Origin of the sequence: Pseudenterobacter timonensis (assembly GCF_900021175.1) — a bacterium.
Taxonomy (GTDB): Bacteria; Pseudomonadota; Gammaproteobacteria; order Enterobacterales; family Enterobacteriaceae; genus Enterobacter; species Enterobacter timonensis.
On the sequence record NZ_FCOP01000010.1, the window covers coordinates 738,768 to 854,110 of the forward strand.

At 57.1% G+C, this 115,343-nt stretch carries 95 protein-coding genes, 1 other RNA gene, 4 pseudogenes and 1 other annotated feature (2 of these 101 cut by a window edge); of the genes and pseudogenes, 51 read left to right on the top strand and 49 right to left on the bottom strand.

Features of this window, described 5'->3' with window-relative positions:
* Nucleotides 1–3,681, top strand: the 3' portion of a protein-coding gene (locus BN3796_RS05960; RefSeq protein ID WP_238379217.1) for an autotransporter-associated beta strand repeat-containing protein. It extends 2,295 nt beyond the left edge of the window; the window shows 3,681 of its 5,976 coding nt (coding positions 2,296–5,976); its start codon lies off the left edge, out of view; the stop codon is at nt 3,679–3,681.
* Between the two features lie 78 nt (nt 3,682–3,759).
* Here BN3796_RS05960 and BN3796_RS05965 read toward each other — a convergent pair whose 3' ends face one another.
* The 13 genes and pseudogenes from BN3796_RS05965 to BN3796_RS06025 form a co-directional block, all read right to left on the bottom strand.
* Complete coding sequence (locus BN3796_RS05965; RefSeq protein ID WP_061707454.1) at nt 3,760–4,392, bottom strand: LuxR C-terminal-related transcriptional regulator; 633 nt, start codon at nt 4,390–4,392, stop codon at nt 3,760–3,762.
* Nucleotides 4,393–5,113: 721 nt separating this feature from the next.
* Complete coding sequence (locus BN3796_RS05970) at nt 5,114–6,283, bottom strand: HlyD family type I secretion periplasmic adaptor subunit (protein ID WP_148381768.1); 1,170 nt, start codon at nt 6,281–6,283, stop codon at nt 5,114–5,116.
* A 10-nt stretch (nt 6,284–6,293) separates the two neighbouring features.
* Nucleotides 6,294–8,486 carry a type I secretion system permease/ATPase gene (locus tag BN3796_RS05975; RefSeq protein ID WP_061707456.1) on the bottom strand — a complete coding sequence of 731 codons (2,193 nt, stop codon included), beginning with the start codon at nt 8,484–8,486 and terminating at the stop codon, nt 6,294–6,296.
* A complete protein-coding gene (locus BN3796_RS05980) occupies nt 8,483–9,877 on the bottom strand; it encodes a TolC family outer membrane protein (protein ID WP_061707457.1) in 1,395 nt (464 codons plus the stop codon). The genes BN3796_RS05975 and BN3796_RS05980 overlap by 4 nt, the downstream gene beginning before the upstream one ends.
* A gap of 76 nt (nt 9,878–9,953) precedes the next feature.
* Nucleotides 9,954–23,162, bottom strand: coding sequence for a BapA/Bap/LapF family large adhesin (locus BN3796_RS05985; RefSeq protein WP_081430636.1), 13,209 nt, complete (start codon nt 23,160–23,162; stop codon nt 9,954–9,956).
* A 718-nt stretch (nt 23,163–23,880) separates the two neighbouring features.
* Complete coding sequence (locus tag BN3796_RS05990; protein WP_073885097.1) at nt 23,881–24,768, bottom strand: glycosyltransferase family 17 protein; 888 nt, start codon at nt 24,766–24,768, stop codon at nt 23,881–23,883.
* Between the two features lie 111 nt (nt 24,769–24,879).
* Nucleotides 24,880–26,005, bottom strand: a pseudogene (locus BN3796_RS21115) (ABC transporter ATP-binding protein).
* 1 nt (nt 26,006) lies between these two features.
* Nucleotides 26,007–27,203 (bottom strand): ADP-ribosylglycohydrolase family protein, encoded by a 1,197-nt coding sequence (locus BN3796_RS06000; RefSeq protein ID WP_061707459.1) that lies wholly within the window; start codon nt 27,201–27,203, stop codon nt 26,007–26,009.
* Nucleotides 27,200–28,612, bottom strand: a complete 1,413-nt coding sequence (locus BN3796_RS06005; RefSeq protein WP_238379218.1) for an extracellular solute-binding protein — start codon at nt 28,610–28,612, stop codon at nt 27,200–27,202. Before BN3796_RS06005 ends, BN3796_RS06000 begins: the two co-directional genes overlap by 4 nt.
* A gap of 10 nt (nt 28,613–28,622) precedes the next feature.
* Nucleotides 28,623–29,522 carry a carbohydrate ABC transporter permease gene (locus BN3796_RS06010; RefSeq protein WP_061707460.1) on the bottom strand — a complete coding sequence of 300 codons (900 nt, stop codon included), beginning with the start codon at nt 29,520–29,522 and terminating at the stop codon, nt 28,623–28,625.
* A complete protein-coding gene (locus tag BN3796_RS06015) occupies nt 29,522–30,496 on the bottom strand; it encodes an ABC transporter permease (RefSeq protein ID WP_081430637.1) in 975 nt (324 codons plus the stop codon). The genes BN3796_RS06010 and BN3796_RS06015 overlap by 1 nt, the downstream gene beginning before the upstream one ends.
* A gap of 71 nt (nt 30,497–30,567) precedes the next feature.
* A complete protein-coding gene (locus BN3796_RS06020) occupies nt 30,568–31,806 on the bottom strand; it encodes a PfkB family carbohydrate kinase (protein WP_061707462.1) in 1,239 nt (412 codons plus the stop codon).
* Between the two features lie 358 nt (nt 31,807–32,164).
* Nucleotides 32,165–33,943, bottom strand: coding sequence for a sigma-54-dependent Fis family transcriptional regulator (locus BN3796_RS06025; RefSeq protein WP_061707463.1), 1,779 nt, complete (start codon nt 33,941–33,943; stop codon nt 32,165–32,167).
* Nucleotides 33,944–34,202: 259 nt separating this feature from the next.
* Here BN3796_RS06025 and exaC point away from each other — a divergent pair, with 259 nt between their 5' ends.
* Nucleotides 34,203–35,723: an acetaldehyde dehydrogenase ExaC gene (gene exaC, locus BN3796_RS06030; RefSeq protein ID WP_061707464.1), complete on the top strand. Its 1,521-nt coding sequence runs from the start codon at nt 34,203–34,205 to the stop codon at nt 35,721–35,723.
* Between the two features lie 110 nt (nt 35,724–35,833).
* Here exaC and BN3796_RS06035 read toward each other — a convergent pair whose 3' ends face one another.
* On the bottom strand, nt 35,834–37,810 hold the full coding sequence (locus tag BN3796_RS06035) for an alkyl/aryl-sulfatase (RefSeq protein WP_061707465.1): 1,977 nt from the start codon (nt 37,808–37,810) through the stop codon (nt 35,834–35,836).
* Nucleotides 37,811–38,057: 247 nt separating this feature from the next.
* Between BN3796_RS06035 and BN3796_RS06040 the strand changes: the two genes are divergently transcribed.
* Nucleotides 38,058–38,693 carry a helix-turn-helix domain-containing protein gene (locus BN3796_RS06040; protein WP_061707466.1) on the top strand — a complete coding sequence of 212 codons (636 nt, stop codon included), beginning with the start codon at nt 38,058–38,060 and terminating at the stop codon, nt 38,691–38,693.
* A 20-nt stretch (nt 38,694–38,713) separates the two neighbouring features.
* Here the strand turns inward: BN3796_RS06040 and BN3796_RS06045 are convergent, their stop codons facing one another.
* Nucleotides 38,714–39,544 (bottom strand): DMT family transporter, encoded by an 831-nt coding sequence (locus tag BN3796_RS06045; protein ID WP_061707467.1) that lies wholly within the window; start codon nt 39,542–39,544, stop codon nt 38,714–38,716.
* Between the two features lie 217 nt (nt 39,545–39,761).
* Between BN3796_RS06045 and BN3796_RS06050 the strand changes: the two genes are divergently transcribed.
* Together BN3796_RS06050 and BN3796_RS06055 are read left to right on the top strand one after the other, a co-directional pair.
* Nucleotides 39,762–40,337, top strand: a complete 576-nt coding sequence (locus BN3796_RS06050; protein ID WP_061707468.1) for a DUF4142 domain-containing protein — start codon at nt 39,762–39,764, stop codon at nt 40,335–40,337.
* Nucleotides 40,338–40,477: 140 nt separating this feature from the next.
* Nucleotides 40,478–41,014, top strand: coding sequence for a GNAT family N-acetyltransferase (locus tag BN3796_RS06055; RefSeq protein ID WP_061707469.1), 537 nt, complete (start codon nt 40,478–40,480; stop codon nt 41,012–41,014).
* Nucleotides 41,015–41,342: 328 nt separating this feature from the next.
* Here the strand turns inward: BN3796_RS06055 and BN3796_RS06060 are convergent, their stop codons facing one another.
* Together BN3796_RS06060 and BN3796_RS06065 are read right to left on the bottom strand one after the other, a co-directional pair.
* The gene (locus BN3796_RS06060) at nt 41,343–41,705 is read right to left on the bottom strand and encodes a cupin domain-containing protein (RefSeq protein WP_061707470.1); all 363 of its coding nucleotides are present in this window, start codon (nt 41,703–41,705) and stop codon (nt 41,343–41,345) included.
* A gap of 449 nt (nt 41,706–42,154) precedes the next feature.
* Complete coding sequence (locus BN3796_RS06065) at nt 42,155–42,724, bottom strand: helix-turn-helix domain-containing protein (RefSeq protein ID WP_061707471.1); 570 nt, start codon at nt 42,722–42,724, stop codon at nt 42,155–42,157.
* Between the two features lie 1,724 nt (nt 42,725–44,448).
* Here BN3796_RS06065 and BN3796_RS06070 point away from each other — a divergent pair.
* Entirely contained in the window at nt 44,449–44,922 is a 474-nt protein-coding gene (locus tag BN3796_RS06070) for a hypothetical protein (protein WP_061707472.1), read from the top strand.
* A gap of 132 nt (nt 44,923–45,054) precedes the next feature.
* Here BN3796_RS06070 and BN3796_RS20005 read toward each other — a convergent pair whose 3' ends face one another.
* Together BN3796_RS20005 and BN3796_RS06075 are read right to left on the bottom strand one after the other, a co-directional pair.
* Entirely contained in the window at nt 45,055–45,411 is a 357-nt protein-coding gene (locus tag BN3796_RS20005) for a nuclear transport factor 2 family protein (RefSeq protein WP_073885100.1), read from the bottom strand.
* A 129-nt stretch (nt 45,412–45,540) separates the two neighbouring features.
* Complete coding sequence (locus BN3796_RS06075; RefSeq protein WP_061707473.1) at nt 45,541–46,440, bottom strand: LysR substrate-binding domain-containing protein; 900 nt, start codon at nt 46,438–46,440, stop codon at nt 45,541–45,543.
* A 165-nt stretch (nt 46,441–46,605) separates the two neighbouring features.
* On the opposite strand from BN3796_RS06075, the gene BN3796_RS06080 reads away from it, so the two are divergent.
* The 3 genes and pseudogenes from BN3796_RS06080 to BN3796_RS06090 all read left to right on the top strand — a co-directional run bounded on the left by BN3796_RS06080 (nt 46,606) and on the right by BN3796_RS06090 (nt 48,522).
* Nucleotides 46,606–47,169: a hypothetical protein gene (locus tag BN3796_RS06080; protein WP_061707474.1), complete on the top strand. Its 564-nt coding sequence runs from the start codon at nt 46,606–46,608 to the stop codon at nt 47,167–47,169.
* A gap of 13 nt (nt 47,170–47,182) precedes the next feature.
* Nucleotides 47,183–48,025 carry an MBL fold metallo-hydrolase gene (locus BN3796_RS06085; protein WP_061707475.1) on the top strand — a complete coding sequence of 281 codons (843 nt, stop codon included), beginning with the start codon at nt 47,183–47,185 and terminating at the stop codon, nt 48,023–48,025.
* 156 nt (nt 48,026–48,181) lie between these two features.
* Nucleotides 48,182–48,522: pseudogene (locus BN3796_RS06090) on the top strand (DHCW motif cupin fold protein).
* Between the two features lie 154 nt (nt 48,523–48,676).
* On the opposite strand, the gene BN3796_RS06095 reads toward BN3796_RS06090, so the two are convergent.
* The 4 genes from BN3796_RS06095 to BN3796_RS06110 form a co-directional block, all read right to left on the bottom strand.
* Entirely contained in the window at nt 48,677–50,641 is a 1,965-nt protein-coding gene (locus tag BN3796_RS06095; RefSeq protein ID WP_061707476.1) for a nuclease-related domain-containing DEAD/DEAH box helicase, read from the bottom strand.
* 223 nt (nt 50,642–50,864) lie between these two features.
* A complete protein-coding gene (locus tag BN3796_RS06100; RefSeq protein ID WP_061707477.1) occupies nt 50,865–51,653 on the bottom strand; it encodes a phosphotransferase family protein in 789 nt (262 codons plus the stop codon).
* A gap of 124 nt (nt 51,654–51,777) precedes the next feature.
* Nucleotides 51,778–53,874 carry a pyrroloquinoline quinone-dependent dehydrogenase gene (locus BN3796_RS06105; protein ID WP_061707478.1) on the bottom strand — a complete coding sequence of 699 codons (2,097 nt, stop codon included), beginning with the start codon at nt 53,872–53,874 and terminating at the stop codon, nt 51,778–51,780.
* A 10-nt stretch (nt 53,875–53,884) separates the two neighbouring features.
* Complete coding sequence (locus BN3796_RS06110) at nt 53,885–54,250, bottom strand: hypothetical protein (protein WP_061707479.1); 366 nt, start codon at nt 54,248–54,250, stop codon at nt 53,885–53,887.
* A 264-nt stretch (nt 54,251–54,514) separates the two neighbouring features.
* Here BN3796_RS06110 and BN3796_RS06115 point away from each other — a divergent pair, with 264 nt between their 5' ends.
* Nucleotides 54,515–55,372, top strand: a complete 858-nt coding sequence (locus BN3796_RS06115) for an alpha/beta hydrolase family protein (RefSeq protein ID WP_061707561.1) — start codon at nt 54,515–54,517, stop codon at nt 55,370–55,372.
* A gap of 103 nt (nt 55,373–55,475) precedes the next feature.
* Here BN3796_RS06115 and BN3796_RS06120 read toward each other — a convergent pair whose 3' ends face one another.
* Nucleotides 55,476–56,027, bottom strand: a complete 552-nt coding sequence (locus BN3796_RS06120; protein ID WP_061707480.1) for a TetR/AcrR family transcriptional regulator — start codon at nt 56,025–56,027, stop codon at nt 55,476–55,478.
* A 92-nt stretch (nt 56,028–56,119) separates the two neighbouring features.
* Between BN3796_RS06120 and BN3796_RS06125 the strand changes: the two genes are divergently transcribed.
* Nucleotides 56,120–56,584, top strand: a complete 465-nt coding sequence (locus BN3796_RS06125) for an HPP family protein (protein ID WP_061707481.1) — start codon at nt 56,120–56,122, stop codon at nt 56,582–56,584.
* 1 nt (nt 56,585) lies between these two features.
* Here the strand turns inward: BN3796_RS06125 and BN3796_RS06130 are convergent, their stop codons facing one another.
* Both BN3796_RS06130 and hpxD read right to left on the bottom strand, forming a co-directional pair.
* Entirely contained in the window at nt 56,586–57,551 is a 966-nt protein-coding gene (locus tag BN3796_RS06130) for a PDR/VanB family oxidoreductase (protein ID WP_061707482.1), read from the bottom strand.
* Nucleotides 57,552–57,563: 12 nt separating this feature from the next.
* Nucleotides 57,564–58,601 carry a molybdenum cofactor-independent xanthine hydroxylase subunit HpxD gene (hpxD, locus tag BN3796_RS06135; RefSeq protein ID WP_061707483.1) on the bottom strand — a complete coding sequence of 346 codons (1,038 nt, stop codon included), beginning with the start codon at nt 58,599–58,601 and terminating at the stop codon, nt 57,564–57,566.
* A gap of 124 nt (nt 58,602–58,725) precedes the next feature.
* Here hpxD and hpxR point away from each other — a divergent pair, with 124 nt between their 5' ends.
* A complete protein-coding gene (gene hpxR / locus BN3796_RS06140; RefSeq protein ID WP_061707484.1) occupies nt 58,726–59,637 on the top strand; it encodes a LysR family hpxDE operon transcriptional regulator HpxR in 912 nt (303 codons plus the stop codon).
* Between the two features lie 3 nt (nt 59,638–59,640).
* On the opposite strand, the gene hpxO is transcribed toward hpxR, so the two are convergent.
* A complete protein-coding gene (hpxO, locus tag BN3796_RS06145; protein WP_061707485.1) occupies nt 59,641–60,795 on the bottom strand; it encodes an FAD-dependent urate hydroxylase HpxO in 1,155 nt (384 codons plus the stop codon).
* 340 nt (nt 60,796–61,135) lie between these two features.
* Between hpxO and BN3796_RS06150 the strand changes: the two genes are divergently transcribed.
* From BN3796_RS06150 to uraH, 3 genes are read left to right on the top strand one after another with little or no spacing between them, the layout of a single operon-like run.
* Nucleotides 61,136–62,518, top strand: a complete 1,383-nt coding sequence (locus BN3796_RS06150; protein WP_061707562.1) for a nucleobase:cation symporter-2 family protein — start codon at nt 61,136–61,138, stop codon at nt 62,516–62,518.
* Nucleotides 62,496–62,996, top strand: coding sequence for a 2-oxo-4-hydroxy-4-carboxy-5-ureidoimidazoline decarboxylase (uraD, locus tag BN3796_RS06155; RefSeq protein ID WP_061707486.1), 501 nt, complete (start codon nt 62,496–62,498; stop codon nt 62,994–62,996). Before BN3796_RS06150 ends, uraD begins: the two co-directional genes overlap by 23 nt.
* Nucleotides 62,993–63,319 carry a hydroxyisourate hydrolase gene (gene uraH, locus BN3796_RS06160; RefSeq protein WP_061707487.1) on the top strand — a complete coding sequence of 109 codons (327 nt, stop codon included), beginning with the start codon at nt 62,993–62,995 and terminating at the stop codon, nt 63,317–63,319. Before uraD ends, uraH begins: the two co-directional genes overlap by 4 nt.
* 39 nt (nt 63,320–63,358) lie before the next feature.
* Here the strand turns inward: uraH and guaD are convergent, their stop codons facing one another.
* Nucleotides 63,359–64,675 (bottom strand): guanine deaminase, encoded by a 1,317-nt coding sequence (guaD, locus tag BN3796_RS06165; protein ID WP_061707488.1) that lies wholly within the window; start codon nt 64,673–64,675, stop codon nt 63,359–63,361.
* 98 nt (nt 64,676–64,773) lie between these two features.
* Nucleotides 64,774–66,261: an NCS1 family nucleobase:cation symporter-1 gene (locus BN3796_RS06170; protein ID WP_061707489.1), complete on the bottom strand. Its 1,488-nt coding sequence runs from the start codon at nt 66,259–66,261 to the stop codon at nt 64,774–64,776.
* A gap of 144 nt (nt 66,262–66,405) precedes the next feature.
* On the opposite strand from BN3796_RS06170, the gene BN3796_RS06175 reads away from it, so the two are divergent.
* The 3 genes and pseudogenes from BN3796_RS06175 to puuE all read left to right on the top strand — a co-directional run bounded on the left by BN3796_RS06175 (nt 66,406) and on the right by puuE (nt 68,815).
* Nucleotides 66,406–67,122, top strand: coding sequence for a GntR family transcriptional regulator (locus BN3796_RS06175; protein WP_061707490.1), 717 nt, complete (start codon nt 66,406–66,408; stop codon nt 67,120–67,122).
* A pseudogene (gene hpxA, locus BN3796_RS06180) lies at nt 67,122–67,959 on the top strand (allantoin racemase). Before BN3796_RS06175 ends, hpxA begins: the two are co-directional and overlap by 1 nt.
* Complete coding sequence (puuE, locus tag BN3796_RS06185; RefSeq protein WP_238379220.1) at nt 67,913–68,815, top strand: allantoinase PuuE; 903 nt, start codon at nt 67,913–67,915, stop codon at nt 68,813–68,815. Before hpxA ends, puuE begins: the two are co-directional and overlap by 47 nt.
* Before the next feature lie 31 nt (nt 68,816–68,846).
* Here puuE and hpxZ read toward each other — a convergent pair whose 3' ends face one another.
* From hpxZ to hpxW, 4 genes are read right to left on the bottom strand one after another with little or no spacing between them, the layout of a single operon-like run.
* The gene (gene hpxZ, locus BN3796_RS06190) at nt 68,847–69,233 is read right to left on the bottom strand and encodes an oxalurate catabolism protein HpxZ (RefSeq protein ID WP_061707493.1); all 387 of its coding nucleotides are present in this window, start codon (nt 69,231–69,233) and stop codon (nt 68,847–68,849) included.
* Nucleotides 69,230–70,627: an AtzE family amidohydrolase gene (locus BN3796_RS06195; protein WP_061707494.1), complete on the bottom strand. Its 1,398-nt coding sequence runs from the start codon at nt 70,625–70,627 to the stop codon at nt 69,230–69,232. The genes hpxZ and BN3796_RS06195 overlap by 4 nt, the downstream gene beginning before the upstream one ends.
* Entirely contained in the window at nt 70,624–70,812 is a 189-nt protein-coding gene (hpxX, locus tag BN3796_RS06200; RefSeq protein ID WP_061707563.1) for an oxalurate catabolism protein HpxX, read from the bottom strand. The genes BN3796_RS06195 and hpxX overlap by 4 nt, the downstream gene beginning before the upstream one ends.
* A 9-nt stretch (nt 70,813–70,821) precedes the next feature.
* Nucleotides 70,822–72,405 carry an oxamate amidohydrolase gene (gene hpxW, locus BN3796_RS06205; protein ID WP_061707495.1) on the bottom strand — a complete coding sequence of 528 codons (1,584 nt, stop codon included), beginning with the start codon at nt 72,403–72,405 and terminating at the stop codon, nt 70,822–70,824.
* A 164-nt stretch (nt 72,406–72,569) separates the two neighbouring features.
* On the opposite strand from hpxW, the gene hpxU reads away from it, so the two are divergent.
* The 17 genes and pseudogenes from hpxU to BN3796_RS20540 all read left to right on the top strand — a co-directional run.
* Nucleotides 72,570–73,409 (top strand): MurR/RpiR family transcriptional regulator HpxU, encoded by an 840-nt coding sequence (gene hpxU, locus BN3796_RS06210; protein ID WP_061707496.1) that lies wholly within the window; start codon nt 72,570–72,572, stop codon nt 73,407–73,409.
* Between the two features lie 201 nt (nt 73,410–73,610).
* Nucleotides 73,611–74,396 (top strand): transporter substrate-binding domain-containing protein, encoded by a 786-nt coding sequence (locus tag BN3796_RS06215; protein WP_061707497.1) that lies wholly within the window; start codon nt 73,611–73,613, stop codon nt 74,394–74,396.
* Nucleotides 74,397–74,405: 9 nt separating this feature from the next.
* Complete coding sequence (locus BN3796_RS06220) at nt 74,406–75,071, top strand: amino acid ABC transporter permease (protein WP_061707498.1); 666 nt, start codon at nt 74,406–74,408, stop codon at nt 75,069–75,071.
* Nucleotides 75,071–75,727 (top strand): amino acid ABC transporter permease, encoded by a 657-nt coding sequence (locus BN3796_RS06225; protein ID WP_061707564.1) that lies wholly within the window; start codon nt 75,071–75,073, stop codon nt 75,725–75,727. The genes BN3796_RS06220 and BN3796_RS06225 overlap by 1 nt, the downstream gene beginning before the upstream one ends.
* On the top strand, nt 75,708–76,445 hold the full coding sequence (locus tag BN3796_RS06230) for an amino acid ABC transporter ATP-binding protein (protein ID WP_061707499.1): 738 nt from the start codon (nt 75,708–75,710) through the stop codon (nt 76,443–76,445). Before BN3796_RS06225 ends, BN3796_RS06230 begins: the two co-directional genes overlap by 20 nt.
* A gap of 15 nt (nt 76,446–76,460) precedes the next feature.
* Nucleotides 76,461–77,702, top strand: coding sequence for a pyridoxal-phosphate-dependent aminotransferase family protein (locus tag BN3796_RS06235; RefSeq protein WP_061707500.1), 1,242 nt, complete (start codon nt 76,461–76,463; stop codon nt 77,700–77,702).
* Nucleotides 77,699–78,961, top strand: a complete 1,263-nt coding sequence (hpxK, locus tag BN3796_RS06240; protein WP_061707501.1) for an allantoate amidohydrolase — start codon at nt 77,699–77,701, stop codon at nt 78,959–78,961. The genes BN3796_RS06235 and hpxK overlap by 4 nt, the downstream gene beginning before the upstream one ends.
* A gap of 447 nt (nt 78,962–79,408) precedes the next feature.
* Nucleotides 79,409–79,600, top strand: coding sequence for a DUF1272 domain-containing protein (locus BN3796_RS20010; protein ID WP_073885107.1), 192 nt, complete (start codon nt 79,409–79,411; stop codon nt 79,598–79,600).
* Nucleotides 79,601–79,944: 344 nt separating this feature from the next.
* Nucleotides 79,945–80,406, top strand: coding sequence for a DUF6130 family protein (locus tag BN3796_RS06245; protein ID WP_061707502.1), 462 nt, complete (start codon nt 79,945–79,947; stop codon nt 80,404–80,406).
* The gene (locus BN3796_RS06250) at nt 80,390–81,418 is read left to right on the top strand and encodes an alpha/beta fold hydrolase (protein ID WP_187374030.1); all 1,029 of its coding nucleotides are present in this window, start codon (nt 80,390–80,392) and stop codon (nt 81,416–81,418) included. Before BN3796_RS06245 ends, BN3796_RS06250 begins: the two co-directional genes overlap by 17 nt.
* A gap of 73 nt (nt 81,419–81,491) precedes the next feature.
* The gene (locus tag BN3796_RS06255) at nt 81,492–82,232 is read left to right on the top strand and encodes a response regulator (RefSeq protein ID WP_061707566.1); all 741 of its coding nucleotides are present in this window, start codon (nt 81,492–81,494) and stop codon (nt 82,230–82,232) included.
* Nucleotides 82,229–83,536 carry an ATP-binding protein gene (locus BN3796_RS06260; RefSeq protein WP_061707503.1) on the top strand — a complete coding sequence of 436 codons (1,308 nt, stop codon included), beginning with the start codon at nt 82,229–82,231 and terminating at the stop codon, nt 83,534–83,536. Before BN3796_RS06255 ends, BN3796_RS06260 begins: the two co-directional genes overlap by 4 nt.
* A 136-nt stretch (nt 83,537–83,672) precedes the next feature.
* Nucleotides 83,673–84,425: an alpha/beta fold hydrolase gene (locus BN3796_RS06265; RefSeq protein ID WP_061707504.1), complete on the top strand. Its 753-nt coding sequence runs from the start codon at nt 83,673–83,675 to the stop codon at nt 84,423–84,425.
* A 10-nt stretch (nt 84,426–84,435) separates the two neighbouring features.
* The gene (locus BN3796_RS06270; RefSeq protein ID WP_061707505.1) at nt 84,436–85,626 is read left to right on the top strand and encodes a cytochrome c biogenesis protein/redoxin; all 1,191 of its coding nucleotides are present in this window, start codon (nt 84,436–84,438) and stop codon (nt 85,624–85,626) included.
* 367 nt (nt 85,627–85,993) lie between these two features.
* Entirely contained in the window at nt 85,994–86,464 is a 471-nt protein-coding gene (locus tag BN3796_RS20015) for an Rrf2 family transcriptional regulator (RefSeq protein ID WP_081430639.1), read from the top strand.
* Entirely contained in the window at nt 86,454–87,152 is a 699-nt protein-coding gene (locus tag BN3796_RS06275) for a class I SAM-dependent methyltransferase (RefSeq protein ID WP_061707506.1), read from the top strand. Before BN3796_RS20015 ends, BN3796_RS06275 begins: the two co-directional genes overlap by 11 nt.
* 214 nt (nt 87,153–87,366) lie before the next feature.
* A pseudogene (locus tag BN3796_RS20540) lies at nt 87,367–88,473 on the top strand (IS3 family transposase); the annotation flags it as partial.
* 223 nt (nt 88,474–88,696) lie between these two features.
* Here the strand turns inward: BN3796_RS20540 and BN3796_RS06295 are convergent.
* From BN3796_RS06295 to smpB, 3 genes are all read right to left on the bottom strand, one after another.
* Nucleotides 88,697–89,902, bottom strand: a complete 1,206-nt coding sequence (locus BN3796_RS06295; RefSeq protein WP_061707509.1) for a DUF4236 domain-containing protein — start codon at nt 89,900–89,902, stop codon at nt 88,697–88,699.
* 289 nt (nt 89,903–90,191) lie between these two features.
* Nucleotides 90,192–90,554: a transfer-messenger RNA gene (ssrA, locus tag BN3796_RS06300) on the bottom strand.
* Nucleotides 90,555–90,642: 88 nt separating this feature from the next.
* Nucleotides 90,643–91,125, bottom strand: coding sequence for an SsrA-binding protein SmpB (gene smpB / locus BN3796_RS06305; protein WP_061707510.1), 483 nt, complete (start codon nt 91,123–91,125; stop codon nt 90,643–90,645).
* Between the two features lie 157 nt (nt 91,126–91,282).
* Between smpB and BN3796_RS06310 the strand changes: the two genes are divergently transcribed.
* Together BN3796_RS06310 and BN3796_RS06315 are read left to right on the top strand one after the other, a co-directional pair.
* Complete coding sequence (locus BN3796_RS06310; RefSeq protein ID WP_202906446.1) at nt 91,283–91,720, top strand: type II toxin-antitoxin system RatA family toxin; 438 nt, start codon at nt 91,283–91,285, stop codon at nt 91,718–91,720.
* Entirely contained in the window at nt 91,710–91,997 is a 288-nt protein-coding gene (locus tag BN3796_RS06315; protein ID WP_061707512.1) for an RnfH family protein, read from the top strand. The genes BN3796_RS06310 and BN3796_RS06315 overlap by 11 nt, the downstream gene beginning before the upstream one ends.
* Nucleotides 91,998–92,065: 68 nt before the next feature.
* On the opposite strand, the gene bamE is transcribed toward BN3796_RS06315, so the two are convergent.
* The 3 genes from bamE to nadK form a co-directional block, all read right to left on the bottom strand.
* Nucleotides 92,066–92,404 (bottom strand): outer membrane protein assembly factor BamE, encoded by a 339-nt coding sequence (gene bamE, locus BN3796_RS06320; protein WP_061707513.1) that lies wholly within the window; start codon nt 92,402–92,404, stop codon nt 92,066–92,068.
* A gap of 138 nt (nt 92,405–92,542) precedes the next feature.
* Complete coding sequence (gene recN / locus BN3796_RS06325) at nt 92,543–94,204, bottom strand: DNA repair protein RecN (protein ID WP_061707514.1); 1,662 nt, start codon at nt 94,202–94,204, stop codon at nt 92,543–92,545.
* A gap of 85 nt (nt 94,205–94,289) precedes the next feature.
* Entirely contained in the window at nt 94,290–95,168 is an 879-nt protein-coding gene (nadK, locus tag BN3796_RS06330; protein ID WP_061707515.1) for an NAD(+) kinase, read from the bottom strand.
* A gap of 123 nt (nt 95,169–95,291) precedes the next feature.
* Here nadK and grpE point away from each other — a divergent pair, with 123 nt between their 5' ends.
* Nucleotides 95,292–95,885 (top strand): nucleotide exchange factor GrpE, encoded by a 594-nt coding sequence (gene grpE / locus BN3796_RS06335; RefSeq protein WP_061707567.1) that lies wholly within the window; start codon nt 95,292–95,294, stop codon nt 95,883–95,885.
* Between the two features lie 54 nt (nt 95,886–95,939).
* Here the strand turns inward: grpE and BN3796_RS06340 are convergent, their stop codons facing one another.
* Nucleotides 95,940–97,226 carry an HlyC/CorC family transporter gene (locus BN3796_RS06340; RefSeq protein WP_061707516.1) on the bottom strand — a complete coding sequence of 429 codons (1,287 nt, stop codon included), beginning with the start codon at nt 97,224–97,226 and terminating at the stop codon, nt 95,940–95,942.
* An 18-nt stretch (nt 97,227–97,244) separates the two neighbouring features.
* Entirely contained in the window at nt 97,245–98,036 is a 792-nt protein-coding gene (locus BN3796_RS06345) for a cytochrome C assembly family protein (RefSeq protein WP_061707568.1), read from the bottom strand.
* Between the two features lie 149 nt (nt 98,037–98,185).
* Between BN3796_RS06345 and ffh the strand changes: the two genes are divergently transcribed.
* The 7 genes from ffh to BN3796_RS06380 all read left to right on the top strand — a co-directional run bounded on the left by ffh (nt 98,186) and on the right by BN3796_RS06380 (nt 103,710).
* The gene (gene ffh / locus BN3796_RS06350; RefSeq protein ID WP_061707517.1) at nt 98,186–99,547 is read left to right on the top strand and encodes a signal recognition particle protein; all 1,362 of its coding nucleotides are present in this window, start codon (nt 98,186–98,188) and stop codon (nt 99,545–99,547) included.
* A gap of 248 nt (nt 99,548–99,795) precedes the next feature.
* Nucleotides 99,796–100,044 carry a 30S ribosomal protein S16 gene (rpsP, locus tag BN3796_RS06355; RefSeq protein WP_061707518.1) on the top strand — a complete coding sequence of 83 codons (249 nt, stop codon included), beginning with the start codon at nt 99,796–99,798 and terminating at the stop codon, nt 100,042–100,044.
* 15 nt (nt 100,045–100,059) lie between these two features.
* A complete protein-coding gene (gene rimM / locus BN3796_RS06360) occupies nt 100,060–100,599 on the top strand; it encodes a ribosome maturation factor RimM (RefSeq protein ID WP_061707519.1) in 540 nt (179 codons plus the stop codon).
* A 31-nt stretch (nt 100,600–100,630) separates the two neighbouring features.
* Complete coding sequence (gene trmD / locus BN3796_RS06365; RefSeq protein ID WP_061707520.1) at nt 100,631–101,398, top strand: tRNA (guanosine(37)-N1)-methyltransferase TrmD; 768 nt, start codon at nt 100,631–100,633, stop codon at nt 101,396–101,398.
* 43 nt (nt 101,399–101,441) lie between these two features.
* On the top strand, nt 101,442–101,789 hold the full coding sequence (gene rplS / locus BN3796_RS06370) for a 50S ribosomal protein L19 (RefSeq protein WP_002914145.1): 348 nt from the start codon (nt 101,442–101,444) through the stop codon (nt 101,787–101,789).
* A 130-nt stretch (nt 101,790–101,919) separates the two neighbouring features.
* Nucleotides 101,920–102,312, top strand: coding sequence for a DUF2946 domain-containing protein (locus BN3796_RS06375; protein ID WP_061707521.1), 393 nt, complete (start codon nt 101,920–101,922; stop codon nt 102,310–102,312).
* Between the two features lie 33 nt (nt 102,313–102,345).
* Nucleotides 102,346–103,710: a PepSY-associated TM helix domain-containing protein gene (locus tag BN3796_RS06380; protein WP_061707522.1), complete on the top strand. Its 1,365-nt coding sequence runs from the start codon at nt 102,346–102,348 to the stop codon at nt 103,708–103,710.
* A 3-nt stretch (nt 103,711–103,713) separates the two neighbouring features.
* Here the strand turns inward: BN3796_RS06380 and BN3796_RS06385 are convergent, their stop codons facing one another.
* From BN3796_RS06385 to BN3796_RS06400, 4 genes are all read right to left on the bottom strand, one after another.
* Nucleotides 103,714–104,196: an OmpA family protein gene (locus tag BN3796_RS06385; RefSeq protein WP_061707523.1), complete on the bottom strand. Its 483-nt coding sequence runs from the start codon at nt 104,194–104,196 to the stop codon at nt 103,714–103,716.
* A 15-nt stretch (nt 104,197–104,211) separates the two neighbouring features.
* Nucleotides 104,212–105,432 (bottom strand): diguanylate cyclase DgcN, encoded by a 1,221-nt coding sequence (gene dgcN, locus BN3796_RS06390; RefSeq protein ID WP_061707524.1) that lies wholly within the window; start codon nt 105,430–105,432, stop codon nt 104,212–104,214.
* Complete coding sequence (locus BN3796_RS06395) at nt 105,425–105,958, bottom strand: YfiR family protein (RefSeq protein WP_061707525.1); 534 nt, start codon at nt 105,956–105,958, stop codon at nt 105,425–105,427. The genes dgcN and BN3796_RS06395 overlap by 8 nt, the downstream gene beginning before the upstream one ends.
* Before the next feature lie 153 nt (nt 105,959–106,111).
* Entirely contained in the window at nt 106,112–106,486 is a 375-nt protein-coding gene (locus BN3796_RS06400) for a DUF2799 domain-containing protein (protein ID WP_061707526.1), read from the bottom strand.
* Between the two features lie 197 nt (nt 106,487–106,683).
* On the opposite strand from BN3796_RS06400, the gene aroF reads away from it, so the two are divergent.
* The 3 genes from aroF to BN3796_RS06415 are packed head-to-tail and all read left to right on the top strand — an operon-like array spanning nt 106,684 to nt 109,818.
* On the top strand, nt 106,684–107,754 hold the full coding sequence (gene aroF / locus BN3796_RS06405; RefSeq protein ID WP_061707527.1) for a 3-deoxy-7-phosphoheptulonate synthase AroF: 1,071 nt from the start codon (nt 106,684–106,686) through the stop codon (nt 107,752–107,754).
* A 10-nt stretch (nt 107,755–107,764) separates the two neighbouring features.
* The gene (gene tyrA / locus BN3796_RS06410) at nt 107,765–108,886 is read left to right on the top strand and encodes a bifunctional chorismate mutase/prephenate dehydrogenase (RefSeq protein WP_061707528.1); all 1,122 of its coding nucleotides are present in this window, start codon (nt 107,765–107,767) and stop codon (nt 108,884–108,886) included.
* Nucleotides 108,887–108,945: 59 nt separating this feature from the next.
* Nucleotides 108,946–109,818 carry an SMP-30/gluconolactonase/LRE family protein gene (locus BN3796_RS06415; protein WP_061707529.1) on the top strand — a complete coding sequence of 291 codons (873 nt, stop codon included), beginning with the start codon at nt 108,946–108,948 and terminating at the stop codon, nt 109,816–109,818.
* Here BN3796_RS06415 and pheA read toward each other — a convergent pair.
* From pheA to bamD, 4 genes are all read right to left on the bottom strand, one after another.
* Nucleotides 109,815–110,975, bottom strand: a complete 1,161-nt coding sequence (pheA, locus tag BN3796_RS06420; RefSeq protein WP_061707530.1) for a bifunctional chorismate mutase/prephenate dehydratase — start codon at nt 110,973–110,975, stop codon at nt 109,815–109,817. The two genes, BN3796_RS06415 and pheA, sit on opposite strands and share 4 nt — an antisense overlap.
* 28 nt (nt 110,976–111,003) lie before the next feature.
* Nucleotides 111,004–111,129: a sequence feature (Phe leader region), on the bottom strand.
* Nucleotides 111,081–111,128 (bottom strand): pheA operon leader peptide PheL, encoded by a 48-nt coding sequence (gene pheL / locus BN3796_RS20675; protein WP_001386991.1) that lies wholly within the window; start codon nt 111,126–111,128, stop codon nt 111,081–111,083. (Overlaps the previous feature by 48 nt.)
* Nucleotides 111,130–111,232: 103 nt before the next feature.
* Nucleotides 111,233–111,577, bottom strand: coding sequence for a ribosome-associated translation inhibitor RaiA (gene raiA / locus BN3796_RS06425; RefSeq protein WP_061707531.1), 345 nt, complete (start codon nt 111,575–111,577; stop codon nt 111,233–111,235).
* Nucleotides 111,578–111,846: 269 nt separating this feature from the next.
* Entirely contained in the window at nt 111,847–112,584 is a 738-nt protein-coding gene (gene bamD, locus BN3796_RS06430; protein WP_061707532.1) for an outer membrane protein assembly factor BamD, read from the bottom strand.
* Nucleotides 112,585–112,715: 131 nt separating this feature from the next.
* Between bamD and rluD the strand changes: the two genes are divergently transcribed.
* The 3 genes from rluD to clpB all read left to right on the top strand — a co-directional run.
* Entirely contained in the window at nt 112,716–113,696 is a 981-nt protein-coding gene (rluD, locus tag BN3796_RS06435) for a 23S rRNA pseudouridine(1911/1915/1917) synthase RluD (protein WP_061707533.1), read from the top strand.
* Nucleotides 113,693–114,424 carry a purine nucleoside phosphorylase YfiH gene (yfiH, locus tag BN3796_RS06440; protein WP_061707534.1) on the top strand — a complete coding sequence of 244 codons (732 nt, stop codon included), beginning with the start codon at nt 113,693–113,695 and terminating at the stop codon, nt 114,422–114,424. Before rluD ends, yfiH begins: the two co-directional genes overlap by 4 nt.
* Nucleotides 114,425–114,555: 131 nt before the next feature.
* Nucleotides 114,556–115,343 carry the 5' end (the start) of an ATP-dependent chaperone ClpB gene (gene clpB, locus BN3796_RS06445; RefSeq protein WP_061707535.1) on the top strand. Its footprint extends 1,786 nt past the window's final position, so 788 of the gene's 2,574 nt are visible here — the first part of the coding sequence; its start codon is at nt 114,556–114,558; its stop codon lies off the right edge, out of view.

Genomic DNA, 115,343 nt, shown 5'->3' on the forward strand with positions numbered 1-115,343 from the left:
ATTACCGGCAACGGCGATACGGTAAATCAGGTAACCGTGAATGCTTACCAAACCGGGGCGTTGGGCGGTACCACTAACAGCAAGGTGAACGTTAATGAAGGCGCGACGCTGAACCTGCTCGACAGCACCAGCGCGCAGTCGCATAACATTGCCGTTAACGCAAGCCACCTTAACTTCACAGACACCGCCTCCGCGGGGACGGCGAAGGTTGCGCTTACCAGCAACGCCACCGCCAGCCTGAATGACAACGCCAATGCGGGCAGTTCAACCATTACCGTTGACAATAGCAGCAGCCTGACGCTTGCCAACAACGCCAGCGGCGGCACTGCCAACATTACCAACAGTGGCAAGATGTTTATGAAGGATAAGGCCCAGGCGCGTCAGGCAACGGTGGTCAATAAGGAAGGCGGCACCGTAGATGTCAGCGCCATTGATGAGGAGACCTTTATCGGGTCGCTCTCCGGCGCGGGCAACGTGCTGCTGGGTGATGACGAAAATAAAACCCTCACCCTGGGCAATCTGGCGAAGGCTGACACCATCTCCGGCATCATCTCAGGCGCAGGCAACCTCATCAAAGAGGGGCTGGGCGTGCTGGATCTGCGCGGCGCCAATACCTGGACCGGTACGACTCAGGTGAACGAGGGCACGCTGCTGGTGAACGGTAATCAGCAGGCGGCTACCGGCGACATGACGGTAGCAAATAACGCCACTCTGGGCGGCGCGGGAACGCATGGCGGCACCGTAACCGTCGAGGATGGCGGTATCCTCAGCCCCGGCGAAACTACCGACAGTATCGGGACACTCACTTTGGGTGGGCTGGTCTTCAAAGAGGGTTCGCGGCTGGATATCCAGTTTAGTCAGCCGACGCCAGATTACTCTGCGGATGACGAGCGGCTGTCGCACGACGCGACCGATGTCGACTTCTATGCAGGCTACATCCTGGGCGACAAGTTCCAGAACGATCTGGTACGCGTGGAAGGTGACCTGACGCTGGACGGTACGCTGAACATCAAACAGGAGCAGCCATTAACCATCGCCGGGGTCTACCGCGTAATGAACTACAGTGGTGACCTGACCGATAACGGCATGGAGCTGGGCGGCAACCTGACTAACTTAGAAAACTACTATATCCAGACCGCGGTTAACCATCAGGTGAACCTGGTCTACACCAATGGCCTGAAGCTGCGCTTCTGGGACGGCGAAGGCACCCGTAACAAGTTTATCGACGGCGGCAGCGGTACCTGGCAGAACAGCCTCGGTAACAATAACTGGACGGTGGACGACAAAGACAGCGACGGTAACTACGGCGTGCGTAACGCGGCTTATAGCGACAACGCCTTCGCCATCTTTATGACCGAAGGGGGCGACGTTAAGGTCGATAACAGCCTCGGACAGGTGGGCGTCAGCGGTATGCAGTTTGCCGCCGATGGCTATCATCTCTACGGGGACAACATCGCCCTGACGGCGACCTGGCCGGACTATAGCAGCGACAACGGTATCATCAACATTAAGGATGGTGAGATTGAACATACCGATGCGACGCCTGCCGTTAACTATACCGCCCTGGTAGTGGGCGACGGCACCGACGCGCACTACACCGCTACCATCGACAACGTGTTAACGGGCGACAGCGGCATCGTCAAGATGGGCAACGGCACCCTGGTGCTGAACGGCGACAATGAGTACACCGGTAAAACACGCGTCCATGGCGGGGAGCTGGTGATCTCCGGGGATAACAACCTGGGGCATGACGCCAGCGGCGTAACCGATGTGATCCTCAACAACGGTACGCTGAAATATAACCCGGATCTGGCCGCGCAGGATATCGATACCCTGGCCAGCATCACCGTGGAAGGGGTGGGCGGTACCCTGGATACCAGCCAGCATACCGTGAAGGTGCATAAAAAAGTGGTGGGCGACGGCGTCCTGACCAAGAAAGGGGAAGGCGCGGCGGTCCTGCTGGACAATGCCACCTACACCGGCGGAACGCACATTGCGCAAGGTGTATTGCAGCTGGGTATCGGCGGTACGGCGGGCGGCCTGATTGGCGACGTGGTTATCGACAAGGATGCTGAGCTGGTGGTCAATCGCTCCGATACGCTGACCCTCGATGGCAAACTGAGCGGCAAGGGCGATCTGAGCCAGGTTGGCAGCGGCACCACGCAGCTGAACGGCTCTGCCAGCTATAGCGGTAAAACGACCGTGGCGGCCGGTAAGCTCCTCGCAGGGGCGGAAAACAGCTTCAGCTACGCCTCGGCGCATGCTGTCGCGAAAGGGGCCACGCTCAATACCGGCGGGATGAACCAGACCGTTGCCGGGCTGGATAACAGCGGTCTCGTGACGCTGCGCGGCGATAAGATTGGCTCCGCGCTCACGGTGAAAGGCGACTATCACGGTGATAGCGGCACCATCCAGCTGAACGCGAAGCAGCAAGGAACCAGCGGCGATGGTGTGGCGGATCGTCTGGTGATCGACGGTGGTAAGGCGACCGGTACCACGGTACTGGATGTGGATATCAGCAAGGTTAAAAACCACACCCGTGGCAACGGCATTGAGGTGGTGAGCGGTGTGAACGGCGCCGATACCACGGCGCAAAGCTCGAAGGATGCCTTCCGCTTAACCGCCGATTATCTCCAGTCGGGTGCCATGAAATATCGTCTGCGCGCCGGGGACAGAAATGGTGCAGGCGAGAACTGGTATCTGGTGAATAACTTCAGCGATGAAGCATCACTCTTCTCCGCTATTAACAGCCAGATCCGGTTTGCCGACCTGGCGATGCTGGGTAACCTGCATCAGCGTGTGGGGGATGACGTAGCCTATAGCGAGAACGGGGATAACCAGCGCGTTTGGGTCCGTATGATCAACCGCATGGATAAAATTGGTCTCAACGATGCGACGGAAACCTCCACCACCAACTACTCGCTGGGGCTGCAGGCCGGGGTGGACCTCTACGCCGATCCAAACTGGAAGGCAGGGCTCTACACCAGCTTCGTGGATAACAACAGCAGCGTTCGCGGCTGGGGAGAAAACGGTTACGGCGATACCGGGGATGTGAAAGACAACGCGTTTTACGTTGGCGGTTACGCCACCTGGTTTGCGGATAACGGCTTCTATGTGGATAACGTGTTGCAGTATGGCTTCCATAACCTGCGCATTATACCGAAAGACTCCGGTTCGCAATCCTACAACCCGGATGCCCATTCTCTGGCGGCGTCTGTGGAAGTAGGCCAGCCGTTCCGTCTGGGTGAGAGCGCCTGGCAGCTGGAGCCGCAGGCTCAGGTGATCTACCAGTTCAACCACGTCGACGGCGCCAGCATGGACGGCATCTCCAGAACCGATATGAAGGTGAAAGATGGCAATGCGGTCACCGCGCGTATCGGGGCGCGTCTGGTCGGGGATTACGATACCGACAAGGGCAAATTCCAGCCTTATGGACGCGTTAACCTGTGGCAGGGCTTTGGTGGTACGGATAAAGTGACCTTTAGCAACAGCGGCGGCAACACCACGCTCAGCTCAAGTAAACAGTTCTCCACCACCGAAGTGGCAGCCGGCGTGACCTGGACCGTGCAGAAAGACTTCCAGGTGTACGGCGAAGTGGGCAGCCACTTCAGCAACAGCAGCGATAAGACCAACTATCGCACTCCGGTAGAAGCCAGCATTGGCGTTAAATTCGGCTTCTGATAACAGCCACACGCAAAAGGAACCTGAGCAATCAGGTTCCTTTTTTATTTGCCTGAGGGAAACAGGGCTGAAAACGGGTCAGACAGCGAAAGAGTCTGTAGCGATCGGTTTGCTGAAAGCGCTATAAAGCTCGACGATATTGTGGACATGGTATTTATGGTAAATCCGGGTGCGGTAATAACTAACCAGTTTAGGATCCATTCCGGTCTCTGCCGCGATCTCTTTGTTTTTTTCGCCCGCAACAATATAGGGGAAAAGGAGCGCCTCTTTTTCATTTAATTGCGGATGCAGCAGTTTCTGCAGCCGGGTATGGGAAACATCAAAAGGCACCTTTGTTGCGCTATAGACAAAGGAGACAATCTGCATCATCGATTTTAGCGAATCGTTTTTGTCGAGCAGGCAGTCCACCGCCGTATTGAGCAGGACGTGCTCCGTTGCATTGAGGGTCTCTTTCTCCTTAACGATAATGACAATTTTTAATTCCGGTCTGAACCTTTTTATTTCAAACAGTAATTTCAGAAGCTTAAGCTCATAATGACGGTAATCGAGGATAAGCATTTTCACATTCGGATGCGCCATAAGCGCTTCGTAAAAGGCGTCGTGAGGCGCGACCAGCGGCTGTTGAAAATCCTTTTGCTGCGTCAGCGCCAGTGCACTGGTTAACCCCTCAAGGAAAAATCCTGAGGAGGAGGCAATAAGTATCATAATCATCCCTTCCTTGCTGGGATTTATCCAGCAGATGCATTTTTGTCCTAAAGCAGGCAAGGTGCAAATAAGATTAGAGGTATATGTTGTGCGAATTATCTTAATGGCAAATGCGGCGCTAAATATGCTGGTGAATATTTATATTTAATCAATGGGTTAGGCGGAGTGGTTAATAAACCTTTTTATTGAGTAAAATCAGGGTGACGTTATTTTGTGATCGTGGGCATGTTTTTTATGGGTTAAATAGCGTTTCTGCGCATATAAAAATTAATGGTTGTGGAATATACGAGAGGGGAATTACGGGGGCAGAGGAAGCAATGAGGAGTATGGGTAGACCCTCACCCCAGCCCTCTCCCTGAAAGGGAGAGGGGGCCGATCGAGCATTGTGAGGGTAGGGGCGTAGAGCCTCACCCTGAAAGGGGTTAGGGGGACGATCAAGCTTCGTTTTCGCACCGCACCATTCCCTCTCTCTGAAAGGGAGAGGGGGCCGATCGAGCGTTATGAGGGGACGAGCAAGCTTCGTTTTCGCACCGCACCATTTCCTCTCCCTGAAAGGGAGAGGGAGCCGATCGAGCGTTGTGAGGGTAGGGGTGTAGAGCCTTACCCTGAAAGGGGGGAGGGGACGAGCAAGCTTCGTTTTCGCACCGCATTATCCCCTCTCCCCTCTGGGGAGAGGGCCAGGGTGAGGGGAAGGGACGCACTCTGGCCGCGCTCTTCCCCGCACCCGTTACCGCTCCCGCAGCGCCTCTTTCGCGCGGTTAAACGGCTTGATCATATAATCCAGCACCGTTTTCTCGCCGGTCTTGATATCCACCGTCGCAATCATCCCCGGCACAATCGAAAAATGCCTTCCCGCTTTATTCACCAGAAAATCCTGGTGGGTGCGGATAAAGACCCGGTAGTAAAAGATCTCCGGCTTGGCTTCATCCTGGATGGTATCGGGCGAGATAGTCTCCACCACCCCCTCCAGCCCGCCATAGATGGCGTAATCGTAAGCGGTGATCTTCACCAGCGCCTTCTGCCCCGGGTGGATAAAGGCGATATCGCGCGGCGAGAGGCGGGTCTCAATCAGCAGATGATCGTCCACCGGTACAATCTCCATCAGCTCGCCGTTGGGCGGAATGACGCCGCCAATGGTCATCACCTTGATGTTTTTCACAATCCCGCGCACCGGGGATTTTACCGTCAGGCGGGTCACCGAATCCTCCCGTCCCTTCAGTATCGCCGTCAGCATATCCACCTCGGCGTTGGCCTTGGAGAGCGCCTCCCGCGCCTGAACGTAATATTGCGAACGCACGTCGGTCAGCTTCAGCTCCAGATCGCTCTTTTGCCGCTGCAGGCGCAGGACTTCGACGTGGCTGGCGGCGCCGGTTTTAACCAGCCGCTGGGTGATCGCCAGCTCTTTATTCGCCAGCTCAAGCGCCGCGCGTAGCTCGCGCTGGGTATCCTCCAGCTGGGCGCGGCGGGACTTATAGAGCCGGGTCTCGGCGGCCAGCAGATCGGGCCACCCCTTCAGGGAGTCGGGAAAGACCAGCGGCAGATCGTTCACCTCCGCCGTCAGGCGCACGCTGGAGGCGAGGGAGGCGCGGTAGCGCGCCGCGCTCTCGCCCACGTTCGACTCCGAGCGCGTCGGATCGAGCCGCGCCAGCACCTGTCCGGCCTGCACCAGATCCCCTTCGTGCACCTTCAGCTCGGCGAGGATCCCGCCGTCGAGAGACTGCAACACCTGCTCGCGGGAGCTGGGGATCACCTTGCCGGTGCCGGTCGACACCTCGTCCAGCACGCCAAACCACGCCCAGACTCCCACCACGATAAAGAGCAGCAGGGAGAGAAGTACGATACGCCGCGCCCCGGTGTAGCCGCTTTCGGAGTCGAGGGCGTTATCCAGATCCTCCATCGCGGCGGCATCATGCTGACTGGTTTTCATTTTTCCACTCCCGTCCGTTTGCCTGTTGCTGCTGATGCATGCGGCTGTTGTTAAGCGCCTGCGCCTTCGGCGCGTCCATCACCAGCATCCCCTCTTTCAGCACCACCACGCGTTCCACCAGCTCCAGCACCGGCACGCGGTGGGTCGCCACCACCAGGGTGCGGTGGCCGAGCCACTGGCCCAGACGCTGGATAAACTCCCGCTCGGTATGTTCATCCAGCGAGGCGGTAGGCTCATCCAGCAGGACGATGTTGGGATCGCGCAGCAGCATCCGCGCCAGCAGAATCGACTGGCGCTGCCCCCCCGAAAGCCCGACGCCGTTCTCCATAATCGGGTAATCCAGCCCCTTCGGCAGCTTGCGCACAAAGTCCGCCGCGCCGCACATCTCCAGCACGGTGAAGATCTCCTCGTCGCTGGCGCGCGGCGCGCCGAGGGTAATGTTCTCCCGCAGGGTGCCGTAGAAGAGGCGGGCGTTCTGGGTCATCAGGCCGACGTTGCGCCGCAGGTCGGCCACATCCAGATGCGGCAGGCTCAGGTTGTCGAGCCGCACTTCGCCGCTGGCGACATCCATGCCGCCCGCCATCGCCTGTAACAGGGTCGATTTGCCCGCGCCATTGCGCCCGAGGATCGCCACTTTTTCGCCCGGTTTGATCTCCAGGCGGTTGATCCGCAGCGCCATGCGCGGATCGTCCGGGTGATAGCGAAACTGCGCCTGATCGAAGAGGTAGTGGCCGCGCAGCACATCCTGGCGGATCGGCGTCTCTTCGCGCTGGTTCTCAGTGGGAAGCTGCATAATACTGTCCAGCCCCTCTTTAGCCGCCTTCACCTGCTGCCAGCGGGCCAGCACCCCGCAGAGCGTCGCCATCGGGGCGATCATCCGGGAGGCGAGCATCGAGGCCGCCACCACCGAACCGGTGGTCAGCGTCCCGTCAATCACCATCGGCGCGCCCACCACAATCACCGCCGCGTAGACCAGGCTCTGGATGGTCATTCCCCAGCTGATCAGGTTCTGCGTCAGTTCGCGGGTGCGCAGCCCCGACTCGGCGGTGATCTGCACGTAGCTGTTCCACTGCTGCAAAAAGCGGTTCTCCGCCTGCATCAGCTTGATATCCTCCAGCCCCTGCACGCTCTCCACCAGCACCGCGTTACGCAGCGTGGACTCGTGGGCCGACTGCTTCGCCAGCATCGCCAGCTTTTTTTGCAGCAGCAGGCCGGGAAGCACCATCAGTACGGCGGCGACGGGGGCGATCCAGGCGAGCTGCGGGGCGATGATCGCCAGCACCAGCACAAAGAGTAAGAAGAAGGGCAGATCGACAATGGTGGAGATGGTGGAAGAGGTAACCATCTCGCGGATCTGCTCCAGCTCGCGCAGCTGGGAGATAAAGCTGCCGGTGGAGCGGGGGATCGCGCTGTTGCGCAGCCTGAGCGCGTGGCCGAATACCCGATCCGAGACGCGCAGATCGGATCGCTTGCCTAAGAGATCCATAATATGTCCCCGCGCCACCCGCAGCACAAAGCCGAAGAGGGTGGCGATCAGCACCCCGATGGTCAGCACGTAGAGCGTGGGGTAAGACTGGGCGGGGATCACCCGGTCATAGACCTGCATGGAGAAAAGAATGCCGGAGAGGGAGAGGACGTTGATAAAGAGCGCCGCCAGCATCACCCACGCGTAGGGGCGCAGATCGCGCATTACCAGCCGGTAAAGCCAGTCCGGGCGGTATTTGGCGATATAGGCATCCACCCGGCTGTCGCGCAGGGCGGCCAGCGGGCGCAGCGCCACCACGTGACGGATGGCGGGCAGCAGGGCGCTGAGGGAGAGGCGGTTGTTCTGCGCCTCTTTATCGATAAAGCAGACGTCGAGGGTATCCTCCCCGTCAAAATGTTCAATGATGCCGATTTTCCCCTCGTGCAGCGCCACCACCACCGGCAGCCGCCAGCTGTTGATCGCCTGGTCGTCGGCGGTCAGCAGCTGAAACGATAACCCCGCTTCGCGGGCCAGTTGGGTTAACGCGGGCACCATCGGTTTACCTTTAAGCCACGGCGCGCCCGCGATCAGCGCGCCGGGGGAACAGGCCACGCGATAGCGGCCCGCAACGTAGCCAAACGCCTGCGCCCATTGCGCCAGCGCCGCGTCCGTCATGATCTCATCCTGCGGCAGTTCGGTCGGCTTCATGGCTGGATCTCCACGCTCTGAATGGTGCGATTTTCAAGGTCGAACGCATGACGCAGACGACCGGTGTTATAGAGGCAGTTAAGCTGGAGCTGGTGGAGCTGTCCGGCGGTTTGCTGCTGGGTAAAGCGCGCCTGGTAAACTTCCTGTTCGGCGTTGAGCACGTCGAGCAGCGGGCGCGAGCCGAGATCGAGATATTGCTGTTGATAGAGTTCGCGGGTGCGGGCGCTGAGCGCCTCCTGCCGCGCCTGGATCTGCAGGGTGCTGGTCAGGCTCATTACCTGGCTGCGCGCCTCCATTAATTTCTGGCGCACGTCGAGGCGGGTGCGCTGGATGGTGGATTGCGCCGCCTCCACCGCGTGTCCGGCGGCGTTACGTCGGGCGGTGAGGCCGCCGCCCTGGTAGAGGGGCATCTGCACCTTCACCCACGCGGAATACTGGGTGCGATCCCGGTAGTCGTGGCCCGCGTAGCTGTCGTTCAGGTAGTGACGCACCTCTGGCTCCAGCGAGATGGTGGGAGTCATCTGCGCGTTGGCGTAATCAAGATTCGCCTGCGCTACGTTCGCCTGCGCCCAGGCGGCGAGCACCGAGGGCACAAGGCGGTCGTCCGGCTCGGCGACATCGCAGCTGCGCGCCAGCCCTTCAGGAAAGTCGTTGCTGACGTCCTGCAGGTTATCCCAGCCGAGATAGCTCATCAGCGTGGCGCGGGCGCTGTCGAGGCTCGCCTGGTACTGCATGAGCTGGGCGCGAGCCCCCTCGATGCGGGCGTCGGTCTGCACCACGTCAGAGAGAGAGGTCGCCCCTTCGTCGTTGCGCTGTCGCGTCAGGCTGCCAATGGAAGAGAGGGCATCAAGCTGCTCTTTGGCGGTTGCCACCATCTGCTGCAGCGTCTGCACCTGTACCAGGGCGATGGCGGTATCGTGGGCGATGGTGTCGATACTCACCAGCACGTTGGCCTGCTGCTGGGCCACCCCGGCGTTTTCGGCGCGCACCTGGCTTGCCACCTTGCCGAAGTCATAGAGCATCTGGGAGAGGGAGAGGACCAGCGACGGGGTAAACCCGTTGTCATCGCCGTCGTGGGTGTAGCCGTTTTCCACCCCGGCATTCACCTGCGGATAATATTTTGCTTTGGCGACATCCACCTCTTCGGTCTGTTCATAGAGTTTACCGACCGCTTCGCCGATACCGGGATGCCAGCTCACCGCGCGGTTAACCGCTTCGCCAAGATGCAGTGTGCCGGGGGCGTTTTTACTGGCGGGCGGTGCGATGCGTCCGCTAAGAGAGGGGAGTTGTTCGCTCAGTTGTCCGGAATTAATGACCGCAGCGGGCGCGGCGGCGACGGGTACAGATAACAGGCAGCATGAAAGCCACCAGTAAGGCATCTTCTTTCCCATGTTAAGTCCCTGTCAAAATACGCTTCTCGTTATTGTTAATGCCCGGGCGCTGTGCGCCCGGGTCAGTACTGCCTCTCTAGCCGGTAATAATGTGCTGTTGGTTAACCAGTTCCTCGTAGTTGGTTTGTACGTTGTCCAGCGTCACCAAAGTGGTTTTGGTATAGGCCGTGCCCGCGCCGTCCCGGTCAATAGAGATCACCGTGTTGTTACCGCTGGTGCTTACTTGCAGATAGTTCCCGAGCGTGGCGGCACTGCCGTTCCAGCCCACCAGCAGATCGCTGACGTCAATCTTGTCCCCTTGCTCCAGCGAGAAGTTGGTCCAGTGATCGCCGTTGCTGTTGCCCGCCGTAGCATTCCCCACCGTGTTGCTCAGCACCTGATAGATCAGCGTGTCGCCATACGCAGTACCGTTAATAATGTCGTTATGCTCCGAGCTGACGAACTGCGGCGCCATATTGATGGTTAACGACGCGCTCTCGGTTCTGCCGCTACCGTCGGTGAGGGTGTAGTTAAAGACCTCCTTCGAGGTGATGGTGGAGAGGGAGACCCCGGTATTGAGGGTGTAGGTGTACTGCCCGTCCGCCCCGATGCTCAGCGTGCCGTAGTGCCCCTGAATAGTGGCGTTGGCGCTGCTGGTGGTGTACGGGTCGAGCGTGGTGGTCACGCCGTTGTAGCCGGTAATGCTCAGGCGGGTATCCACCGACTGGAGCTGATCCATCGCCCCGGCGGAGTCGGTGCCGTCAAAGATATTGCCGTCCACGGTGTGGCCGCTGGTGCTGTCAAACTGGATCAGCGAGTAGCTGGTGCCGGACACGCTCGGGGTGATCGTAATATTACCCACGCTCAGCCCCGGCGCTCTGCCAGTGAAGCTGAGGGTATAGGTGCCCGCGTTCAGATCCAGTCCCGTCAGGGCTACTTCCGCATTTCCGCCCAACAAAATGCCGCCGTTAAAGGAGCCGGTACGGATCGTTGTCGTGCCCTGCGAAAGCGTCCAGTTCACCGTTAATCCACCCAGCGACAACAGGGAGGCAATATTGAAGTTCAGCACCACGTTATGCAGGGCGGTGTTCGGGTCCACTACAAACGTTCCGCTGCCGCTGCCCTGCGTTGCTCCGAGTAAGGATGTCGACCAGCTTGCCCGACCTACATCACTGTCGGTATAGGCCGCCGTATGGTGAACGGAGGTAACATCCATGATCTCGCTGATGTCGCTCACCGCATCCATCGGTCGCGGCGCCGGAGTGATGTTCAGCGAGGCGGTATCCCGGTCGCCGTTCGGCGCGGTCACGGTGTAGACAAAGGTGTCCGGGGTATCGATACCGTCCGCGCCCACGCCGCTGCGCAGGGTATAGGTATATTCCCCCTGGGCGTTGATGCGAAGCGTGCCGTACTCGCCCTGAATGGTGGTCAGGCCGTTGGCGTTGACCGCCACGCCATTTACCTCGGTCACCAGCGTGCCGTTCGGGACGATATCATCCGCCAGCACATCGCCGGTGGTGGTAGCGCCGACGCTCGCCACGCTGTAAACGTGATCCTCCAGCACGTTGAGGGTATAGCCCGTCAGCGCGGTGATCCCCGCCGCCGTGTTGAGCAGGAAGAGGTACTCCCCGGCGGGCAGGTTCAGCGTCAGCCGCGGCGAGGTGCCGCCGAGCAGCGGGGCGCGCAGCCAGCCTTGCTCAACGCGGAGCTGTTCAAAGGTCTGGGTCGCATTGTTGAACTTGTAGATATAGAGGTCAAACACCGAGGCCAGCGCCACGCCACCTACCGAGCCCTGAATGGTCATGGTGCGGGTGGTCCCTTCCTCCACGTTATAGATGATCGGGTTGCTCAGGTCGTCAAGCAGGTTCAGACCCAGCGTATTGCCGAGATTGACCCCGACCACCGTGAAACCGCCCTGCGAAGATGGCCCGTTATCAATGGCGCTGACTGTGGTATCAAAGGTCAGCGAATTGACATCATCCACCGCCGTCACGCTGTTGGTAACGGTGTTGGCCCCCAGCGAAATGACCAGATTTGCCGAGGCGGTCGCCCCGTTGCTGCCGATGGTATAGGTGAAGCTCTCGGTGCGTCCCAGTACGGATGCGCTGTTGCTGGTCAGGGTGTAGCTGTAGCTGCCGTTCAGATTGATAGTCAGCGTACCGTACTGCCCCTGAATCACCGTGCCATCCGCTGTGACGTTGGTGAGAGTCCCCTGAGCGTTGGTCACCGCGGTAACGGTGGTACCCGCCGGGGCGTTATCGCTGCCGGTGGTCGGGTCTACGTCCAGAATAACGTTCCCGGTTTGGGTGGTATTACCTACCAGCGTACCGGCGCTAAACTGCGTGACATCCACATCCAGGCTGGTGTAGCTGCCGGTGGCGAGCACGTTGGTGTTATAGCTCAGCACGCGATACTGGCCGCCTTCCAGCCCGGCCATATTCAGCGTCACCCCGCTGGCCCCCAGCGTCAGGAGATTAGCGAACTGCGGCTGGCCGGTATCCACCACGGTGGTCCAGGTGTTATTGGCTGCGTCAAAGCGCTGCACCACCAGCTCCAGAGTGTTGAGCAGGGAGAGCACCACCCCGGTGGCGTTAGCGTTGACGGAAATATCCGCGCTGCCGCCGTTGGCGACGGTAAAGCCGACCTGGGCGGTGTCATTGCCGAGCAGGGTCAGCACGTTACCCAGCGCGCCGACCAACAGCACGCCGTAATCGCTGTACTGCTCGTTGGTGACGGTGGCGGTGGAGGTGAGATCCATCTCCTCCAGATTAGTGCTGGCCGAGAGCGGCACCACCGGCGCGACGGCCGAGCCGGGCAGAGAGACGTTGCCCGCAGCGTCGGTGGCGGTGATTTGCAGCGTCTGGCCTTCCGTCTGCTTGTTGAGGAAGGTGTAGCTGTAACTCCCGTTAGCGCCAGCGGTGGTGGTCACCGTGGTGTTATCCCCCAGGCGAATGGTGACCGTGCTGCCCGCTTCGGCGGTACCGGTCAGCACGCTGCCGTCGGCGTTAAAGCTGCCGTTTGGCGCGGTGGGGGCGACGGTATCGACAACCACGGTGGTCGGCGCGGAGACCGGCCCGGTACCCGTGGCGTTGGTAGCGGTGGCGGTAAAGGCGTGGGTGCCATCGCCGAGCGCAGGGGTCGTAAAGGTCCAGTTGCCGCTGGCGTCGGCGGTCACCGTCCCCATTGACACGCCGTTGTTATAGAGCGTGACGGTGGAGTTGGCCTGCGCCGTCCCGGAGAGGGTCGGCGTGGTGTCGTCGGTGCTGCGCCCGTTGGTGATGTTGCCGGTAATCGTGCCGACGTTATCGTTGATCGTGGCGATAAGCGGCGCGTTCGGCAGGGTAGTAACAGGCGCGATGACGTTCTCAGGCGTACCGGCGTTACCCGCCCGGTCGGTGGCAAATACCTGCAGCGATTCGCCGTTGGTCTGCGGCGGCGTAATGGTGACGGTAAAGCTGCCGTTGCCGTCCGCCGTCGCGCTGCCCAGCACCGTTGCGCCATCGGCGCTGGTGATGGTCACGGTGCTGCCCGCTTCGGCGATACCGGTGACGCGCGTGCCGTTATTGACTACCGCCAGGGCGGTGGGCAGGCCCGGTGCCGTGATATCCACTACGATGGAGGTCACAGGCGAGGCTACGCTGATGTTGCCCGCCGCGTCGGTCGCGGTGGCGGTGAAGTTATGCTGCCCTTCACTCAGGGTAGTGGTGGTCTGCGGCAGCGACCAGTTGCCGTTGCTGTCCGCCGTGACGGTGCCGACCAGCGTCGTGCCGTCATAAATATTGACGGTACTTCCCGCTTCGGCGGTGCCGTTGAGCGTCGGACGGGTGTCGTTGGTCGGATTACCGCCGGTTACCGGACCGGTAAGGGTTCCCACATCATCCAGTATGGTAGTAATCACCGGCGCAACGGGCACGGTAGCATCCACATTCACCACGAAGCCGGTCGTTGGCGCGCTGGCGTTCCCCGCGGGATCGGTGGCGGTTAAGGTCAGGGTATGCTGGCCGTCGCCAAGCGGGGTCAGCGGGGTAAAGCTCCAGTTACCGTCGGTAGCGACCACGCTGCCGATCGGGGTGGTGCCGTCATAGATGGTCACCGTGGAGCCCGCTTCTGCCGTACCGGTCAGCGTCGGCTGGGCATCGTTAGTGACCTGGCCGCTGGTCAGGGTGGCGTTGCCGCCCACGTCGTCGGTGACGCTGACCAGCACCGGCAGCGCTGGCGGGGTGAGGTCAACCACCAGGCTGAAGCTGGCCGAATCCGGGCTGGTATTGCCCGCGGCGTCGGTCGCCCGCGCAACCAGCGTATGGGTTCCTTCGTCCAGGGCTGTGTTCAGCGTCAGGCTCCATGCGCCGCTGGCGTCAGCCTGCGCGGTGCCCAGCAGGGTAGCGCCCTCATAGATATTGACCGTGGCGTTTGGCTCGCTGCTACCGCTCAACTGCGGCCGGGTGTCGTCGGTCGCCTGTCCGCTGGCGAATGGACCCGTGACGCTATTCACATCGTCGGTCGCCTGGGCGATGACCGGCGCCAGCGGCGCGGCGGTATCCACCACGACGGTAAACGGCGCGGAGGCCGGGCCGACGTTGCCCGCCGCATCGGTCGCGGTGGCGGTAAAGGTGTGGCTGCCGCTGCTCAGCGCCGCAGGCGTTATGCTCCACGCGCCGGTGCCATCGGCGGTGGTACGGCCCACCTCCACGCCGTTTTCATAGACGATAACGGTGGCGTTCGCCTCCGCCGTGCCGTTAAGCACAGGCGTGGTGTCATCGGTGCTCTGCCCGGAGGTGACCGGCGTGAGGATCGTGCCCACGTTGTCGGTGGCATTAACGATGGCAGGGGCCACCGGTGCCGTGGTGTCGACCGTCAGGCTAAACGGCGTACCGGCCTCCACCGTATTGCCTGCGGCATCGGTGGCGTCAAAGGTGACTTCGTGCGGTCCGGCGGAGAATGGCGTGGTCGGGGTAAAGGTCCAGTTGCCCTGGGCGTTCACTTCCGCCGTGCCGATCGCTTCCCCGTCCAGCAGGATGCGGATCGTAGAACCCACTTCCCCTGTACCGTTAAAGGTTGGACGATCGTCGTTGGTGCTGTTGCCGCTGGTAAGCGTACCGGTGACCGGCCCCACGTCATCCAGTGTGGCGGTCAGTACCGGCGCGACCGGCGCTGCGGTATCGACGGTGAAGGCAAAGACCGGCGAACTGGCAGAGACGTTACCCGCCTCGTCGGTGGCATTCACGCGGATGTTATAGAGGCCGTCAGCCAGCGCCGGGTTCGGCGTAAAGCTCCAGCTGCCGTTCTCCTGCACCACCACGGTGGTCAGTTGGGTAGTGCCGTTGAAGATATGCACCGTGCTGCCCGGCGCGCCGGTGCCGCTCAGGGTCGGGGTGGCGTCATTGGTCACCTGGCCGGTGGTCAGATTGCCCGTTGCGCCGCCGTTCACGTTGTCACTGACGCTGTCGATGGTCGGGGTTGTCGGCGGGGTGACGTCAATCGTGACGTTAAACGGCTGCGACGCGGCGCTGGTATTGCCCTGCGGATCGGTCGCCACGGCGGTGAAGCTATGCAGACCGGCCGCCAGCGGCGTGCCGGGCGTAAAGCTCCACGCCCCCGTACCGTCCGCCAGCACGGTACCAATCTGATTGCCGCCTTCAAAAATGGCGACGGTGCTGTTGGCTTCCGCCGTCCCGGTGAGGGTCGGAGTGGCGTCATCGGTCACACCGCCGCTCAGCACGGCGTCCGTCACGCTGCCGACGTTATCCTGCGCGTTAGTAATCACCGGCGTGGTGGAGAGGGTATCCACCACTACGGTAAAGCCCGCAGACGGAAAGCTTACGTTGCCCGCCGCGTCGGTGGTGGTGATGCTCAGCTCGTGACTACCGTTGTCGAGCGCTGCGGTGGGGGTAAGGCTCCAGTTACCGGTAGGGCCGATGACCACGCTGCCCAGCACCGTAGTGCCTTCATACAGGGTAATGGTTTCGCCCGCCGTACCGGTACCGCTGAAGGTCGGACGGGTGTCGTTGGTGGTATCACCGCTGGTGAGCGGGCCGGTGAACGGTGCCAGGTCGTCAGTAACTGCCCCGATGGTCGGCGCATCCGGCAGCGTGAGATCCACCGTCACCGTCGCCGCCCCGGAGAGGCCGCTGGTGACGCCGCCGAGAGTTGCGGTGGCGGTAAAGCTGTGCGGGCCTTCGCCGAGGGCGGCAGAGGTAAAGTTCCATGTACCGTCGTCATTCGCAACAATGGTCGCGACCGGCGTGGCGGAGCCATCAAGGTAAATATTCACGGTGCTGCCCGCCACCGCGGTACCGCTGATAATCGGCGTCGCGTCGTTGGTGCTGCCGCCTGCGACATCGATGCCGCCCGCATCATTCGTGATGGCGGTAATGACCGGGGCATCCACCACGGTATCGCTCACGCCTGTCACATCGAAAGTCGTCGGGCCACTTGTATTGCCCGCCGCATCCACCGCCCGGACGCTAAGATCGTCGCCGTTAGCGGGGGCAGGGGAGAGCGCAATGGAGTAGTTTCCGGCGCCGTCAGCCACGCCGCGGCCCAGCTCCACATTCCCTGAGGTCACAATCACGGTGGCGCCCGCTTCTGCGATACCGGTCAGCGGCGTACCTTCCGCAGCGATCGCCGTTACCGTCGGATCGGCGGGCGGGGTGGCATCTATCGTTACGCTTACCGTTGCTCCAGGCGTGGTGTTGCCTGCCGCGTCGGTAGCGCTGACGCCGATGCTGGTTACCGCTTGCGCCAGCGGGGCGTCAGGTGTCCAGCTCCAGTTGCCATTGCCGTCTGCAACAACGGTATTGGGTTGTGCGACTTCATTAATATAAACGGTCACCGTGCTGCCCGCTTCTGCCCTGCCGGTGATTGTCGGCGTGGTATCAATGGTATAGAGCACGCCGTTCGCCAGGATGCTGTCGGAGATAGCGGTGACCTGCGGCACGGCAGGTGCGGTGGTATCCACGGTCAGGGTGTAGACCGGGCTGGCGGCGCTGACATTGCCCGCCGCGTCCACCGAGGCGGCGGTAAGGTTCAGGGTGACTTCGCCCAGCGCCGCGTCCGGCGTCCAGCTCCAGACGCCATCCGCTACCGTTTCGCGGGCGATTTCGACGCCGTTGTTGTAGATGATAATGGTGTCACCGCTGGTGCCGGTACCGTTGAGGGTTGGGGTGGTGTCGGTAGTAGCGCCGCCGCTGGCTATACCGTCAACGCCAGTAATCACCGGCACAGGGGAGGCCTGGGTATCGACGGTAATCAGCATCGGACTGGACGCATCAGAAACGTTGCCCGCCTCGTCGGTAGCGGTAACGGTAATCGTGTGTGTCCCTTCCCCAAGCGGAGTATCCGGGCGCAGACTCCAGCTGCCGTCCGGGCCAACGGAGACGCGGCCGATTTCGGTGGCCACGCCGTTCACCGTGTCAGTGATGATAATCAGGTCGTTCGCCGTGGCGCCGGTGCCGCTCAGCACCGGGCGCGTATCGTTGGTGCTGCCGCCGTTATCAACCGGGCCGGTGATATCAGTTACGTTATCGGTGACCAGCGGCATGCCGGGGGCGGCAGGCGCATCGGTATCAATCACGATCGCCACCGGCTGCGACGGGGCGCTCTCATTGCCTGCGCCGTCCTGGTTGGTGACGGTAAGGGAAAGCTGATAGTTACCGTTAGCCAGCGGCTCTTCCGGCGTCCAGCTCCAGTTGCCCTCCGGGTCAACGGTGGCCGTTCCAATCGGCGCAGTGCCGTTGTAAATGGTGACGGTATCGCCCGGGTTACCCGTGCCGCTCAGCGTCGGGGTGGTATCGCGGGTGGTTTCGCCAGGATTTAACGGTGCAGGATCAGTACCTTCAGGGTTAACTTCAATCGCCGGCGCTTGCGGCGTGGCGGGCGCGACGGTATCGATCACCAGATTAAACGGACCGGTGATGGCGATATTCCCCGCCGCGTCGGTGGTGCGAATGGTCAGCACGTGGGTGCCGTCCGTCAGCGGCGTCTCTGGCGTAAAGGTCCAGATGGCGCCGTCGCGGGTAGCGGTACCCAGCAGCGTGGTACCGTCATAGACGGTGATGGTAGCATCTTCCGGCGCGGTTCCCTGCAGCGTCGGCTGGCTATCGTCCGTAGGGGTACCGCTGGTAATCGGGGTCTGCACATCGCCCACGTTATCCAGTACGGAGCCCAGCACGGCGGCTTCCGGCGGGGTGGTCTCGACGGTAAAGGTAAAGTCAGCGGAAGGTTCGCTGGCGTTGCCCGCGCTGTCGATGGCGACCGTAGTTAAGGTGTGCGGGCCATCTTCAAGCGCAATCGTCGGCGTATAGCTCCAGTCGCCATTTTCACCTACTTCGGCCGTGCCGATCTGCAGGCCGTCGATGCGAATGCTGATGGTGCTTCCCGGCTCGCCAGTACCGTTAAGGGTAGGGCGATTGTCGTTGGTGATGCCATTGAGATCGATCGCTCCGAGCGTACCTGGTACATCGTCCACGAGCTGCGTTACCACCGGCGTTTGCGGCGCGGTAGCGTCAATGGTAATGCTCCAGCTGTTAGAAACTGACGTGCTGACGTTGCCCGTGGCGTCGGTCGCGGTGGCGGTAAATACATGACCGCCATCCGCCAGCGGAGCCGCTGGAGTAATCGACCAGTTGCCGTCAGCATCAACCGGACCCGTACCGATAACGGTGTTACCGCTGTAAAGGGTGATGGTGGTGCCGGGTTCGCCGGTGCCGGTCACGGTGGGACTGTTATCGTTGGTCAGGCCGTTTTGCGCCACGGATTCGGTCGTATCCTGCGTGTCATCGATCACCCCGTTGATGACTGGCGTCTGAGCCGGCGTAATATCAGGCGCGGTGACGCTGGCGGTCGGGCCGGTATTGCCCGCCCTGTCCGTGACGTCTGCGGTCAGGGTTTCGCCGTTGAGCTGCGCTGGCGTGAGGGTGGCGCTGAAATTACCCTGGTCGTTGACCTGAGCGGTACCGATTTCGTTGCCGTTGGCATCCCTGATGCTGACGGTGCTGCCTGCTTCCGCCGTCCCGGTGAGGGTGGTGCCGTCTTCAGAGATGGCCAGGTTGCCCGGGGCCAGCGGATCGGTGGTATCCGGAGCAATGGCGGTCACCGGCTGGCTGCTGTTGCCGCTGGTATCAGTGACGACCGCCTGAAGCGCCTCGCCGTTGGTCTGTGCAGGCGCGACGGGAACGGTAAACTCTCCGTTCTCCCCTGCGATCTCTGTGCCAATCACGTTGCCCTGCGGGTCACGGATGGTCACCGTGCTGCCCGGCTCGGTGGTGCCGGAGACGCTGTCGCCTTCCGGCGAAACAACCAGTTCGCCGGTAAACGTCGGCGCTGTCTCGTCGGGAGCGGTGACGCTGGCGGTCGGACCGGTGTTGCCCGCGCCGTCGGTGGCGTCGGCGGTGAGGGTTTCGCCGTTAAGCAGCGCCGGATTAAGGGTGGCGGTAAAGTTGCCCTCAGCATCGGCTACAGCAGTGCCGATTTCGGTACCACTGGCGTCTTTAATGCTGACGGTGCTGCCCGCTTCCGCCGTCCCGGTGAGGGTGGTGCCATCTTCAGAGATGGTCAGATTACCCGGGGCCAGCGGATCGGTGGTATCCGGAGCAATGGCGGTCACCGGCTGGCTGCTGTTGCCGCTGGTATCAGTGACGACCGCCTGAAGCGCCTCGCCGTTGGTCTGTGCAGGTGCGACGGGAACAGTAAACTCTCCGTTCTCCCCTGCGATCTCTGTGCCAATAATGTTGCCCTGCGGGTCACGGATGGTCACCGTGCTGCCCGGCTCGGTGGTACCGGAGACGCTGTCGCCTTCCGGCGAAACAACCAGTTCGCCGGTAAAGCCCGGCGGTGTGACATCCGGGACGGTGATGCTGGTAGTCGGACCGGTGTTGCCCGCGCCGTCGGTGGCGTCGGCGGTGAGGGTTTCGCCGTTAAGCTGTGCCGGGTTGAGAGTGGCGGTAAAGTTGCCCTCAGCATCGGCTACAGCGGTGCCGATTTCGGTACCACTGGCGTCTTTAATGCTGACGGTGCTGCCTGCTTCCGCCGTCCCGGTGAGGGTGGTGCCGTCTTCAGAGAGGACCAGGTCAGCCGGGGCCAGCGGATCGGTGGTATCCGGAGCGGTGACGGTTACCGGCTGGCTGCTGTTGCCGCTGGTATCAGTGACGACCGCCTGAAGCGCCTCGCCGTTGGTCTGTGCAGGCGCGACGGGAACGGTAAACTCCCCGTTCTCCCCTGCGATCTCTGTGCCAATCACGTTGCCCTGCGGGTCACGGATGGTCACCGTGCTGCCCGGCTCGGTGGTGCCGGAGACGCTGTCGCCTTCTGGCGAAACAACCAGTTCGCCGATAAACGTCGGCGCTGTCTCGTCGGGAGCGGTGATGCTGGTAGTCGGACCGGTGTTGCCTGCGCCGTCGGTGGCGTCGGCGGTGAGGGTTTCGCCGTTAAGCTGTGCCGGGTTGAGGGTGACGCTGAAATTACCCTGTGCGTCAGCCAGGGCGGTGCCGATTTCAGTACCACTGGCGTCTTTAATGCTGACGGTGCTGCCCGCTTCTGCCGTACCGGTGAGGGTGGTGCCGTCTTCAGAGAGGACCAGGTTGCCCGGGGCCAGCGGATCGGTGGTGTCCGGAGCGGTGACGGTCACCGGCTGGCTGCTGTTGCCGGTGGTATCAGTGACGACCGCCTGAAGCGCCTCGCCGTTGGTCTGTGCAGGCGCGACGGGAACAGTAAACTCCCCGTTCTCCCCTGCGATCTCTGTGCCAATAATGTTGCCCTGCGGGTCACGGATGGTCACCGTGCTGCCCGGCTCGGTGGTGCCGGAGACGCTGTCGCCTTCCGGCGAAACAACCAGTTCGCCGGTAAAGCCCGGCGGTGTGACATCCGGGACGGTGATGCTGGTAGTCGGACCGGTGTTGCCTGCGCCGTCGGTGGCATCGGCGGTGAGGGTTTCACCGTTAAGCTGTGCCGGGTTGAGGGTGACGCTGAAATTACCCTGTGCGTCAGCCACGGCGGTGCCGATTTCAGTACCACTGGCGTCTTTAATGCTGACGGTGCTGCCCGCTTCCGCCGTCCCGGTGAGGGTGGTGCCGTCTTCAGAGAGGACCAGATTAGCCGGGGCCAGTGGATCGGTGGTATCCGGAGCGGTGACGCTGGCGGTCGGACCGGTGTTGCCCGCGCCGTCGGTGGCGTCGGCGGTGAGGGTTTCACCGTTAAGCCGCGCCGGATTAAGGGTGAAACTGAATTTACCCTGTGCGTCAGCCACGGCAGTGCCGATTTCGGTACCACTGGCGTCTTTAATGCTGACGGTGCTGCCCGCTTCTGCCGTTCCGGTGAGGGTGGTGCCATCTTCGGAGACAGCGAGGTTAGCCGGAGCCAGCGGAGCAGTAGTGTCCAGCGCCATAGTGGTGGCAGGCTGGCTCTGGTTGCCTGCGGCGTCGCTTGCCGTCGCCGAAATAGTCTGCCCGTTAGTCTGGGCAGGCGAGAGGTTGATGGTGAAGCTACCGTCAGGGTTGGCTTTACCCGTTCCCAGCACGTCGCCATTCCCGTTGGTAATGGTGATGATGCTGTTAGGTTCAGCGGTGCCGGTCACCTGGCTGCCGGCCTCGTTAAGCGTAATCTCGGGCGTTGCGGGCGGCCTGGTGTCGACCGTGATGCTCAGTGGCTGCGAGATGGCGCTGGTATTACCCGCTTTGTCGGTTTGGGTGACGGTAAAAGAGTGCGATCCCTCCGTCAGCGGCGTAGTAACCGGAATACGCCAGGTGCCATCGGCGGCCACCTGCGTAGTGCCGATCTGCGTTCCCTTATCATAAAGCACAATGGTCGAGCCCGGCTCGCCTCTGCCGGAGAGGGTGGGACGCGTGTCGTTGGTGCTGCCGCCGTTGGTCACTTCGCCCTGCTGCGGGTTGGTCGCGTCATTCAGCACAAAGCCGGACGGAGCCGCCGGGACGGTGGTATCTACCGTCAGGGTGAAAGCAGGGGAGGCGGCACCGATATTGCCTGCCGCATCGGTGGCACGCACTGTCAGGGAGTGTGCGCCTTCGCTCAGGTTAGTATCCGGGGTGAGGCTCCATTTGCCGTTGCTGCCGACAACCACGGAACCGATCTGCTGGCCGTTATCGTACAGCGTGATGGTTGAACCGGGCTCCCCGGTTCCGCTCAGCTGCGGGCGGGCATCGTTGGTGGTGGCGCCGCTGGTAACAGCGCCCGAGCCGGGACTCACATCATCCGTTACGCTAATAAGGGCTGGCGCGGTGGGCGCCACGGTATCCACCACAAAATTTACCGCGGCGGATACGGGGCTGGTGTTGCCGGTGGCATCGGTGGCGGTCACGGTGATGGTGTGATTGCCCTCACCGAGCGCGCTGGCAGGAGTAAAGCTCCAGCTGCCGTCTGCTTTTACCGTCGTGGTGCCGATCGGTTTGCCGTTGTCGTAAATCGTGATAGTGGTGCCCGCTTCTCCCATGCCGCTCAGGGTGGGGCGGGCATCATTGGTCTGCTGACCGTTGGTCAATGGCCCCGTCAGGCTGCCGACATCATCGCTGGCGAAGAGAATCTCCGGCGTATCGGGCGCCGTCAGGTCCGGGGCGCTGACTTCGCCCGTCTGGCTGACGTTGCCCGACGGGTCGGTGGCGGTTGCGGTGATCGTTTCACCATTGGTGAGCGGCAGGCCAAGGTCGATGGTGAATTTGCCGTCGCTGCCCGCCTTGCCGCTGCCCACCACGTTACCCGCCTCATCGAGCAGGGTAATGGTGCTGTTGGGTTCAGCGGTGCCGCTGACGGTTTTGCCGTCGCTGGAGAAGCGCAGATCGGTGGGGGCATCAGGCGGCGTGGTATCGGGCTGGGAGGGATTGCCAGGCTCGCCGGGCTGACCGACGTTACCGTTATCGTCGTCGTCATCATCACCGCCGCCGTTGCTGGCCGCAATCGCGATCCCGCCACCTATCGCCGCCGCGCCAAGCACCCAGGGCCAGATGGCAGCGCCGCCCACGGCTTCGCTGCCTGCCTCGGCTAACAATACATCGGTCGAGGCAATAGATTCATACTGCGCGGCGGTGGCGGGCTCTTCCACCCACCAGAGCGCGCCGTCACTCTCTTCCAGAACCAGCTGGCTCGCCCCCTGGCCGTCAGCGACGTAGAAGTTTTTGATAGTGATGGTCTCCCCCGAGTGGAGGGTGATGACCAGATCGTTATTGCTGCGCGCGTACCGGGCAATGTCAGCTCGATCAACATTAAGTTTTATGATGGAGGGATTTTCCAGAACCACCTGAGAGCCTTCCATGGTGGTCTCCACGCCGGTGAGTTTCGAGATGACAGAAATTTGGCTCATAAAATAATTACTCCGACAGAGTGATAGTGAAATGGCTTAACAGGCCATGTCTTTTTTATGCGTACACGCGCCCCCGGCGTTGCGCTATCGGTTAATAGCGCTCACCGTATTTTTGAGCGGCCGATGCCCGCCACTTTTTTAAAATGGCCACATCAGAATCAAATCATTTAATTAGTGCAGGTATTGGTTATGTCAGTGGCTTTTACCTTTTTTTAAACCCTTTATTTTGTAGAGGTATTTATGGCTGGTTGTCTGAATTTGATATAGCCGGAAACAGAACATAATGCAAATGAAGCGACAGTAAAGAATATTCAAGTATTCCTGAATATATTGGTCTGTATTATTTAAAAAGGGTTGCTGAAGCGTGATAGCTACCAAAATCAGTAAGGGTGCTGGGTAGCGGGGCGTTGACGCGGCGCGGGAGAAATAAAATGCCTGTATGTTGAATTATTTAGGATTCGCTATTTTATAATTAAGAGTGACTTAATTAATAGTTAAGTGATTTTTAAACCTTATCCGACAATATATTATATGTGTGCGTCACTTTTCAAAAATAAAGTGGCAGCAATTTTTGAATATGCTATGAGGCGTAATTAGCAGGCAAAATTATTTTATCGGCAGCGTTATTTAACGGGAATGCGAAAAAAGCATGAGTTTTATGAAGAGAATAACCCTATAAAATAAAGGGGCGGACCTTTACGGCCACCCCGTCAGCGAATTAAACGATAAAGTCGCTATATTTATGCGCGTTTTCAACCAGATAAGCGGGGAAGCGCGTGGAGCACAGCTCCTGTTTGATCATCTTCCGCTCCCGGTTCCAGATATCTTTGGCCTCGGTTATCGCCCTGATAATGTGCTCTTTGTTATTCAGATGCGGCAGATCATATTCGGTGTGAGAGATGGTCGACATTTTTTCGGAGATCCGCTCCGGGGTCATAATCCAGGAGAAGTGCCAGCCCGCCTCTTTGATCACGTTACAGCGCCACTTAAACCAGGCTCTGGCAAGCGCGTTGCGGTGCGGCATTGCTTTTTTAACGTTGCGGAAGGTCTCCGGCTCGCCACCAAAATAGTGCTTCAGGTTTTTAAAGGTAGTGGCGCGCGCAAGGGTGCACTGGCGCGGTGAACCATCCAGGTTAAAGACCTGCAGGTTGAACTGGTAATTATAAAACGGCATATGCAGCAGGGTGCAGAGATGGCGGGGATTAATCGCTTTAATCGCCTGCGGGCGGAAGATCTCATCCACGTCGGAGACCAGAATGATATCCTCATCCTTCGCCGTCTCCAGCCCGCGCATTATGGCGTTACGGGTGGCCGCTTCATTGGCCCAGGCGTCACACTCATCGGTGCCGGGCTTGCGTATCGGCGCGTCGGAGTAAACCACGTAGATAATTTTATCTTTAAACTTCTCAAAGCGGCTCGGATCGAAGTTCAGTTTTTTCGGTTTGCCGGTAAAGGTGTGCGTCGATTCGACAATGACGAAACGGTCCACCACCTCCGCAAGAGTATTAAGACGGATATCGAGCAGCATCTCTTCGTCATAATATAAAAAACAGTCGTATATCATCAGGTTAACCTTGTTTTTATTTTTAGTGCAGGTGTTGCAAATATTTTTAAAGCGGGTTGAAAAGTGACAACAAGATAGCAGACCGTTTAACAGAACAACAGCGAAGAGGGGCGGGGCGTTTTCCCCCTGCGCACGCAGGGGGAGAAAAGAGCGTCAGGCGCGCAGACGCTTTCCGGTCTGCCTGTCAAAAAGAAAGACTTTCGCTGGGTCGAAATCGAGGAAGCAAGGCTGCCCCACCTGAACCGGCAGTTTTTCATGCGACACCACAATCAGCTCCTGGTTTGCAACGCGCACCTGAATTTCCTGGCCCTCGCCGGTCATCTCCATCAGCACGATCTCCGCCGGCATCCCGGTATGGCTAAGGTGAAGATGGTGAGGGCGCAGGGCGCAGGCGATCGTCATCCCCTCAATGTGGTTGTTGAGCGGGCAGGGGAAACGGTGGCCATTCTCCAGCACCACCTCGCCATTCTGAATCACCCCCGGCAGGGTGTTGATCTCCGGGGTGCCGATAAAGCCCGCCACAAAGAGGTTGTCCGGGTCGCGGTAGAGCATCTCCGGGGTTGATCCCCGGGGTGCCGATAAAGCCCGCCACAAAGAGGTTGTCCGGGTCGCGGTAGAGCATCTCCGGGGTGCCGACCTGCTCGATATGGCCGCCGTTAAGCACCACGATGCGGTCCGCCATGGTCATCGCTTCCGTCTGGTCATGGGTCACGTAAATCGTGGTGCGCCCCATCCGCTGGTGGATTTTGCGGATCTCGGCGCGCATCTTGTGGCGCAGCTTGGCGTCCAGGTTGGAGAGCGGCTCGTCGAAGAGAAAGGCTTTCGGGTCGCGCACCAGCGCACGTCCCATCGCCACGCGCTGGCGCTGGCCGCCAGAGAGCTCGCGCGGCAGGCGGTCGAGCAGCGGCGTCAGGCCGAGGATCTCTGCCGCCTGCTCCACCCGCGCCATTCGTTCAGCTTTAGAGACGCTGGCGAGCTTGAGGGCAAAGCTCATGTTGTCCCGCACCTTCATATGCGGATAGAGGGCGTAGCTCTGAAAGACCATCGCGATATCGCGTTTTTTGGCGGGCAGGGTATTGACCACCTCCCCCTGCATCAGCAGCTCGCCGGAGGTGATATCCTCCAGCCCGGCAATCATGCGCAGCAGCGTCGATTTCCCGCAGCCGGAGGGGCCGACCAGCACGATAAATTCCCCTTCCTGAATATTCAGCGAGATCCCGTTGATGATATTGACGTTGCCGTAGGATTTACCCAGGTTATTTAATACGATCTGACTCATCTTACTCTCCTCGCCCCTGTAATAACGGCATCACGTTCTGGCGGTATGCAGCCGCCGCGTTGAGATCCTGCTGGATAAGGGTTTGCGCCGCGCCGGTGAAGCGCTGTGCGGCGGCGCGCAGGTCGAGACGGTTGGCGCTGTCGATACCCGCCAGCACCTCGGGTTCGATAATCGCCTCCCCGTGCAGCGCCCCGAGAATGGCGCCGCTCATCACGCCGATGGAGTCGGTGTCGCGCCCGGAGTTAATAGAGTCCTCCACCGCCGGGCGGAACGCCCCTTCGCGCAGCAGGCAGAAGGCGAGCGCCATCGGCAACTCCTCGATGGACATCAGGCGTGAGGGCTGGTAGGCCATCGTCGGCACGCCCGCTTTTTCCGGGCCGTGCATCAGGTCGTCACCCATCGGCGAGTAGGAGAGCAGCGCCGCGTGCAGCGCGTCCACCACCTCAAAATAGTCCCACGCCTGCCCCCGGTAGCGGCGGGCCGCCTCCAGGGTGGCAACGATCGCCTGGCGCGTGCCATCTTTGGCCAGCTTCAGGGCGATATCGATAATGCCCTCTACGGTGATCCCCGGAATAAAGGCCGCCGCGACGCAGGCGGCAAAGACCCCCGCCGCCTCCAGCCCGTAGCTCTGCTGGTGCCCCAGCGTAAAGTTGATCGCCTCCTGGTAGGCGGCGGCAGGGTGGCAGGCGTTGATCGCGCCAATCGGGGCGACATACATCGCCGCGCCGCAGTTGACCATATTGCCGACGCCGCCCTGACGCGGGTCGCAGGCGGCCAGCTGCAGACGGTGGAAAATCCATTTTTCCGGGTAGAAGAGACGCTCTATCACCAGCGCTTCACGATCCAGTTCGGGCACCCAGCGCGGCTCCCAGGCAATTTTGCGCACAAACGCCTCCGCCATATCCCAGGCGTCAAGGTGGCGGCCTGTCTCGTTATAGACCTCCATCAGGCAGAGGGTCATCAGCGTGTCGTCGGTGATAATGCCGTTGCCGCGAATACGGTTGTTGCGCCGCGCGGAGGGTTCATCCATCCGGTGCCAGCGCTGATGGATGGAGGTGACGCGGCCATACTTCTCTTCGATCTGCCGGGCGGAGAGTTTCTCCACCGGCCCGCCGAGCGCGTCGCCGAACGCCACGCCATAGAGCATGCCCAGAATCCGCGAGGCGAACGATAAATCAGGTTGATGAGTCAGAGTCATTTTAGTTTTTCCTGTGCATATTCAGTCATGGCGTCTCCCCCGGCGGCTCGCCATTCGCTGACGTAGCGCTCCCACTGGTCAAAGGACGCTTTGCCCGAGACAAACTTGTAGGCCCACGCGTTGTAGGTGCTGCTGGTGGCATCTATGGCCGCCGCAAATGACGCCGGGAAGATAAAGGCGTTATCGGCGGTAAAGTAACGCTGCGAGTTGTCGATGTAGCGCAGCATGGCGGGTGTGCGCCACTCCACCGGCGGCGTCCAGTTCGCGGCCGAGATAAAGCGCGGATACCAGGCGTTGATCTTCGGCGTCACCTTGTAGCGGTCGCCTTCCCGCACGTAGTGCTCCCCTTCAAAGCCCATCTGCTCCAGCATTTGTCCTTCCGGGCTTGCCAGAAAGTCGAGCAGGATCATCACCTCTTTTTTATGTTTCGACAGGGCGGACATGGCGAAGCCGCGCGTCTCCATCGAGACGTCCACCGCCGCCAGCCCTTGTCCCGCCTGGCTCGCGGGCGGGTCGAGCAGGGTCAGCGTGGCGTCAGGGTGGATCTGACGCATCTTCTCCTGATAGACACCCACGTTGCCCGGGGAGGTGACGGAGACGATGCCCACCTTGCCGGTATAAAATTCATCCTCCTTCAGCTCCCAGTTGGTGGTGATGTACTGGGAAGAGAGCAGCCCCTTCTTATAGAGCGAGTGGTAGAACATCAGCTTGTTCCGCTCCTGGGGGCTTATCTGGGCGTTAATCAGCTTGCCCTGATCGTCCTTCAGCCAGGTGGCGGTAATGCCGAACGCCGGGTTCATAAAGCCGTCGAGATCGCGCAGATCTTTCTCGGAGGTGATCCCCCAGGTATCGTCCTTACCGTTGTCGTTGAAATCGCCCTTTTTGATCGCCTCCATGAGCGTCACGTACTCCTCCAGGCTTTTCGGCGAACCGCTAAAGCCGCTCTTCTGCAGCCAGTCCTCGCGGATCACCGGCTGGCGCGCGCGCAGCGGAAAAACGTAAAGCAGCGTCGGATGGTTCTGTAAACGCAGTTTGTTGTGCGGCCAGAGCGCCTCTTTCAGCCAGCGGCTTTGCGCGAGCCAGGGACGCCAGTCCTCCAGGATCCCCTGTTCCACCATCTTCTGATCGCTGCCGTTGAAGTAGATCAGATCGGGGATAGTCCCGGAGAGCAACATCACGTTCAGCACGTCGGAGTAGCCGGACGAGGAGAGGTTAACGATCTCAATTTTGATATCGTGCCCCTGACGCGCCAGCGCCTGCTCGATGCGGTGGATATGCGCCACATCCTCGCGGTTGGTGGTCAGCAGATCCTTTTCCACCACCCGGATGGTGACCGGCTCGGCCCAGGCGCTCTGCCCGAGCAGCAGCGCGCCCGCCAGCGCACCCACAAACAGATTCATTGCCTTCATCGTCATCTCCTTAGCCCTTCACCGCGCCGGACATCGTCCCTTTGGTGAAGAAGCGCAAAATAATGGGGTAGATGGCGATAAGCGGGGCGATGGTGAGGGTAATCATCCCCGCTTTCAGCGCCTTAATGCTGATCTGGCTCGCCTCGGTGTAGTTGGACATGCTCTCCACGCCCACCATCGACAGCTTGTCGCCCTCGACCACGAACTGGCGCAGCACCACCTGCAGCGGCCATTTATCGGGATCGTTGAGGTAGACCATCGCCCGGAAGAACTCATTCCAGTGCAGCACCATGTAAAACAAGGTGATCATGGCAATCGACGATTTGGCGACCGGCAGGATGACGTGCCAGAGGGTCTGGAACGGGTTGGCGCCATCCAGCTCGGCGGCCTCCAGCAGCTCCTCCGGGATCTCCTCGAACAGCCGCACCAGGATAATCAGATACCAGGCGAAGATGGCGCGATAGAGGATCACCGACCAGTAGCTGTTGAGCAGCCCGAGCTTTTTCATCACCAGGAAGTCGGGGATGATGCCCGGCTCAAAGACGATGGTGAAGAGCACGAACATAAAGAGCCAGCGGCGCCCCGGCAGCCGCTTCTGCGCCAGCGCCCAGGCGAGCAGCACCGTAAAGACCACGTTAATCACGGTGCCCACCACGGTAATCAGCATGGCGTTGCCAAAGCCGCGCAGCACCGCTTCGTTGGTGAGCAGCAGCTTCCAGACATCCAGCGAGAAGCCCTGCGGGATAATGGCCAGCCCGCTCATGCCGGGCACGTTGGCCGGGCTGGAGAAGGAGATGGCCACCAGGTTGAGGATCGGCTGCAGGGTGACGACCACCAGCAGCATCAGCACGGAGAGAATAAGTACATACTCCACGCGCTCAAAGGGGGTGCTTCGCGATGAGATGCGCATTACCAGACTCCTTTACCCGTCAGGCGTTTAGAGACGTTGTGAGCCAGCACGATGAGGATCATGCCAATCACGCCCTTGAATAACCCTGCGGCGGTGGCCAGCGAGAACTCGCCGGTGCGCAGGCCCATGCGGTAGACGTAGGTATCGATAATGTCGATCTGCCCGTTGACCACATCGTTGGTCATGTTAAAGACCTGGTCGAAGCCCTGGCTTAAGAAGAGCCCGACGTTGAGGATAAAGAGCGTGGCGATGGTGGGGGTGATAGCCGGCAGGGTGATGTGCCAGATCTTGCGCCAGCGTCCGGCGCCATCCATCTCCGCCGCTTCATAGAGCTGCGGGTCAATGGCGAGGATCGCCGCGATATAGAGCAGGGAGTCCCACCCGGCGCTGCGCCACATTTCGGTAAAGACCAGCACCCAGCGAATGGAGCCGGTGTCGGTCATAAACGGAATCGGGTCGTAGCCCATTCCTTTGATAATTTCATTAACCGCGCCATCCACCGGAGAGAGGGTAGCGATTGCAATACTGGCAATGACCACCCAGGATAAATAGTGCGGCAGATAGATGACCGACTGTACAAATTTTCGGTAGCCGGAAGAGCGCACTTCATTAAGCAGCAGCGCGACGATAATCGGCACAGGAAAAATAAAAACCAGTTTCATTGCGCCAATAATCACCGTGTTCTGGATCACCTGCCAGAATACCGGCGATGACATCAGCGTGGCGAAATATTGCATCCCCACCCAGACGTTGGGGGGAATTATACGATATTGCTCAAACGCGATTTTAGTTTCCCATATCGGTAAATAGTGCCAGATGAAAAAATAGATTACGCCGGGCAGGGCCATCAGCCAGAATGGCCACCATCGGCGGAAAGTCTGCCGCCAGCGGGAGGCGTGAGGTATCGCCTGTTGTAAACTATTCTCCACCCGTGGTGGCGCATTGCCGGGCTTCGTTTCTGTAAGGGCTTTCATCGGGCATACTCCCATTACTTTAATGGTTGGAGTGAATGCAATAACGTTCTGCAAGGAAAATAAGAAAGCGTTTAGCTTTTCTCAGTAATAATGTTTTTATCGTTATATTGCGCCAGGCGGGTCAGTACGTCGTTGTACTCTGGCATATTCGAGGCTCCCTCCTTTTCGACCGCCAGCGAGGCAAACGCGCAGGCAAATTTCGCCGCCTGAATAATGGATTCGCCTTTCGCCATCGCCGCCGTAAAGGCGCCGTTAAAGGCATCCCCCGCGCCGGTGGTATCCACGCAGACCGCCTTCAGCGCCGGAATATGAATAAACTCCTTGCCGTCATGGATTAGCGCGCCTTTAGCGCCCATGGTGATAATGACGTGACCGACGCCGCGGGCCTTTATTGCTCTGGCCGCCTCTTTCGCGCTGGCGATATCGCTAATCTGCACGCCGGAGAGCAGAGAGGCTTCCGTCTCGTTGGGCGTCAGAAAATCGACATTCTGTAAACACTTAACCACGTCAGGGGAGTAGGGAGCCGGGTTCAGCACCACCCTGACGCCGTTACGATGGGCGATATCAATCGCCCCGAAGGTGGCCGCCAGGTTGTTTTCCAGCTGGGTTAAAAAAATATCGGACTGCCTGAGCTCCGGCGTGATGGCCTCGACTTCGTCGGGGGTAATGAACTGATTGGCGCCGGGGCTGATGGCAATCATATTTTCCCCGTCGCCCTGGCAGACATAAATAAGCGCGGTGCCGGTTTTTTTCTCCTTATCCTGATAAAGGGTAAAGCTGTCAATGGCGGAAGAGGAGAGATGTTCATAGGCCATCTGGCTAAACTGATCGTTACCCACTTTAGCCACAAAATGGGTTTTTACGTGGCATTTACTCACCGCCAGCGCCTGGTTAGCCCCTTTGCCGCCGGGACCGATAATAGTATTTTCTGAAAAAATAGATTCGCCGCTTTGCGGAAAACGATCGACGTTAGCCGTAATATCGACATTAAACGATCCCAGGATACAGACTTTACCTTTCATCTTTCGCCCTTTATGACGGGGTTTGACCTTTTTCCTCGCCAGCGCCGCGTCAAAATAGTGAATAATATTAGAGTCCAAATTATTTACTGACTGGGTATGAAAAATACGGCGTTTAATAATGGCGCCGCCGTGACAACGTTCAATTCCCCCCTCGCGTGACAGGGTATTCAGGTCGTTACGAATGGTCTCTTTAGTCACGCCAAATAGCCTGGCGAGATGATTCACCGTCGCGCGTTCATACTTGTTGAGGTAGGCCAGTATTGCATAATGCCTTTCTTTGTTGAGCATAATGTCACCTCTCGAAGTTATAATATTGTTTCCCGATTGTTAATGTGTTGAAGTCGTTCACATATCGCTCTGTGAAACAAAAACAAACGGAAATCAGGAGAGGGTTTTTATTGTAAAAACAGGGAATTAAGACGATCCGCTTCAGGGTTAATTTCAATAAAAAAGAGAAATAGCGCTATTGCGCTGATAAATGATGGCAATAAACACTCCGGGGAAATAATCGCTGGCGGTATTAATTGTATTTACGAATGTATATGGCTGCGGATATTTTATGGGGAAGGGCTACAGGGGCCGGTAACGCCCCTTTGGCAGAGTACCGACCCATACTCTGCCCCTGTTCGAACGGCATCACTCGGGGCTAACGGCCCCCCGTGCGTGCGCCGCGGCGGTAAAGGGTGCTGCGCGCTACGCCGAGCGCCTGCGCCGCCTTGCTGATGTTACCGTTGTAGCTTGCCAGGGTATCCGCAATCAGCCGCGCGTCGTGCTGCTGGCGTCCGCCCGCGACGGGGGCAGGGGCGGCGCGGTACTCCTCTGGCAGGGAGTCGGTATCCAGCGTTTCTCCCTCCTCCGCCAGCGCCAGCAGCACCTTCAGCAGGCTTTGCAGCTGGCGCACGTTCCCTGGCCAGGGGCAGGCCGCCAGCCGATCCACCAGGGAGGCAGAAAGCGCGATCCGGCGCTTTTCGCCGCCTAAATCCTGCCAGAGCTGGCGAATAAACGCGGCCCGTGCAGGCCACTGGCGCAGGGGCGGCAGCGTCAGGGCGAACTCGCGCAGGCGGTAAAAGAGATCCTCCCGGAAGGTCCCCTCCGCAACGCGCTGGGCGAGATTACGGTGGGTGGCGCAAATCACCGCGAAGTTAACCGGCACGCTCTGGCTGGCGCCCAGCGGCGTCACCTCTTTCTCCTGCAAGATCCTCAGCAGCCGGGTTTGCAGGGTGAGGGGCATATCGCCAATCTCATCAAGAAACAGCACACCGGCGTTGGCTTCGCGGATTTTTCCGGGATAGCCGTTCTTGCTGGCGCCGGTAAATGCCCCCGGCTGATAGCCAAACAGCTCCGATTCAATCAGCGACTCCGGGATGGCGGCGCAGTTAATCGCCACAAATTTGCCGCTGCGCCAGCGGCTGTGCTGATGAAGCATCCGGCTGATATGCTCCTTGCCGCATCCGGTCTCCCCCTCGATGCAGAGGGCGATGCCGGCGTTCAGCAGGCGAAGCAGTTTTTCCCCCTCGCGCGGGGTGGAGAAGGGGAGCCTGAGGCCCGGCGGCGGAGTCACCGCCACGCTAATGCGGGCAGGCGGGCGCAGGCGATAGTAGAAGCGCTGCCCCGCCACCCACAGCGGCTGCGGCACGTCGACCGCCTGCTGCGGCAGTTCCGGGAACAGCTGTCCGAAGGTCATTTGCCCCAGTTCGGCGGCGCTAAGACCAAGCCTGCGCATTGCCAGACGGTTACCGGCGGTGAGCAGGTTATCCTCAAACACCAGCAGCAGTTCGTCCACGCTGTCGAGCTTTTCCGGCCGGGGGTGCAGGCTCATCAGCCACTGCTGCGGATGAAGGCTCTGCTTAACCCACAGGTATTCGATCTGTTTCGCCGCCCCCTTCACCCACGCCAGCGTCTGCTGGTGGGGATAGCTGGCGGGACCGGAGATATCCAGCACGCCGGCCACCCGTCCATCCGGGCTTTGCAGCGGAACGGCGGCGCAGTAAAGATCCTGGTTGCGGGCCAGGAAATGCTGCCGTCCCTCGATTTCGCAGCTGTCGTCAATCGCCAGCGCAGTGCCGATGGCGTTGGTGCCGCGTCCGCTTTCGCTCCACAGGTTGCCCGGCGCCAGCGCCACGCGCTGGGCTTTATCCATCGCCTGCATATCGCCGAAGGTATGCAGCACCAGGCCGCTGGCATCGGAAAGCACCACCACGGACTGAAGATCGGTGACCTTACGCGACAGCGAATCGATGACCGGCTGGGTGAGCTGCTGCAGACGACGGTGGCTGGCGAGCCGATCCGCCAGTTCGCGCGAATGCAGGCGGGGAAAATCGTCCGCCGTGGGCTCCAGCCCATAACGCAGGCTGCGGGACCAGGAGTCGCTCAGTAGCGGATTCGCTTCGACCTCAGGCGTGAGGTTCAACGGATTTCCTCGCACGGGATACCTCGCGTAAGAGATGATGTGTTGCAACATTGTAGCAATATGGTTTATGCAGTGTTGCGATTTGCAACACAGAAGCCGCATTCTGCGCGACATCACCCGGAGATTCGTGCAATCATTCCTGTAATTTACTGATTCTAAAAAGAACTTACTGGAGCAATAAAAGTGGCATAACTCCTGCAATTCTCTTCGGGCGTGGCGAGCGTACAACACTAACAGGCCGCCGCGCCTCAACCCTACAAGAAGGAGATTTGCGATGCGTTATGCACATCCTGGCCAGCCGGGTGCTCTGTTTACACTTAAGTCCGTGTATGGCAACTACATTGACGGCAAATTTATCGAGCCGCTCAGCGGGCAATATTTCATGAATACCTCCCCGGTGGACGGCAGCGAAATCGGGCAGTTTCCCCGCTCCGATGCGAAAGATATCGACTACGCCCTGGACGCCGCGCACCGCGCCGCCGAGGGCTGGGGTAAAACCTCTGTCCAGCACCGCGCCAACCTGCTGCTGCAGGTAGCCGATCGTATCGAGGAGAAGCTTGAATATCTGGCGGTCGTGGAGAGCTGGGATAACGGTAAGCCGATCCGCGAAACGCTGAACGCCGACCTGCCGCTGGCGGTGGATCATTTCCGCTATTTTGCCGGCTGCCTGCGCGCGCAGGAGGGGAGCACGGCGGAGATCGACGAGACGACCGTGGCGTACCACTTCCACGAACCGCTGGGCGTGGTGGGGCAGATCATCCCGTGGAACTTCCCGCTGCTGATGGCCGCCTGGAAGCTGGCTCCCGCGCTGGCTGCCGGGAACTGCGTGGTGCTCAAACCGGCGGAACAGACGCCGCTCGGCATTACGCTTTTGATGGAGATCATCGGCGATCTCTTCCCGCCGGGCGTCCTCAACGTGGTGCAGGGCTTTGGGAAAGAGGCGGGCGAGGCGCTGGCAACCAGCAAGCGGATCGCCAAGATCGCCTTTACCGGCTCCACGCCGGTAGGCCGCCACATTATGGCCTGCGCCGCGGAGAACATTATTCCCTGCACCGTCGAGCTGGGCGGCAAATCGCCGAATATCTACTTTGCCGACGTGATGGACGGGGAAGAGGAGTTTATTGAGAAAGCGGTTGAGGGGCTGGTGCTGGGCTTCTTTAACCAGGGCGAGGTTTGCACCTGTCCCTCCCGGGCGCTGATCCAGGAGTCTATCTACGAACCCTTTATGGCGCGCGTGATGGAGAAGGTGGCGCAGATCCGTCGCGGCGACCCCTTTGATACCGACACGATGATCGGCGCGCAGGCGTCGCAGCAGCAGTTCGACAAGATCCTCTCCTATATCCAGATCGCCCGCGAGGAGGGTGGCAAGATCCTCACCGGCGGCGAGCGCGCCAGCATCACCGCTGAGCTGGATAATGGCTACTATATTCAGCCGACCCTTATCCAGGGACGCAACGACATGCGTAGCTTCCAGGAGGAGATCTTTGGCCCGGTGATCGGCGTAACCACCTTTAAGGATGAGGCGGAGGCGCTGGCTATCGCTAACCAGACGCAGTTTGGCCTCGGAGCAGGGGTCTGGACCCGCGACACCAACCTGGCCTATCGCATGGGACGCGGCATCAAGGCCGGGCGCGTGTGGACCAACTGCTACCACATCTATCCGGCTCATGCCGCCTTCGGCGGTTACAAACAGTCGGGCGTCGGGCGTGAAACCCACAAAATGGCGCTCTCTGCCTATCAGCAGACCAAAAACCTGCTGGTAAGTTACGGCACCGCCCCGTTAGGGCTGTTCTGATAGTCTGAGCCCGCGCGCCATGGCGTGGACTGCACCTTACTCAGTTGGGTGTCCAACTTTTGGGGTGCAGTCCAATTGACCGGGCTTCGTGCTGTTAAAGCGAGCGAGGATTAGGGGGTGACAATATTGAACCAGAAGTCGAACTTGTCCATGTAGCCAAGCATCTCTTCGAGTTTCGCGCCATTGCCGCTAATTTTCACCTCACCTTTATCCTGCGCCTGTTTCAGCGTCTCTTCTTTCAGGATAATTTTGTTCAGGGTGGTGCGATCCAGAGTAATCGTGGCGTCAGCATTGTCCGCTTGCGCGTTCGCGGTGTGGTTCAGCACGCCGTTTTCCAGCTCCAGCTTATATTTGCCGCCATCTTTACCCAAGTCGATGTTAAAGACCGCTTTCGCCGCACCGGCTTTTTCGCCGTTGAGATGCACGCCCAGGTAGTCGAAGAACATCTCCGGGGTCATCGCACGTACGGTATCCGGGCTGGCGGTATTCGGCGTCGGCAGCTTCTGCACGCCGTTACGCAGCTCCTGCGCGCCGGTCAGATAGAAGTTGCGCCAGGTTCCGGCTTCTGCCTGATAGCCTAACTGCTCCAGCGCATCCGCTTCCAGGTTACGCGCCTCCTGGTTCTGCGGATCGGCAAAGACGATTTTGCTGGTCACCTGCGCTACCCAACGGTAGTTGCCCTGCTGGTAGTCAGCTTTCGCCTTCTCCATGATGGCATCGGCGCCGCCCATATATTCCACAAACTTCTTCGCAGCCTGCTCCGGCGGCAGTTCGTCGAGGGTGGCCGGGTTGCCATCGAACCAGCCGAGATAAAAGACGTAGGTGGCTTTAACGTCGTGGCTGACGGAGCCGTAATAACCGCGGCTGGACCACTGCTTCTCCAGGGATTCTGGTAACTTAAATTCAGCGGCGATCTCGTCGCGGGTCAGGCCTTTGTTCGCCATCCGCAGGGTCTGGTCGTTGATGTAGCGGTACATATCGCGCTGGCCTTTCATCAGCTTAACGATATTTTCATTACCCCAGGTCGGCCAGTGGTGCTGGGCGATGATGACTTCTGCATCGGCGCCCCAGCGTTCGATAGCGGCGTTAATATATTTAGACCAAGCCAGCGGATCGCGGATTTTCGCGCCGCGCAGCGAATAGGTGTTGTGCAGGGTGTGGGTCACATCCTCTGCCGCCTCGATCATCTTCTTCTCTTTGACATACCACAGCATCTCTGACGGTGCTTCCGAGCCCGGCGCCATCATAAAGTCATAGGTTAAGCCGTCGATCACTTCCTGCTGGCCGGTATGGGTGATGTAGTTGGTCGGCGGGATCAGCGTGACGGTCCCCGCGGAGGTGGTGGTGCCAAGACCGGCGCCAACCTGGCCTTTGACGTCAGGCTTCAGCAGGTTGCCGTACATGTAGCTGGCGCGGCGGCTCATCGCGGTACCGGCCATCAGGTTTTCGGAGACGGCTTCCTCCATGAACCCTGCCGGCGCATAGATTTTCACTTTACCCGATTTCACGTCAGCTTCATCAACCACGCCGCGAAGGCCGCCGTAATGATCAACGTGGCTGTGCGTAATCACGACGGCAACCACCGGCTTTTTACCGCGGTTGGCGTAGTAGAGCTCTAGCCCCTCTTTGGCCGGTTCGGCGCTCAGCAGCGGGTCGATAACGGTAATCCCTTTCTCACCTTCGATGATGGTCATGTTGGAGAGGTCGAGGTTACGGATCTGGTAGACGCCGTCGGTGACTTTAAACAGGCCGCCGATGTTGATCAGCTGCGACTGGCGCCACAGGCTCGGGTTAACGGTGTCCGGCGCTTTTTCACCTTCTTTCACAAAATCATATTTCGCCGGGTTCCAGATAACGTTGCCCTGCTCGCCTTTAATCATCGACTGCGGCAGCGCGGCGATAAACCCTTTATGCGCATTTTCGAAGTCGGTTTTATCGGCAAAAGGCAGTTTGCTGTAGAGCGCGTTATTCGCCTCCCGGGTCGCCGGGGTGGCATCCTGCGGCTGAGCTGCGGCGAATGAGAACGCCGACAGAGAGGTTAAAACACCGGCCAGCGCCAGATGTTTAGCAACTTTATTTAGCTTCATTGAATATCTCCTGGATTATTTGTATCGCCGCCGGGGACCAGGGCGCCAGATACTTTAAATGCGGATTAATTACTGACCATTTTAAAAGAATTATTCTGAGGAGATAGTCCCATATGGGACTTGTCATCTGAGGTCCGATAAATATCTCGAGTCCGCTATATCTTCGCTGCTATACTTTCTGTGAAGGCAGACGGCAGTCGGCAGACGGCAGACGGCAGACGGCAGACGGCGCGGCGAGGGGCATGGCGTGAATTTTCAGGATATTCATACTTATTATCAGCAGCTTAAAATTGACAGCTTTTTCCCGCAAATAATTGACGAAGGGGAGGCTATTACCGTTGCGGCGAATAAAAAATTAGTTCTCCAGCCTGGCTATATTTATTTTTGTACGGAAGGTTCGTTATCCATATTGATGCCGGAAAATGGGCTAAGTATCGGCAATACCATCGAGTCTATGCCGATAGGACTTATGGAAAGATATTGCCCGCTGGCGAAATTTGAATATAGCAGCAGCGCCCAGGTGAAGCTGGTGAAAATAACCTTTGCCGCCTTTGACCAGATTTTTTTGCACGGCGGCGCTGAACGCGTGCAGGAGCTGGCGACCATTCTGACCTATATGTCGATTTTTACGATTGACCTGCATAACGAACGCCGGCAGGTCACCAGCTACCAGACCATCAGACCGATGCTCTACCGCTATCTCTACCGTCAGAGCACCCACAAGGGTGAAAACGAAGGGCTGGCGCTGTTTATTATCCGGCGCACCAACCTCTCACGCACCCATGTGTTTCGCGTACTGGCGGATCTGAAGGCAGGGGGCTATATCACCATGAAGCGCGGAAAGCTGGTCTCAATCGACCGACCGCTGCCGGAAGCGTACTAGGGGTAACGCCCGCCTCCGGGTTATTGCCGATCGGCTGAGATGACCAGAGCGATACCAGCCAGCACCACCAGGGTGCAGACCACCATTCTCATATCCGGCACTTCTCCCAGAAATAAAACGCCGCCCGCCGCCGCAATACAGGGAACGCTGAGCTGCAACGTGCTGGCGGTTGCTGACGAGAGGCCGGGGACAAGCTGATACCAGAGCACATAGGCAATACCGGAAGCGACCCCGCCTGACAGCAGGGCAAGGAGGATGCCGCTGGCATCGACATGGACGGGCTCCTGCCGCAGCAGGCTCAGGGCAAGCATGACAGGTATGCTCAGGATGAAATTACCCGCCGTCGTTCCCGCCGGGGCAACGATATTTTTTCCGCGAACAGAGTAGGCTCCCCACGCCAGGCCAGACGCCACCATCATCAACGCGGGCAGAAGAGGAGGGGCGCTCGTGCCGGGAAGCAGGAGGGCAACGATTCCTCCTACGGCAAGAAGGATCCCGAAGGCCTTACTGCCGCTCAACTTTTCTCTTTTTAATGCGCCCCAGCCGATCATGCAGACCTGGACTGCGCCAAAGAGCAGCAGCGCACCCGTTGCCGTGCTGAGCTGAACGTAAGCCAGGGAGAAAAACAGGACGTAAGCGCATAGCAACAGAGCGTCGACGATCTTCCAGCGTATCTCCTGGAGCTTTTTGCGGGCGATATGCCAGAAAAACAGCGCTGCGGCCCCGCCCAGTAATCTCAGCATGCTGAACGTTTCAGGATCGGCGTGCCCGTTCTTTAAGGCAATGCGACAGAGGATCGAGTTGGCTGCAAACGCAGTCAATACAAAGAGAACAAGTAACAGCTTTTTCATACAGTTCCTGACAGGCACTGCCAGCACAATAACCGGGGCCGACGGTGGAGTGATGTTTTTACTTTAATGTGAAACGACGTTGCTTGTCATACTTATCATGCCGCGGCCTTAAATTGTTGATCCACTATACTGACTATTGCAGTTGTAATTTCCCTACGAGGCGGCGTCCGGTTAATGACCTGTCATCCGCCTTTCTTATGACTATCAGGAGAACAATATGCAAGAGAGCAAAACGTTGAAAAAACTGCTCGCCGTAACCGCCGTTGCCGCGATGTTCAGCGCTGTTGGCGTGCAAGCCCAGACGACGACCGCTGCGCAAACGCAGACTAGTGCGGCAGGCCAGACTGAAGCGAACGCTAAGCTAAGCGCCGGCGATGAAAAAGCCTTGATGGACATGGCGCAGGCTAACGTTAATGAAATCGCCGCCGCCAAAATCGCGCTGAGCAAGGCCCAGAGCAGCGAAGTCAAAGCCTTTGCCCAGAAGATGGTCGAGGATCATGGCGCCGCCCTGACCAAAGTACAGGCAGTCGCTCAGCAAAAAGGGGTGACGCTGCCGACGGAGCCGGACGCTAAACACAAAGCCATGGCCGAGCAGCTGGAAAAGCAGAGCGGCGACGCATTTGACAAGATGTATATGGAAAACGCTGGCGTCAAAGACCACACAATGGTGCTGTCGAAGCTGGAAAACGATGCTAAAACCATCAAGGATCCGGATGTGAAAGCCCTGGCCGACGAGCACACCCCGGTTGTGGAGCAGCACTTAAAATCTGCCCAGCAGATGAAGATGCAATAAGGCACGCCAGAAAGTAAAAAGAAGCCGTTCGGTAGGCACACGCTCTAAGTGTGCCAATCGATGCGCCCGCTGTGTCGCCACAATCAAAAGCATTCATTTTGATAAACCCGTTTTCCGGTATGACGCGTCAGGAGATAAACTTGCGAATTGAAACACCTCGATTGTCCCTTCGCCCTGTAAGCCCATCAGACGCAGACGATCTTTTCAAAATATATGGTGATCCCGCAACTAACACCTTTAATCCTGCAGGGCCATATCCGGGTATTGATTATGCAAAAACGGTGCTGAATCGCTGGCTAACCCACTGGCAATCTTATGGGTTTGGAAACTGGGCAATATCGCTTCTCGATAATCCCCAAAAAATTATCGGTTTTGGCGGACTGAGCATACATAGCTACGACGGTCTTGTGATTAATAATCTTGGCTATCGGTTTTCCACAGAAGCATGGGGCAAAGGCCTGGCCACAGAATTTGCTGCATGCGCGATTAACTATGGATTCGATCAGATTAAACTCACCGAGATTTCAGCTGTTGTCAGGAAAAACCATCTGGCATCACAGAAAGTGCTTCATAAAACGGGGTTAAGCTATATCAGAGAGATTTATGACGTGAAAGATGCGCCCCCAAGCCTTTTATATACACTCACATTTAATGAGTGGCTGACTAACTCACAGTAAACCCATCGTTCATCTTCTCTTTCCGGAACATCCGGGAGGGCAACACATGGATCCTGGCAACGCCCGCCTCGAACACAAAGCGGGCTGACACGCGATTTGATGGCCTTTTTGTGCGAGGAGCGGACGATTTGACTGCAATTGAGATGCCTGAAAACGCTTGTCTGAAGTGGTCTTTTTTGGCTGACGATACGGCCTTTGTTCCACGATGATGAGTTCATACTCGAATCTCCTGCAATGTGGGAGATTCGAGTATGGTTGTTTCCCATGAGCGAAAAGCAGAAACGCGCCGATTTATTGCTGACAGACTGCCAGACGTCAGGAGTCGCGATTACAGTTTATCCAGCTCATGTACCGTACGTTCGTTGACGATATTGCCCGTATTCAGGGTCGATTTTGGCTCCAGTAAAACGACGCAGCACTCTTGAGTTAACGCTTCAGGACAATGCTCGGTTCCTTTCGGCACAATGATAAACTCACCTGCATCAAGAACGATATCGCCCGTTCTTAAGCCCATTCGCAAGCGGCCGCTGATAACAAGAAAAAGCTCGTCCTCATGTTCATGATGGTGCCAGTCAAACTTTCCGGCTAATTTAGCTAGTTTGACATATTCATTATTCATTTCGCCGACAATTTTCGGGCTCCAGTAATCGCTGAACAGAGCAAAACTTTCTTTTAAATTAACTTTACGCATTCATCTTCTCCGTCACACATATTTAAAGTGGGTGGGTTTATTTCGTCATGAAAAAAGAGCAGACAATGGGCAGCACGGCGCGCAGCCGGGTTGGGCGATATTCATCGCTAATAAAAAGACGCCAGGATTATCGGGGGTCTGACCATGTTATGGCCAACTTCCCGGCTATTACGCCTGCTTTGCTTTGTGGGAAAATACAGCGCAAGCATGCAGACTCTGCTGTTCGAAATAACAATACAATCAGCCCGCACGCAGAACAATGGGTTTCCCGGTTACGAGCGCAGATATTTATAAGCTCACAATCAATCGACTGAATTTAATTAATTTTATTTTTAAAATAATTTGCCCTCAGGCTTTCATGAGACCGTTTTTGTTTCTTTAAGTGAACAGATGCCCGGAACTTCGGCGCCATATCTTAGGTCTCCAGGCCCGGTAATAGCGCGGCGGAGTTAACCGGGCTCGAGGTGAGTCATCACCACCGTTGCGCTAACCGCCGTTTCCGTTGCGCTGTACGTGTGTGCCACTTGCGCGGAGAAAGCATAAAAATCCCCGGGTTCCAGGATGATGACTTCGTACTGGCTAAAGCGCAGGTGCAGAGTCCCGCTGTGAACCAGAATATGTTCATGTGCCCCCTCTGAATGCCCGGGACTATGGATGGTGACCTGCGGCTCCATTTGCAGCAACCATATCTCGGAGGTATTGCCGGGGCCGATGCGGAATTTCATCATTTGCGAATACTCGCCCGGCACAGGACGATGTTTTTCAAAGCGGGGATACATCCTGCCGCCACCGCTCAGCAAATCGCCGACCGGTAAACGTAAAGCGGTGGCGATAGCGTCCAGCGTATCAACACGGGGGCTGGAAGAACCTGATTCCAGTTTGGATAACGCTCCCTTTGAAACTCCTGACAATTTAGACAGGTCGTTTAACGAAATCCTCCGTGACTGCCGTAGCCGTCTTATTTTACTGCCGATATTTAATGACAACGCAGCAGGTTTACCGTGTCCTGAGTCAGCCATTATTGCCTCCCTCCCCGAGTGTGACCTTCTCACCCAAATAAACACCCCGCCCAGTCGTGATTGCGGTACGGACATGACGATGCTGTCGCTGGTCTGATATGTCATAACTGCATCAGCAGACAGTGATTTTTCACGCGCCCGCAATGCCTGAATACCACATTTATCCGTCCAAATGAACCATTTTAAGGTTCGCAGGTTTGATAGGGTCTGTCTGGGAAATGGGAAATATTGCACATTGAGTCTGTTTTTAGCGCTCGGATGTTGACGGGCTGCTTTGAGCGATGAACGGAAGTTAGTTTTCGGGTAACATAATCTATATGCAAGAGGATCTCTAAAAGAGAATGGGGCGTATAAGCGGGATACTTACATAACCCCTAAAGGTCAGATGTAGAGGCTGGCGCGCCACGGGGGAAGTCCCCATAGAAGAGTCGAACGAACTGTATTTTTAGCGGCCCAAGACTATGTAAGCGGGCCTGAGACAGAGGGAAGCGTAATTACTAGCAAAGTACAGGTAGATGTGGAAGCTCGTAAGAGGCGTCGTTGCAGATATGGCCAAGAATCAGGGTTTACACAATCGATCCTGAGCGGTGCCAGATAATAATTGAAAAGAACTAAACATGTTTTAAGCTAAAAAATATTTCTTTTTTATTAGACAAGAATTTCCTTTAGGCTGTATCGACGGTTTCACAAATTTCAACGTGTTGGATTTCTTTGGGGAGTGATTATATGCGCGGACTGATGTATTATTGGAAACAGATCCCTACAAAAGAGGATTATTTACAAAAATATGATTTGAAGTCACTTTCATGCTATAAATGTGGCTCTGATGATTTGCTCAATGTTGGATTAATTCATCCTGTAGATAATCGTAGAAGAGTGATTTGCAGAAAATGTAAGTCTGAACTTTATCGGGAAGAAGATTAATTAAGTTCATTCTCAATTTGTTTGCCTTATTCACTCGTTTAAGGAAAAAACAGTTGATAGAAGATTATTACTTGTGAGTGAAGCACTCCTGAGGGAGTGCTTCACTGGGGCTGTTAAGCTGCTAACCTTGTTTCAGATGTACTTTCGCTAGCAAACTTTTTGTGTGCTGATTCTTTTTGACGGAGATCCTTCACTTCCTGTCGTATCCGTTCAATGGCATCATTCATTACAGCGTAATAGTCCTCCGCGCCAGGATGTTTCAGGTCGTTGACATCAGCATCTTTGGATATTCTGGCAAGTAAGCAATGTCCGCTTCTGGCACAAAGCGGACTGATGCATAGGGCAAGGTCCGCTCTGAGCCAAAAGCGGTCGTTCGGCATGAGTTGTACATGACGAACAGTAATGCCAGTTTATGCAGTAAGCACGGTGCTACTAATCTTGACGGCTATATTCCCGTATGAGGAACGCTGAAGTTTGCCCCGGCAATTAGGTGCGGTTCACATTCGTAAGCCTTCCCATCCTGTCATTTCTGCTATCTCAGGCCATTCATCTATACTGACTATTACCGTGAAAATTTGCACAGGAAGCCGCACCGTATTCAATGTTTTCATTCTGCTGACGAAGTCAGACACGCATAGGCTACAAAAGATGCTTAAGGCATTGCGAGATGCAACTCTGTGCTCACAGGAGAAGCGTTTGAATAACGTGATCATGTAAATGTGTTACTTAAACCGAGAGTTCCTGCCTTAACCCAATAAAACTAAACAATAACAACGTTCTGTTTATCCGGGAGACAAATAATGAAAATTACTAAATTTATTTATTCCGCCCTGATTGGCGTTGTCGCTAGCTGCCGTTCTATGACGCCGATGGCGGCCCTCGCTACAGTACGCCTTGCCAGGCGCGACACTCCGGGGAGTCTCATGCTGCTGGACCGTCCGTTATTCAAATATGGCGCGTTAGCGATGGGGGCAGGTGAGCTGCTTGGCGACAAGATGAAGTCAGCGCCAGATCGCACCGTGTTTTTGGGCTTGTCAGCACGTGTGGCCAGTGCAGGGATTGCGGGCGCCGCGTTGGCACCCGCGGGCGAAGAAAAAACCGGGGCAGCGATTGCTATCTCTGCCGCTGTGCCACTTGCCTATGTCACACTTGCGGCACGCAAAAAAGCCATGGCAGAAATTGGGCAGACCAGAAGTGGCATAATTGAAGATACGCTCATAGTCGCTATCGGAGCAGCGGTTGTCTTGTTAGCAACACGGCCAAAACGTTTTTAACGTTCTCAGTCTACAAAGGATGATACCGGCAAGTCTTAATAAATAGGCCAGTGACTGTTTCTGACACGAAACTGACTTGCTAACTGGGCTGGAGGTCCGCTGTGAGTGAAGAGCGGACGTTGCAACTTGGATCTAAATGCGCTTTGACTCAGGAGTTCCCTGATGAAATACCAATTGCCATTGGCCATTTTCACTCATTTCCCAGCATGAAGAACGAAGAGTGGCATTACTGCCATCTGGATCAAAAGTCCTGTAATGCAATATTGCGAAATTATTTCTAACTATGATAAGTCTAAATTCGTCACTGTGAATTATTGGACTACCAACTTCAGTAGAAAGCGCCTCTATTGTTTCTGCCCGATCAACTAACATGCCAGATCGCGTTATCTCGCGAAATTCCTCATGAAGTATCTGTTCAAGCCATTCCCGATCGTTCCGCTTGTTATCATGAAGGGAACATTCGAGCCGTTTAAGTCTCTCAAGAAGCATAGTATTGTCCTGATGACATTAGGTCATTAACTTTTAGGACAATGAACGCTGGAAAGCAACGTCCGCTACTGGCACAGAGCGGATAAGTTAACTGAGTTGAAGACCCGGACGTAACGTTATTGTTCGGCATTACGCGATCCGTGTAAGCATATTCATTTCAGCAAGCAACCAGCGTTCAAAATTCTCTAGCGCCGCTTCGTTTATTCCAGTTTCCGTCGGTTTTACTAAACAGAATTTTTTGCTAAGGCTTTCTGATGCTGGCCAGGGCGAAACAAGCATGCCGCGACTCAATTCATTCTGGATATACATATGCGGTACCAGTGCCACGCCCTGTCCCGCCATTACGGCAGCGATGGCCATTTCATGAAGATCGTAGCGAACACCCTGAGCCGGATTATCGAGGGTTATCCCACTTTCCCGGGCATAGTGATGCCATGCATCAGGGTTCTGTCGACGGTGAATCCGCGGCAGTTCGTTTAGCTGTTTATTGACGTCATTATCTGTTAACAGTGCCGGATGGCACACGGGCACCAGATTTTCCTGAAACAGAAATTGCATACGCATGCCTGCCCATGCGGAATGTTCAAAATGAATCACAGCGTCAAAGCCACTTCCGGGCAAAATGAAAGGATCGGTTCTGGCAGCAATATTTAACGTTATGTCCGGGTACAAAGATTTAAAGCCGTTCAGGCGGGGAATAAGCCAACGGCTGGAAAACGTCGGCAGGACGGCGATATCCAGACTCTTACTACCCTCTGGCATTCCCATTATGTAGTGCGTATCCCTTTCGAGCCTGTCGAGCGTTTCACGCACGTGATGTGCATAGCGCGCGCCGACAGGGTTGAGCTTTACGCGGCTTCCCACACGATCGAACAACTTACAGTTCAACAAAGCTTCAAGTCGCGCAATCTGACGGCTAATGGCCCCTTCCGTTAGCGATAATTCCTCTGCAGCACGGGCAAAATTACCATGCCTTGCAGCGGCATCAAAAGCCTGAAGTGACGCACTACTGGGTATTTTTCTGCGCATGAAAACTGTTCCCTGCTCTTAGCCTGTAATCTGATTTCATTGACTTAATGTCACTAATTCGTGACTTATTATCGATTTTAAGTCTTTTAATCAGCTTGTAGCATGATGAAAAATCATTGAGCAACTGTTTTTGCTTGTGTCTATGACTCATGTGGAGATGAACTGATGTGGTATACCGTGGAATGCTCGTATAACGATTCTGAAAGCGAGGCAGAATGGAATGCCTTTTACAACCAGCAAAAATTGCCCGCATTGATATCTGTCACTGGGTTCACTACATCTCAACGCTTTCGTGCCGTCACATCCGGCTGCCCTGTTTACCTTGCCATTCATACTGTTAAAGATGCGGATACTCTTAGTAGTGATGATTACTTTTTAAAAGGAGGGGGTAATTTCGCTCGTTGGCAGAGCTGCATTACTGACTGGCATCGTAACCTATATGAAGCTGAAGACCTTGCTCCAGACATATCTTCTGAGGAAATTCTGCTATTGAGCTCAAAGCCCATAGACTTTTTAGATACAGAAATGGGATATCGTGGGCTGGAAATGCTGGCGATGGGCCTGGATAAAACACCTGATTATCGCGTTGCCTATGTTTTGCCTTCTGAAATTGCCTCGCGATTTACAGATGTGCCTGGGGTAGACCTCTATAAGCCTCTTACATCGCAGTTGCAGAGTGCTTTAAAAGAGAAACCATACCCGGCAGAACACATATTCGCCCGAAAATAATCCAGAGGTATTTATGAGCCATCAACCCTTCCCATTCCGTCAGATTGGAGATTTTCAGATAACTGCGCTGAGTGACGGCACTATGTCAGCCAGTCTGGATTTACTGTCAGGTATTGAAAAAGCTGATGCGCACGTCATTCAATATAACGCCGGAATCGATGAGCCCGGCAATATCCATATAAACTGTTACCTTATCCGCGGTCGGGGAAGAGTCATTTTGGTTGATACCGGCGCAGGGCCGCTGAACAACGTGGGGGGACAACTTCAGGCAAACCTTGCAGCCGCTGGCGTTAGCCCTGACGACGTGGATACTGTTTTATTGACGCACTGCCATCCGGATCATATTGGCGGCCTGCTGGATGCTGAAAAACGGCCAGTCTATAAACATGCTGAAATTATTCTTCATCCTCTCGAAGCGCAACACTGGCAGGATGATAAAAAACTAAAAATAGCGAATGAGCGCGGGCAACGTAATTTTGGACTGGTCCGCCAGACGTTACACGCTTATGCGCAGAACGTGAGTTTTTTTAACGGGGATAAAATAGCGGATGGCATTCTCCCGGTATGGTTACCAGGCCATACGCCGGGACATACAGGCTTTCGCATTGATTCGGATGCTCAATGCTTATTAATATGGGGAGACATCGTCCATTACCCTCATATTCAGTCAGCACAACCGGCTGTTTCCATTTTGTTTGACGCCGATCCCGCTCTGGCCGAAGAAACACGGAAAAAAATTCTGGAAAAAGCGGTCAGGGAAAAACTGCTAATTGCAGGCATGCATTTAGGCCAGGCCGGGTTTGCTAAGGTTCTCAGAGCTGGGAGTGGATACCGCATTTCCTACTCTGAGAAATGAGCGGGTATGCCTGACTGGCTCGTTATTGCCTGGCACATTTCAACGTCATCAGCCTTCACGCATAAGCCGCTTATGATATTAAATTGTTAATGGATTGTGTATGTCACTAAGGCACGTTAATGTGAGCGCGAGCGAGCTTACAGAAGGAACAACAGAATGGAGATTGACGCGTTTGCCTTTGGCATAACCAACTGGAGTGAAATCGAACGAACAGAGCACCGTGGGGAAACGGGTATGGCCTACTGGCGCACCCAGTTTTTTGGTCAGAAGCCGAATTAAATCCGTGTGCGAATGGTTGAATATACGCCCGGGTACGTTGCAGATCATTGGTGCCAAAAAGGCATGTTCTTTTTTGCATAGAAGGGCAATTAGAAACCCTGCTCGAAGATGGACGGAAATTTGTTTTAAACGCAGGGATGAGTTACCAGGTTGGCGACAACGCGGAGCCACATAAGTCCAGCACCACCACTGGTGCAAAACTCTTTATTGTGGACTGACTCCTGTGCAGGAATGAATGCGTTCGTCTGTTTTTGAGACAGAGCAGACATGAATGGAGCAAGGTCCGCTTTGAGCGATTAACGGAAGTTGGTTTGCCGGAAGATCTCTAAAAGTGAAAGCGGGCTGTTTACAGCTTAGCTGTATAGATTTTTTTCAATTCGCATTAATTTCGCTGAAAAAATTTGTATATTTCCCATCACTACTTTTATCCAAGATAATGAGGTTTTCAATAGATCGTGTGATCGATGTATAGATAATCTCAGGAGTATCCTTGTCATCCATAATATAAAATACGGTTTTAGACTCCAGACCTTTATAACTATGTATCGTGGATAGTTTGATCAATCCACTATTCGGATAAAAATGATTTTTCTTTGTCCTTCTTACCCGCTCAATATTAGTTTTTATACCGGCATGTCGCTTAATAAAATCACGCAACTCCTCTTTTGTAAGCGATTTTAATTTATTGATATCGTAATGCTTCCTCCCTTCAGGTAGGAGTTCAATTAGTTCTTCATATGTTTCAAACATACAGGTGGTATTTTCAAATTCATTGAATCTTTCATTTAATCGACGAACAAGAAAAATATTAGACGAAAGAATAACAATATCATTTGGATTGAAACTATAATTTCTGATGTAGCTTTGAATTTTTTCAAAGCATTTACTTTCCCAGTCGGATGGAAAGAAGTGATATTTAATAATATCAAAATTCATTCCTGACTGGATATTTTGTTGTTCAAATAAATCTAAATCTGCATGTTTTTCGACCAGATACTTCAATTGATAATCTTTGAAAATTCGATTTAAAGGCGAGTTGCTGCTTGTACGATAGGAACGACTTAATTTCTTCCACTCACCAAATCCCTGCGCGATGACGGCCGCTCTTTTGCTATCTCTATCATATATATTTTGTGATTCGTCACCAAACAGAACCATTTCACCCTCGTGATTGAGGAAGTTGTCACGAATAATTTTTACCCATTCATTTTCAAAGTCCTGAACTTCATCAATCAAAATTGTCTGATACTTACTAACAGAAAAACCGCTGAATAAATCACGGTTAAATAATTCATTAAATCCATATTTTTCAATCAATTCACTGACATCCTGTTCTGTCTCAATCAATTGAGACATGAAAAACTGATGATAATTTGTCACTGCGAAATGTTGATCGTCTCGATAACCAAGAACATCGCTAATTCGGTCTTTAATGAGGTTTTTTAGTGTAATATTGAAAGTCAGAATCAATACAATATCATCATGCCGATGAAATGCATTTACCGCTCGATTTGCAATTATAGTAGTTTTGCCACAGCCTGCTACACCCTTAATCTTTTCTTTTCCAGACACGCTTATTGCCAACTTACTCTGACGCTTATCTAAGAAGATTTTTTTTCCCTGTTTTAACGTATGGTCGCTTGGCATCAAGCGTCTTTTAAAATCGTCATACACACGATCGTCGAATAGGACATGTGGCTTAAAGCTTTTAATTTTATTAACGAGTTCTTTTATTCGATCAGCGCCGTAAGCCATGGACTTATCTCTAGTTAATTTTCTTTTTAGCCGCGAGATTTTGTCTGCCTGTTGATTGTATTGCTCTATAGAAATTTCTTTATTCCTGTATTGTGCATCAATATACTTAGATCGCGCCATCAATTCACTCTGGGCGTGGGAATATAACGAATCTATATTGGCTTTATTACCTTTGTGTAAATAAACAAACGGCTGGACAATGTTAAAAAAATTGCGATTTTTTAGATAAGACAGACCTAATACTGGTAAATGTAGATTATATAAATTTGACTTATATCTGAAAGCTTGTGATTGAGGTGATGAAATCTTCGATACCCCTTTTTCAGAACGAACTTGCCATTTATTAAAAGCATCCACACTATAATTAATTAGGTTATAGTCCTTCACTTCAATAATAAACATTGCCGTGTTTCTTTTAAGAATGATAAAATCAGGGCGATCCCCATCAATAAATGGATTAAAGAAAATTTCGTAGCTATCATCCAAGTTCTCCGTAAGGTGATTTAACAAGTGAAGCTCACCGGGAGTGGGCGCAACCTTTAAACGGAGTATGTTTTCCAAAGCTGGATGAAGGATAGACACGCTAACACTCTCTTTATAATGAATGACCACCTATAATTTACTATATGATCTAAAAGAAACAAGGATGACATAACAACTTGACATATTCCCTTTCAATTTACACAGATAACAATGTTGGCTACTTTCGCTTCCGACACAAAGCGTACCAACACGCGGGCCGATCTCCTTTTGAGCGAGGCGCGGACACCTTTGTCTATAGTGAGCAGCACGCTTTAACCGCCATTCACAGCATTTTGACTATATCATCTAACCAGCCTGGAAGATGTTCCCTGTACCAGTTGAGATACAAAGGAAATTCTACCTTTTGCCGTTCATCAAGGAGCACAATCACTTCGGTGACAATCCATGCTTTGGCAATGGCAATTTCTCTTGCTAACGCTTTAAAATCAGAGAGGTGAGAATGCTGGCAATAGCGTTCAGCGATATCAATAAATGTTTGCTTCGTACCCATACTTTTTATCAGAGGGGCCAGAACGATGGCGGGACTTCCTTTTCCAAATCTTTCCCAGTCGAAAAGAACTAAATCACCGTTTTCTCTTCTGCCCCAGTTGCCAGCATTGCTGTCCCCGGAAATCAGGTTTTGATAGCTAAACAAAACATCGCTACATTTCTGAAGCAGCCGTAGCTGTCGGGCGCTTTTATCAGGTAATGCCAGGAGGATGAGGGATTTTTCGAGTGCGCGTTCTGACCATAAGTGGGGGTGGTAACACCATTCAGGATCCGCAGGAAAAGAATGTAAGCGTCCCAGTATAACGATGACATCATCAGCTGCGATGTCGATTTGTTCAAGCTTGTGAGGAATATATTCCATTCTTAACTTACGCAGGGTGGCGTCAGCGGATAAGAGTTCTGGGGTCGCAATTCCCGCCTGATTTAACTCCCTTGCAGCGTATTGATAAAAACTATACTCCACCTCCCCAACCGGACATTTTTCAATAACTGTATCACCGCAACTACTCACGTTCAGCGTTACTTTCGCGGTGCCCATTCTGGATAAATCCATGGCAGACATACACTCTCTCGTCAGAATTAGTGGGTCGATTGCTCTGGTTTGAGTGTACTCACCACAACGGCCCCCACCCAAAAAAAGTGGGGCGCTAAGGCCCCACTTGGATGCAGTGCGATTCTGCCGTTGCTTATTCAGGCAGGGCGTAAACCACCACCTGATCGCCCACCTGATCCTTCAGGATGGTATTCCCCCCGGCGACGAAGGCGACATACTGCCGGCCTTTGTATTCGTAGATCGACGGGTTGGCGACCGCAGGCGCTTCCGCCTGATCGGACCACAGCTCTTCCCCGGTCTCCACCGAGTAGGCGCGGACTTTGGCATCCATCGAGGCGCCGATAAAGACCACGCCGCCCGCTGTCACCGCCGGGCCGCCGATGGTTGGCGAGCCCCAGCTTTCCGGCATAAAGAAGCCATACTGCTGGGAGGCGCCAATCGGACGGCGCCATTTCACGTCGCCGGTGTGCATATCCAGCGCCACAATTTCACCAAACGGCGGCTGCCAGCATGGCATACCGAGCCAGTTGCTGGCGACCATCAGACGCATACCGTAAGGGGCGCCTTCCTGTGGCGCAAAGCCGCTCTCGTTACCGGAACCTTTATCCGCTTTGTCATAATCTTCGCGGCTGTAGAGCTTCACATACTGCACAATATGCGAGGTGTTCACGATGGCGATCTGTTTGTGTGGATCGAACGCCACGCCGCCCCACTGGACGCCACCGGCGCTGTCCGGATAGGTCAGGGTACCTTCGCCCTTCGTGGTGGGCGGCGTGTACATCCCCTCATAGGTCAGCTTATCCCACAGACGGGAACACTGACCGGCGCCTACCATATCCGCCAGTTTCCAGATCTCAGGCTTCTTCGACTGATCGAGCAGCGGCGCGGGTTTGGTCGGGAAAGGCTGCGTGGGCGAGAGCACTTCACCTTTCACCGAGCCATCCCCCTGCGGCACCGGACGCTCCTCAATCGGCCAGACATCTTCCCCCGTCAGACGGTTCACAACAAACAGGAAGCCCTGCTTGGTCGCCTGTACCAGCGCCGGGATCGGTTTGCCGTCGACCGTAATATCCATCAGGGTCGGCGCGGAGTTAATGTCATAATCCCACACGTCGTGATGTACCCACTGACGGGACCAGACCACTTTGCCGGTGTTGATATCGAGCGCGGTGGTGGAGGTGCCAAGCGGGATTGGTTTAACGCGGTTGCCGCCCCAGTAATTCGGTGACGGAGAGGAGACCGGCAGATAGACCAGCCCGTTAGCCTCATCGGCGGACATATGGGTCCAGACGTTAGCCGTACCGGTTTTTTGGCGGATCTCGGGAGGGATAGCGTCAAAGCTCCACTCGCGCTCGCCGGTCTGCGCGTTGATGGAGAAGACGGTGCCCGGAGGCGCTTCGGCATAGGCCCAGTCTTTGCCTGCCCAGCCAACCAGCAGATGGTTACCAACGACGGTAGGTGGTTGCAGAATAGAAAGCGGGTATTTGGCGTTAACCGTGTTCCACTGATTGATGTTCAGCACGCCATTGTCAGCAAAGCCGCTGCACGGCTTGCCGGAATCGGCGTCCAGCGCGTAGAGCTTGCCATCCACGGTGCCCATATAGACGATCTTCTGGCACGCCTCGCCGGCAACCGGGTTTTTCGCCTGCCAGTAAGAGACGCCCCGGTTTTTCAGCACCGGCTGGGTCAGGGCCTTGCGTGACGATTTGGTGTCGTAGTGCCACTTCTCCTTCCCGGTACCAGGATCGAGCGCGATCAGGCGATCGAAAGGCGTACCGATGTAGATCGTCTCGTTGGCGAAGATCGGCGTCGCGGACCAGACGGTGGCTGGCGTGTCGCCTTTTCCGTCCGAAACGTCGCCGGTATGGAACTCCCAGACCTTGGTTAACTTATTGACGTTCTCCGCGGTGATCTGCGTCAGCGGGCTGTATTTCTGGGCGTTCAGCTGACCGTGAAAGCTGTCCCAGGTGGCCTTATCCGGGACCAGTGATGTCGCAGGCGGCGTGGCCGATTCCACTTTCTGCCCGTCGTTATTGCCCGTCGAGGCATCGTCAGTGGTTTTTGTGGTTCCCGCCTCCTGCTGATTGGCCGCATCCGCGCTGGCCTCATCCCGGGCGCCCATCGTCGCCTGAGGGGCTTTCTCCTGCGCCTGGAGCGGCAGGGGAGCGACCAGTAACGCCAGCGCGGTCATGCTGATTTTCAGTAATGGGGTGTGTTTATCGTTATTCACGGACTGCTCCTCAGACTCTGGCGCTATGACGGGGATGAATGGGACTTTTGCAGAGCGCAATCAGGCCAATCAGGCCGACCACCATTGCTGCGGTAATGATGTACTGGTGCAGCAGCGCGCCAGCAAAACCGATACCGATCAACATCACAAGGGTGATAACGATCAGGAGAATACGCCATCCGCGACGGGATGCGCGCAGCAGGATAAAGGTGAGCAGCGCCAGCAGCACGCAGTCGATGGCTACGCCCAGCGCGCCAATCGTGCCGGTTACGCCGGTGAGCGGCGTCAGCCACGCGTACAGCGCTACCGCGAAGCCAACCACGGCTGACAGCAGCAGCAGCAGAACGCCGAGGCGTGAGGATGAAGAGTGCAACATACCAGGAAAACCCCTCTCAAAAGTGAACAATTAACAAGATGTTGTGGTGGGCTAATGCGCCAGTTATCGCGCCGGGCAACAACGGCGGCATAGTTCACTTAACGTAACTGAGTATAGAAGAAGGATTTTTATCTGGGCCGTTTAGTGGCGGGCGGCAAAAGTAGTGGGCTGAGGTCACAATACTTAGCCAAAAAATCGACAGGTTCATCTGCTGAAGCTACAGTCTATGCAAACTGGTATGACCACATAGACGAGTCGCACTTTATGAATGTGATAACGATACCTGTCAAACAGGGCGGTATTCTGACCGCCACGCTGTGGGAGAGAAGCGATGCGAAAGGCACGGTGATCCTTCATCCTGCGACGGCGGTAGTACAGGCATTTTACAAGAGCTTCGCTGATTATCTTTATGAAGCTGGCTTCAACGTTGTGACCTACGACTATCGGGGGACAGGTCGCTCCAGGACAGGAATGCTGCGAGGCTGCAACGTGTCGATGTCCGACTGGATCGAGCAGGATGTCAGTTGCGTAACAGACTGGGCGAAATCACGTTTCCCCGCGCTTCGCATGATGGCGGTTGGGCACAGCGTGGGCGGACATGCCATTCTGCTTTCGTCGGCCACCCGGTCGCTGCATGCGGCGGTAATTGTTGCATCGCACGCGGGCGCCACCCGCACAATCAAACGCACTGTGGAGAAGGTCAGGGTGTGGTGCGTATTACGTGTGCTTGCTCCGGTTCTTTGCCGTCTCTTCGGCTATATGCCCGCCAGGCGCCTCGGACTGGGCGAAGATCTCCCTGCTCCGGTAATGCAACAATGGGGGCGCTGGAGCGCAATGCCCGACTACTTCTATAGCGATCCGCGGTGGGATGCTCGCCGCCGGGCCGGTGAGGTCACATTACCTCTGCTGGTCCTGGGTTTTGATGACGATCCCTGGGCTAACCCGGACGCGATTACGCGGCTGATGGGACCGGTGAAAAACGCAAAAATAGAACGCCGCGAAATACGCCATGCGGACTTTGGTATTCCCTCCGTGGGCCATATGGGTTTTTTTCGTAGCCGGTGCGCGGAAACATTATGGCCCGAGGTAGGTAGCTGGCTGGCGCGGGAGTGCCTGCGTTAAAAACTGCCTTGCCCGCGCTTTTGGCGGCCCGAAACAATTTTTTTATCGCTGTGAACAGGGCGGGGCTAATAATCTCTCCCGCTAAATACATAAAGGTTAGCTATCAGTGATTCAGCGCCTTTATCGCCAGCGACAAACATTTTTTAGCCGCCTCTTTATCCTGATTCACATATGCCGACACTATGGCACCTTCCTTTAAAAAACAAAGCAGATCGATAAACTCCTCGTCCATATCCGGTAAATGCTGCCTGAGCAGTTCCCGCACTTTCATTTTATGGTCATGACAGTACTGACCAATTGGGCTGGCGGGAGAGCGCATTTCTGCCGCAGTATTAATAAAAAAACAGCCATTAAAGGGGCGTAATTCCTGCACCTCATTTCGAAACCAGTCATCCAGTGCCTGGAAGAGGGATGAGACCACGCTTTCCGCAGAAGAGGCACCCGATAACCTTTCTGCAAGCCAGCGGAGAAAGATGCCGTCACGCCAGGCGAGCGTGGCGAGAATGAGCTCATCTTTACCCGAAAAGTGAAGGTAGAGCGTTCGCTTGGCAATTCCCGAGACGGCAAGCACTTCATTAATCCCTACGGAATTAATACCTCGTTCATTGAATAAATTCAGTGCGGTAATTATTAACTGCTGCTTTTTATCGTTCATGATCGCCTCCTTCACGCCATATTGACTTAAGTAGACAAGTTTGTCTATTTTAGTGTGTAGACAAATCTGTCTACCTACTGGGAGTGATTAAAATGAAGAAATTACCTGGTTACGCTTTAGCTGGGATGGGCGCTGCGCTGGCGATCGGTATGCTGGCCTACATTGATACGTTACAGTCAGGGTGGATACTCCTGATGGCGCCCTTCGGGGCCACCACCGTGCTGGTGTTCGGTTTACCGGAAAGCCCCCTGGCCCGGCCTAAAAACGTCATTCTGGGCCATTTCCTTACCGCTTTGATTGGGGTGGGCTTTGTACAGTGGGTTGGGGTAAACCCACTCACCCTGGCGCTGGCTTCAGGCCTGGCGGTCACGATGATGCTACTGACCGATACGACTCATCCTCCCGCCGGTGCGAATCCGGTTCTCATTATGCTCGGGGGACAAGGCTGGGCTTTTCTGGTCTCGCCCGTTTTATCCGGAGCCTGCGTTATCGTATTGCTTGGGTGGCTGTTACGTTATTTACGCCAGGCTGGCGCGAGAAAACCCGCTATCAGGTAGTTTATAAATCCAGACAAAGATTCGCCGAGCGGCTGCGCGAGCAGCAGAGCGCAATCTGCTGCGCGCTGGCCGACTTCTCCGCCTCCGACTGGACCGTGTCGCGATGGTCCACAATCCCCTCGATAACCGGCGTCAGACAGGCGCCGCAAATGCCCATCTCGCAGGAGAGGGGGATGTCGACGCCGTTCTCCTGCAGAACCTGTGCGATGGTTTTATCAGGCGGCACCGGCCACTGTTCGCCGGAGGAGGCGAGGGTAATGCGAAACGTGTCATCTCCCTGCGCGCTCGTCTCCAGGGCGACAGGCTGGAAAGCTTCGCTGTGGATCTGCTCATCCGGCCAGCCCTTCTCCCGCGCCACGCGGCGCGCGCTGGCCATAAATCCTTCCGGTCCGCAGAGGTAAACGGAATGGCCGGGCAGGGGCTCCGCCAGCGCAACACAGAGATGCAGCCGGGCGCTTTGCCCTTCGCTGGAGCTGTGGATATGGCACTGGCCAACGCCGAAGCGCTGGCGGAGCTCGCGCACGAACGCCCCCTGCTGCGGGTGTTTAAGGTAGTAGTGCAGCGTAAACGGCACCCCGTCCGCCTCCAGCCGCAGCGCCATGGCGTAGAGCGGGGTGATACCGATCCCGGCGGCCAGCAGCGTCACCCGTTCCGCCGTCTGTAGCGCAAAGAGGTTGCGCGGGCGGGAGATCAGCAGCGTCTGGCCGGGTCGCAGCTGCTGGTGGATATAGCGGGATCCGCCCCGGGACGCGCTCTCCAGCGCCACGCAGATCAGGTAACCTTCATCAGCGCTCTCCGGCCCGGTGAGCGAATACTGGCGGATCAGCCCGCAGGGGAGATGAAGGTCGATATGCGCCCCGGGCTGCCAGCCGGGAAGCGGCTGACCGTCCTGCGCCACCAGCCTGACGGCGAGGCTGCGGCTTCCCTGACGCCAGAGGCCGTCCACAACAACCGTTAACAGATCCATGCTCACCTCCACTCAGACGAGGAAAAAGTCGCCAAAGCCCATCTTCTTCAGCCCGCGCCGATAGGCGATAGAGCTGCGGTCGGCGGGGATGTGCGCTTCCAGGGTTAAATCCAGCGGCAGTCTCTCCGGGCGCTGGGTCTCCACCATCAGCCGATCCTCCTCAAAGACGCGCAGGTTAAATGCATGCACCTCTTCCACCGGCACGTGCAGGTCGAAATTGCGAGCGATGGGGGCGAACATCCGGGTGATGCGTGACGAGACCGGCGAGGCGGCATTCATGATGACCAGCCTGGCGTCACCGGGGAAATGGATGGTCAGGGTGGCGGTAAAGGGCAGATGCATCTCGAAATGGCGCAGCCACTGGAACCCCTCCGGGGCGCGAAATTCGGAGCTGGCGGGGTAGTTGCCGACGGAGCTCCAGTAGTCGGCGATAAAACCGAAAGCGGTCTCCTGCGGGTTATAGTCCGGCACCCGCTGGTTATCGGGATCGGCGAAGGTCTCGGTGTGGATCCACGCGAAATGGGCGACATCCAGAAAGCCTTCCACCTGACGGCCCGCGAAGCCGTTGACCTCAAAGGCCGGGCAGTTGATCTGCTGAAACCCCTCGTCATCCCAGTGCGGCATTACCGGCAGCGGCTGCGGGTTTTCCGGGTCGAAGGCCAGGCAGGTCCAGATCAGCCCATAGCGCTCCTCCACCGCAAAGCTGGTGAGGTGAAGCTTAGCCGGTATCGGCTGGTCAGGGCTGGAAGGGATGCGATTGCAGCGGCCATCTTCGCCGAAGCGCAGCCCGTGATAGGGGCAGACGATGCCTTCTTCGTCGTGAAAGCCGAGCGTCAGCGGCACGCCGCGATGGGGGCAGACGTCACGCGCGACCACCACCTGGCCCTTGATGCGGTAGATCACCAGCTGCTCATCGAGCAGCACGGCTTTCACCGGCGCGGGGCCGATATCGCAGGCGCGGGCGACCGGATGCCAGCATGATGCCAGGCGCAGCCAGTCTTCAGGATCGAAGGTGCAATGGGCGGGTGGGGTGGGTTGGGCTCTCTTCATGGCGTCTCTTCCTGCTCACAAAATAGTTGTTTAATTGTTGTGAGTTTATTGTTGCCATATTAGGGTGTTGACATCCATCGCCATTATTTCAGCTATCCGTTGCAAAAAAGAGAACAGGCAAACGATGAGCCCCTTTTCGCGTTTCGCGACCTATTTTGCCGAGGTAGCCCGCAGCGGCAGCCTGCGGCGGGCGGCCGAAAAATTGCATATCTCCCCCTCGGCCATTAACCGGCAAATCCTGCAGGCGGAGGAGGCCTTCGGCACCCCTTTATTCGAGCGTCTGCCGGAAGGGCTGCGCATGACCACCGCCGGCGAGCTGCTCTACAACGACCTGCTTCGCTGGCAGAAAGAGTTTCAGCTTACGCGGCAAAAATTTGATGAACTGCAGGGGCTAAAACGCGGCACCGTCAGCGTGGGCATGGTGCAGGCGCTCGCCGAGGGGAGTTTTGCCGCCGCGCTGGCGGAGATTATCAGCGGCTGGCCGTGGCTGGAGCTTAATCTGCAGGTGGCCGACAGCCATACCGTCAACCAGAGGGTGCGGCAGGCGGATCTCGATTTCGGCCTGATCCTCGATCCCGAAGGGCAGGCGGGGCTGAGCGTGCTGGCTTTTGCCGAGCTGGAGATGGGAGTGGTGATGCTCCCGGAGCATGCCCTGGCGCAGGCGGCGACGATCTCCCTGGGGGAGCTTAGCGGGGAGCGGCATATTATTCCCGGTGCGCCGCTTATCGTGCATGAGCGGGTGGCGATGCTCTATCGCCATTATGATTTTTCTCCGGCAAACAGCATCAGCTGCAACGATATCCGGCTGATCAAGTCGCTGGTGCTGAGGGGCAGTGGCGTCACCCTGCTCAGCCGCCTGGACGTGCTGGATGAGGTGAGGAGCAGGCAGCTGGCTTTTGTCCCGCTGCGCAACGCACTGCTGCGACCGCTCACGCTGGCCCTCTGTACCGCCCCCTCCCGGCAGCTTTCGCGACCGGCGCAAATGACGATCCAGAAGCTGACCGCGGTGATGGAGGCGATGCAGGAGAGCGCGTAACCGTCAGCCTAACGGACCGCCCTGAATGGTTTCGCACAGGCCGTTGATGATCCGCTCTCCGGTCTCTTCCTTCAGCTCATGATACCAGGCCTGGGTCAGCGCCATATTCTTGCCGTGGGTAACATCGCACCGTTTACGCGCCTTCAGCACCAGATCGCGCACCCGGTCGCAGCGCAGCGCTTCATACTGGCGCAGCGTGTCGGCAATGTCGCGGCGCTGGCGGAAGAGATCCCCCAGCACCACCGCATCCTCCATCGCCGCGCAGCCGCCCTGGCCGATATCGGGCGTCGTGCTGTGTCCCGCATCGCCCAGCAGCGCCACCCTGCCGCGCGCCAGCCTGTCGAACGGTTCGATATCATGAATTTCGATCCGGTTGGTGGTCTGCGGATCGAGCGCGGCAATCAGCTTCTGCACCGGCGCTGCCCACCCCTGAAAGTAACGGCTGAGATCGGCGCGCAGGGTGCTGCGATCCTCCGCCAGCCCCGCCGGGAGCGGCACATCAAAGAAAAAGTAGAACCGGCCGCCGGAGACCGGCATCAGGGAGACGCGTTTCCCTTCCCCGACAAAGGTGGTCCACTGGTTGCCCGGCGCAATCTCTTCATCGATCTCCACCAGCCCGTTCCAGTTCACATAGCCCGCGTAGCGGCGCTCCGGGGTATAGCCGAGCACAAAGGGGCGCAGCGCCGAATGGCTGCCGTCGGCGGCAATCAGAAAATCCCCCTGCGCCGTCGAGCCGTCGGTAAACCAGACGCGCACCCCGTCGGCGAACTCTTCGCAGCGGGTGACCCGTTTACCAAACTGCACGGCGTCGCGTCCCCAGAAGTCGAGCATCTCGCGCTGCAGCTCAGCGCGGGAGACCGGGCAGGGGCGTCCGCCGGTGCGCGCCACCAGCGGCGCGAGGCTGAACTGCGTCAGCGTCTCCCCCCGCAGGTACTCCTTATAGGCCAGAAAATGCATCGGGCCGCCGTAATTCTCGATAATCTCGCCCATGCCTAAATGCTGCATGCACTTCACGCCGTTAGGCCAGATGGAGATGGCCGCACCCACCGGCTTAATCTCTTTGACGGCTTCAAAAACCTCGCAGTCGATCCCTGCGTTTCTTAGCGCCACCGCCGCGCTCAGGCCGCCAATGCCGCCGCCGATAACCAATGCTTTCATTTATTCCTCCTTTACCCGTGTCGTAATGGGAGGAGCAATTTGCGTACCACAATGGCAACGACGCCCGGCTGGCGGAACGGGCGCGTGATGCGTGGCGGGTTGCACAAAACGGGTGCATAACCGCGCGCTGTTCGCCCTTTTATGAATCAATAATTTCTTAATGGTGTATTAAGAATCTAATGTTTCATAAGGGTGGTATGAACGAGACAAGGAGCAGGTGACAGGAAACAGTCATAACTGCCTGTAAAACAGGCTAAAAATCAATGTTGCGAAAATGTGAGCGATTCTGGCCTGGTTTATGCACCTCTTCTGGACGCTTATTCGCAACGGGATGAATCGCATGTCAGAGGAAAAGAACGGTGGCTTACTCTATGGCCTGGAGCAGCAGATCCCGCCGCTTCCGGCTTTTTTCAGCGCCCTGCAGCACGTGCTGGCCGGGCTGGTGGGGATTATTACCCCGCCGCTGATTATCGGCGCGGCGCTGGGGCTGGGCGACTGGCTGCCCTATTTGATCAGCATGTCGCTGCTGGCCTCCGGGATCGGCACCTTTTTACAGGCTAACCGCGCGTGGGGCATTGGCGCCGGGATGATCTGTATGCAGGGCACCAGCTTCGCCTTTCTCGGCGTGGCGATTGCCGGAGGAATGTGGGTTAAGGGGCAGGGCGGTACGCCGCAGGATATTATGGCGATGCTGTTTGGCGTCAACTTCATCGCCGCGCTGGTTCCCTGTATTGTCAGCCGCTTTATTGAACCGCTGAAGCGAATTTTTACCCCGGTCATTACCGGCAGCGTGATTGCGCTTATCGGGATGAGCCTGATAAAAGTCAGCATCATTAACTGGTGCGGCGGGGAGCACGCCGCCACCTTTGCCAGCATGGACAATATCGCGCTGGGCGCAGGGACGCTGGGCATCATCGTTCTGCTGAGTTGCGTGAAAAACCGCTGGCTGCGTCTTTCGTCGGTGGTCATCGGGATTGCTGTCGGCTGCGTCGCGGCGGCGCTGAGCGGCATGTTCCAGCTTAAACCGGTAGGGGATGTCTGGTTCCGCCTGCCGCAGCTTTTTCCGTTTGGATTTCAGTTCAACGGCGCCATCTTTTTGCCGATTGCGCTGGTGTCGCTGGTCTGTATTCTGGAAGCGGTTGGCGACCTGACGGCCAACAGCCTGATTTCACAGCAGTCGATCGATGACGGCGCCTTTCGCTCCCGGCTGAAAGGGGGCATTCTGGCAGACGGCATCAGCTGCATGGTGGCGGCGATGCTCTGCGCCTTTCCTAACACCACCTTTGCGCAAAACAACGGCGTGATCCAGATGACCGGCGTCGCCAGCCGCTACGTCGGGCGCTACATCGGGGTGATTCTGATCCTGCTGGGCCTCTTTCCGCCGTTTGGCGAGATCCTGCGTCAGATCCCCGCCCCGGTGCTGGGCGGTGCGACGATGGTGATGTTTGGCTGCGTGGTGGCGGCGGGGATCCGCATTGTCACCCAGAAGCCGCTGACCCGCCGCGATATGCTGATTGTCGGGCTGGCATTTGGTTTTGGGCTCGGCATCGAGGCGGTCCCCGCGTTTCTGACCCATTTCCCGCCGATTGTCGGCAACCTGTTTGGTTCCGCAGCCACCTGCGGCGGGCTGGTGGCTATCGTTCTTAATCTGATTATCCCGGAAGAGAAACCGGCCGTTGAAACCAGTACAAGGAGCACGGATGATCGCGTTGAATCACTTTAACCAGCTAAGCGGCCCGGAGGCCGCCGCCCTGCTGGCGCCCTGCGTGGCCATTCCCGGCTGGGCAAACGCGCTGGCTGACGGCCGCCCCTGGCGCACGCGAAGCGACCTGCTCCACGCCGCGAAGTATCTGATGCAGGCGTGGGGCGAAACGGAGCTGACCCAGGCGCTGAGCGCCCATCCGCGTATCGGTGAAAAACCGGCGGGGGAGCAGGCGCACGCGGCGCTCTCGCGGCAGGAGCAGGGAGACGTTAACGAGCGCGACGCCCGCCTGGCGCAGGCGCTGCGGGAGGGGAACGCGCGCTACGAGGCGCGATTTGGTCGGGTCTTTCTGATCCGCGCCAGAGGGCGCAGCGGGGAGGAAATTTTACAGGCGCTGTCGCGACGTTCAGGCAACAGCGAGAGGGAAGAAGTGCAGGAGGCGTTAGCGCAGCTGCGCGAAATCACGCTGCTCAGACTGGAAGGAGTCATTGGCGAATGAGTACCTTAAGCACGCATATTCTGGATATCTCCACTGGCCTGCCGGCAGAGGGGGTAAGGGTGGCGCTGGAGCGGGAGGGGGAGCAGATTGCCCACGGCGTGACCGATAAGAAAGGGCGCATCGGCGAGCTGGGCGCCGGGCCGCTGGCGGCGGGACGCTATCGGCTGATTGCCCTTATCGGAGAGTGGTTTGACGCCAGCGGGCGGGAGACGCTCTATCCCTGCGCGCAGATCGATTTTGTTATCCGCGAGGCAGCAGATGAGCACTATCATCTGCCCTTCCTGATCGCCCCCGGCGGCTGGTCCACCTATCGCGGCAGCTGACATCCCCCCGTTGGCACTGCTCACCGGGGCATCACCACGCTACTGCGCGGCATCTCCCCAGACGCGCTCGCCATTCACCCACGTCTCGCTGATATTGCGCTCATCCCCGAGGGTCATCAGCACGAACAGCTGCTCATAGATATCCTTGCAACGCCCGCTGCGTAACCGTTGCAGCGGCGTGACTGCCGGATCGATCGCCACAAAATCGGCCTCTTTGCCGGGCTGGAAATTACCAATCTTATCGTCCAGGCGCAGGGCGCGCGCGCCGCCGAGGGTGGCATGGTAGAACGCTTCGCTGGCGCGCAGGCGATAGCTTTGCAGCTGGCTCACCTTATAGGCCTCTCCGAGGGTGCGCAGCATGCTGAAGGTAGTCCCCGCGCCGACGTCGCTGCCGATCCCCAGCCGCACCCGCTTCTGCCAGCAGGTCGGTAAACGGAACAGGCCGCTGCCGAGAAAGAGGTTAGAGGTGGGGCAAAAGGCCACCGCCGAACCGGTATCATGCAGGCATTGCCACTCCGCGTCGGCCAGGTGGATACCGTGGGCGAAAACGCTGCGTTCGCCGGTCAGCCCGTAGTGGTGGTAGACGCCGAGATAGTGTTCATGCTCCGGCCACAGGCTTTTGACCCACGCCACTTCGTTGAGGTTTTCACTCAGATGGGTATGCAGCCAAGTGTCGGGAAACTCGTCGCGCAGCTTCTGCACCGCCGCCAGCAGCTCCGGCGTCGAGGTGGGGGCGAAGCGTGGCGTAATGGCGTAGCCCAGACGGCCCCGCTGGTGCCAGCGCTGGATCAGCTCGCGGGTCTGCCGGTAGCTCTGCTCCGCGCTTTCGCTAAGGTAGTCCGGCGCGTGGCGGTCCATCATCACCTTTCCGGCCAGCAGGCGCATATTAAGACGCAGCGCTTCGCTGAACAGCGAGTCCACCGATTCAGGATGGAGGGTGCAAAAGACCAGCGCGGTGGTGGTGCCGTGGCTCAGCAGCTGGCTTATAAAAAACTGCGCGATCTCCGCGGCGTAAGCGGCGTCGGCAAACTGGCTCTCCACCGGGAAGGTGTAGGTGGTCAGCCACTCCAGCAGCTGTTCGCCAAAGGCGCCGATCATCTCGGTTTGCGGATAGTGCACGTGCGCATCAACAAAGCCCGGCATCAGCAGCTTGCCGCGCAGATCGCGATAGCCTTTGAGGGGGTGCAGATACTGTTCGCCCTCCTGCCACGGCAGCAGCGCTTCGATACGCCCGTCCCGCAGAAACAGCACGCCGTCCTCCAGATAGCGCGCGTGGCGGGCGATATCGTCAGCGCTGTCGGCGACGGCGGCGATATCGAAAAATGCGCCGCGAATGGCGGTATGGTACTCCATCATTATCTCTGTCCTGGGCGTTAGCGAAAAAAGAGACTGAGCAAGATTGATGCCAGTCCCGGGGAGAAGCGCCGCGACGCGAGGCCGCGGCGCAGGCAGCCTTACTCTTTCTGGGGGAGGGGGCTAAACCCGGCGGCGGTCACCGCGCGCTCGTCGCGGGCAATCCAGCGGTAGGCGACGCCGCTCAGGAAAACGCCGATGAACCAGCTGAAGTTCGCCACCTCATGCAGCGCCGGAATGAAACTGATGACCAGCCCAACGGCGACGGAGGGGATCAGCGCGGCGATCGCCTTTGGGTTAAAGCCGTTGCGGTACCAGTATTTCCCCGCTGGCGTATCGTTGAAGAGATCGTTAACCGAAACCTGGCCGCGCTTAATCAGGTAGAAGTCCACCAGCAGGATGCCGAACAGGGGGCCGATAAAGGCGCCCAGCACGTCGAGGGTGTAGTGGATCAGCTCCGGTGAGTTAAAGAGGTTCCACGGCGTCAGCAGAATGGAGCCCACGGCGGCAATCATCCCCCCGGTGCGGAAGCTGATTTTCTGCGGCGAGCAGTTAGAGAAATCGAACGCCGGGGAGACAAAGTTCGCCACGATGTTGATGCCGATGGTGGCGATAATCATGGTCAACAGGCCAATGGCGACCGCCAGGTCGTTACCCACGCGGCTGACGGTCTCGATGGGGTCGGTGATCATGCGGCCAAAGAGCGACTGGGTGCCGGAGACAATTACCACGGTGACCACGGAAAAGAGCAGAAAGTTGAACGGCAGGCCCCAGCGGTTGCCGCGGCGGATCTCCCCCATGCTTTTCCCGTAGCGCGAGAAATCGCCAAAGTTGAGCAGGGGGCCGGAGAAGTAGGAGACCACCAGCGCGGTGGCGGTGATCATCTGCCAGGTCTGATCCCCGGTGCTCAGGGATTTGCTGGCGAGGGTAAAGGAGATCCCGTCGACACCGGTTTTGTATACAATCCAGCCCGCCAGCGCCAGCATCACCACGTAGACCGCCGGTCCGGCGATATCGATAAAGCGCTTGATGGCGTTCATCCCGTGCCAGAAGACCATCGCCTGCAGCAGCCACATGGCGGAGAAGCAGAGCCAGCCGAGCAGCGAGAGGCCGAGGAAGTGGCTTTCAGTAAGCGGCGCCAGCGACGGCCAGAACTTCAGCAGCACCAGCATCAGCGCGTTAGCGGCCAGATAGGTCTGGATGCCGTACCACGCGAAGGCGATAAGCCCGCGGATCACCGCCGGAATATTGGCCCCGAACACGCCAAACGCCTGGCGGCAGATGACCGCGTACGGCACGCCCGCCATCTGGCTCGGCTTCGCCACCAGATTGGCGCAGAGCTGGACGATACAGATCCCCACCAGCAGACAGAGCAGCACCTGCCAGCTCGCCAGCCCGAGCGTAAAGAAGCTCGCGGCCACCACGTAGCCCCCCATGCTGTGTACATCCGACATCCAGAAAGAAAAGATGTTGTACCAGCTCCAGTTCTGATCCCGCGTCGGCGCCAGATCCTCATTACAAAGCCGTGGGCTGTATCCAGCGTGGGGATCAGCGGCCTTTACCTGATGTGTTGTTTGTCTGTTTGGCATGAAACCTGCTCCTGTAAATGAAAACCCGTTGAAGGGGATGCCTGAGGCTGTTGCAGGATCCAGGCCAGGGCGGTTCGTTTTGTATGCAGAATTTGAATGTTATGTATACGGTTCGCTGCCCATACGACAAAACCGGAGTGGTTAATGAGCAATCCACATCGTCTGCAGGCCGCATCAGGGCTGCATGAAAAAGATGACGCTATCTGTCAGGCGCTGATGACCGCCATCGTTGAGCATCAGCTGCCGCCGGGCAGCAAACTGCCGGAAGAGGCGCTGGCGGAGGTGTTTGGCGTGAGCCGCACCGGGATCAGAAAGGTGCTGCAACGACTCGCAACTGTGCAAATGGTCACCCTGACGCCCAAACGTGGTGCACAGGTCGCCAGCCCGACGGTGGAGGAGGCGCGGGAGATCTTTCGTACCCGCACGCTGCTGGAGGTGGCCAATCTGCCGGACGTGCTGGCCCGCTGCCAGCCGCCGCATCTGGCGGCGCTGGAGACGATCATTCGTCTGGAGCAGCAGGCACACGAACGTTATGACGGCGCGGCGGCGATTCGCTACTCCGCTGAGTTTCATATCCAGCTGCAGGCGATTGCCGGTAACCAGGTGCTCACCGATATGGTGACCCGCCTGAGCCAGCGCTCTTCTTTAGTAATTGCGGCGTGGGGATCGCCGTGGCGTCAGGGCTGCCGCTGCGACGATCACGAAAGCCTGCTTCCGCTGCTGCGGGAGAGGGCGCTGCAGCCTTTGAGCGACGCCTTAACGCACCATTTTAACGACATTGTCGCCAGCCTCCGCTTCGAGCGTTCTGGCGTCACCTTGCCTGATTTTGCCCGGCTGTTTGCCGGTTATAAGGAGCCGTAATGCGCGCTGTTCGTATACAGGTGATTAATCCCAACACCAGCCTCGGGATGACGGAAACCATCGGCGCCGCCGCCAGGGCGGTGGCCGCGCCGGGAACCGAGATCCTGGCGGTCTGCCCCGGCGAGGGGGTGCCTTCCATTGAGGGCCACTTTGATGAAGCCATCGCCGCCGTCGGCGTGCTGGAGCAGATCCGGGCCGGTCGCCAGCAGGGAGTGGATGGGCACGTGATCGCCTGCTTTGGCGATCCCGGCCTGCTGGCGGCGCGCGAGCTGGCGCAGGGGCCGGTGGTGGGGATCGCGGAAGCGGCGATGCATATGGCGACGCTGGTGGCGACCCGGTTTTCTGTGGTGACCACCCTGCCGCGAACGTTGATTATCGCCCGCCACCTGCTGCGCCAGTACGGTTTTCACGACCACTGCGCGGCGCTGCACGCCATTGATCTGCCGGTGCTGGCGCTGGAGGACGGCAGCGGCCTGGCGCAGGAGAAGGTACGGGCGCGCTGTATCCGGGCGCTCCGGGAGGATGGCTGCGGGGCGATCGTCCTCGGCTGCGGCGGGATGGCGACGCTCGCGCAGGCGCTGACCCGCGAGCTGGGCGTGCCGGTGATCGATGGCATCAGCGCGGCGGTCAAAATGGTTGAATCGCTGGTGGCCCTTGGCCTGTCGACCAGCAAGCAGGGCGATTTGGCTTTTCCGGAAGCGAAGGCGTTAAGCGGCAAATATCAGACATTAAATTCATTCTAAACAGGAGGTGGCAGATGGCGTTTCTGGCAGAGGATTATCCGCGTGACCTGCGCGGCTACGGGGGAGAGCCGCCGCACGCGCGCTGGCCGGGTAACGCGCGGATTGCCGTGCAGTTTGTCCTTAACTACGAGGAGGGGGCGGAAAATCATATCCTGCACGGGGATGCGGGCTCCGAGCAGTTTTTGTCCGATATTATCGGCGCCGCCAGCTACCCCGACCGCCATATGTCGATGGACTCTTTATATGAGTACGGCAGCCGCGCCGGTTTCTGGCGCATCCACCGGGAGTTCAGCCGACGCGGACTCCCGCTGACGGTGTTCGGCGTGGCGATGGCGCTGGCGCGCCATCCCGATGTGGTGGAGGCGATCAAGGCGGCCAACTATGACGTGGTGAGCCACGGCTGGCGCTGGATCCACTATCAGGGTATGTCCGTCGAGCAGGAGCGGGAGCATCTTTATAAAGCGGTGCAGGTATTAACCGACCTTTTCGGCAGGCCGCCCACCGGCTGGTACACCGGACGTGACAGCCCGAACACCCGCCAACTGGTGGCGGAGCATGGCGGCTTTGATTACGACAGCGACTACTATGGCGACGACCTCCCTTTCTGGAGCGAGGTGACCTGCAGCGACGGCACCCGCAAGCCGCACCTGATTGTGCCTTATACCCTCGATGCCAACGATATGCGCTTTGCCACCGCGCAGGGCTTCAATACCGCCGAGCAGTTTTATACCTACCTGAAGGACAGTTTTGATGTGCTCTATCAGGAGGGCGAGGATGCGCCGAAGATGATGTCCGTCGGCATGCACTGCCGTCTGCTGGGGCGTCCGGGGCGTTTTCGCGCCCTGCAGCGCTTCCTCGATTATCTGGAGCAGCACGACAGGGTGTGGGTCTGCACCCGCCAGCAGATAGCGGACCACTGGCGCGCGGTCCATCCCTGGCAGCAGAAATAACAGCGTTCCTCCCCGGGCGGGGAGGCGCTTTTTAGCTCATCAGGCTGACCTGGGCGGCAACGATGCGCCAGCCGACGGGGAAACGCACCCAGGTCTGCTGCTGGCGGCCAGTCCGCTCGCTCCCCTCCCGGGTAAATTCGGTGCTGCACACCGCGTAATCCTCTCCGAAGGTGGTGATGGTGGTGCGCTGTAGCTCGCGCTGTAGCCCGGCGGCGGGGCGGGCGGCGCGAAAGGCGCGAATTTCCTCGATGCCGTAGAGATTCTCCCCGGCGCCCAGCCGCACCGTGCGCGGATCGTGCCAGAATAACGCATCCAGCACCGCGATATCATTACTCACCAGCGCCGCCTCATAGCGGTAAAACGCCGCCGCCACCTCGGCGAGAACGTGTGGCTGGTTTATCTGCTCCTGATTAATCATGCGGCTATCTCCGCCGGGCGGGCGTCGGTAATGCCCGTCTGCTCCAGCATCTGCGCCACGCGCAGGCAGGCTTGCTCGTTAAACGGGGCGGCGATCAGCTGCAGCCCGATGGGCATGCCGTCCGCGGTGCGCAGCGGCACCGTCACCACCGGCAGGCCGAGGAAGGAGATGGGCTGCGTCAGCATTCCCATGCTGGCGCGGATCGGCAGCGGCTGGCCGTTGATCTCCATCGTCTGCGCGCCGATAAGCGTGGCGCTACACGGCGTGGCGGGGGCGATCAGCACGTCGGCGCGGGCGAACAGGGCTTTAAACGCCTGCTGCGCATAACGGCGAAAGCGCTGGGCCTGAATGTACCAGGGGGAGGGGATCATCGCGCCGGCCAGCAGGCGTTCCCGGGAGTGGGGCTCGAAACGTTCCGGCTGGCTACGCAGCGCGGGGAGATACTGATTGCCCCCTTCGCTGGCGCTGATAATAAACGCCGCCGACCGGGCCAGCTCCGCCTCCGGGAAAATCAGCTCCTCCTGGACGTCAAGCGCCCGGGCGACGCGGGCTACCGCCGCCCGCGCATCCTCATCGCACCAGCTGGAAAAATATCCCCCCAGCGTGGCGCAGCGCAACCCCTCCATTCCGCGCCAGAGCAGGCCGGAGGTGGGCTCGCAGGTTTTGTCGGCCTGGAAGCCGTCGGTCGGATCGCGTCCCTGCAGCGCATCGTATACCGCTGAAAGATCGCTGACGCAGCGGGCAAACGGGCCGATATGGTCAAGGCTCGCCACAAACGGGTGGCTGCCGGATCGCGATAACCGGCCAAAGGTTGGCTTCAGGCCAAAGATCCCGCACAGCGATGCCGGGACGCGAATGGAGCCGTTGGTATCGCTGCCCAGCGAGAAATGGACCAGCCCGGCGGCCACCGCCGCCGCCGACCCGCCGGACGAACCGCCGGCAATACGGGAAAGATCGTGCGGGTTGCGCGTCGCGCCGTAGTGGCTGTTTTCGGTGGTAAAACCGTAGGCGTAGGCATCCATATTCAGCATGCCGGAAAGCAGCGCCCCCGCCCCCTGCAGCTGGCGCACAGCCTGGCTGTCGGCGGTGGCCGCAGGCCGGTCACTGAAAAGCTGCGCCCCGGCAAGGGTGGTGTGGCCTGCCACGTCGAACAGGTTTTTCACCGCGTAAGGCACGCCTGCCAGCGCGGGGAGGGGCGCTTTTTTCTGCCGCAGGGTGTCGATAGCCTGCGCCTCAGTAAGCATCCGCTCTTCGCTGATGTGGGTCCAGGCGTTGATCTGCGGGTTTACGCGGGCAATGTCCGCTAACGTCTGGCGGGCAATTTCTGTGGCGCTCAGCTCACCGCGGTTTAGCGCGTGCTGTATCTCATGGATGGTCATTTCAGGCAGCTTCATGCTTTATAGACTCCGGCAATATCGATGCGTTCGTCGAGGGGAAAGGCCAGCAGCGGCGCGGCCATGGCGGCTATGCGGCTAAACTGCGCATGAAGCTCGGCGCGGCGTTCATCGTCCAGTTTCACGCCCAGCAGCTGCTCCATCTGGGCGAGATAAGCGTCCCATTCGTGTAGTGATGTCGTCATCATTTGCTCCTAATATCCGGCGGCGGAGCCGTTGCTGCGCGGATCGCTGGCCCCCTCACACAGGCCGTTGGGATGGCGGACAATCACCCCGGCGTGACCCATCGCTTCGCTGAAATCGGCCAGCACCTCCACTTCATGCCCCTTTTTGCGCAGGGACTGAATGCTTTCGGCGCAAAAACGCCCTTCCAGCTTGAGCGAATCGGAACTCTCGCCCCAGGTTCGCCCCAGCAGCCAGCGCGGGCGGGTGATGCTCTCCTGCAGCGGCACGTTTTGCAGGACGTAGCGGGTAAAAATCGCCGCCTGGGTCTGCGGCTGACCGTCGCCGCCCATGGAGCCGTAAACCATCACCCGGCCATCGCTCAGCCGGGCGGCGGCGGGGTTGAGGGTGTGAAACGGCTGCTTGCCGGGGGCGAGCGCCAGCAGGTGCGCCGGGTCGAGGCTGAATGACGCCCCGCGGTTCTGCCAGACAATCCCGGTATCCGGCAGCACCACGCCGCTGCCAAACTCGTGATAAAGGCTCTGGATAAAGGAGACCGCCAGGCCGCTTTTATCGATAACCCCCATCCAGACGGTGTCGCCCGGCCCCTTGCCCGCGCCCCACGGGGCGGCCTGCCGATCGTCAACTTTATCCGCCAGCGCCTGCAGCGCCGCAGGCGTCAGCAGGCTCTGGATATCGACATCAAGATGGCGCGGATCGGTGATATGGGCGTCGCGCAGGGCAAAGGCCAGCTTGGTCGCCTCCACAATCCGGTGGACGGTCGTCGCATCGTCAGCATCCGCCATCGCCAGCCGGTCGGTTATCCCCAGAATGGCCAGGGAGACCAGCCCCTGGGTGGGCGGCGCGAGATTCCACAGGGTACCGTGCTGATGCTCCAGCCTGAGCGGCTGCGGGCGGCGGGCGCGATGCTGCTGCAGATCGCGCAGGGTGACCGGCATACCATACTGCGCCATGCCGCGGGCCAGATGCTCCGCCAGCGGCCCGCGGTAGAAGCTCTCCAGCCCTTCCTCCGTTAAGCGGCGCAGGGTGCTCGCCAGCGCGGGCTGCCGGAAGCGGCTGCCGGCTTTCGGCGGCTCCCCCTCCACCAGGTACGTTTCGGCGAAACCGGGCTGGTGGCGCAGCTCGTGCAATTTACCGGCGGTGGCGCTGGCCTGCGAAGCGGTGACCGGGATACCCTCTGCGGCGTAGCCGATGGCATCCTCCAGCAGGCGCGCCAGCGGCAGTTCCCGGGCGGTGAGATCCCGCGACACCTTAAGCGCCTCCTCCCAGCCGCTGACGGTGCCCGCCACGGTCAGCGCCGCCTGCGGGCCGCGGTGGGGAATACGCGCCAGCCCGGCGTAGGCCTGCGGGGTTGCCTGCTCGCCCGCCGCACCGCTGGCGTCAATGGCGATGGGCTCGCCGTCCGGCGGGACGATAAGCCAGAAACCGTCGCCGCCGAGGCCGTTCATATGGGGGTAGACCACCGCGATCGTGGCGGCGGCGGCCACCATCGCCTCTATGGCGCTTCCGCCTTCGCGCAATATCGCCAGCGCGCTCTGGCTGGCGAGATGGTGGGGGGCGACCGCCATCCCGTGGGCGGCAACATGACTTTGCATGATCTCTCCTTAATAACCGATTGTTCCCGGAGAGTTGCAAAAGCTGTTCCATATCTGAACCGGTTGTTTCAGCAGGGGAGGAATTAACCCTTTTTGCGGAACTGGCATGCATCCTGAAAGCGGTTAACGGTATAGTGCGGTGAAACGAAAGTTACAGAGGCCTTATGCAACAGCTTGATGAACGACTGAAAGCGCAGTACGCGTCTTTATCGCCCCAGGAGCAGCGGGTGGCGGATTTTATTTTCGATCATTTTGACGACCTGATTAGTTACAACAGCGCCGAGCTGGCGCAGCTGAGCGGCGTATCGAAAGCGACGGTCAGCCGTCTCTTTAAGCGGCTGGGCTATGAGAAATATAAAGATATGCGCGATGAGCTGCGCACCCTGCGCCAGAGCGGTATGCCGCTGACCGACCACCGCGACGCGGTGCAGGGCAACACCCTGCTGGCACGCCACTATAAGCAGGAGATGGCAAACCTCACCCTGTGGGTTAACGCCCTGGACGTGCAGCAGTTTGCGCAAGTGATCCAGGCGCTGGCTGCCGCCCGGCGCGTGTTTATCGTCGGGATGCGTAACTCCTGGCCTGCGGCGCTGCACCTGCGCCAGCAGCTGATGCAGGCGCGCGGGCAGGTGCAGGTGCTGCCTCAGCCGGGGCAAAGCTTAAGCGAAGAGCTGGTGGACCTGACCGCAGAGGATCTGGTGGTGGTGATGGCCTTTCGCCGCCGCCCGCGAATTATTCGCCCCCTGCTGCAGCAGCTTCAGGAGCGCGAGGTTCCGGTAGTGCTAATGTGCGAGCCGCAGGCCCACAGCCTCTTTCCACTGGCGCGCTGGCAGCTCTGCGCGCCGCTGGACAGCGTCTCCGCCTATGACAGCTATGCCGCGGTTAACAGCCTGATCAACCTGCTGGCGAACGCCTTTCTGCATGAAATTCTCGATAAGGGCCGCCCGCGCATCCACGATATCGCCACGCTTTACCAGCAGCTGGACGAACTCGAACAGCGCTAATGGGGCGCCGTCATGGTGCTTTGCCTTCTTTTGGTGCGACTAACCGCAGGGGAAACCGGCAGGTTTCCTCTTCTTTTTTCTTTCTCTCCTTAATTGACGCCTCTTTAGCGGGAAGATGGCGTTTCGCCTGTTTTGGCACATTAGTTGCAAAAGTTAATCATAAGAATCTTTTGTTTCACGCTAACGTAACGGGTGACTACCATGAAGAAATTGCTTATCGCACTGGCCGGGGCCGCATGTCTGTTAACTAACCTGTCGGCGGCGAAGGCTGACCAGCTGCAGGATATCGAAAAACGCGGCGTTATCCGCATCGCGGTGCCGCAGGATTTCCCGCCGTTTGGCTCGGTGGGGACCGATCTTCAGCCGCAGGGCTATGACATCGATACGGCGCGCTACCTTGCCAAAGCGATGAAGCTCAGGCTGCAGCTGGTGCCGGTCACCAGCGCCAACCGCGTGCCCTATCTGCAAACCGATAAGGTTGATCTGGTGATTTCCAGCCTCGGTAAAAACGCCGAGCGTGAAAAAGTGATCGATTTTAGCCGCGCCTACGCGCCGTTCTTCCTCGGCGTGTTCGGCCCCAAAGGGGCAGAGCTGAAAGATCCGGCGGCGCTGAGCGGTAAAAGCGTGGGTGTCACCCGCGGCGCTGTGGAGGATATGGTGCTGAGCAGCGTGGCGCCGAAAGAGGCGCAGATTAAGCGCTATGAAGATAACAACACCACGCTGTCGGCTTATCTCTCCGGGCAGGTGGAGTATGTGGCGACCGGCAACCTGGTGGTGGCGGCCATCTCCCGCCAGAACGCGGACAAAGCTCCGGTGCCGAGCTTTATGCTGAAAGACTCTCCCTGCTTTATCGGCCTGAAAAAGAACGAACCGGCGCTGAAGGCGAAAGTGGATGCGCTGATTGAGCAGGGGATAAAAGATGGCACCCTCAACGCGCTCTCAGAGAAGTGGCTGAAAGCGCCGCTGCCTGCCAGCCTTGGCGTATAAGGCCGGGGCATGACGGAGCAACTTGATTTTTCCGCGCTCTGGCCGCTCTGGCCGGAGCTGCTGGCAGGGCTGTGGGTGACCATTCAGCTGACGGTGCTGGCGACCGCGGGCGGGCTGGCGATCGGTATTACCGGCGCGGCCATTCGCAGCGGGCGCACTACCTGGTTCAGCCGGATCTGGGGCGGCTATGTGGAGCTGATCCGCAACACGCCGTTTGTGGTTCAGCTCTTTTTTATCGTCTTTGGCTTACCCAATCTTGGGCTAAAAATGACCGCCGGCGAGGCGGCGCTGCTGGCGATGGTGGTGAACCTCGGAGCCTACAGCACCGAGATTGTGCGCGCCGGGATCCAGGTGACGCCGAAAGGGCAGTGGGAGGCGGGGCGGGTGCTGGGGCTGAGCCGGACGCAGACCTTTATCCGGGTCATCCTGCCGCCCGCGTTGCAGCGCATTTATCCCGCGCTGGTGAGCCAGTGCATTATCGTGATGCTGGGTTCATCGGTGGTGTCGCAGGTCTCATATGAGGAGCTGACCTTCGCCGCCAACCTGATTCAGTCGCGTACTTTTCTGAGTTTTGAAGTCTATCTGGTGACGACGGCCATCTATCTGGCGCTGTCGATAACGATGCGCCAGCTGCTGATGGCGGCGGGGCGTAAATGGCTGGGGGTACAGGCATGATGACCACCTTTACCGACTGGGATATCGTCCGCAATCTGCTGCTGGCCGGACGCTGGACGGTGCTGCTCTCTCTGGTGGCGTTTGCGGGCGGCGCGCTGGTCACCCTGGCGCTGCTTCTGCTGCGCCTGACCGGCGGGCGGGCGGTGCAGCGCCTGATCCGCGGCTATATCGAACTCTTTCAGGGAACGCCGCTGCTGATGCAGCTTTTTCTCGCTTTTTTCGGCATGGCGCTGTTCGGCATCGACGTTTCGGCCTGGACCGCGGCGTCGCTGGCGCTGACCCTCTATACCAGCGCCTTTTTGCTCGATATCTGGCATGGCAGCATCCGCGCCCTGCCGAAAGGGCAGTGGGAAGCTTCGCGCTGTCTCGGACTGAGCTTTGGCCAGACGCTTTATCGCGTGGTCGCCCCGCAGGCGCTGCGTATCGCTATCGCCCCCACGGTGGGATTCGCCGTTCAGGTGATTAAGGGGACGGCGCTGGCGTCGATTATCGGCTTTATCGAGCTGACGAAGGCGGGGACGATGCTGACCAACGTCACTTACCAGCCCTTTAAGGTTTTTGCGCTGGTGGCGCTGGGCTACTTCCTTCTGTGTTACCCGCTGTCCCGCTACAGCCGCCATCTGGAGAACAAATTCAATGCCTCTCATCACCATTAATCAGATGCAGAAATATTACGGCGATAACCACGTGCTCAAGGGGGTCGATCTGGATATCGATATGGGCGAGGTTATCTCGATTATCGGGCGCAGCGGGTCGGGCAAAAGTACCCTGCTGCGCTGTATCAACGGCCTCGAAGGCTATCAGGACGGCAGCATTAAGCTCGGCGGGATGACCATCACCGACCGCGACTCCCAGGCGCGGGAGATCAGCCGTTCGGTGGGGATGGTGTTTCAGAACTTTAACCTCTTCCCGCATATGACGGCGCTGGAAAACGTCATGCTGGCGCCGCGCCGGGTGCTGAAAAAAAGCGCCGCCGAATGCCAGGAGCTGGCCCGGCGGATGCTGGAGAAGGTCGGGCTGGGGGACAGGCTCGATTACTATCCGGCGAATCTCTCCGGCGGCCAGCAGCAGCGCGTGGCGATTGCCCGCGCGCTGGCAATGTCGCCCAAAGTTTTACTTTGTGACGAGATCACCTCCGCGCTCGACCCCGAGCTGGTGGGGGAGGTGCTCCGGGTGCTGGAGCAGCTGGCGGCAGAGGGGATGACGCTGATTCTTGTCACCCATGAAATGAATTTTGCCCGCGAAGTGGGCGACCGCGTGGTGTTTATGCATCAGGGGCGCGTCTGGGAGCAGGGCGACAGCAAAACGCTGTTTGCTAACCCGCAGACCACCGAGCTGAAGCAGTTTATCTCCTCCGTGCGCGGTCTTAACTAACTCAAGGATTTTTCGATGGATATCACCCAGTTTTCGCAAATCAATCCGCCGCAGCGCCTGCTGATGGGGCCGGGGCCGATCAACGCCGATCCGCGCGTGCTGCGCGCCATGTCGAGCCAGCTTGTCGGGCAGTACGATCCGGCGATGACGCACTACATGAACGAGGTTATGGCGCTCTATCGCGGCCTGTTTCGCACTGAAAACCGCTGGACGATGCTGGTGGACGGCACGTCGCGGGCGGGCATAGAGGCGATCCTGATCTCAGCGATTCGCCCGGGTGACAAAGTGCTGGTGCCGGTGTTTGGCCGCTTCGGCCATCTGCTCTGCGAAATCGCCCGCCGCTGCCGGGCGGAGGTGCATACCATCGAGGCGCCGTGGGGAGAGGTCTTTACTCCGGATCGGATCGAGGACGCTATTAAGCGGGTGCGTCCGCGTCTGCTGTTGACGGTGCAGGGGGATACCTCCACCACCATGCTGCAACCGCTGGCGGAGCTGGGGGCGATCTGCCGCCGCTACGACGTACTCTTTTACACCGACGCCACCGCCTCGCTGGGGGGCAACCTGCTGGAGACGGACGCCTGGCAGCTGGATGCCGTCTCGGCGGGAATGCAAAAATGCCTCGGCGGGCCGTCCGGGACCTCGCCCGTTACCCTCAGCGCGCGTATGGAAGAGGTGATCCGCCGCCGTAAATGTATCGAGGAGGGGATCCGTACCGATGCGCACCATGATGGGGTCGACGAGATGGTCTATTCCAACTACTTCGACCTCGGGATGATAATGGACTACTGGGGGCCGGAGCGCCTTAACCACCATACGGAAGCGACCTCCGCGCTCTTTGCCGCCCGCGAGTGCGCGCGCCTCATTCTTCAGGAGGGGCTGGATAACGCTATCGCCCGCCATAAGCTGCACGGGGACGCGCTGTTAAAAGGGATCCTGGCGATGGGGCTGGAGACCTTTGGCGATCTGCAGCACAAGATGAACAACGTACTGGGCGTCGTTATCCCCCGGGGGATTAATGGCGACCAGCTGCGCAAGCTGATGCTGGAAGATTTTGGTATCGAGATCGGCACCTCTTTCGGGCCACTGCACGGCAAGGTGTGGCGCATCGGCACCATGGGTTACAACGCGCGTAAAGAGTGCGTGATGACTACCCTCAGCGCGCTGGAGGCGGTGCTCAACTACCTCAAATTCCCCACCACCCAGGGGGCGGCGATGCAGGCGGCCTGGGATCACTATTGCGCCGGGACCCCCCAATGAGTCAACCAGCACGCCAGCAGGCGCAGAGAGAGCAGGCCGCCGCGCGGGTAATGGCCCGCGCCGACGAGCTGGCCGCGATAAGCGAAACGCCGGGCGCGCTGACCCGCGTCTATTTATCTCCCCAGCATCTGCAGGCCAACCAGCAGGTGGCGCAGTGGATGCGCCAGGCCGGCATGACCGTCTGGCAGGACTCAGTCGGTAATATTTGCGGACGTTATGAAGGAGAGCTGGAAGGGGCACCGGCCATTCTGCTGGGATCGCACCTTGATACGGTGCGTAATGCGGGGCGTTACGACGGGATGCTGGGTGTGCTGACGGCGATCGAAGTAGTACAGGCCCTGCATCAGCAGGGGCGGCGGCTGGCGAAGGCTATCGAGATTGTCGGCTTTTGCGATGAGGAGGGGACACGGTTCGGCATCACCCTGCTCGGCAGCCGGGGGCTGACCGGCACCTGGCCCGCCAGCTGGCTGACGCAGACCGACGGGGAGGGCATTAGCGTAAGCGAGGCGATGTTGCAGGCCGGGCTGGATCCGAAACAGATAAGCCTGGCCGCCCGTCGCCAGGCGGAGATTGCCGCCTATCTGGAGCTGCATATCGAGCAGGGGCCCTGCCTGGAGCAGGCGGGGCTGGCGCTCGGGGTCGTCGAGGCGATCAACGGCGCGCGTCGCCTGAACTGCTGCTTTACCGGCGAGGCCGGACACGCGGGGACGGTGCCGATGAGCCATCGCAAAGATGCGCTGGCGACCGCGGCCGAGTGGATGATGCAGGTTGAGACGATGACTCGCGAGCACAGAGGAAATCTTGTGGCGACGGTGGGCACGCTGCGCTGCGCGCCCGGCGCGGTTAACGTCATCCCCGGGGAAGTCTCCCTGTCGCTCGATATTCGCGGGCCGCATAACGAACCGCTCGATGCGCTGCTGAACGCGCTGCTGGCGCAGGCGCAGGCGATTGCCGCCCGTCGACATATGGAGTTTCGCGCCGATGAGTTTTATCGCATCGCCGCTACCCCCTGCGACAGCGGGTTACAGGCGGTATTACGCGACGCGGTGCAGACGGTGCAGGGACGTTCGCTCACCCTGCCGAGCGGCGCCGGGCATGACGCCATCGCCATCGCCGAGCGCTGGCCGGTCGGCATGCTGTTTGTGCGCTGTAAAGGGGGGATCAGCCACCATCCCGCGGAGTCGGTTACCGTTGACGATGTGGCGCTGGGGATCGCGGCTTACGCGGCGGCGGTGGGGGCGTTGGGGGCGTTAGGATAAGGCAGGCGCGGGATAAATTGAGGGAGCAAAAAAGCCCGCAGGGGGTGAGCCGTGCGGGCTCTTAGGACTTCATCGGATGACTGTGGTAATCACGCTGGAGAGTTTTGGTGGGCGTCCTTGTAATTGGCGGGGGAGGTGGTTGAGTTTGTTAGGGATTTTGGTTTTTTGCGAGAAAGGGAAGGCGCAAAAAGGGGGAGATGGTGTTGATATGGAAGGGTTATCTGATTGATTGTTAGGGTGGGAGTTTGCGTGTTGGTTGAGGCTTTGATGGAAGTTGTAGGTTGATCGTTCTTTCCAAAAAGTGAGCGTTTCTGTCGAATAATTCAATCTCTTGATTTTTCCTGACTGTAGACAATGCTCACCTAATACACACTAACAACTGAAGGCGATACTGGTAGTTGGCCTTTGGTATATCTAATGATGTCCCTTTAACAATAAGAGAGAACCATGCTTGAACTCCGTCCTAATTGCGAATGCTGTGATAAAGATCTACCACCTGAATCAAAAGAGGCATACATCTGTTCATTCGAATGCACATTTTGCGTCGATTGCGTGACCCAACGACTTAATGGCCAGTGTCCGAACTGTGGAGGGGAGCTGGTGCGACGTCCAATACGCCCCGAAGCATCCCTCCTGTGACACCCTGCATCCAGTCAGCGTCACCATAAACAGTAGAGATGAAAACTATGTTCGCTCCTTGCTCATAACGGCCCAAGTGATTTTTTCTACCTTCTGCCTGGGGCCAGAAGCGGACTTTCCCGTCATGAATAACTCTCGGGATAAAAGCCAGCAGCGCAACAGTCACAGGCTAACCGTGGCACTTTTCTTCTCGCGGCGTTGTGGATTTTCATTATTTTTGTATCGCAGTGTATCTCCCGGCTGGACAAATACACCCTGTTGCACAACCCGTCGTTTTTGCACATATCGCCTGTACATTGCCGTGTTCTTCTTTACGCATCAAACAACTGCGTGGAGATACCCCGATGTTAACCCGACTGCTGATTTCATCTTTGCTGATGGGCGCTTCTGCGACCTGTGCCTGGGCCGACAGGCTCGGTGACCTGAGTGCCGGCGATGTACTGGGCCCGGCTGCCGTCGCGCCGCTGGAAAATCCTCAGCCTCCGGCGAAATTGATTGTTGACGCGCCGCTGGCCGGCCCGTTGCGCAAGGGTGCGGTGTTTATTCAATACCGGGCCGAGAATCTACGCATCGAGCCGGTATTTGGCCCAGAGGCGCTGAAAATCACCCCGCGCATTGGGCATATTCACGTGATCGTTGATGACAATCCGTGGCACTGGGCAGACACGAGCGGTGAACCCGTCATTTTGGTCGGGCTACCCGCCGGCAAGCACAAGGTGACCATTATTCTTGCCGACCCTACCCATAAGCCGCTCGACAGCAAAACCGTCATCTTCACCGTACCCAAGCATGCTCAACACCACTGACAGATTAAGGAACACTGCTATTAACGCTTTCTTTTGTAAGTCACTGCTGGCCGCGCTGGCGCTGAGCGCCGGAACTTCAGCCTTCGCTGCCTCGACAGAAACCGACTATGCTGCTGAATTCAGCCATATTCATCAGGTCAAAGCCGGCGTGCTTAACGTGGGTTATGTGGATATTGGCCCCCGCGAGGGGCAGCCCATTATTCTGCTGCACGGCTGGCCCTATGATATCCAGAGTTATGCCGCCGTAGCACCGAAGCTGGCGGCCAAAGGCTATCGCGTGATCGTGCCCTGGCTTCGTGGCTACGGCAGCACGCGCTTTTTGTCAGACAGCACGCCGCGTAACGGTCAGCCTTCCGCCATGGCGGCTGATGTGGTGGCGCTGATGGATGCGCTTAATATCAGACAGGCTGTCTTAGGCGGATTTGACTGGGGCGCACGTACGGCTGATATCGTCGCCGCGCTCTGGCCAGAACGTGTGAAATCTCTGGTGTCCGTCAGCGGCTACCTGATAAGCAGCCAGGCGCTGGGCAAAAAACCGCTGCCACCGAAGGCAGAACTGCAGTGGTGGTATCAGTTCTATTTTGCCACCGAGCGTGGCCGGGAGGGCTATGCGCAAAACACGCATGATTTTGCCCGCCTGATCTGGCAGCAGGCTTCACCAGGCTGGAAGTTCAGCGAGGCGACTTTTAATCAGTCCGTGAAAGCGCTGGATAACCCGGATCAGGTGGCTATCACAATCAGCAATTATCGCTGGCGTATGGGTCTGGAAAAAGGCGAGCAAAAGTATGATGCTTATGAGAAAAGGTTAGCGACCCTGCCGGTTATTAGCGTCCCCACGATCACCATAGAGGGCGATAACAACGGTGCGCCTCATCCCGCACCGGAAGCATACCGGGCAAAATTCAGCGGGAAATATGAACACCGGACCTTCACCGGGAATATCGGACACAATCCGCCTGCTGAAGATCCGGACGAATTTGTCAAAGCCATCACTGATGCCGCTGTCATGTAACGGCACCTTTATTCACGAGACCGGCTCTCTCGAGCCGGTCTGTTTGCGTATGTCGCAGAAGAAGGAGGATGTTTTGGAGCATACCGATCACATTCTTGTCGTTGACGATGACCGTGATATACGCGATCTGATCACCGGTTACCTGGAAAAGTCCGGCTACCGCGCGACCGGCGCCGCTAACGGGCGTGAGATGCGTGCGGTGCTGACGTCACAGCATATCGATTTAGTCGTGCTGGATATCATGATGCCGGGGGATGACGGTCTGACGCTGTGTCGCCAGTTGCGCAGCGACACGCAACGTAATCTGCCGGTGCTGATGCTGACCGCGCGCAGCGAGGACACTGATCGTATCCTCGGCCTGGAGATGGGCGCGGATGATTATCTGATTAAGCCTTTTGTGGCGCGCGAGTTGCTGGCGCGCATCAAAGCGATTCTCCGGCGCACCCGGGCGCTGCCGCCGAATCTGCAAATTACGGAAGCTGGCCGTCTGATTGCGTTTGGCGAATGGCAACTTGATACCTCTGCGCGTCATCTGATTGACAGCAGTGGCGTAATCGTGGCGTTGAGTGGCGCCGAGTATCGTCTGCTGCGTGTATTTCTCGACCATCCTCAGCGCGTGCTCAACCGGGATCAGCTACTGAACCTGACTCAGGGGCGCGATGCCGAGCTGTTCGAACGCTCTATCGATTTGCTTGTCAGCCGTCTGCGTCAGCGGCTGCGTGAAGATGCACGCGAGCCGGCTTACATTAAAACGGTACGCAGTGAAGGTTATGTCCTGGCCGCGCCGGTTGTGATTAAAGAGGCATATGAATGACACTTTGGCCACGCTCACTGCTGTCGCGCCTGCTGATTATTGTTCTTGGCGGGCTGCTGCTGGCAAATGCCTCCACGCTGGTCAGCCTGATGATAGAACGAATGAGCAGCGCCAAAATTGTCATGCTGGGTAATCTTGAATATGATGTGGCGACCAGCGTGGCCATTCTGGATCGTTTGCCCGCGGCGGAGCGTCCTCAGTGGCTGGCGAAGCTGGCGCGCGGCAACTACCGATATCAGCTGTCGCCCGGTGAGCCCGGGCCTTATCCCAGCAGCTGGCGAGCGCGCGACGCGGTGCGTTCCTTACAGGAAACGCTTGGCGGACGTTACCAGATGAGCATCCACGCTATTCCCGGGCCGCGCGAGCATATTCAGGTACATCTGACGCTTCATGATGGCGCGCCGCTGACGCTTGATCTCTGGCCGCGCATGCCGGCCATCGCGCGCTGGCTGCCGCTGGTGCTGACGGGTCAACTGCTGCTGCTGCTTTTCTGCGCCTGGCTGGCCGTACGCCAGGTTGTGCGCCCTTTTATGCGCTTCACGCAGGCGGTGGATGCGCTGAAGCCGGCAGCCAGCACGCAGATGATGGCAGAGAACGGTCCGGCTGAAGTGCAGCAGGCGGCACGCGCGTTTAACGCCATGCAGACCCGTATTCAGGATCACCTGAAAGAGCGCGCGCAGATTCTGGCAGCCATTTCTCACGACCTGCAAACCCCGATTACCCGCATGAAGCTGCGCGTGGAGATGGCAGAACAGCCGGAGCTGCGCGACAAGCTGCTGAGCGATCTCGACAATATGAGCCAGCTTGTGCGCGAGGGCATCGCTTATGCGCGCTCTTCTGACGTACGAGAGGAGAAAAGTCAGAACGTCAGCCTGAATGCCTTTCTCGACAGCGTTGCTTGCGACTATCAGGATGTCGGCAAAGCGGTAACGTTTGTGCCTTGCAGCGGACAGGATACCTTTGCCGTCCGGCCGCAGGCACTGCACCGCATCATGACAAACCTTATTGACAATGCCCTGAAGTTTGGCAGCGAAGCGGAAATTAAGCTCTGCGCACCCCATGAGGGCAGCGTCACGATTCACGTTCTGGATAACGGGCCTGGCATACCCGAAGAAGAGCTGAAGGCGGTGCTAGAGCCTTTTTACCGCGTGGAAAGTTCGCGCAACCGCCACACCGGCGGAACCGGCCTGGGACTGGCGATTGCCACCCAACTGGTCGGCCAGATGTCCGGCACGCTGCGCCTGAGCAACCGTCCAGAAGGCGGACTTGATGCGTGCGTCACGCTGCGACAAACCGATTTGTAGCCTTTTGTATCCTCCGGTCGGGTAAACATATAAGCCAACAAAACCGGCAATAGCAGAAACAGGCTGAACACATGCGGTGGGTTTAATGAAGGCACTGCCAGCAGGCAGACATTCATCCACCGTTATGAGGTTTACTATGAAAGCAATTGCCAGTTTTTTCTCTGTGGGCCTGCTGGCCCTCTCTGCCTCGCAGTTCGCCTGCGCCGGCGAAACCCACTCTGTCGTGCTTGTGCACGGCGCCTTTGCCGACGGCAGCAGCTGGGATCGTGTAATTCCACAGCTTCAGGCCAAAAACTATGAGGTAATAGCCGTACAGTTGCCGCTGACCTCCCTGCAGGATGATGTCGCCGCTACGCAGCGTGCGATAGCACGGGCGAAGGGGGATGTTGTGCTGGCTGGACATTCATGGGGCGGTACCGTTATTACCGAAGCCGGCAATGATAAAAAGGTCAAAGCACTGGTCTATGTCGCCGCTTTCGCGCCGGACAAAGGTCAGACTACCGCCGGTCTGGCCGACAGTTATCCGGCGCCTCCGGGCAGCGCGAGTCTGGCAAAAACCGCTGACGGCTATCTCTATCTGCCGCCGAAGGCGCTGGCCCATAACTTTGCGCCGGATGTGCCTGCCGCACAGCAAAAGCGCATGGCAGTCACCCAGGGGCCAATTCGCGCCGCCGCTTTTGGTGACAAAGTGACGCAGGCGGCCTGGGCGCAGAAGCCTAGCTGGTATCTGGTCAGCACCCAGGACCGCATGATCAACCCCGATCTGGAGCGCGCCATGGCGCACAAAATCCACGCACAGACGCGCGAGGTGGCATCCAGCCACGTCTCGATGGTAAGTCATCCGAGCGATGTGGCGCGCATTATCACTGCAGCCGTACAGGCAAAGTAAGGAGCTGACTATGTCACTGTTTATTGCTTTTCTGGCCGGTATGCTGACGCTGCTCAGTCCCTGCACCCTGCCGGTCATTCCGTTTATATTCGCCAGCGTGCGCGGGCGTAAAGGGCAACTGCTGGCGCTGCTGAGCGGTATGGTCATTATGTTCACCTCTGTGGCGTTGCTGGCGGCGGTGGCGAGCCAGTGGGTTATTCGCATTACCGCCGCAGGACGCTGGATTGCTCTGCTGTTTCTGACCCTGACGGCGCTGACGCTGCTCTCTTCGCGCCTGGCGCAGTTTATTACCCGGCCATTCGTCGCGATGGGTAACCAGCTGAACAGCGCCAGCAACCGTAACAGCGGCCTGCTTGCGGCCCTTCTGGCAGGACTGGCAACCGGCTTGCTCTGGTCGCCGTGCGCAGGTCCGGTACTGGGCGCCATTCTCAGTCTGGCCGTCGTGGCAAAAAACCCGGTATCGGTCAGCCTGCTGCTTGCCGCCTACGGCAGCGGCGCGGCCGTCATGCTGGGGCTGATCTGGTTCGCCGGACGCAGCCTGGTCACGCGGCTTCGCCCCGGACTGGCCTTCACGACGCGTCTGCGTCAGGGAGCCGGCGCGCTGATGCTGGCCTCGGTTGTGCTGATCGGCAGCGGTTCTGTGAGCCTGCTGCAAAGCGCGCCAGCCTTTGCGCAGAATCTTGAGCAGCATATGAGTCAGTGGATGGCAAAACCGGAACCGGCTGTCCGCCTTAAACCCGTGGTGATGCCGCAGACCAGCAGCGCTCTGCCTTCTCTGGACGGCGGGACAGCATGGCTGAACGGCTCGCCGCTCACGCCTGAGAAGCTGAAAGGTAAAGTGGTTCTGGTGGATTTCTGGACCTATGACTGTATCAACTGTCAGCACACGTTACCTCACGTTCGCGACTGGGCGAATAAATATCAGGCCCAGGGGCTGGTGGTGATCGGCGTACACACGCCAGAATATCCCTGGGAGCGCGATAAGAAAGCCGTGAGTCGCGCCATCAGACAGTGGCAGCTGCCTTTTCCCGTTGTGGCAGATAATGATTACGTTATCTGGAACCGCTTTGGTAATCAGTATTGGCCTGCGCACTATCTTTTCGATGCGCACGGTCAGCTGCGCTATACCGCCTTTGGCGAAGGAAACTATGCAGAACAGGAGAAGGTTATTAAGCAACTGCTGAAGGAGGCCCGGGCGTAGCGGCGAGCATTCCGAACGGATCGGACCGGCGCTTCACTCTCTATGTTTAAGGTCGCCATAAACGGCGACCTTTTTTATTCATTGATTATGAAGATATGTTGTTAGCAGAAAGGCGTTTTTCAGCCAGTCAGGCCAGCGTCACGGCCCGGGGTTGAGGGAAGGCGGTAAACCCCCACCATTAGCAGTATCTCCCCCATATCCGCCTGTGCCATTGAACCAGACGCAAATGAAAGAAGCGGTAGGTAAGTGTTTAACAAAACGATTTTTGCTCATCCTGAAGCGCTCGCTGCTGCTTAGTTACTCATTAATACCCGGATTAAAACGGCTGTGTTTGTAAAATAAACTCCTTTGTAATATTGTAAGTTACATGAAAAGAGACAGTAAATTTTCCGGCATTCTGCACGTACTCCTGCATATGGCTGCAAACCCAGAGCCAGTCACCTCAGATGTGCTATCACACATTATGCAAACCAATCCAGTTGTTATCCGGAGGACACTGGCGGGTTTGCGTAAAAAAGGCTACGTCAGCTCAGAGAAAGGCTCAGGTGGCGGATGGAAACTGACTGCTGAACTTTCGCAGATCAATTTAGCCGGAATATGGCATGCGATTGGAGAGTCGCCATTGATAGCCCTGAATCACCGGACAGAATCACCGGGTTGCAGGGTTGAAACTGCGGTCAACTGTTTGATTACTGACGTTTGCGAAGAAGTACAGGCGTTAATTCTATCCCGTCTGGAAAACATCACGCTTGAACAACTTGTCGACAATCTTCAGCTGCTTAGCGCTGAGCGTTTTATCTGCCCCACCTTAAATAAGGAACGACCCGATGGCGAATAATACGAATGACATCTTTAACCAGGAATTCTCCAGACGTTATGACGAATATAACGAGCCTCTGAATGCTGTATCCAACAATCTGCGTTTCCTGATTTCAGTTCTGCTTCGGCACCTTCCTGTGAATGCTCGAATACTGTGTGTGGGGGTAGGGACCGGTACTGAAATAAGCAGCCTGGCTCGTCAACATTCTGGATGGTCTTTTACCGGCATTGATCCTTCACCTGATATGCTGGCCGTCTGCGCAGAGAAAATGCATCAGGAAGGGTGTTATGATCGATGCACCTTGATTGAAGGCTATCTGTCAGATGTCCCGGCCACCGGGCATTTCGACGCTGTGCTTTGCCTGCTGGTAACGCACTTTATTCAGGATCACCGTCGGCTCGATATTTACGAGCAAATGTATGCACAGTTGGTTACTGGCGGCAGTATGATCGTGGCTGAAATTGCAGGCGATATGGATTCCAGTGACTTTGACGAAATGCTGGCCTCCTGGGCAGGTTTGCACTCCGTCGCCAGCAATATTGAACGTGATCCTGAAGAGATCCGCAGCCAGATGATCGAACGCCTGCTTCTGCTGCCCCCGGCACAAACGGAACGGCTTATATCAGAAGCTGGATTCAGCTCTGTGCAACAGTTTTTCCAGTCGCTGTTAATTCGTGGATGGGTTGCAAGAAAGCCTGTTTCCTGAAACAGGAGTAACCCTGAACAGGATGTAAATTGAAGACATGACCAAATGCTCAGCCCTATAGTCCTACGGTCGCTCTGAGCCCTTTTTTCCCAACATTGACAGTTGCACCGGGTACACCGATGCTTGCACTTACTCTGTAAGTATCCCGCATAATCGTGCCATTCACATTTAGAGATCCTCCGGCATAATCAATCTGCCAACAAAGGAGATCGCTATGCGTAAAGCCCGTTTTACTGAGCATCAGATCATCGCCGTGATTAAGTCGGTTGAAGCCGGACGAACGGTTAAGGATGTCTGCCGGGAGGCCGGTATCTCTGAAGCGACTTACTACAACTGGAAGTCTAAATACGGCGGTATGGAAGCTTCTGATATTAAAAAGCTCAAGGAGCTTGAGGACGAGAACCGACGCCTCAAACAAATGTTTGCCGACCTGAGCCTTGAGAACCGGGCGCTGAAAGACGTTATCGAAAAAAGCTTTAAAACCAGCCTTTAAGCGTGAGCTGGTCACTCATCTGATAACGGCATTCGGACTCTGTATCCGTCAGGCCTGTCGGAGTTTCAATCTGAGCAGAACGGTTTATCATTACCGTCCGGATACCACGCGTGATGAACCCGTTATTACCGCATTGCAGGCGGCAGCTGAACGATACCCACGATACGGTTTTCCAAAACTTTTCCAGGTTCTGCGGCGGCAGGGATACGCGTGGAATCACAAAAGGATCCATCGTATTTATTGTTTGCTGAAGCTGAATTTTCGCCGTAAGGGTAAACAACGGCTGCCGGTGCGTAATCCCTCGCCACTGGCCACACCGGAAGCGCTGAACCAGAGTTGGTCTGTCGATTTTATGCATGATGCCCTGGTCTGTGGCCGTCGTTTTCGCACGTTCAATGTCGTTGATGACTTTAACCGTGAGGCGTTGTCGATTGAAATAGATCTGAATCTGCCAGCTCCGCGAGTGGTCCGTGTGCTCGACAGGATCGCGGCAAATCGCGGCTATCCGCTCATGCTACGCATGGATAATGGACCGGAATTTATCTCGCTGGCACTGGCTGAATGGGCAGAGAAACATGCAGTAAAGCTGGAGTTTATCCAGCCGGGTAAGCCGACACAGAACGCTTTTATTGAGCGTTTTAACAGGACATATCGCACAGAAATACTCGATTTTTATCTGTTCAGAACGCTGAATGAAGTGCGGGAAATCACGGAAAGATGGGTGTCAGAATATAACTGTGAACGCCCTCATGAATCACTGAACAATATGACGCCGGAGGAATATCGGCAACACAATCATTTGGCCGGGATCTCAAAAATGCCTGGAACTAAAACGGGTCTATTTACAGTAAGTCTTACAAACGGATCGGTGGCAATAAGCTTGTTGTGCCTGATTTTTTTGACGGTATTTTTCCCCGATTTTTCCCCAGTGATTCCCCGTACAGAAAATAGACATAAAAAAACCAGCCGTAAGAGGCTGGTTTTAAAGTGTTTTTGGTCGGGACGAGAGGATTTGAACCTCCGACCCCCGACACCCCATGTCAGCTATAAGTTAGGCCATTCCCAACGCTTCGGATTCTGTGAGTGAGGTCTGATACTGCTTTACTGCATCAGTAAAGGCTTGCGCTGCATCTGCATTTGATACCATATATTCTTCAGTCACCCCTGTTTGAGAATGGAAGGTAATATTGCCATAAACGCAAATAGGGATTTGGTAGTTGTCTTTAAATCGGCGGTCTGGCGAGCCATTCTTATTCGTTTTCGCCCATGTATACCCATCTATGCGTGAATCACTGGGAACACCTTCTTCCTCATGGAATCTTCGATATTCTGAACTGATTTGTAACTCGCGTAAATCAATCAGAGCGAACGCCCCATCAGCTCGTGGTATGACTGCAACTCCTGGATAAAGCAAAATATCGTCGCCATTCACATTTTCAAACCGCATCGCACGCCCTGTAAATTGAATGAGATCTGTTGAACAGAAATCAAAGGTAACTGGGTGACGATTAACAGACCGGGTTGCCAATGTTCTTTCGACGAACTGGTCTGTAGCTTTATCTGCAGTAATATCCCATTTTTTAACACTTGATTTTAACATATCGAATGCACGGACCATTGCTGCATATGCGCGTTGCGAAGTATCACTGCTCTCGAATGTTATGGCTACTTTTGTGTTGTCTTCCCAGGATACTAGGCGAGATATCTCAGCTTGCGTTAGGGGGAGCTCTGTCTCAAGTTCTGCGATGCGCCGTTTGTAAAACCAACGGAAAAGACTTGATTTGCGACGAACCAGCTCGTTCTTTTGTTTTGATTCTTCAGCAAGAGCCTCTTGTAGATCCGCTTTTATCTCTGCCCTTTGTTCTCGTGCTTTAGCAATCAAATCTCGTAAAGGTAAAAGGGAGGAACTTGTCAGGACTTCTACCGAAGCGCTGGAAATTTCATTCATGCCAGCCATGGGCATATATATTTTAGCGTTCGATGGTGTGTTACTTGGGGATGTCTCCGGCACTCCAAAATGAGGTTCTGTGGAGGACGGATTTAATGGATTAGTAACTGAGTGCCCATAATCATAGGGCACGGTAGGTGTAGTATAAGATAAGCCTGTACCCGGTAGTCCTACGGTCGCTCTGAGCCCTTTTTTCCCAACATTGGCAGTTGCACCGGGTACACCGATGCTTGCACTTACTCCACGCTTACCAATGTTGAGCCTAACGCCAGGAAACAAAGTAAAGGTTTGTCTGAAACGAAGAGACATAAAGTTATCCCTATGTAGTGTTGTGCACCAAAGTTCGAAATGTTTTTATATGAACATTGAGCTGATACAAAAGCCCTTCCTTAGCTCATCTTCATACCGGCATGATACAGAGGTTTGCTTGTCGGTGAAGTAAAACAAAAAAGCCCGCATAAGCGGGCTTTTTTGTCACTCGGGAGCCGCGGCTCCTTTGCGTATCCTTTTTTGTCTCCTCACCGTCTGGTCGGTGTCCTGCCGAGACTGCTAACTTCCTGTTATTGCTAGTGATGTCCTATCACTGTCCAATCATGATTGGTGGAGCTGGCGGGAGTTGAACCCGCGTCCGAAATTCCTACATCCTCGGTACTACATGCTTAGTCCATCTTTACATTCGCCTGCCAGCTGCGGAGGGACACGCCACTAACAGACTAGCCTGATTAGATTTAACGCTTCAACCCCAGGCAGGGCATCCACGCGATCTCTTTTGGGTTTGACCTCTCTTTGATCCCCGTCTTAAGAGCGGAAGCTAGGGAGAGAGGGCTCAGAGCAGGTTATTAAGCTGCTAAAGCGTAGTTTTCGTCGTTTGCGACTATTTTTTGCGGCTTTTTACGAGGCCAACCGCCCCTCGGCATGCACCTTGGGTTTCGCAAATCCCGTCGAATCCAGAATCAGCCCCAAAAGTGTTACGTTAAGTATACCAGATTTTTAAGCTCCGTTACCAGCCCGGAAGCTTAACTTATTGAATCGTACAATAAGCAGCCGGTTTAACGTCCTGCATTTTTCATGATGCGCGCTTTATCGAGCTGCCACTCGCGCTCTTTGAGATCGGAACGTTTGTCGTGCTGTTTTTTACCTTTCGCAACGCCAATTTTGACTTTGCACCAGGCGTTTTTCCAGTAGAGCGACAGCGCGACGACGGTGTAACCTTCGCGGTTGATGCGCCCGTAGAGGGAGTCCAGCTCGCGCTGGTTCAGCAGCAGCTTACGGGTGCGCGTCGGGTCGCAGACGTAGTGCGTAGAGGCCACGGTCAGGGGCGTGAAGTTCGCGCCAAACAGAAACGCTTCGCCATCTTTCAGGATCACGTAGCTGTCGCCGATGTTGGCTTTGCCGGCGCGTAGTGATTTGACTTCCCAGCCCTGCAGCGCAAGGCCAGCTTCAAATTCTTCTTCAATAAAATATTCATGGCGGGCGCGCTTGTTGAGCGCAATGGTTGCCGAGCCAGGTTTATGTGCTTTTTTCTTCGTCATATGTGTCGTAAAGCCATCGGTAATCTGAGATCGAAAAAGTCACCTCATTGCGTCCTGTGAGGTCTAACGCGCTATCTTAGCACGAGATAAGCCTTAGCGTTTTTTTAACAGGTGATAAATGCTATTATTTGTCCGTTGTGTGACCATGGAAAATGCTATGCCTCAGATTAGTCGTACTGCGCTTGTCCCTTACAGCGTGGAGCAGATGTACCAGTTAGTGAACGACGTTAAATCCTATCCGCAGTTTCTGCCGGGCTGCACCGGTAGCCGGGTACTGGAGTCGGGCCCGAATCAGATGACGGCAGCGGTAGACGTTTCAAAAGCGGGGATCAGCAAAACGTTCACGACGCGTAATACGCTGACGAATAACCAGAGCATCATGATGCATCTGGTCGACGGGCCGTTCAAAAAGCTGATGGGCGCCTGGAAATTTACGCCGCTGAGCGCCGACGCCTGTCGTATTGAGTTCAATCTGGATTTTGAGTTTACCAACAAGCTGATTGAACTCGCGTTCGGGGGGATTTTTCGCGAACTGGCTTCCAACATGGTGCAGGCGTTTACCAAACGTGCCAAAGAGGTTTACCGTGCCGGCTAAGATCGCGGTTGAAGTGGCGTATGCGCTGCCCGAAAAGCAGTACCTGTTACGGGTCTCGCTGGAGGAGGGGGCAACGGTTGAAGAGGCTATTCGCGCCTCCGGGCTGCTTGAGCTGCGTCGGGATATCGATCTGGCAGCGAATAAAGTGGGTATCTACAGCCGACCGGTTAAACTGGCTGACCGGGTGAAAGAGGGTGACCGCGTTGAGATTTATCGTCCGCTGATTGCCGATCCTAAAGAGCTGCGCCGTCAGCGCGCGGAGAAAACGGCGAAATAGACAGGTTTGCCAGAGCAGACCAATAAAAAAAGGTGCCTGAGGCACCTTTTTGTTTTTCCAGACCGCGACTACTTAGTGAGCGCCGGTTTGTTGTCGATGTTGGTCAGTACGCCGCTGCTGTTGAAGGTCAGCGTGAGGGTCTGCTGCGTCACGCTTTCATGCCCTGGCTGCTGGCGGAACACGTAGAACCAGGTGTTGGTGCCAAACGGGTCGGACATCATTGGGGTCCCCAGAGCATAAGCGACCTGCTGTTGTGTCATGCCGACACGAATTTTGGAAACATCGTTAGGTGCAAGATAGTTCCCCTGGTTGATATCAGGACGGTAAACCACTTTTTCCAGAGTGGAACAGCCTGCGGTCAACATCAGAAGAACCGCTGCGGCAGCGGTCAGCGTTTTACAGCGCATAGTGATTTGATTCCTTTTCGGGCCCGAGCAATACGCGGCTCATATGTAATATGCCGATGATAATAGACCTTGTCTCACTTTGAAACCGGTCTGACGGCGTTTTTATTGTTCTGTATGACTCTGAGATCCCGAAAAAGTTTAGGCTGCCAGCAGTTCTTTGGCGTTCGCCAGGGTGTTGCGGGTCACTTCGCTGCCGCCCAGCAGACGCGCCAGTTCCTGCAGGCGCGCCTTTTTATCCAGCGGCTGCATGTGCGTTTCGGTCATCTCTCCGTCGGTCTCTTTGCAGACGTAGAAGTGATGATGACCGCACCCGGCTACCTGCGGCAGGTGGGTAACACACATCACCTGGGTGGACTCGCCGAGTTGACGCAGCAGTTTGCCCACTACCGCCGCAGTCGGGCCGCTGATGCCGACATCCACTTCATCGAAAATCAGCGCCGGGGTCTCCATTTTACGTGCGGTAATTACCTGAATTGCCAGCGCAATGCGCGACAGCTCGCCGCCAGAAGCCACCTTTGAAATCGCCTGTAGCGGCTGCCCCGGGTTAGTGGTGACGCGGAACTCGACGCGATCGGCCCCCTCGGCGGTGAGGTGGTTTTCTTCAAATTTCACCTCAATGGTGAAAAGACCGTGTGGCATCGACAGGGCGTGGATGCTGTCGGTGATCTGCTGACTCAGCTCAAGCGCGTGGCGCTGGCGAATATCGTGCAGCTGCCTGGCGGTGGCCAGCGCCTGCTGATGATGCACCTTCACCGCCAGCGAGAGGGTTTCCAGCGAATCGGCCTGATCGTCAAGCTGCTGCTGCTCGTCCAGCAGCGACTGGTGGAAGTTCGGCAGCTCCTCGGGCGCAACGTGGTGTTTACGCGCCAGTGAAATCTGGCGGGAGAGACGCTGTTCCAGTTCAAAGAGACGATTCGGGTCAAGATCGAGACGCTCGCAGTAGAGGCGCAGCTCGTCACCCGCTTCGGAGATCTGAATCGCCGCTTCTTCGAGCATATCCAGTACGCTGGAGAGTTTGCTGTCCAGCCCCACCAGCTCCGTCACCTGCTGGCGCACCGTATAGAGCTGGCTTTGCAGATTGATGTCTTCCCCGTCGGCGAGCAGGTGCAGCGCCTGCTGGCTGGTGGAGAGCAGATGCCCGCTGTTGGCGAGACGCTTGTACTCTTCATCGATCTGCTCAAACTCACCCGGCTGCGGGTTAAATTCATTGAGCTCTTTAAGCTGGTAGGCCAGAAGTTCAGCGCGTGCGGCGCGCTCCTGGCTTTGCTGCTGGTGAAGGGCGAGCTCGCGGCAGCTACGGTGCCACTGGCGATAGTGCGCCGCCATCTGCTGGGTAAGCGCTTGCTCACCTGCATAGCCGTCGAGCAGAGCCTTCTGGTGTTCGGGTTTGATCAGCTGCTGGTGGGCGTGCTGGCCATGGATCTGGATTAACAGCTGACCCAGCTCGCGAAGCTGTGAGAGCGGCACGGCGGTACCGTTGATAAAGCCGCGGGAACGCCCGTCGCTGCTAATGACGCGGCGCAGCAGGCATTCGCGCCCCTCTTCGAGCTGGTTGCTCTCCAGCCAGCGCTGCGCGGCAGGGGTATCTTTCAGGGAGAAGCGGGCGCAGAGGTCGGCGCGGCTGGCGCCATTGCGCACCATATCGGCCTCGGCGCGCCCGCCCAGGCACAAGCCGAGCGCATCAATGGCAATCGATTTTCCCGCACCGGTTTCACCGGTGATGGCCGTCATACCGCTCTGAAAATCGATCTCAAGTTCGCGAACAATGGCAAAGTTGCTGATGGTCAGTTGTGCCAGCATAATTGTTTTCCTGTATGAAAAACCATGACTGTGTTTTCGTACAGTATAAACGGGATTTTTATACAGTAAAGTACTGGACAGAAAATCAGAACAATTTTTTTGACCAGCCGAGCTTCGAGCTTAATGTGTTGAAATAGCTGTAGTCTTTTGGATGAATTAAATTCAGATGATAATCACACCGGCGAATGAGCACATCTTCGCCCTCCTGGATAGGCAAGGCGATCTGGCTGTCGCAGCTAATCTCCAGATCGCTGCGTCGGTGGGAGAAGCGCAGGCGAATGGTGCTGCTACCGTTTATCACCAGCGGGCGCGCAGAGAGCGTGTGCGGGAACATCGGCACCAGGGTAATCGCGTCCAGCGAGGGGGTGAGAATCGGGCCGCCGGCGGAGAGCGAGTAGGCGGTGGAGCCGGTCGGCGTGGAGATAATTAATCCATCCGAGCGCTGGGAGAAGGCGAAGATCTCGTCGATGTAGACTTCGAACTCAATCATATGCGCTACTTTGCCCGGGTGAAGCACCACTTCGTTGATCGCGGTGCTGATGCGCTTCTGGCAATCCTGCTGGCAGACCTGCGCTTCCAGTAAGAAGCGTTTCTCGCTGATGTAGTGACCTTCCAGCACGTCGGCAAGCTGCTGCTGGGCGTTATCCGGGTCGAGATCGGTCAAAAAGCCGAGGTTGCCGCGGTTAATGCCGATGACTTTGATATCGTAACGCGCCAGCGTGCGGGCGGCGCCCAGCATATTGCCATCACCGCCGACCACGACCGCCAGATCGGCCTGCTGGCCTATCTCCGCCAGAGTGCCGGTCCTGACGTTTCTCAGCTGCAGCTCCTGGGCGATTTGCTGCTCGACTATCACCTCATAGCCTTTGGCGCACAGCCAGCGATACAGCATTTCATGTGTCGTCAGCGCGGTAGGATGACGTGGATGGCCGACAATCCCAATACACTTGAAATGATTATTCATTTTCTGGTGGTCCTTGTGCCGAGTGAATGATGACAAAGTGGTCCTGTTCCCTTGAAACCCGGAAACTGATCCCCATAATAAGCGAAGTTAGCGAGATGAATGCAGAAAAACGCGGAGAAATTCATGAGTAGTAAAGAACAGAAAACGCCTGAGGGGCAAGCCCCGGAAGAAATTATCATGGAACAGCACGACGAGGTTGAAGCGACTGAGCCGGAAACCTCTGCTGAGCAGGTGGATCCGCGCGATGAAAAAATTGCGAGTCTGGAAGCTCAGTTAGCGGAAGCGCAGACGCGCGAGCGCGACAGCGTGCTGCGTATCAAAGCGGAGATGGAGAACCTGCGCCGTCGCACCGAGCAGGACGTTGAGAAAGCGCACAAGTTCGCGCTGGAAAAATTTGTCAACGAACTGCTGCCGGTTATCGATAGCCTGGATCGCGCGCTTGAAGTTGCGGATAAAGCGAACCCGGATATGGCGGCAATGGTGGAAGGGATCGAACTGACCCTGAAATCGATGCTGGATGTGGTGCGCAAGTTCGGTGTGGAAGTGGTTGCCGATACTAACGTGGCGCTGGACCCTAACGTGCATCAGGCGATTGCGATGGTTGAGTCTGAAGATGTCGCGGCCGGTAACGTGCTGGCGGTGATGCAGAAGGGCTATACCCTCAACGGTCGTACTATTCGCGCAGCGATGGTAACTGTCGCTAAAGCGAAGGCGTAATCTGCCCTCCGTAGTGCCGGGTAGCGGCTTTCGCCTTACCCGGCCTATACGATGTTACTCCGCGACACTCTCCCGCAGCGGCTTCACCGGAATCACCTTCACCTGCTTAATCATATTGTCCTGCACGTCGAGGATATCAATATCATACTGCTCGATGCGCACCCGCGTGCCTGCCGCCGGGATCTCCTCCAGCGCTTCCAGGATCATCCCGTTAATGGTGCGCGCTTCCTCTTCCGGCAGATGCCAGTTGAAAGCTTTGTTCAGTTCACGGACGTTGGCGCTGCCGTCGATTAAGACGGAGCCATCGTTTTGCGGCGTCACCTCTTCGGCAAGCGACGGCGACATGGAGGTGGTAAAGTCACCCACAATCTCTTCGAGAATATCTTCTACCGTGACCAGCCCCTGTATATCGCCATACTCATCCACCACCAGGCCAACCTTCTTCTTATTACGCTGGAACTTCACCAGCTGCGTACTGAGCGGCGTACCTTCGGGGATGTAATAGATCTCGTCGGCGGCGCGTAGCATCACCTCTTTGGTGAACTCTTTTTTCTCGGTCATCAGACGGTAGGCTTCACGCACGCGCAGCATGCTGATGGTGTCATCCAGCGAGTCGCGATAAAGCACGATGCGGCCATGCGGCGAGTGGGTAAGCTGGCGGACAATCGCCTTCCAGTCATCGTTGATATCGATCCCGACGATTTCGTTGCGCGGCACCATGATGTCGTCAACGCTAATCTTTTCCAGATCGAGCACCGACAGCAGCATATCCTGATTGCGGCGGGAGATTTGCGAACGCGACTCGTTGACGATGGTACGCAGCTCATCTTTGCTGAGCGCGCTGCTGATGGTGACATCGGCCCGAATGCCGACCATGCGCATCAGAACGCGGGTGACCATATTCAGCAGCCAGACCAGCGGCATCATCACCACCAGCAGCGGCGCCAGCAGGAAGCTGCTGGGGTAGGCCACTTTTTCCGGATAGAGCGCGGCGATAGTTTTCGGCAGCACCTCGGCAAAGACCAGCACCACAAAGGTCAGCACGCCGGTCGCAATGGCGACGCCCGCGTTGCCGTAGAGGCGCATCCCGACGATGGTGCCGAGCGCGGAGGCGAGAATGTTAACCAGGTTATTGCCAATCAGCACCAGGCTAATCAAACGATCCGGCTTGCGGAGCAGCTTTTCAACGCGACGGGCGGCACGGTTACCCTGCTTGGCAAGGTGGCGCAACCGGTAGCGGTTCAGCGTCATCATGCCGGTTTCCGAGCCGGAGAAATAGGCGGAGATAGCCACCATCACGATCAGCGTTATGATCAGCGTGGTGGTAGAGATGTGTTCCAGGGGGAACTCCTTTGTTACTTAGCCAGCGAATTGCTGAATGACGCGGCTGCCGAAATAAGCAAGCGTGAGGATACCGGCACCCGCAACGTTAAACCAGACCACGCGGCGCCCGCGCCAGCCTTCATGATAATGCCCCCACAACAGCACAATATAGACAAACCACGCGACGATGGAGAGCACCGCTTTGTCGATATTTTCCATGCTGAAGAGATTTTGCATATAAAACAGGCCGGTGCAGAGCGTCAGGGTCAGCAGAACCACCCCGACCTGGGTGATGTGAAACATCTTGCGCTCAATAACCATCAGCGGCGGCATCTCATGGTTAAACGCCAGCTTTTTATTTTTGAGCTGGTAGTCAATCCAGGCGAGCTGCATGGCGTAAAGCGCGGCGATAATCAGCGTGGCGTAGGAGAAGAGCGACAGGCCGATATGCACCAGCACCCCCGGCGTTGCCTCCAGGTGAGTAATAAACTCGTTGGGCATAAAGGTGGCCAGCGCCAGGTTGATCAGTGCGAAGGCGTAAACGATCGGCAGCAGCAGCCAGCCGCGATTTTTCGAGGCGACGATGGTCATCACCGTACAGATCATCAGGCTCACCAGCGAGCCGACGTTCAGCACGCTCAGGTTTTGTACGCTACCGTCGCCAGGAATGATGCGTGATTCCAGCGCGAAGGCGTGACTCACCAGCGCAATGACCGCCGACAAAATAGCCATGCGCCGCCAGCCGCTGTTTTTTTGCAACAGGCCGGGAATGATCAGCGCAAGGCTGACAGAGTAGGCAACAAGGGCGATCAGGGCAAAAACAGGCATATAGGCGTCGACAGTTGTCTTGAGAATAAAGAGAAGCAGTATAACGTTACGCGACGCCTGCTCCAACCGTTGCTTCATGTTATACTGCGGCAAAGTTCTGTTTGTGTGTCGCTGTGACGACCCAACGTTTCCACCTCAGGCGAGAGACAATGTTTGATAATTTAACCGATCGTTTGTCGCGCACGCTGCGCAATATCAGCGGCCGTGGACGCCTCACCGAAGAAAATATTAAAGAAACGCTGCGCGAAGTGCGCATGGCGCTGCTGGAAGCCGACGTCGCGCTGCCGGTGGTGCGTGAATTTATCAACCGCGTGAAAGAGAAGGCGGTTGGTCATGAAGTTAACAAGAGCCTGACCCCGGGGCAGGAGTTCGTCAAGATTGTCCGCAACGAGCTGGTTGCGGCGATGGGCGAAGAGAACCAGAGCCTGAACCTGGCCGCCCAGCCGCCAGCCGTCGTGTTGATGGCGGGCCTGCAGGGTGCCGGTAAAACCACAAGCGTGGGTAAGCTTGGTAAGTTCCTGCGCGAGAAGCACAAGAAAAAGGTGCTGGTGGTTTCGGCGGACGTTTATCGCCCGGCGGCGATCAAACAGCTGGAAACGCTGGCCGAGCAGGTTGGCGTCGATTTCTTCCCCTCCGATGTGGCGCAGAAGCCGGTCGACATCGTTAACGCGGCGCTGAAAGAGGCGAAGCTGAAGTTCTACGACGTGCTGCTGGTGGATACCGCCGGTCGTCTGCACGTTGACGAAGCGATGATGGACGAGATCAAACAGGTCCACGCTTCCATTAACCCGGTAGAGACCCTGTTCGTGGTTGACGCCATGACCGGTCAGGATGCGGCGAATACCGCGAAGGCGTTTAACGAAGCGCTGCCGCTCACCGGCGTGGTGCTGACCAAGGTCGACGGCGACGCCCGCGGCGGTGCGGCGCTCTCCATTCGTCATATCACCGGCAAGCCGATCAAATTCCTTGGCGTCGGCGAGAAAACCGACGCGCTGGAGCCGTTCCACCCGGATCGTATCGCGTCGCGTATCCTCGGCATGGGCGACGTGCTGTCGCTTATCGAAGATATCGAAAGCAAGGTCGACCGCGCGCAGGCTGAGAAGCTGGCTAACAAGCTGAAAAAAGGCGACGGCTTCGATTTAACCGATTTCCTTGAACAGCTTCGCCAGATGAAAAACATGGGCGGCATGGCGAGCCTGATGGGCAAGCTGCCGGGCATGGGGCAGATTCCTGATAACGTGAAATCGCAAATGGATGACAAGGTGCTGGTGCGTATGGAGGCGATCATCAACTCGATGACGCTGAAAGAGCGTGCGAAGCCCGAAATCATCAAAGGTTCGCGTAAACGCCGTATCGCAGCCGGTTGCGGCATGCAGGTACAGGACGTTAACCGCCTTCTGAAACAGTTCGACGACATGCAGCGCATGATGAAGAAGATGAAGAAGGGCGGGATGGCGAAGATGATGCGGAACATGAAAGGGATGATGCCCCCGGGATTCCCTGGCCGCTAATCGGCCTGGCTTGTTTGCCATTTCGACACCGGGGTGTGCTCGCCATCCTTACGTACTGCGTGTACGCTCCGGTGGCTGCGCGCACGCCGGCACCGAACTGACTGCACCGGCGATGGCCTTTTATAGCAGACTTCTCAACTGCTGATTGCATTTTCCCCAGAAATCAGTAAAATTTTCGGGCTTTTAATATGACACCGGGCTCCGTTCCTCGATGGGGCCCGGTTGTTTTATTCACACAAGAGGATGTTATGGTAACTATTCGTTTAGCACGTCACGGCGCTAAAAAGCGTCCGTTCTACCAGGTTGTTGTGACTGACAGCCGTAATGCACGCAACGGTCGTTTCATCGAGCGCGTTGGTTTCTTCAACCCGATCGCTTCTGGTAACGAAGAAGAAACGCGTCTGGATCTGGACCGTATCGCTCACTGGGTTGGCCAGGGCGCTACCGTTTCCGATCGCGTTGCTACGCTGATCAAAGCAGCAAACAAAGCAGCTTAATCTGTCACGGTGGTCATGATGAGCAATAAAGCACCTGTTGAACCGATCGTATTGGGCAAAATGGGTTCTTGCTACGGTATCCGTGGTTGGCTCAGAGTGTTCTCCTCCACCGAAGACGCTGAAAGCATTTTTGATTACCAACCCTGGTTTATCCAACGGGGCGGTAAGTGGGAAGAGGTCGAGCTGGAAAGCTGGCGTCACCACAATCAGGACCTGATCATCAAGCTGAAAGGCGTTGACGATCGTGATGCCGCGAATTTACTCACCAATTGCGAAATTGTCGTGGATTCGTCGCAGCTGCCGGCGCTTGAAGAGGGCGACTACTACTGGAAAGACCTGATGGGCTGCCAGGTGGTCACCACTGAAGGCTACGATCTCGGTAAAGTCATCGACATGATGGAAACCGGATCGAATGACGTTCTCGTCATTAAGGCAAACCTGAAAGATGCGTTTGGCATCAAGGAGCGGCTGGTTCCGTTCCTCGATGGGCAGGTTATCAAGAAAGTCGATCTCACTACTCAAACGATTGAAGTAGATTGGGATCCTGGTTTTTAAATTCTCCGGATAAACGGTAAAAGACGGCGCTATGTGGATTGGCATAATTAGCCTGTTTCCTGAAATGTTCCGCGCGATTACCGATTACGGGGTAACTGGCCGGGCAGTCAAAAATGGCCTGCTGAACATCCAGAGCTGGAGTCCGCGCGACTTCGCTCATGACCGGCACCGTACCGTGGACGATCGTCCTTACGGCGGCGGACCGGGGATGTTAATGATGGTGCAACCCTTGCGGGACGCCATTCATACAGCAAAAGCCGCGGCAGGTGAAGGCGCGAAGGTGATTTATCTGTCACCTCAGGGACGCAAGCTTGATCAAGCGGGCGTGAGCGAACTGGCGACGAATCAAAAGCTGATTCTGGTCTGTGGTCGCTACGAAGGGATAGATGAGCGCGTAATTCAGACCGAGATCGACGAAGAGTGGTCTATCGGCGATTACGTTCTCAGCGGGGGAGAATTACCAGCGATGACGCTGATTGACTCCGTCGCCCGGTTTATTCCGGGTGTACTGGGCCATGAAGCTTCGGCAACAGAGGACTCTTTTGCCGATGGGTTGCTGGACTGCCCGCACTATACCCGTCCTGAAGTGTTAGAAGGGATGGAAGTACCGGCAGTGTTACTGTCCGGAAACCATGCCGAGATACGTCGCTGGCGCCTGAAACAGTCGCTGGGCCGAACCTGGCTTAGAAGACCTGAACTTCTGGAAAACCTGGCTCTGACTGAAGAGCAAGCAAGGTTGCTGGCGGAGTTCAAACAGGAACACGCACAACAGCAACATAAACATGATGGGCATGCGTAATACGCGCCCGAATATCAGTTTACCCAGGATAAGAGATTAAATTATGAGCAACATTATTAAGCAACTTGAACAAGAGCAGATGAAGCAGGACGTACCTTCCTTCCGTCCGGGTGACACCGTGGAAGTGAAAGTATGGGTTGTTGAAGGTTCCAAAAAACGTCTGCAGGCATTCGAGGGCGTGGTTATCGCTATTCGTAACCGCGGTCTGCACTCTGCATTCACTGTTCGCAAAATTTCCAACGGCGAAGGCGTTGAGCGTGTCTTCCAGACTCACTCTCCGGTTGTTGACAGCATTGCTGTTAAACGTCGTGGTGCTGTACGTAAAGCTAAACTGTACTACCTGCGTGAGCGTACCGGTAAGTCTGCTCGTATCAAAGAGCGTCTTAACTAAGATCCGCTTAAGCAACATCCTGTTAAAAAGGGCTGGCCGCAAGGCTGGCCCTTTTTTATGGCCTGACGCTTCTCGCCTTAACTTCTTCGCTATAAATCATTTACAATGCTGTTTCTCAAACGGAGGGTAAGTGATTAATCCACTGCATCAGAGATTATGGAAACGCGCAGCGGCCTGGGCCGCCTTGTTCGCGATCCTGCTGATCGTGGTGGCACCACTGATTTCTGTTTCACTACAGAAAGATCCCATGAGCGGCATGCACCACGAGATGAGCGGCATGTCGATGAGCGAACATCATAGCGATCCCGTCTCCTTACCAGCCGATCATGCTGAAGCGTGCGGTTACTGTGTGCTGCTGGCCCACGTGCCCGGCCTTATGCTGGCTCTCACTCTGGTATTTTACGCGCTGCTTCAGCGGCTGCGTATCAGGCCGCCGCGCAGGATCGCTGGCGTCTGGCGTTTCTCCCCCTGGCTTTTACCCACACCCCGCGCACCGCCGGTCCCGTCTGCTTTTCTCCAGTAAAAATAACTCACTTTTTGCGCCATAAGGAAAAGTATGACGACCTGCACTCCGCGCGCGGCATGGGTAAACCTGCTGCGTCGCCTCCATTTCTATATCGGGTTGTTTGTCGGCCCGTTTATCTTCTTTGCCGCGCTGACCGGCACGCTCTATGTCGCCACGCCGCAGCTGGAAAATGCGCTCTATCACCATGCGCTCTATAGCGATGCGGCGGGCGAGCCTGCAACGCTTGCCGAACAAATTGCCGCTGCGCAACATGCGCTTGATACGCCGCTCGATCTTCTGGCCGTGCGCCCGGGGTTGATTAACGGGGAAACGACGCGTGTCATGTTTGCTGATCCGCGGCTCGGCGAGTCAGAATCCCGCGCCATTTTTATCGATCCGGTTAGCCTTGAGGTACGTGGCGACATGACGGTATATGGCACCAGCGGCATCCTGCCGCTGCGGCAGACAATTGACTATCTGCACCGTTCGCTGATGCTGGGCGACACAGGACGGCTCTACAGCGAGCTGGCCGCCTCCTGGATGTGGATCGCCGCACTGGGCGGCATTGCGCTGTGGTTTTTTACCCGTCCAAAGCGCCGTATCCATAACCGCTTTCAGAACCGGCGTCGGCTGCATGTCCTGCTGGGCTGGCTGCTGCTGGGGGGCATGTTGCTCTTCTCCGCCACCGGGCTGACCTGGTCAAAATGGGCCGGAGGCAACGTGGATAAGCTGCGCACGCAGATGAACTGGCTGACGCCGCAGGTGAATACCAGCCTGCGGGGGGAGAGGCTGGCTGTCGATCCGCATGCGGAACATCACGGACACCACGCGGGCATGATGATGCCGCAGACAGGCGATCTGGCGTTATTCGACCGGACGCTGCAGGCGGCGCGCGGGGCGGGGATAGAAGCCCAAAGGCTGGAGATCCGCCCGGCAAGAATGGCCGATCGCGCCTGGACGGTCTCGGAGATCGATCGCCGCTGGCCGACCCAGGTTGACGCGGTGGCGATTGATCCCGGGAGCCTGCGCGTGGTCGACAAAACGCGCTTCGACGATTTCCCGCTGATGGCAAAGCTCACCCGCTGGGGAGTGGATTTCCATATGGGCGTTCTCTTTGGGCTGGCAAACCAGCTGGCGCTCATCGCTTTTGGCGCGGCGCTCTGCGTGCTGATCCTCTGGGGATACCGGATGTGGTGGATGCGTCGTCCTGCGCGCGGCGCGGGCAACCCGGTAGTCACGCTTTGTCAGTGCTGGCGGGCCTTACCCCTTAGCGGGCGCGGCGTTACGCTTGTCGTCAGTCTGCTGGTCGGGGTGATGTTACCGGTTATGGGCGTCACTCTGGCCCTGTTCATTGGTGTGGACTGGCTGCGCTGGCGGGGGCAGTCTGCGCTGTCACCCGCCGGAACGCTGAAATAGGCTTCAGGGCGTGCTGATGACCACCGCGACCCGGCGGTTTTCAGCGCGTCCTTTTGCGGTACCGTTACTGGCGACAGGATACTTTTTCCCCAGTCCGCGGGTAGTCAGGTTACTGCGGGGAATATTAGCCCCTTTCGCCCATGCGTCGGCGACGACGCTGGCGCGTTTCAGGGAGAGGGATTCGTTATAGCTCTCCTCACCGTAATTGTCCGTGTGGCCATCCATCCGCGCATGCGTCAGGCCGGTGGCGGCCAGGCGTGCGGCCATTGTCGCAATTTGTTGTTCGCTCTCCGGGCGAAGCTGGTATTCGTTTTTACCAAACAGAATGGTGTCGGAAAGGCCCAGAGACCAGTCGCCGTCGGCTTCGCTAAATCCGCTGGCGCGCATCGCCGCGATCTGCTCTGGGGTAAATTTTCCCTGTGGGGCCTGGCAACCCGTCAGTATGGCGGTTGCGATGATAACCGGTGCAAGGTAGCGCGTTAACATAGCCTTTTTCCTTTTTTATGAGATCACTTTCGGTCGCTGATTTTTAATGCGGTACATATGGCGATCTGCCTGTTCCAGCAGTTTTTCGACCGATTCATTTTCCCACGCCAGCGCAAAGCCAACGCTGAGGGTGAGGGTAACGGATTCGCCATTGTGGAGATTAAATGGCTGGAGGAAACGGTGCGTCAGCCCGCTACAGATCTTTTGCACGTCGGAACGGGAGTGCACGCCATAGAGGATCATCGCAAACTCATCGCCCCCCAGCCGGAATGAGGGATGGCGTTTCCCGCCAAATTCCACCATTCGACTTGCCACTTCAATCAGCACGCAATCCCCGGCGGCGTGTCCCCAGGTATCGTTAATTGCTTTAAAGTTATCGCCATCGAGAAACAGCAGGGCGGCGCTGCTTTTTGCCGGAGAGTCGTTCATCAGCGACGCAAGCGCGTTGCGAAAGGCGGCCCGGTTAGCCAGGCCGGTCAGCGGATCGTGCATGGCGGTGCGTAACAGCTGGGCGTTCTTCGCCTGTAGCTTGAGCTGCCACTCCTCCATCTCGTCAAGCAGGCTGTTGAAATCCTGGCCGAAGCGGTGAAATTCCTCGATCCGCTCTTCAGAAACCCGGCGGGTAAAGTCGCGGTTGGTGCGCACGTCGTGAACCACATCAGTAATGTTCTGCAGGGCAGCCACCACGCCGTTATGCAGGGAGCGGGTGATCGTAAGCGCCACAAGCGAGGTAAGCAGAATGGAGCCGGTCAGGACGGCAAACGAAAGCCAGATAAAGTGGCCGATGAGATTGTCGCGCGCGGTAATGCGGACCTCACCAATAAGCGTGCCGTTATGCCAGACGGGGTGCGTCACCGGGACGGGAAAGAGCCAGTGGCTGATGAACGTATTAAAGGTGTCAGGATTGTTTTTCGGCTTCCACGTCCAGCGGGCGAAGGGCTGATGATTTCTGTCGATAACCTCCGCCATGTCAAACTGCCCTTGTTTGCCCAGCGTGGCGAGCGTTTCTGTGGCGGCGACGGCGTCATTAAAAACCAGCGCCGCCTCCAGGCTACGGCTCAGGGTGGCGCTGGTCAGTTCGAGATTTTTTTGCGCGTACTGTTTAAGCGTTACCACGGAAGCCACAGACAATAGCAGCCATATTATTGTCATTGTAATAACCACGCTTATTACACTTATGCGCCGCAACGTTCTTTTAAAGGTCGGGCGCGATGCTGGCGTAAATTCCTTATTCATGCTTCTTGTTCCGGGCAAGTATTAATACATCCGGATTGACTCTTACGCCGCTGCGAGACAGCGCATCCAGATTGACGGAAAATCTGACTATGTCATCACGGATAATCAGGCAGAACGCACTGCCAATAACGCATTCAGGATTTTGTTCTGCAATTAATAACAGCGGCTTCCCCTGATAGCGCTTAATTAATTCCAGCTGATCGGCAGGCGATTCGGCGCCAAAATAGATGGCATTACAGCCAGCGGCCAGCGCGTCTGGCGCATCATGCACCATAACGGGAATATAAGGGAGGGGCGTTGCCCCGGCCTCGCTTAATGTCAGGTAATAGCGGGCGCTACGATAAATACAGAGGCGGGGCAATTCATCAAGCGATGGCCAGCGGGTATAACTGACGATGCCTGTCACAATTGACCGTACGGATTTAGCGGTTGCCGCCTGCATATCGGTGTTGGCCGAAGCATTGACGCACCATAGCGTAAGCGCCAGCAAAAGCGGGCATAAAGCGATATAAAAAATATGTCTCACCAGAATCCGCCATACTGCTCTGGAATTAATTTTTGCAGGTTATAGCGGGCAGATTATCAGTTTTAGCTTAATCCGTCATTAAGCAGCAATTAACTATTGTGTGACTTAAGCTAAACTTCAGCCTGATATCAAAACTCTTTAAGTTGAGTCTTATCAATTAAGCCGGGTCGTGCTTTCTCCTGCTTTCATTCCTCGTTGCCAGAGCGCCTGCAGCCGGTCGGTATCTTCCACCGTATCGCAGCTGGCAGGAAAACGTTTCCCGGCATATCCCAAGGCTTCGACAAAATTTTCAGTACAGATCGCTTTTTGCCCCCGCGCATACCCGCGCAGGTATTCTGCGCGATCGGTCTGAACGTGGCGGGACTCTCCGGCAAATTCATTAGCACGCTTTGCCGCCACGCCGCTTATGGCATCCTCTTTACCGATACTAAACCAGTCGGGATCGCTCCAGTTGGGCTGGTGCGTATAGGGGTCGACATGGCAGGCGGTAAGTATCAGCATCAGTAACGTAACAGCAGCCAGGCGCATAAAGAACCTCTTTGGTCGATGAGTGAGTGTCTTTGTAATATTATCTTTACAGCATGAAGCGGATTTTTTATCAATAAAATAGTGGTTGTAAACTATTGTTTACGTATTTTGGATTGAAATCTTTACTGGCTGTGATAATGTACTTTCACCTCTTCTGAGGAAACCTACTATCGCAAACGAGCATCAGGATCGCCATCATGCAAAAAGACGCGCTGAACAACGTACATATCGCCGATGAACACGTATTAATTACGCCAGACCAGCTTAAGTGTGAGTTTCCGCTTAGCGCTGAGCAGACCCATCAGATTGAACGCTCCCGTCAGACGATCTCGGATATCATTGCCGGTCGTGACCCGCGTCTGCTGGTGGTGTGCGGACCTTGTTCTATTCACGATCCTGAAGCCGCGCTCGAATATGCTCGTCGATTTAAAAGCTTAGCCGCAGAGGTCAGCGATAGCCTCTATCTGGTTATGCGCGTCTATTTTGAAAAGCCCCGCACCACCGTGGGCTGGAAAGGGCTGATTAACGATCCGCATATGGATGGTTCGTTTGACGTGGAGGCGGGTCTGAAGATTGCGCGCCGCCTGCTGGTGGAGCTGGTGAGCATGGGGCTACCGCTGGCGACCGAGGCGCTGGATCCTAACAGTCCGCAATATCTTGGCGATCTCTTTAGCTGGTCGGCTATCGGCGCGCGCACCACGGAGTCGCAGACCCACCGCGAGATGGCCTCCGGTCTGTCGATGCCGGTTGGTTTTAAAAATGGTACCGACGGCAGCCTGGCAACGGCTATCAATGCCATGCGCGCCGCCGCGATGCCGCACCGCTTTGTTGGCATCAACCAGGCCGGGCAGGTCTGCCTGCTGCGTACCCAGGGCAACCCGGATGGTCACGTCATTCTGCGCGGCGGTAAAGCGCCGAACTATAGCCCGGCTGACGTGGCGCAATGCGAAAAAGAGATGGAACAGGCGGGACTGCGTCCGGCTCTGATGGTAGATTGCAGCCATGGTAACTCCAACAAAGATTATCGTCGCCAGCCTGCGGTCGCGGAATCCGTTGTCGCCCAGATAAAGGATGGCAACCGCTCCATTATCGGCCTGATGATTGAGAGTAATATTCACGAGGGCAACCAGTCGTCCGAACAGCCGCGCAGCGCCATGGAATATGGCGTATCGGTAACGGATGCCTGCATCAGCTGGGAAACCACCGATGCGCTGCTGCGTGAGATCCACAACGATATAAAAGGCCAGCTGGCGACGCGTCTGGCTTAAGAGGTTAGTTATGGTTGCAGAATTGACCGCGCTACGCGATCAAATTGATGAAGTGGATAAGGCGCTGCTGGATCTGCTGGCGCGCCGCATGGCACTGGTGGCGGAAGTGGGAGAGGTCAAAAGCAAATATGGCCTGCCGATTTACGTGCCGGAGCGCGAGGCCTCTATGCTGGCGTCGCGCCGCAACGAGGCGAAAGCGCTCGGCGTCTCGCCCGATCTTATCGAGGATATCCTGCGCCGGGTGATGCGGGAATCCTACTCCAGCGAAAATGACAAAGGCTTTAAAACTCTCTGTCCAACGCTGCGCCCGGTAGTAATCGTCGGCGGCGGCGGGCAGATGGGCCGGCTGTTCGAGAAAATGCTGACGCTCTCCGGCTATCAGGTGCGTATTCTTGAAAAAGAGGACTGGGGGCATGCCCCGCAGCTGCTGGCGGATGCGGGAATGGTGATTGTCAGCGTGCCGATCCATGTGACCGAGCAGATTATCGCTAAACTGCCGCCGCTGCCGGAGGATTGCATTCTGGTGGATTTGGCCTCGGTGAAAAACGGCCCGCTGCAGGCGATGCTGGCAGTGCATAAAGGCCCTGTACTGGGGCTGCACCCGATGTTTGGCCCGGACAGCGGTAGCCTGGCGAAGCAGGTGGTGGTTTACTGCGATGGCCGCCAGCCGGAGGCCTACCAGTGGTTTCTGGAGCAGATCCAGGTCTGGGGGGCGCGTCTGCATCGTATCAGCGCCGTGGAGCACGATCAGAATATGGCCTTTATCCAGGCGCTGCGTCACTTCGCCACGTTCGCCTACGGGCTGCATCTGGCGGAAGAGAACGTGCAGCTGGAGCAGCTGCTGGCGCTCTCTTCGCCTATCTACCGGCTCGAGCTGGCGATGGTGGGACGACTGTTTGCCCAGGATCCGCAGCTTTATGCCGACATTATTATGTCGTCTGAAAATAATCTCTCCCTGATCAAACGCTACTACCAGCGTTTTGGCGAGGCGATTGCATTGCTGGAGCAAGGCGACAAGGCCGCGTTTATCGACAGCTTCCGCAAGGTGGAGCACTGGTTCGGTGACTACGCGACGCGCTTTCAGAGCGAGAGCCGCACGCTATTGCGACAGGCAAACGACAGCCGACAATAGAATGATGTATATACTCAAAGCCAGCACATCGCTGGCTTTTTTCTTTTCTGGAGGTTGTCATGGCTGAACCGCAGGTACTTTTTGACTATACGGGCCACTTACCGGAGTGCCCTACCTGGAGCGAGAGCGAAAACGCGCTCTACTGGGCCGATATTCTGGAAGGGGAGATCCACCGTTTCGATCTCGCTTCGCGTGAACATAAGATCATTACTTTTCATGAAGAGGTAGGCTGTTTCGCCCTGCGCGAAAAGGGCGGCTTTATTGTCGCCATGCGCAATGCTATCTGGCTTTCCGATCAATATGGCCTGCTGCAGCATAAGATTTGCGATAACCCTTCTAACCCACAGCTGGCGCGCTTTAACGACGGGGGGACTGACTCCCGTGGCCGCTTTTATGCCGGCACGTTCTGGAGTCCGGGAGATTACAACGGCGCGTTGCTGATGCGCGTTGATAACGATCTTACCCCCAAAGTCATTCAGTGTGATATCCACGGTCATAACGGGCTGGCCTTTAGCCCGGATGGACGGTGGATGTTTACGTCAGATACGCCGAACGGGGTGATTTATCGCACGCCGCTCGACGAGGCGGGCGAACCGGGCCGGCGCGAGCTGTTCCGCCGTTTTCAGGAAGGGGAGGGGATCCCGGACGGGGCCGCGCTGGATATTGAGGGGTGCTACTGGAGCGCCATGTTTGATGGCTGGCGGGTGGCGCGCTTTTCGCCGCAGGGCGAGCTGCTGGAGGAGATCCCGCTGCCGGTCCGCTGCCCTACGATGGTTTGCTTTGGCGGGGCCGACATGAAAACGCTCTTCATCACCACCACGCGGGAGAATATGGAGGGCGAGGAGCTGGCGCAATATCCGCTTTCTGGTGCTATCTTCACCCTGCCGGTGAGTGTGGCAGGGGTGAAGAAAGGTCCGTTTATCGAGCGTTAAACGGGATCGACCGGCACCACGTTTTCGCCTGGATAACAGCCCAGTACCTTCATGGAGCGGGTAATATCGCCCAGTTCGCGCAGCGCCTTCTGCATGGAGGCGGAGTGCAGATTGGCCTGAATATCGAGATAGAACATCTCTTCCCACGGATTGCCGTGAATAGGACGGGATTCCAGTTTGGTCATGATCAGGTTGTGGTTGCGCAGTACCAGTAGCGCTTCCACCAGCGCGCCCGCCTGCTGGCCGGTCGCCATCAGCAGCGTGGTTTTGGCCGGAACCTGATCGGAGACGTTGATCGCTTTACGGGCCAGCACCAGAAAGCGGGTGATGTTTTGCGTCTGATTGGCCTGAATGCGTTCCAGCACCTGCAGGCCGTGGAGTGCGCCGCCCGCTTCGTTACCCAGCGCCGCCACGGTGGGGGAATTAATCTGCGCCACCTTTTCCATCGCTGCGGAGGTACTTTCGGTGTACTCAATTTGCCAGTCCGGGAAGCGCTTGAGGAACTGGGTGCACTGCTGAAAAGGCTGCGGATGGCTGTAAACCGTTTTAATGGCGCTCAGATCGGTGGTACCGCTCACCAGCACGCAGTGGTCGATAGGAAGATTGAGCTCGCCGACGATGGAGAGCGAGGTATGCTGCAGCAGATCGTAAACATCATTGATGGCGCCGGAGCTGGTGTTCTCAACTGGCACAACGGCGTAGTCCGCCTGCCCGGTTTCCACCTGGCTGAAAATATCGGCGAATTTCGTGCAGCCGCTCTCTATAAACTCTTCAAAATGGCGGGCAGCATACTGACGCGCCGCCAGATGTGAATAGGAGCCCTTCGGCCCAAGGAACGCCACCCGTGCCGAGTGCGGATTGGTTTTATTCAGATGCTGTTGCAGCAGTGCCTGCTGGGTCAGGACCGAATCTTCAATGATGAGTTGGAACAGGCGAGTGATGTAGTGGGCGTCGAGATGATGGTGTTTGCCGAGCTGGATAAGGCGCTCCAGCAGATCGCGCTCCCGGTCGATATCGCGTACCGGGCGGTGAGAGGCGAGCTTCGCCTTGCCCACCTCAACGGCGAGGGTGCGCCGCTCGGCAAGCAGCGCCAGTAATTTTTCATCCAGCGCGCTGATTCTTTCTCGCAGATCCAGTAACGGGTTTTCCTGTGTCATAGCAGTGCCTGTTATGTTTATCGTTATCAAAAAAAAGGCCCCCCGTTTCGGGAGGCCTTGCTGTTCGTCCTGGCATTCTTTATCACACGACGACACGCCTCCCGTTCAGGGGAAGGTAAAAAAGAATGCAAAGAAAAACGGCGTGTGTTTCATCTGTTCATCCTGTCTGTGATGACTTTAAAGTACCCGTACTGTTTTCACCCTGTCAATAAAAAACGCGCCCGAAGGCGCGTTAGCGGTAAACTCAATTTAAAGGATTACTCTTCAACTTCTTCTTCTTCAGCGAAGCTTGAATCTTTCACCGAGGTAGCGGCGCGACGCGCTTCGCCTTTGTGCTGCACTTTATTGAGCTGCCGTTCCAGCTTGTTAATCAATTCGTTGATAGCGGTATACATATCTTCATGTCTGGCGCTGGCGACCAGATGGCCATTCGGGGTATTGATGGTCGCGTCAGCGACAAATCCCTGCGGCTCCTTAGAAAGGATGATATGGGGATTAATCAAATGGGTTTGCCATTTATCAAGTTTGGCGAGACGGTCTGTGACATGCTGGCGGATTGCCGGAGTAATTTCCATTTGTTTACTGGTAATGTTCATTGTCATAAATTTTACCTCTTGTCTTTCCGTCTTGGTGATTCCAGCATACCTCGCCCAATGTCAAAATGTGTGATGTAAATCACGTAGTTTTGTCACTTTTTGTCAGTGAACTATTTTTGTGAGGCAGGACAGGGAGGGGGGAGATTTACCTTGTGAAAGTGCGAAATAACCGCCATATTTGATGGGATGCGTTGCCACTCAACCGGTTCAGCAACGTTTGAAAAGCATACAAAAACGGCAGCCTCAGGGCTGCCGTTTTGTCTGTTTCAGGACACTCAGGTATTGCTGCTGTTCGCGGCGATAATCTTCGCGACTTTCTCAGCCTGCGCATTCATCTGCATCTGACGGTAGGCGTTCTCCATCAGCTTCAGCCCATCGCGTGTTGCCTGCGTATCCGGGTAATCACGCAGCATGCCTTCGACACGGTTTACCACCGCAACCCAGGCGCCACGGCGTGTATAGTATTCGGCCACGGAGTATTCATATTTCGCCAGACGATCTTTCAGGAAGACCAGGCGTTTTGTGGCATCCGTCACGTACTGGCTGTTCGGGTAGCTGCGCACCAGTTTGGAGAAGTCATTAAACGCATCGCGGGCGTGCTGCGGATCGCGATCGGAACGATCGACGCCAAAGAAGCCCTGCAGCGCGCTGTCATCGAGCGCCATGTTGGTCAGGCCGCGCATGTACATGACGTAGTCGATATTCGGATGAGTCGGGTTCAGGCGCATGAAGCGATCGATGGTCGCCTGAGCCAGCGGCAGATCGGCGTTTTTATAGTAGGCGTAGATAAGATCTAACTGCACCTGTTGGGAATACGGGCCAAAAGGATAACGGTTATCCAGCGCTTCCAGTTGCGTTATCGCCTGTTTCCAGTTACCGTCCTGCAGTTTTTGTTGTGCAGTCGCGTAGATTTCATTCGGCGGATTGTCAGGGACCTGTTCATTCGAACCGGAGCAGCCCACCAGAGCCAGGCTTAACGTGGCCGCTGCCACCAGATATTTCATGCGCGTCATGACGTTTTGACTTTCCTCAAATGTTTGTCCGGGAGAATCTCTGTTCCTGCTCCCGATTAAGACCAGCTACAATAGCACACTATATTAAACGGCAAAGCCGTAAAACCCAACGTTAAACGAAGAAGCAGTTTATGGCACAACGAGTAGAACTCACCGCAACAGTCTCCGAAAATCAGCTCGGTCAACGCTTAGATCAGGCTTTGGCTGAAATGTTCCCTGATTATTCGCGTTCACGCATAAAAGAATGGATCCTTGACCAGCGCGTGCTGGTTAACGGCGTAGTCTGGGACAAACCAAAAGAGAAAGTGTTAGGTGGGGAAGTGGTCGCCATCAATGCTGAAATCGAAGAAGAGATGCGCTTCGAGCCGCAGGCTATCCCGCTGAATATTGTCTATGAAGATGACGACATCCTCGTTATCAATAAGCCACGCGATCTGGTGGTGCATCCGGGGGCGGGTAACCCTGACGGGACGGTGCTTAACGCGCTGCTCCATTACTATCCGCCGATTATTGATGTTCCGCGCGCGGGCATTGTTCATCGTCTGGATAAAGATACTACTGGCCTGATGGTGGTCGCCAAAACCATCCCGGCGCAGACCCGTCTGGTCGAGTCGCTGCAGCTGCGTGAAATCACCCGCGAATATGAAGCGGTGGCGATTGGGCATATGACCGCAGGCGGTACGGTGGATGAACCTATCAGCCGCCACCCCACCAAGCGCACCCATATGTCAGTACACCCTATGGGAAAACCGGCGGTCACGCACTATCGCATTATGGAACATTTCCGCGTGCACACGCGTCTGCGTCTGCGTCTCGAGACGGGCCGTACGCACCAGATCCGCGTTCATATGGCGCACATTACCCATCCGCTGGTGGGGGACCAGGTCTATGGCGGCCGTCCGCGTCCACCGAAAGGGGCGTCCGAGGCGTTTATCAACGCGCTGCGTAAATTTGATCGCCAGGCGCTCCACGCGACGATGCTGCGTCTTTATCACCCGATCAGCGGGATTGAGATGGAGTGGCATGCGCCGATTCCGCAGGATATGGTGGATCTTATCGAGGCGATGCGCGCCGATTTTGAAGAACATAAGGATCAGGTGGACTGGCTATGACCCGGTTGATTGTTCCGCAGTGGCCGCTGCCGGAAGGGGTGGCTGCCTGTAGTACCACCCGCATCGGCGGCGTCAGCCAGGGGCCGTGGGAATCCCTCAATCTCGGCGCCCACTGCGGCGATAATCCAGAGCATGTGGAAGAGAACCGCCAGCGCGCTTTTGTTGCCGGAGGATTACCGTCAAAACCGGTATGGCTGGAGCAGGTGCATGGCAAGGCGGTGCTACAGCTGACGGGCGAGCCTTACGATTCTAAGCGTGCGGATGCTTCATACAGCCGCACCCCCGGTACCGTATGCGCCGTTATGACTGCTGACTGCCTGCCGGTGCTCTTTTGCAACCGCGCGGGAACCGAAGTCGCGGCGGCGCATGCTGGCTGGCGCGGCCTGTGCGAAGGGGTGCTAGAAGAGACTGTCGCCTGCTTTGCCGATCGTCCTGAAAATATCCTTGCCTGGCTTGGCCCGGCCATTGGTCCCGCGGCCTTCGAGGTCGGCCCGGAGGTGCGTGAGGCGTTTATGACAAAAGATGCCCGGGCAGGGGAGGCGTTTCTGGCAAAAGGGGAAAAATATCTGGCTGATATTTATCAGCTTGCTCGCCAGCGCCTGAATCAGGCTGGAGTTACGCAGATCTTCGGCGGCGAACGCTGTACCTTCAGCGAAAAAGGCGAATTTTTCTCCTGGCGTCGCGATAAGACCACTGGTCGTATGGCAAGTTTCATTTGGCTGATATAACCTAAAGAATCAAGACGATCCGACGCAGGCGGTTTTCTTTTCGCATAATTAAGGTCATTCACCTTGAATAATTGAGGGATGACCTCATTTAATCTCCAGTAGCAATTTTGACCTGTATTATGGGAGGAGTTATGCGTCTGGATCGTCTTACTAACAAGTTCCAGCTTGCTCTTGCCGATGCCCAGTCACTCGCACTCGGGCACGACAACCAATTCATCGAACCACTTCATTTAATGAGCGCTCTGCTGAATCAGGAGGGGGGCTCGGTACGTCCTTTGTTAACCTCTGCTGGCATTAATGCCGGACAGCTGCGTACGGCCATCGATCAGGCTCTGAGCCGTTTACCGCAGGTAGAGGGAACCGGCGGCGACGTGCAGCCTTCTCAGGATCTGGTGCGTGTATTAAATCTTTGCGACAAACTGGCGCAAAAACGTGGAGATAACTTTATCTCGTCAGAGCTGTTTGTTCTGGCGGCGCTTGAGTCTCGCGGTACCCTGACCGACCTGCTGAAATCGGCGGGCGCCACGACCGCTAACGTGACTCAGGCGATTGAACAGATGCGCGGAGGGGAGAGTGTGAACGATCAGGGAGCAGAAGATCAGCGTCAGGCATTAAAGAAATTCACCGTCGATCTGACCGAGCGAGCGGAGCAGGGCAAGCTCGATCCGGTGATTGGCCGTGATGAAGAGATTCGCCGCACGATTCAGGTGCTTCAGCGCCGTACCAAAAACAACCCGGTATTAATCGGGGAGCCCGGCGTGGGTAAAACCGCCATCGTTGAAGGGCTGGCCCAGCGTATCGTCAATGGCGAGGTTCCGGAAGGGCTAAAAGGCCGCCGCGTGCTGGCGCTCGATATGGGGGCGCTGGTGGCCGGGGCGAAATATCGTGGCGAATTTGAAGAGCGCCTGAAAGGGGTGCT

Excerpts from the sequence above, each read along its gene's own strand:
- hpxO (WP_061707485.1), bottom strand. The coding sequence starts at position 60,795 with ATGAAAGCATTGGTTATCGGCGGCGGCATTGGCGGCCTGAGCGCGGCG.
- BN3796_RS06115 (WP_061707561.1), top strand. The coding sequence starts at position 54,515 with ATGAATGTGATAACGATACCTGTCAAACAGGGCGGTATTCTGACCGCC.
- trmD (WP_061707520.1), top strand. The coding sequence starts at position 100,631 with ATGTGGATTGGCATAATTAGCCTGTTTCCTGAAATGTTCCGCGCGATT.
- BN3796_RS06010 (WP_061707460.1), bottom strand. The coding sequence starts at position 29,522 with ATGCGCATCTCATCGCGAAGCACCCCCTTTGAGCGCGTGGAGTATGTA.
- BN3796_RS06020 (WP_061707462.1), bottom strand. The coding sequence starts at position 31,806 with ATGCTCAACAAAGAAAGGCATTATGCAATACTGGCCTACCTCAACAAG.
- BN3796_RS06245 (WP_061707502.1), top strand. The coding sequence starts at position 79,945 with ATGTTAACCCGACTGCTGATTTCATCTTTGCTGATGGGCGCTTCTGCG.
- uraH (WP_061707487.1), top strand. The coding sequence starts at position 62,993 with ATGAGTACCTTAAGCACGCATATTCTGGATATCTCCACTGGCCTGCCG.
- hpxU (WP_061707496.1), top strand. The coding sequence starts at position 72,570 with ATGCAACAGCTTGATGAACGACTGAAAGCGCAGTACGCGTCTTTATCG.
- BN3796_RS06170 (WP_061707489.1), bottom strand. The coding sequence starts at position 66,261 with ATGCCAAACAGACAAACAACACATCAGGTAAAGGCCGCTGATCCCCAC.
- BN3796_RS05970 (WP_148381768.1), bottom strand. The coding sequence starts at position 6,283 with ATGGAGGATCTGGATAACGCCCTCGACTCCGAAAGCGGCTACACCGGG.
- BN3796_RS06385 (WP_061707523.1), bottom strand. The coding sequence starts at position 104,196 with ATGTTAACGCGCTACCTTGCACCGGTTATCATCGCAACCGCCATACTG.
- exaC (WP_061707464.1), top strand. The coding sequence starts at position 34,203 with ATGCGTTATGCACATCCTGGCCAGCCGGGTGCTCTGTTTACACTTAAG.
- BN3796_RS05980 (WP_061707457.1), bottom strand. The coding sequence starts at position 9,877 with ATGGGAAAGAAGATGCCTTACTGGTGGCTTTCATGCTGCCTGTTATCT.
- smpB (WP_061707510.1), bottom strand. The coding sequence starts at position 91,125 with ATGACGAAGAAAAAAGCACATAAACCTGGCTCGGCAACCATTGCGCTC.
- BN3796_RS06220 (WP_061707498.1), top strand. The coding sequence starts at position 74,406 with ATGACGGAGCAACTTGATTTTTCCGCGCTCTGGCCGCTCTGGCCGGAG.
- BN3796_RS06295 (WP_061707509.1), bottom strand. The coding sequence starts at position 89,902 with ATGTCTCTTCGTTTCAGACAAACCTTTACTTTGTTTCCTGGCGTTAGG.
- BN3796_RS20015 (WP_081430639.1), top strand. The coding sequence starts at position 85,994 with ATGAAAAGAGACAGTAAATTTTCCGGCATTCTGCACGTACTCCTGCAT.
- BN3796_RS06110 (WP_061707479.1), bottom strand. The coding sequence starts at position 54,250 with ATGTTGCACTCTTCATCCTCACGCCTCGGCGTTCTGCTGCTGCTGCTG.
- BN3796_RS06065 (WP_061707471.1), bottom strand. The coding sequence starts at position 42,724 with ATGGCTGACTCAGGACACGGTAAACCTGCTGCGTTGTCATTAAATATC.
- BN3796_RS06080 (WP_061707474.1), top strand. The coding sequence starts at position 46,606 with ATGTGGTATACCGTGGAATGCTCGTATAACGATTCTGAAAGCGAGGCA.
- BN3796_RS06125 (WP_061707481.1), top strand. The coding sequence starts at position 56,120 with ATGAAGAAATTACCTGGTTACGCTTTAGCTGGGATGGGCGCTGCGCTG.
- BN3796_RS06150 (WP_061707562.1), top strand. The coding sequence starts at position 61,136 with ATGTCAGAGGAAAAGAACGGTGGCTTACTCTATGGCCTGGAGCAGCAG.
- BN3796_RS06260 (WP_061707503.1), top strand. The coding sequence starts at position 82,229 with ATGACACTTTGGCCACGCTCACTGCTGTCGCGCCTGCTGATTATTGTT.
- guaD (WP_061707488.1), bottom strand. The coding sequence starts at position 64,675 with ATGATGGAGTACCATACCGCCATTCGCGGCGCATTTTTCGATATCGCC.
- hpxX (WP_061707563.1), bottom strand. The coding sequence starts at position 70,812 with ATGACGACATCACTACACGAATGGGACGCTTATCTCGCCCAGATGGAG.
- BN3796_RS06175 (WP_061707490.1), top strand. The coding sequence starts at position 66,406 with ATGAGCAATCCACATCGTCTGCAGGCCGCATCAGGGCTGCATGAAAAA.
- BN3796_RS06270 (WP_061707505.1), top strand. The coding sequence starts at position 84,436 with ATGTCACTGTTTATTGCTTTTCTGGCCGGTATGCTGACGCTGCTCAGT.
- raiA (WP_061707531.1), bottom strand. The coding sequence starts at position 111,577 with ATGACAATGAACATTACCAGTAAACAAATGGAAATTACTCCGGCAATC.
- BN3796_RS06310 (WP_202906446.1), top strand. The coding sequence starts at position 91,283 with ATGCCTCAGATTAGTCGTACTGCGCTTGTCCCTTACAGCGTGGAGCAG.
- BN3796_RS20010 (WP_073885107.1), top strand. The coding sequence starts at position 79,409 with ATGCTTGAACTCCGTCCTAATTGCGAATGCTGTGATAAAGATCTACCA.
- BN3796_RS06085 (WP_061707475.1), top strand. The coding sequence starts at position 47,183 with ATGAGCCATCAACCCTTCCCATTCCGTCAGATTGGAGATTTTCAGATA.
- uraD (WP_061707486.1), top strand. The coding sequence starts at position 62,496 with ATGATCGCGTTGAATCACTTTAACCAGCTAAGCGGCCCGGAGGCCGCC.
- BN3796_RS06060 (WP_061707470.1), bottom strand. The coding sequence starts at position 41,705 with ATGCGTAAAGTTAATTTAAAAGAAAGTTTTGCTCTGTTCAGCGATTAC.
- BN3796_RS06075 (WP_061707473.1), bottom strand. The coding sequence starts at position 46,440 with ATGCGCAGAAAAATACCCAGTAGTGCGTCACTTCAGGCTTTTGATGCC.
- bamE (WP_061707513.1), bottom strand. The coding sequence starts at position 92,404 with ATGCGCTGTAAAACGCTGACCGCTGCCGCAGCGGTTCTTCTGATGTTG.
- BN3796_RS06015 (WP_081430637.1), bottom strand. The coding sequence starts at position 30,496 with ATGAAAGCCCTTACAGAAACGAAGCCCGGCAATGCGCCACCACGGGTG.
- pheA (WP_061707530.1), bottom strand. The coding sequence starts at position 110,975 with ATGACACAGGAAAACCCGTTACTGGATCTGCGAGAAAGAATCAGCGCG.
- BN3796_RS06005 (WP_238379218.1), bottom strand. The coding sequence starts at position 28,612 with ATGAAGGCAATGAATCTGTTTGTGGGTGCGCTGGCGGGCGCGCTGCTG.
- BN3796_RS06235 (WP_061707500.1), top strand. The coding sequence starts at position 76,461 with ATGGATATCACCCAGTTTTCGCAAATCAATCCGCCGCAGCGCCTGCTG.
- BN3796_RS06225 (WP_061707564.1), top strand. The coding sequence starts at position 75,071 with ATGACCACCTTTACCGACTGGGATATCGTCCGCAATCTGCTGCTGGCC.
- BN3796_RS05985 (WP_081430636.1), bottom strand. The coding sequence starts at position 23,162 with ATGAGCCAAATTTCTGTCATCTCGAAACTCACCGGCGTGGAGACCACC.
- yfiH (WP_061707534.1), top strand. The coding sequence starts at position 113,693 with ATGACCCGGTTGATTGTTCCGCAGTGGCCGCTGCCGGAAGGGGTGGCT.
- hpxR (WP_061707484.1), top strand. The coding sequence starts at position 58,726 with ATGAGCCCCTTTTCGCGTTTCGCGACCTATTTTGCCGAGGTAGCCCGC.
- BN3796_RS06250 (WP_187374030.1), top strand. The coding sequence starts at position 80,390 with ATGCTCAACACCACTGACAGATTAAGGAACACTGCTATTAACGCTTTC.
- BN3796_RS06050 (WP_061707468.1), top strand. The coding sequence starts at position 39,762 with ATGCAAGAGAGCAAAACGTTGAAAAAACTGCTCGCCGTAACCGCCGTT.
- recN (WP_061707514.1), bottom strand. The coding sequence starts at position 94,204 with ATGCTGGCACAACTGACCATCAGCAACTTTGCCATTGTTCGCGAACTT.
- rplS (WP_002914145.1), top strand. The coding sequence starts at position 101,442 with ATGAGCAACATTATTAAGCAACTTGAACAAGAGCAGATGAAGCAGGAC.
- BN3796_RS06070 (WP_061707472.1), top strand. The coding sequence starts at position 44,449 with ATGAAAATTACTAAATTTATTTATTCCGCCCTGATTGGCGTTGTCGCT.
- hpxD (WP_061707483.1), bottom strand. The coding sequence starts at position 58,601 with ATGAAGAGAGCCCAACCCACCCCACCCGCCCATTGCACCTTCGATCCT.
- BN3796_RS06345 (WP_061707568.1), bottom strand. The coding sequence starts at position 98,036 with ATGCCTGTTTTTGCCCTGATCGCCCTTGTTGCCTACTCTGTCAGCCTT.
- BN3796_RS06120 (WP_061707480.1), bottom strand. The coding sequence starts at position 56,027 with ATGAACGATAAAAAGCAGCAGTTAATAATTACCGCACTGAATTTATTC.
- BN3796_RS06000 (WP_061707459.1), bottom strand. The coding sequence starts at position 27,203 with ATGACTCTGACTCATCAACCTGATTTATCGTTCGCCTCGCGGATTCTG.
- hpxW (WP_061707495.1), bottom strand. The coding sequence starts at position 72,405 with ATGCAAAGTCATGTTGCCGCCCACGGGATGGCGGTCGCCCCCCACCAT.
- BN3796_RS05975 (WP_061707456.1), bottom strand. The coding sequence starts at position 8,486 with ATGAAGCCGACCGAACTGCCGCAGGATGAGATCATGACGGACGCGGCG.
- BN3796_RS06130 (WP_061707482.1), bottom strand. The coding sequence starts at position 57,551 with ATGGATCTGTTAACGGTTGTTGTGGACGGCCTCTGGCGTCAGGGAAGC.
- BN3796_RS06195 (WP_061707494.1), bottom strand. The coding sequence starts at position 70,627 with ATGAAGCTGCCTGAAATGACCATCCATGAGATACAGCACGCGCTAAAC.
- tyrA (WP_061707528.1), top strand. The coding sequence starts at position 107,765 with ATGGTTGCAGAATTGACCGCGCTACGCGATCAAATTGATGAAGTGGAT.
- BN3796_RS06400 (WP_061707526.1), bottom strand. The coding sequence starts at position 106,486 with ATGCGCCTGGCTGCTGTTACGTTACTGATGCTGATACTTACCGCCTGC.
- bamD (WP_061707532.1), bottom strand. The coding sequence starts at position 112,584 with ATGACGCGCATGAAATATCTGGTGGCAGCGGCCACGTTAAGCCTGGCT.
- ffh (WP_061707517.1), top strand. The coding sequence starts at position 98,186 with ATGTTTGATAATTTAACCGATCGTTTGTCGCGCACGCTGCGCAATATC.
- BN3796_RS06215 (WP_061707497.1), top strand. The coding sequence starts at position 73,611 with ATGAAGAAATTGCTTATCGCACTGGCCGGGGCCGCATGTCTGTTAACT.
- BN3796_RS06045 (WP_061707467.1), bottom strand. The coding sequence starts at position 39,544 with ATGAAAAAGCTGTTACTTGTTCTCTTTGTATTGACTGCGTTTGCAGCC.
- aroF (WP_061707527.1), top strand. The coding sequence starts at position 106,684 with ATGCAAAAAGACGCGCTGAACAACGTACATATCGCCGATGAACACGTA.
- BN3796_RS05965 (WP_061707454.1), bottom strand. The coding sequence starts at position 4,392 with ATGATTATGATACTTATTGCCTCCTCCTCAGGATTTTTCCTTGAGGGG.
- hpxZ (WP_061707493.1), bottom strand. The coding sequence starts at position 69,233 with ATGATTAATCAGGAGCAGATAAACCAGCCACACGTTCTCGCCGAGGTG.
- BN3796_RS06265 (WP_061707504.1), top strand. The coding sequence starts at position 83,673 with ATGAAAGCAATTGCCAGTTTTTTCTCTGTGGGCCTGCTGGCCCTCTCT.
- rpsP (WP_061707518.1), top strand. The coding sequence starts at position 99,796 with ATGGTAACTATTCGTTTAGCACGTCACGGCGCTAAAAAGCGTCCGTTC.
- BN3796_RS06380 (WP_061707522.1), top strand. The coding sequence starts at position 102,346 with ATGACGACCTGCACTCCGCGCGCGGCATGGGTAAACCTGCTGCGTCGC.
- BN3796_RS20005 (WP_073885100.1), bottom strand. The coding sequence starts at position 45,411 with ATGCTTCTTGAGAGACTTAAACGGCTCGAATGTTCCCTTCATGATAAC.
- hpxK (WP_061707501.1), top strand. The coding sequence starts at position 77,699 with ATGAGTCAACCAGCACGCCAGCAGGCGCAGAGAGAGCAGGCCGCCGCG.
- nadK (WP_061707515.1), bottom strand. The coding sequence starts at position 95,168 with ATGAATAATCATTTCAAGTGTATTGGGATTGTCGGCCATCCACGTCAT.
- BN3796_RS06415 (WP_061707529.1), top strand. The coding sequence starts at position 108,946 with ATGGCTGAACCGCAGGTACTTTTTGACTATACGGGCCACTTACCGGAG.
- rluD (WP_061707533.1), top strand. The coding sequence starts at position 112,716 with ATGGCACAACGAGTAGAACTCACCGCAACAGTCTCCGAAAATCAGCTC.
- dgcN (WP_061707524.1), bottom strand. The coding sequence starts at position 105,432 with ATGAATAAGGAATTTACGCCAGCATCGCGCCCGACCTTTAAAAGAACG.
- BN3796_RS06230 (WP_061707499.1), top strand. The coding sequence starts at position 75,708 with ATGCCTCTCATCACCATTAATCAGATGCAGAAATATTACGGCGATAAC.
- BN3796_RS06035 (WP_061707465.1), bottom strand. The coding sequence starts at position 37,810 with ATGAAGCTAAATAAAGTTGCTAAACATCTGGCGCTGGCCGGTGTTTTA.
- BN3796_RS06100 (WP_061707477.1), bottom strand. The coding sequence starts at position 51,653 with ATGTCTGCCATGGATTTATCCAGAATGGGCACCGCGAAAGTAACGCTG.
- BN3796_RS06275 (WP_061707506.1), top strand. The coding sequence starts at position 86,454 with ATGGCGAATAATACGAATGACATCTTTAACCAGGAATTCTCCAGACGT.
- rimM (WP_061707519.1), top strand. The coding sequence starts at position 100,060 with ATGATGAGCAATAAAGCACCTGTTGAACCGATCGTATTGGGCAAAATG.
- grpE (WP_061707567.1), top strand. The coding sequence starts at position 95,292 with ATGAGTAGTAAAGAACAGAAAACGCCTGAGGGGCAAGCCCCGGAAGAA.